This is a genomic window from Dyadobacter sp. NIV53 (genome assembly GCF_019711195.1).
Lineage (GTDB): Bacteria > Bacteroidota > Bacteroidia > Cytophagales > Spirosomataceae > Dyadobacter.
Window position 1 is genome coordinate 3,402,618 of the sequence record NZ_CP081299.1, and the last position, 115,343, is coordinate 3,517,960.

The window sequence follows — 115,343 nt, forward strand, 5'->3', positions numbered from 1 at the left end:
AAATAGAAAATCTTCAAAAACGGCAACAGCAAAACAACTATTACCTATATACGTAAAATCAATCGTATTACTACATTTTTTGAACTTTGGCTTCGAAGTTTATTACTGCCAATTTGTTTATAAAACTAACAGCTTTAAAGCCATCGGCTCCTTATGAGATTTCAAAATAAGCTAGCAGTGAATATTAGAATTAATACGAACAGTAAATAATTGACAAAATAACTACCGCCGGCACTATCAAATTAATGCGATTGCTTAATGTCCCTACTTTTGTTCTGAGCTTGTTGTAAATGGCAAATGTACAATTTCAAAAAAAAACTATTGTTAGTAAACTTTTTTACTAATCTAAACCGAAAATTCTCACGGGTTACGTGCGGTAACAAGTTCAAATCCTGTCACTCCCATATTGATCATCATAAGGCTGCTTCAAAATAATTGAGGCAGCCCGCTTGCTTACTGGACTTCGGATAATTAATACTCTTCCATATACTAAACCCTATTTTTCAACTGGATTTACATAAATGCTCGTTTAAAACTCATAAACCTCCCTTTTTCACACGACTTCGCAAAAGACAAACTCTTACACTAAGTTATTCTACAAAAAAGCTCATTTTTTCAACTGCCAGAATCTCTAATTACCAGATTGAAGACTTTTTACAAGTCAACTTAACCTTCATGTTTTCAAAATCTAAACCAAAACATGCCAAAATCCATATTACAAGCGTCCATTTGTGTTCTTTCAGTACAATTATGGCAATAAACCGGACATAACCTGCATACGTAAACAATCAAAAATTGTATTTTTCTGCGTTTATGCTTAGGATTACTTCTTCATTCCGGTAGTAGATATACGCAGCAATATAGTTGACTATTTCTTTATTTATTTCTCGAAATTTCGAAGCATCTTATTCTGTGATCAATTCGTACTCGTTGTTGTCAAGCACTAAAACATAGTCTTTGAAGTAGCCAAACCGGCTTACATTAGTTCCTGTTATGCTAATGATATTACCTGTTCTTTTGAATGCACACGATACAATTGGGCCATTATAATTCTTTTTGGCATCTGCTCTTACAAGATAAACCTCTGTCTCAGAGGAGAAAACAAAAATTTCATAATAACCCTTTCCAGTTTTCGTGTCGTAGCCTAAAAGCTTTGCCCAACTTGTACCAATGAGTTGATTACTATATGGTTTTAAAGTTATCTTTTCTTCAATCTGGCAGGAAGATATGAGAAGGATGAGTATTACCAGATATTTTTTCACTCGTTAATTAATTTCAACTTACACATTATTTCCTTTGTTATTTACATTGTTAACCAAATGTAAAATGAGGATTAAAACAAGTTGATATTAATGTGGTAACGCGTCATAACTTCGGGGTAGAATTGCCAGAAAAGGGGTTTGGAAAACTTAAAAATCAGGATAAGTACAATTTCTTAAATCAGATTTGATCTTTTCCCGCAGGTAATTAAGGTATGAAATAATCAGTTCCTGGTCGATTAGTTTCTTAGCTGTGTATCAACCAATTGAAAAAATATTATTGAGAATTCTACAAGCGATATTTTTTATTAAAACTATTTACACTAAAATGTAGTATTTGTTTACATTTATTATATATTTGACCCTGGTAATAAAATTTACCTTTATAAAAATAATTTGACAGTTTAAAGTAATTTAGTTATCAGTTACTCAACAGCACATCATGAAAAACGTCAATGCCGGACTTCTTCCAAAAATCCACTTGTGGGCAGATATCACTCTTCTGAATATCTCTGTTTTAATTGCTTTTCATTTCCAGCCAGACAACTGGTCCGGTATTTTTACTGATCAGTTTATCAATCTGCTGCTGGTTGCTAATTTAGCATGGGTGCTGACCATTTATTATTTTAAACCTTACAGCTTTACGCGCCTGTCCTATACTTTCGGCAACCAGTTAGTTTCACTGCTAAAATCTGTGGGAATTCATGGAGGCATTATTTTAACATATCTTTATCTCACTCAGCAGGAGGAAACTTATTCACGCTACCAGTTTGCGGCAACGTATAGCTTATTTTTAATTATGCCTGCTGTTTTCCGCATAACAACGGTCCTTTTCCTGCAATTTTATCGACAGGCTGGTCATGATTCCTATCGTTATGCCATTATAGGAAAAGGCAAACTGGCTGGCCTTATACATGATTTTTATAACGACCGGAAAGAGCTGGGTTACCGCTTCCATGGCAGTTTTGAAATAAATAACCTGGAAAACAGAATAGATTCTCTGGAAGAGATCGTGGAGGAAAACAAACTTGATTGTATCTATTGCTGCCTGTCCGAAATGAGCAATGAGCAGATCAGGAATGTGATCGAAATGGGTGAACGTCAAAAAACGCAGGTAAGACTGGTACCGGATTTTAAAGGTTTCATGAATAATAAAGCAACCATTGAGTACCACGGTATTTTTCCTATCATACAAGTTAATACCAAACCATTTTCCAGTGTTAAAGAACAGAATACTAGGCGTGTTGCCGACCTGGCACTTGCATCCGCCGCTATGCTTCTGGGATTGCCTTTATTTGGACTGATATGGGCTTTAATAAAACTGACCGCATCGGGCCCGGCATTATTTACACAAACACGCTGCGGGCGCTGGGGCGAAACTTTTGAAATCTACAAATTCCAAAGTATGCGTGTTGGTGCAGATACAACAGCTATTCAAAATAGTAATGGAATGAGTAATTCCAGAATGACAGTGGTTGGCATGTTTTTGAAAAAATCAGGACTTGACCGGCTGCCACAATTTATTAATGTACTGAAAGGTGAAATGTCTGTTTTTGGGCCGCAGGCTTTGTATGAACATGACGTATATATGTTAACGAAAACCACCCCAAACGACTTCCCGCGTCTTTGGTCAGTAAAACCAGGTGTTTTCTCAACCGGGAAAGTTAAAGAAGAATATGCCAATGCAGAGGCAAAAAGCACAGCCCGCTTGAATTATGACCTCCAGTATTCAGGAACATAAGACTCCCGGAGATGAATTTTGTTTACTCACGTTCACATACACTGCTTAAAAATAATACCCAATTTTATCAGAGTTAGTTAGTTTAGTAAAACAAAAAGCCGCTGTTATAGCGGCTTTTTGCATGTAACTCAATATCACCCTTTAAAAAATATTTTACGTTAGGAACTGTAAACTTTATTCTTATTTCTGCCCGTTCAAATACTGCGTATGATATTGCCGGAGCTTCTGGTCCAGCTGATAACCAGTCCGGTAGCGCTCGCCAATTTTGAAACCACGTGTATAAAAATATTCCCAGCGAAACTCATCCGTAGTCCTGAAACGTGCTTTCTTTCCCTGAAATATTTTTCCAGGAGGAATAGGAATAGCAAAGTTAAAGCCGGCAGTTGCACCATTAATTGTTTTCATCGCATAAACCCCTACTTCAACATTGGTAAATTGCCTGACCAGATCAAGCCTGACACCGCGGTCCTTGTGCAAATACTGTCCTCCCGAAAGCTTTATGGTGATATCGGGACGTGAAAGGCGGTAAGCCGCATCAGCAAGAAGCAATAGCTGGTCCAGCGGTGATGCATATATACCACCATCAGTATAATAGTAAATTCCGGTTAAACCAGCTTCCAACCCAACCGACCATGGACTTTTAAGATCGTCGTGCCTGTACTGCATATTTACCCCATACTGATCCTGATAAAAATAACCGGCAGAAGCACTGAAAAAATGATTATTGACTGCCAGAAACTGGTTCAGGAAAACAGGTGCCGGCCGTATTACTTTTGCCCTTCCATCCAGGTCGTTGGTAATTGGAAAAAGAACCCCGGCATTTAAAACCAGTCCCTGCCGTATATAAAACTGGGATTGCAGTAAGATGCTCGCATTGCTTTGTACCGGTTTCAGACGGTAACCGAAATTGGCAGCAAATACAGGCTGGAAGCCAGAAATCTGCCAGATACCGTTTTTTATGCAATGGGAACTTTTGTTCCTGAACTTTCCTTTCAGCGGCATTCAGTGATTTTACAGAAATTTTCGGGTCCAATGAGTAAGAACCCATTATAATTCCCTGAAACATCGGCAAATATTCCTTGATACTGCTATCCGAAAGTGCCTGTTTCATTTCCAACAATCCATACATCGGATTCCGGTTCAGGCGCTGCTCGTAATAAACCTTATTCTGCAGTGTATCAACCGTTACATTCTCGAAGTTTTTCAGGACATTTTTTTGTTCCGGCTCCGCCAATGGAGTTGAAACCGGATCTGTTTCCGCATTTTTTAACCGCCGGGGTAATGTTTTCAGGTTTAATGCATAGGAAGTCCCAAAGCTGATCCGGTCAAAATTCAGTAAAGCCGCCTGTACCGTCCACTTTTTAAACAGCACAGCATAAGCGCCCATATTAATCTGCTGGGAATCCCATTCAAGTAGTAACCCTCCGTTATTTCTATAATGAAGGTTTACACCGCCAAACATTCCGGAAAGGTAAGCGTAAGACAAATCCTTTTTCATCTTCCACTTCATATCATTGAAGATGTTATAATTACTCTTTTCAGAATCATTTCTCAGCAGGTAGTAAGGACTTCCATAACCTGCCGAAAAATCGGCATAAAGATCCGCGGATAATGGTACCGATTTACTTGCTACAACTGCATTTGTAGTAAATGAATTATTGATACTGAACGGAGCTGAAACAATGATTGCAACGGCCGGCATAACTTTCCCCTCCTTTACAAGCAGATATTTCACATCCAGCTGGCGGTCGCCGATACCGCTGATTTTTCCAACCCCGTTTGATCTGGTCAGGTTCAACCCTATTTCAAGACGTTTCAACAAGGTCAGATTTAAGAAATAAGTATTTTCTGAGTAGCTGTTATTTCTGCGGAAACTATATTTTTTAGGCTTGTAGTTCCCGCCAAATAAAAAAGCACCCTCTTCATTGAAGCTGGCGCCTGGCGTATATATCAATCCCGGCTTGCCCGTTATATTCAACTGGGCAATGGCAGGCATTGTCGTTAAAATCAAAATCAGAAAAGGCAGCAAAAAACTGCCCTTTCTGATAAGTGAAAATTGATTCATTCGTATATTAGTTACCGCCACCCTGATTGTGGCAGCTTTCGATTGCTTCCAGTTTCAGTGCATTCGCCTCGGCCAGTGCAGCTTTGTAGTTCACATCTACCTTTGCAAGATTAGCCGTCTGAGCTGTATTGGCTGCTGTAGTGAGTGCTGTTGCATAAACAGTACATTTTTGACTGTCTGCTGCTTCCAGTTCTGTAACAGAACTCAGGTAATCAAGAAGGCTGAGGTAAACCAATCCTTTTATTGTTGGATATAAAGCGCCCAATGTTGTTTGAGCAGCATCCAGACTGGCCAGAAATGCAATAGCCTGATTTTGCGCTCCGGTTCTATATGCAGCATATGTAGGCGCTACTGATGTTGTACAGGTTGCTGTTGATGTAGTAATTCCAGCTATCCAACCATTATATGCAGTAGTCACTTTTGCTGTTTCAGTGATTTTAGAAGCATCCAATTTTACTTTGACTGCCTGGAATGCCGCTTCTGAAGCAACGATACAAGCATCGGATACATTTATCTTTGCCGCTTTATCAATATCACCAGTTCCACCCACACGCAATCCCTTTACTTCAACCCCGCTGACAGTCGGAAATACAAATTTAGTCAGATAAGCAGCAAGTGCCGGATTAGCTTTCGCCTTTGCTATTATTGCTTTTATATCTGCAGATACAACGCCGGTCTGAAAAGCCGCTTGAATAGTTTCAGCCGATACCGAGCTTAGAGCGCTGATCTCAGTAGAAGAAAGTGCTGAAGTAACAGCTGTATTAGCGGCCGTAACACTCGCAGGTATTGCACCCGAAGAAAGTGCCGCCAGGTCAGCTTGCAACCCAGTAAGTTCTGCTGATGATTCAACCGAGGCATTCGTGGAAGCAACAGCTACAGGAGCATCAACAGTAATAGGTGCTACCGCAACAGCCTCCAGCTTATCCGTAATCTCGGTGCTTGGCTTTTCAGGGAACGCCTCATCCTTGTCTTTACAGTTATACATAAAGAACACAAGCAGGAGCGCAAGTAATTTCGTTTTTTGATTTTTCATAGTTACTAGGGAAAATTGTTGAATTTTAATCAATTTTTGGTGGATAATGTGAACTCTTTGTTTTGGTGATAATGATGTTTAATTTGGAAACTGCGTATTTATGGTAAGAAAATTAATTGGTTTAAATTGACTGACTTATCTGTCAAAAAGCATTCTGATGTGTTTTTTTGGAAAAGACAGTCATAAAAATAATTTTTATGTCCAATGTAAAAGTCCAGTTATCCAGGTACCATAAATCGTGAGACGTCCGTTGCATTTTTTGCTCCTGGGTATCAGTCGGGCCTCTCCATCCATTTACCTGTGCCCACCCTGTTATACCAGGTTTTAAGTAATGTCTCAACATGTAATTATTTACTTCTTTCTGCATCTGCTGGTTCAGGAATATCCGGTGCGGACGCGGCCCTACCACACTCATATCACCTTTTAAAACATTAAAAAACTGCGGCAGCTCATCCAGGCTGTATTTTCTGATAAATGCGCCAACTTTTGTAATACGGGCATCACCGGCGGAAGTGGATAAATTGCTGGTGGAACCTTCATACATGCTGCGGAATTTATATACTTCGAAGCTGTGGCCTCCCCTGCCCATACGAACCGGGCAATAAAGGATTTTTCCTTTTGACTCCATCCTGATAGCCAAAGCGATCAGCGCAAATACCGGGGAAAGACACAGAAGTGCGATGGAAGAGAATAATACATCAAAAAATCTCTTCTGAGCGGCCCAGTAAAGGTTGTCCAGGGAACTTTCGCGTACATTAACAATTGGAATCGAACCAAGCTGTGATATTGAAAAGTTTTTACCGATCAGTGATGAAAAATTAGGCACGATCCGCGTCCTGATCCCATGATAATCAGAAATGGTTAGCACTTCCCTGATTACTTCATCATTGTAGTTGGCAATAATAATTTCGTCTACCCGGTGTTTGGCCACCATCGCTTCCAAAGCCGCAATACGTTTGATCTTTGACGCGGCACCAGTAAAGTAGGTATCCAGAGTCCCAACCACGTTGTAACCCAGGTCCAGGTTTTGACTGAAATAAGAATTGATATTATCACCAATGCTTTTATCTCCTACCACCAGAGCTTGTCGGATGTTTTTACCTTTCAATCGCAAACGGCCGATAAACTGCACAATAATGTAGTGGGAGATTAACTCAAATACCATAAAACTCAACGCAAAACCAATCAGCTGAAACCTGGTAAGAGGGATAAGGCTTTCGTTGAGCAGGAATAAAAAGGAAAGAATACCTATAAATACTAAGTGTGCACGCAGGTACATCATCAGGCGATGCTGATAGCTGTTATGCAAATGAATGTAGTATATGCGTGTAAAATATCCGACAACAATCCACAAGATACAATAGCTAAAAAGGAACAAGAGGTGGCGCTCCTTAAAATCTGCCCTGCCTATAAAAAATATTAAGTAACTACCTAACAATAGAACGATGTCAGTTAACATGTAGTTAAACGCGAGCTTTTGATCTGACCTTATCATAGGGTTATATATTTTATTAACGTTGATAGAATTCCAGGGTGGTCATAACAGCAAAATTTCCGTAGCAATCAGTTTTTCAGGAGCTTAAAGTGGATTTACACGGAAAAGGTAAATCTTCATCATTCACTTCAATAGTGACTATATCTGATTATAAGCTTAAAGTAACTTCTGGTTTAAGTCAAAATAGGAATACAGGCAAATTCCAGGTATAAGTAGATTCAGCTCGAACTATTTTCATAGTCATTAAATTACTACTGTTTATCTTATACATATATTTTATTATTAAACATACTAGTACTTCGATAAATCAAACTTAGAAATAGAATTAATACTAAGCAAATGTAATACAAAAATTAGCTTATAAATTATACACAAACATAATATTCTACAATTACATAGAATTTTTGGTGGTAAATAGCTATATGTTTCTATTTAAAGATTTACATTTTTTATTATTTTATAGAGATTTAATTGTACAGACTAGAATAATTGCTACGTGTACTATTTTAACTTATCATAAGGATCTGAATTTTATAAATGCACGTATAGAGCAATACTGACCCGTAGAATATCAATTTTACGCACACTTAAAGCAAGAAGCATCAATGCGCCAAAAATTAGATTTGTCCTAGTTTTTACCATTTATGTTTTACGCTACAAGCACCTGAATCTTTTTAACCACGGCCAACTTAACACGACTTATGCATTTGATTATCAATTACATTAAATCAAAAAGCACATCTGGAAGGCAATATTTACTTAAAATAACTATGGAATGACCCACAACGCTTCAACCTGGGATATGCACTCTGGCAATGGACCACATTCCGAAATAGATCTACTTTGAAATAATGGGAAAGTACAATATTCGAAGAAAAAAATAGGAATATTGGTATTTGTTAGAATGTATTCTATATTTGTATTACAAGTTATTAAGAACTTATTCTTACTTATTATTATATATTAATTTTATATAATTAAAATAATACCTATACACTCATAGAAATTTTTTGCTTTAATTCAATCTTATAATTGATTCATGCAAATTTTTACTGTACCCGGTTTAGCGTTACTAATTTCCGATTCCAAGTGAGTATTCTTTGTTCCTTTTATACATATTAACACGTACAAACATGTTCAATTATGAGTAAAACCTCTCTGAATCAAAGCTCTGAAGGCATTTCCCTAACAGTATATTTCAAACTTTTTCCATCTATATGAACAAAGCTAATCAGTCCCGAGATCAGCAGTCAAATGCCGAAGATGAAGATTTCGACCTCACCGAATACATCAGGAAATACTTCCGTTACTGGTACTTATTCCCATTATTTGTAATCATATCACTGACAGCAGCTTATTTCTATCTTCAGATAACACAGCCTGTTTACCTCAGCAGAACCACCATCCTGATCAAGGACGAAAAAAAGGGAATCGGGCAAAACCAAAGTGATATACTTCAGGAAATGGCCATGTTCGGTGGCAACAAGTTGGTTGAGAATGAAACTGAGATCCTGAAATCCCAGCCTTTGATGGAGCAGGTGATCAAAAACCTTAAACTGGATGTATCTTATTCTACAATAGACGGAATAAAAACGGTTGATCTCTACAAAAAAAGCCCTGTAATTGTAAAGCCAGCCATTATTACGGAAGAGGGAATTGCGGAGCCAATGACAATTCATGTCACGGATGCCAACCATTTTACAATTAACAGTGAAGGAAAGCCATTTGCTTTTAATCAGCGTTTTCAGAATAAATGGGGTGAGTTTACTGTGCTTAAAGGTGAGAAATCTGATTACAAGGATATTATTATACATTTCTCAAACCCAGCAAGCCTGGTAGAAGGTATGATTGATGGTTTGGCTGTATTACAGCCGAACGTGAAAAGTACCGTTTTGCAGCTGACATACGCGGATGTATCCAAGCAGCGTGGAATGGACATCCTTAATACACTTCTGGATGCATACATTCAGGCGTCCCTTACCGACAAGAACACTGAGGCCAGCAATACACTCAAATTTATTGAAACCCGGTTAGGACTGATTACGGGTGAACTTGGCGATGTGGAAAAGGATGTAGAAACGTACAAAACGTCGAAAGGATTAACTGATATCAGTGCTGAATCACAGATCTTCCTTGAAAACATACAGGAGAATGACGCCAGGCTTAATGAGATCAATACGAAGATCAAAGTACTGGAAAGTGTATATAATTTTATTGAAAATGCCGGCGAAGGCGCTCCTGCACCAGCTACTTACATGATCGATGATCCTGTATTGGTATCACTGCTGACCAAGTTCAATGAACTTGATCTGCAAAGGGAGCGGTATGCACGCACTACACAAGCAGGCAACCCGTTACTGGAAACCATCACTACCCAGCTTGCGCAAACACGCCAGGCAATTAAGGATAATGTTCAGAATTTACGGCGCGGAATGGATGTTACCAAGCAAAACCTGGAAGGCATTAATACCCGTTTTTCAGCCGGACTGCGTACTATTCCGCAAAAGGAAAGAGAATATGTTGGTATCAAAAGACAACAGACTATCAAAGAAAACCTGTATCTGTACTTACTTCAGAAAAGAGAAGAAACTGCATTGGGTTACGCATCTACGGTAACTGACAGCCGCCTGATCAATCCTCCGGTATCGTCCTTTGCTCCTATTGCTCCAAAACGTTCTGTTGTATGGGGAGGGGCAGGCGCGGCAGGTATCATCATTCCGATATTGCTCATTAACCTGATTTTCCTGCTTAACAATACTGTTCAGAGCCGTGAAGAAATAGAGAAACAATCCGGCCTGCCTGTAATTGGCGAAATTGGTCTGATGAAATACAAGGATGGTATCGAAACAGAATCTATTATTACAATGACCAGCCGTAGTGCAGTCGCCGAACAGTTCAGGGCGATGCGTACCAACCTGATGTATCTAGGAAATGGGAGCTGCCGCACGCTGATGTTTACCTCATCCGTAGGTGGAGAAGGTAAAAGTTTTGTTAGTATTAACCTTGCTGCAAGTTTGGCTTACTACGGTAAAAAAGTAATCCTGGTAGGCCTCGACCTTCGTAAACCTACGTTACACGACCGTCTGCAGGTTTCAAACAGAATGGGTGTATCTAATTACATGGTTGGACAAACGGATCTGCATGAACTGATCCAACCAACCGGAATTCATCCGCAGTTTGACGTTATTACTGCTGGCCCGCTGCCTCCCAACCCATCCGAGCTCATCGGTAATGGCCGTCTTCCGGAGCTTCTGGCAGAATTACGCCTGCAATATGATTACATCCTGATAGATTCTCCGCCATACGGCTTGGTTACAGATTCGTCCCTTATTGCAGAATGCGTAGATGCTACATTGTATGTTGTTCGCTACAATTACACATTGCTGGGGCACCTGAAAAAGATAGCTGACCTTCGCAAGTCCAAGCGCTTTAACAATCTGACAGTCATTTACAATGGTGTGAATTATGGGGCGGGTTATGGATATGGGTATGGATATGGTGGTTATGGCTACGGATATTATACTGAGGATGACAAAAGCAAACCAAAGGACATAGGTTCTAAAATTAAAAAGCTAGTTGGTAAGAGCTAAGTATGATGGTTTTAGGCTGATAAATAACAGCTAAACTTCTGTAACTGTCCATATATTTTTCGATATAACTAACTACATACAGAAATAAACAGGCGAGATTAAATCTTGCCTGATTACGATAGCATTCATATGCATTGATTGGCGCTTTTAATTACATTTAATTTACCGATATAAATATGAAAATATTAGTAACAGGTAGTGCGGGATTTATTGGTTTCCATACCGTTAAAAAGCTTCTTGAAATGGGTTTTGAAGTGGTAGGTTTAGACAATATCAATGACTACTATTCACCTTCGTTAAAATATGCCCGTTTAAACGAAGCCGGAATTATCCAGGAAAATATTAAATGGTATTATCCGACACAAAGCGTAAAAAATCCTAAATATAGATTTGTCAGGATGAACTTGGAGGACAAGCAGCAGCTCTTCAGCCTTTTTCAAAGTGAAAGGTTTGACTACGTTATAAATCTTGCTGCTCAGGCCGGGGTTCGATACTCAATTGAGAATCCAGACGTCTATACGCAATCGAATGTCATTGGTTTTCATTACATTCTCGAAGCTTGCAGAAATTTCCCTCCGAAACATCTGGTTCATGCCTCCTCCTCATCTGTATACGGAACTAACGCAAAAATTCCGTTTTCAGAAGATGATAAAGTCGATACCCCAGTAAGCTTATATGCTGCTACAAAAAAGAGCAATGAGTTGATGGCTCATACTTACAGCCATTTGTATAATATACCTATTACCTGCTTACGGTTCTTTACTGTTTATGGTCCTTGGGGACGGCCTGACATGGCACCGATGCTATTTGCAAAAGCAATAACACAAGGAAAGCCTATCAAAGTGTTTAATAATGGTGAAATGGAGCGTGACTTTACTTTTGTCGAAGACATTGCAAATGGAGTAATAAAAACCATGCTTACCAAGTTCTCTGACGATCAGCTTTACCGGGTGCTAAATATTGGTAATGGTTCTCCTGTCAATCTTCTGGACTTTATCAAATCCATGGAGAAATATTTGAAACAGGATGCGATGCGTGAATATTTACCTATGCAAGCAGGAGATGTAAAACGCACATGGGCCGATCAAACATTATTCCATAGTACTGTTGGATATAAACCTGCTGTAAGTATTGATGAAGGGGTAAAAGTTTTTGTGGATTGGTATCAAAAGTTTTATAAAAAGAAAAAAGTATTGCATCATTATTAAACTATTACACCATTGACTACAATACCCTATAAAGGCTTATTAAGAAAACTGGATACTTATAAGCAAATGGTAGCAAACTTTGGGTATCTATCCATTTTGCAGATATTTAACATGGCATTTCCATTGCTTACGTATCCTTATCTTCTCAGAGTACTCGGAGCAGAAACGTACGGAATGGTTGTATATGCACAAGCTTTGGTTGGTTATTTAGTCGTAATGGTAAATTTTGGTTTCAATATTACCGCCACAAAGGAGATAAGTATAAACAGGGACAATAGCGAGAAAATAAATGAAATTGTAAGCAGTGTTTTTATAGTTAAAGGAATTCTCTTTTTACTGTCTTTTCTTTTACTGTCTGCTGCATTATTTTATATAAAGGAAATTCAGCCGTATTCTATCTTATTCTATTTGACATTATGGATGTGTCTTTATGAATTCCTATTTCCTGTCTGGTATTTTCATGGCACGGAGAGAATGAAATATATAACCTTCCTCACATTAGCAAGCCGATTAACATTTATATCGTTAATATTCTTGTTTGTTCATACAAAACAAGACTATACGCTTGTGCCTGTTATAAATGGTGTTGGGGCAATTTCTTCATGTATAATAGCCTGGATAATACTTAAAAGGAACAACGTACAAATCAGACTGCAGCCAGTTTCTACATTGTTTTATTATGTCAGAAAAGCCTATATAATGGCCCTGGCGAATATATCCAATATCTTTAAGACGAACTTTAATCTTGTTGTTGTTAAATACTTCTTTTCTTTCAAAGAAGTTGCTTATTTCGACTTGGCAATTAAAATTTCAAATTTAGGAATCACATTTCTGGATCTTATCAGTCAGACAATATTCCCAAAAATGAGCAGGGTAAAGGACAGCAAATTCTTAATTAAAATGTTGAAACTATCATTTATAGCAGCTCTATTTATGGTAATTTCTATCCATTTATTTGGTGATATTATTATTTCCATAATTGGTGGGGCTAATATGGAGAGTGCAACAAACATATTAAAAATTTTATCTCTCAATTTGCCTATTTATATTATTGGAGCTTTACTTGGAAGAAATTGTCTGCTTATTAATGGTTATGACAATCACATATTATACAGCATGGCATTATCAAGTATATTGTATCTCGTTATGGTTCTAGCGACTTATTATCTGTTTCCAACTAATATGGTGAATAATATTGCAGTGGTGTATGTTCTGTCATTCCTTTTTGAAACAATATATAGATACAAAGTTTGCAGTTTAAAAAAGCTAATTTAACACTCGGTATTTATGAAGATTACTTATAAGTTCGTTCGAGAAATATTCTTTGCAATGGTGTCAGGTGTTTATAATATATTGCTTAGCGTTATTTTCTATAAAACAGTAAAATTATACTTATGTAATCACCTTACAATTGGCATTGCAAAACTGAACAGAAACAGAATTATTTTCCCTCATCCTGTTGGCATAGTTATCGGGCAAAAAGTTGAAATCGGACACGATTGTATTATCTATCAAAATGTTACAATTGGTACTAAAGATACACTAAACTATAAAACAGCCAAGTACCCACGTATAGGAAATAACGTAACTATTTATGCCAATGCGATAATCTTTGGTGATATTACAATTGGCAATAATGCCGTAATTGGAGCAGGTGCTGTGGTTTTCAAAAATGTACCTGAAAACTACATGGCAGTTGGTAATCCGGCGGAAATAATGCCTCTCAATAAACGTCCAATAACAAGGGAACCTAGTCTTATTCACAATACTCATTAATTCAATTATTCACGCTGGTAAAAGGATTTATACTTGATGCGGCAAATTAATTCTCAATACAATGCAAAACTCAGACATTAAAAGTAATCCTCCCAAAATAACGGTATTAATGGGAGTATATAATGAGCCTACTGAGTGGATCAAGCAGTCCATAAATTCTATTTTGACACAAACATTTAGAGATTTTGAGTTTATTATTATTAATGACAATCCAGAATCTGGTGAGCATTTGGAGTTTTTAAATATGATGAAAGCTCAGGATTCAAGAATTGAATTAGTCAATAATGAGAAAAATATAGGCTTAACAAAATCTTTGAATAAAGGTATTTCTATTGCAATGGGAGAATTTATTGCCAGAATGGACGCGGATGATATTGCTGACCCGGCTCGTTTTGAACTTCAGTTGAATTACATGATGAATAATCCATCGTGCGTCGTATGTGGCAGTTGGATGACATCTCTTTCAGACAAAAAAACGTTCCTGATGAAGTATCCAACAACAGATCCTCAGATAAAAAATGTATTGTTACTTAAGAACTGCATTCCTCATCCTACTGCATTTATCAGGACTGCCGTTCTTAAATCAAATTCTATATTCTATAACGAATCCATAAGGTATTCCCAAGATTATGAACTCTGGTGCAACTTGTCGAGCCATGGCACTTTGGGAAATCTGGAACAGCCACTTTTGCAATATAGAATTTCTGATCAGCAAATATCAACCAAGAGATTCAAGGAGCAATCCAAATTTGCACGTACAATCAGAACAACATATCTAAGGCAGACGTTAAATCGCCTGAACCTGAATAGCAACAACGAGTCTGTTCCTGCCAAAATAAAAAAGGCGAAACTTGATAATAAATTTAAACAATACCTATTATCATCTTATTACAGTGACCTTAGTGTGAAAGAATGCATACTTTCTCCCTTAATTAACGGTGACATTTTAAGAATGAAACAATTATATTTTTCTTCAATTAAAATATCAAGAAGTAGGTAAGATTGTTTTAATGTTTGATATCAGTCTGTTCATAGTATAAAATAATACAGATATGATAACAGTAACTTACGTACATGGTACATAAAGGATTCAACAATGAAGCTTATAGACCTTATTAAATCGGATTTACGCGCCAATAAAGGAAACCGAAAGGGACAGCTGGTAGCTTTGTCATACAGATTATCTAATCACATCTATAGAAGTAATAATATACTTGTAAAGTTGTTAGGTTTTCCTATTGTAAAATTTCACCATTGGTTCGTAATCTGGATCATGGGCGTTGAAATTCCTGCAAAAACCAGAATTGGAGAAGGCCTTCAGGTATGGCACGGCACGGCACTGGTAATTAATCAGGATACAGTAATTGGAGATAATGTTTTGTTAAGGCACAGCACAACAATTGGAAACAAATATCTTGGTTCGGGCTGTCCTGTAATTGGAAACAATGTTGAAATTGGGGCACATAGCATATTAATTGGAGACATCAAAATTGGTGATAATGTGACTATAGGCGCAGCAAGTTTAGTAACAAAGTCCATTCCATCGAACAGTGTTGCATATGGAAACCCAATCAAAATAGTATCTAAGTTTAAAGAGACAGCATAATACACTTTTACGTATATTCTAATATTAAGCTATGACCAACCAATTACCATTAGTTAGTATTATTTTGCCAGTCTATAATGCAGAAACCTATTTGAAAGATTGTATTGATAGTATTGTTGGCCAAACCTACAAAAACTGGGAACTGCTTCTTATCAATGATGGATCAACAGACAACTCGGAACAGGTAATTCTTCCGTTTTTGAAAAGTGGATTGGCAATTAAATATATAAAGCAAAAAACCAACTCTGGAATTGCATGTTGTCTGAATCTAGCTATTTCTCAGTCAGAAGGAAAGTATATAGCAAGAATGGATGCTGATGATTTAATGGTTCCTGTTAGATTGGAGCACCAGGTAACATATATGGAAGAGCATCCTGATGTGGGTGTTCTTGGTAGTGCCGTTGAATTTATCGATGAAAAAGGCAATACTATTGCTAATTACTTTTATCCAGAAAATGATGTGCAAATAAAAAAAGTTTTGCCTGCTAGAAATCCGTTTGTTCATCCATCAGTAATGATGAGATCAAATATGCTGAAATCCGTAAAACACTTATATAGAAGCGATTACCCAAGGGCAGAAGACTACGACCTATGGATTAGGTTATCGGCAGAAACCAAGATGGCAAACTTATCGGCAATATTACTAAGATATCGTTTCCACTCCGGGCAAACATCACAGAAAAGCTTAAAGAAAATGTCTTTTGATTTAATCAGATTAAGACTAGATGCCATCCGCCAGCATCTTTTCTCTCCAAGTCATTCCATCTATTTAATAAAACCGTTTTTATACTGGTTGAGTCCCCCTGGCTTTTATCTCAATGGTTACTTCAAAGAGAAATAAGAGACAGAAGAAAAGGTGTTTATACTGTAAAGTAATTCTATCCATGACAAAAAATAAACAGCTGATTCTAACAGTAATTTACGTTGCTATAATTGCATCCATATCTGCGAGATTTGCAGATCTATTTAGCTTGGGCGGAATTAAGAACATTCGTTTTATAGCACCTTTAATTCTTTTACCGCTTCTGTTTTCTAAACCTGTTGATGGATACAACGAATCTGTAAAACCTTTTTTCGGTTCATTATATCGAACATTTATTTTTGTAATTGTCTACACGCTGTTTGTATCATTTATAATATTCGACCTTGGATTTACTTACAGGAATTTTGTAAACCTGATTTTGCTGTTAACACCATTAATAATTTCAGATGCTATCAGTAAAAAAACAAGTTTATTACAGCATCGAAAAGTGATTTATTTTTTATTTTGGTCATATGTCTTTGTATTTTTTGTACAATTGGCAAAAGATGGAATTTCATTAGTAAGTATTCTTACAATATTTCAATCTAATATCATTGTTGATTCTGAGTTTGAAACTGAAAGTGATGTATCGCTTGTACTAGGCCCATATGCTTTATTCTTTCTTCATTATAAAAGGTGGAAATATGCAGCATTTTCTATTTTTCTGGTCATATTAGGTGCCAAGCGGGTTGCAATCCTTGGTTTAGCAATTAGTATTCTTTTTTATTATGTCATTTGCCCTGTTATTTTCAGAAAACAAACTGAGGAAAGACCATCTAAAAAGTTTGCTATAATCTTTTCCGTTTGTGGCATACTTGTAGCAAGCATTTGGGCTATGATTATTGAGGGAACTTTCAGCGATTACATTCAGGAGGTTACTGGTTTGAGTATTAACCGTTTCCTTATGGGTCGTATGGGTAGATTTCAACTTGTATTTAGTAATATCCACGAACATCCTTTTCCGGGATTCGGATATGGATTGGGTTACATTGAAAATATTTTGTACTACGTGGCTAACTTCCCCTCTTCATTTCATAACGATTTTTACAGACTCTATTTAGAATTCGGGGTTATTGTATTCGGTATTTGGCTTTATATTCAAGGTTATTTTTGTACAAGCAATAAATTACTATTTAGCCTTATTATTCTGATTTTTTTACTAATGCAGACGGACAATGTCTTCATGTATGACAGGGTGATGTATGCATTCTATCTGATTTATGCTTTTAATAGAAAGGAATATCTGGCTAATCAGATGGAGGAAACAGAAAATATGGAAGAAGAATATATGGAAGGAGTATCTCAGATTTAATTTTCGTGTATTAATGAGGTTTTTCCCTTTACTTTAACTGAGATTTACAATGGCTTCGATTTTATTCTTTCTCAAGCTTCCTCCACCGGTACATGGTTCAACAATGATGAATAAAATTGTTCAGAATTCTGAGCTTTTAAAAAAATCATTTGAAACTTCTATATTGGAATCCAGTATTTCATCTGATACAAAGGACATTGGAAAGTGGAGTTTGAGAAAGGTCATGTTGATTTTTAAAATTTATTTTGACCTTTATCAATCACTTCGCAAGGATAAACCGGAACTGGTATATTTTGCTTTATCACCTATTTCATTTGCATTTATAAAAGACTTTGTTTCAATAACGATTATAAAGTTTTTTGATATTCCAATTGTATATCATTTACATGGTAAAGGAATAAGCACTTACAGTAAAAAATGGCTTTTCGATATTTTATATAGCCGTGCATTTACAAACCAATTTGCAATAGTTCTGGCCGATGAACTACGATCTGATATTGAAATGTATCGTTTTAAAAGTATTTATACAATTCCAAATGGTATAAAAGCCGATGTTGACCGCAATACATTTGAAAATACGAACTTAAAGAGTCAAACCTTTACATTATTATATCTATCAAACTTCGTCAGATCCAAGGGACTGCTTGAGTTTTTGGAAGCATGTACTTTTTTAAAGAAAAAGTCCTTGGATTTTAATATCAACATCATTGGCAAACCCATTGACATAAAGAAAGAAGAAGTGGAAGATTATATCATTCAGAATAATCTCAAACCTAATTTAAATTTTTTGGGCCCTGCTTACGATAAAAAAAAACAGACCTTATGTTAAGTTCAGACATTCTGGTTTTTCCTACTTTCTATGCCAACGAGTGCCTTCCACTGGTTCTCATTGAAGCAATGCAATGCGGACTTCCTATTATTACGTCCCGTGAAGGTGGCATACCAAGTATTATAATAGACAAGAGGAATGGATTATTAATAAACCCCAAGTCACCACAGGAAATTGCAAATAGCATTGAACAACTTTATTTCCTCCCGGAAGCCAGGTTAAAAATGAGGTTACAGGCAAGATCGGATTATGAAAATTTTTATACTGTTGAAGCCTTTGAGAAAAATCTGGCTAATGTCTTAACCCAAGTTATAAGAAAAATACATGAAAATAATCCGCAACATTCTTTATCGAATTTATTATCTGATCAATTTTATGATCTTAAAGATTAATAAGGTCACAGTTGGTTCACATATTCAGATCGACGGTATTCTGTTAGCAATGAATAAAGGTAGTTTTCGTATAGGAAATAATGTCAGGATCAACTCTGATAAATACAAAAATGTAATTGGGGGTGATACCCGTACCTCTTTCGTAATTGGCAAATTGGCGTCACTCAATATCGGAAATCATGTATCTATATCAAATTCGGCTTTCTATTGTGCCAATAATATTACAATTGATGATTTCGTAATGATTGGAGGAAACTGTAAAATTTGGGATTCCGACTTTCACCCTATTGATCCTGTGATGCGAAAAACAGCTCCAAACGAAAATTTTAAAACTCGCCCGATACATATAAAAGAATCGGCTTTCATCGGAGGATCAACTATCATCCTGAAAGGCGTTACAATTGGTAAAAATTCGGTTATTGGAGCCGGGAGTGTAGTAAGTAGAGATATTCCGGATAACCAGATATGGGCAGGAAACCCTGCTCAGTTTATAAAAAACATTGACTTATGAAGCCATCACGTTTCAATTTTCTGAACGTACAGATATCAGCAGAAAGCCTAAGTACTGCTACATCAAAAGTATTAGGTTATTCATTTCAAAAGCCCGATTACATTTGCTTTCCAGATGCATCGGTGGTAAAAGCTGCGAATGATGATCCCTTATTGCTCAACATACTGAATCACTCCTTCCTGACACTTCCTGATGGAAAACCTTCACAGCTTGCTGCGAAACTATAGGGTTTCAAAAATGTCTCGACTGTTTCAGGATTTTATCTGATGAAAAATCTTTTAAATTCAGGACTGACCCATTACTTCTATGGTGGAGATGAGCAGGTATTGAAAAAAATGGATATTTATCTGAAAAATGATTTTCCGGATGCCAAAGTACTTGGTTATAGATCACCACCTTTTGTACCTGCAGAAGAAATAAAATCCAATCTGCAAATAGCTGATGACATTGAGGAGATTAAGAAACTTAAGCCGGATATTGTCTGGATTGGAATCAGCAGCCCTAAGCAGGATTATTTAATGCACCATCATTATACAAACTTCGATCATTCCCTAATGATTGGTGTTGGCGGCGTTTTTTTATACATTTCCGACGAATCGCTGAAAAGTCCGGAATGGGTTAAGAAAATAGGAATGCGGTGGGCTTATCGCCTTTCAAAAGAACCCAAAAGGCTTTGGCCCAAGTACTATGAAACTATCTTGTTTTTAGTGAAGAATTCTGGTTTTTTTATTAAATCTGCTTTAAACCGCGCTTAAATTTTATCTTATCTCCATTATTCAGATGAAGTAAAATGATACGAGATTGTGTCTGTTAGCTTAGTATTTTTAACACTAAGCAGAATTCTCGTCACCTTTTTTCCCCAGTACGCCTGCATTCTTTTGTCCGTTAAAACCTTTTCTTCCAAAGTAACTTCCAATTGACCCGGATTGTAATTTAAAATGATGCCTGTTTTTGCAGCGCTGTCTTTTGTCGTCAGTTTGATTATACCTCCTTTTTCAATATCAACATTGCAAGGCGTTAGAAAAGATAAGTATGTTTTGCCTTTTACTATTTCCAGTTCATATACTTCTTCTACATCTATCCCTTTATCTCTTTCCAGCACAACGGTGCGGTTCCATTTTTTTACTTTGGCTTCCAGGGGATAAGCTTTACTTATATCCAGATTGAACATTGTTTTTGAACCGTCATCGGTAAACTTCGCATTAGTTGATTTGTATTTCTGTCCTGCTTCCTTGCGGTGTATCGTTAATCGTAGGCAGTGTATGGTACCCGGACTGCATTGTCCAGATCGTGTATCTGCTTTGTTTCTGAAAAGTAGCTTTTGTGTAAGTCTCTACTCCGGCATCAATGATAAACGGCATTCCGTTGTAGAAGACAATATAATTACCCACATCATTGTGGTTGTGATTTTCGCCGTTATTTCCGCCTTTACCCGCCAGGTAAAATCCTTTGTTACTACCCGGGGACGATCTTGCTGAAAATATCTCAATATCGGGAAGCCAGAACGAAGCCTGGTATGGAGCTTTCCCTTTAATCTTTAATGCTTCGTCATAAGAAAATATACCGTTAATACCGCCTCCGTATCCTCTGTAATGCCGGTTTTTAGCGAGATAAGCGCCAAAATTCACCATCGTCGAGTCCATTATACTTTTCCCGAATCTGTAAATGATGTCAACATTTGGATTTGGTTTCGGATGTGCATCTCCAAAATTCATAAAATAACTGCCTGAGATATAGGCTTTATATATGTAAGCCCCTATTCCTTTGATCAGCAGATTATCGTATACGCTGATTTTCCCTCCACTTGCTTTATACAGCAGATCCAGTGAGGTAAATAAAGACCCCCCATTTCTAAACCAGTAATCCGGACCCTCGTCACATCCCCCATCGGGTGGATACCTGTTAAGAAAATTATCAAGATAACCCATTGCCTTGTAAATAGAATTTACCTGGACAAGTTCATTATTCTCCACAAGCAACGCAGAGGAAATCCAGTTTGAAATAATCCACGGTGTCCAGTTGTTTAGCTTTTGATTTGGCTGCTTACCCATCCACGAAAAATCTTTATTCATTACTGGAATAAGAAATCTCTGCTGAATCGCGCTTCGGATTTTAACTTTGATACCCTTGCTCTTTTTTTCAAGATTGTTACCAAGCAAATAATAAACCTCTGCAAGTAAATTAGATGTTTCACCTACAAATAAATCGACCTCTATTTTTTCATGAGCAGGAATATTCCAACCCTTTTCATTCAAAATTGTTTCTACCCCCAGGATAATACTATTGAAATATTTCCCATTACCTGTAATCAACTCGGCTTGTAACAATTGATTCAGTGTTGTTCGTCTTTTGAAATATAAGGTTTCAAAATCCACTCTGTTGCCGGATAATTTATACCCACGTTGTAGAGAATCAGCTATTTCTATCCATGAATAATTTAGCGCTGAATCACCCTGTGTTACATTGGTTTTAATTACCTCGGCCGACAACGATTCCCATGTTTTGCGATCGTCATAAGCAGGATAAAGATTAAATTGTTTGAGGGTGGCCAGATATCTACTTAAATCTTCCTGGCTGCACGTGCCGGTTAGCAAATTCCGGCGATAGTCCTTTACCTGTGCGAACACGGATATATATGTGAATTGAATAAGAAACAGAACAGTCCAAAATCTGAGTAAATGCATGGTAATTATTCTTAACCGGAGTAATTATTTTAATTCAAATAAATTATAGGGACAAAACATAATGCAACAGTATGTCAATTCAGGTTATTTTCAACATAGCACAATCTGGTTACGTATATAGAAATAAGTTATGTGTTAACGAACACGCTTTTTAGTACGAATTAACTGTCCTGCATTTTTCAACAACAAATACTACAAAAATATTTCTACAAATATGATTTTTTTCTAGTACATACTTAATAAATCTACTTTTTACTAAAAATAATTGCTCTTAAAAAAATCAAATGCTGGTAGATTTCTACAATTTAATAGAACATTAGTAAAAGAATTACCTAAGATCATATACAAAATTTACCCCAAATTTTAAATGATTTACCACGAGAATGCAGGCTTTTGCCCCAAATAATGGAGCCGTTGTATTACCAAAGGTTCCAAGTCGGGTCAAAATATCACAAAAGCTTCTGATTGAAACCCTAAGCTGTACATATTGAAACTATACACACACAATCTCAGTCAGGCAGTAGCTATACTATAAAAGCAAGGAAAATTAACAGCACAAATGGCTTATTTAAATTGTAGCGGATAAATAAGCGGAAGCGATCAATAAATGCGTCTTATAACGGTAAAATCCAACATTTTCCAACTAACAATTTTTCAAATAAATAAAAGATAGCCTCTATATACAATTTTTTTGTAATTCTATTCCCTAGCTTTGCTCTCAGAAATTCAATACGATAATATTAAAGAAAACAACACGGAATCAGACTTCCAGTGTTGTAAAGAATATTAGAATTTGTTTGACACTTATTTACTTTAAATCCAGTTATTGAACATTTTTTATATAAATTCCTTAACTGGCAATATCCTGCTTTCATATTATACACACTTTTATTATTAATCAGAGAATAAACTAACCGCAGAAATACTGTCTTTCATGTAACCATATAAAGATCGCAGTTAGGTTAGTTACAATGTGACGGTACATTATGGCAATATGGTTTACAGGATTACCATCCGACTTAATTTGAAGATTCAGATCACATAACTTATTGATTGTTAAATAATTTTTCAGTCATGAAACTTTATAACGTTGAGTAAAACATTCATCCTCCCGGCGGCCAATGGTCATGCTGGGAGGTTTGATTCTTTAGAGCATTTTTAATAAGCAGTACCACCTGAACATCAGCTGGTTTGAAAGGTGGAATGGAAGCAACCAGATAGTATTTATGCCAGAACCCGACCTGGCAACGCTGCGGTTTCATTATTATAGTTCACACAAAAACTTTCTCTATCAGGAAAAACTTTACAATGGAAAATACCAATCTCCCCTCAACAAAAAATGAATTGATCATATTCATTTTAGCACTTGCACTGTTCGCACTCGCTTATCTTGAAATGAAAGCGTGTTACGGAGGATGAAGGAAAGGGTTAAAAAGGATGAAGGGTTAAAAGGAGGAAAGGTTAAAAGGTTAAAAGCGGCACACGCCCGATAAAGGTTCGGCGCCCCTTCACCTTTTAACCATTAACCATTAACCTTTTCCTACTTTCCTTCTCCCTTTTTAACCCTTTCCTCTTTTTTCCCTTTCTACAATAACACACGGTGATTACGAATCATATTCCGTGGTGTAAGCCCGAAAATCCGTTTGAAAGTATGGTTAAAATGGGATTGGTCTGTAAAGCCAAAACGAAGACAAACATCTGTAAGCTTGCTCTCCTCCGCAATGGCTACTGCTATGGTTTTTTGAATCCTCTTCCAAAGCACATATTGTGAAAAAGGCATGCCTAATTCCTGTGCAAAAAGGTGCCTCGTACGCCCAGCAGATAAGTTGATACAAACGGCAACCGCTTTCAGTACCAGTGTATCGTGCAGGTTACCATCTATAAACCATAGTGCCAGACGTATGCGTTCATCAGCTGCACGTGTGTTTAATTGTTCCTGAACATAAAAAATAGAATCTAAAAACACCTGCACGTGAGGTAACAATACTTCATTGGGTAATTCTGCATAATTAAATGGTAATACCTGGGTCAATTGTCCCGGATCAAGTATTGAACCAATGTTCAGGTACGCTTTGTCAGCCAGTAACATTCGCAACTGGCACCCGTACAGGCTGTCTGTCTTTATAAAATTTACAAGCACATTGGAGTCAGGTGCAAAGAAAGTATGCGGAATTGTTTCATTAACGATCAGTCCACGGAGGCCGTATAATATTTGCCCGTCGATCAAACAATCAAAATTCTGGTCCAGGCTCACAACAACCTTGTAGCAATTATGATAATGTTCGGTCACGCGGACCATGCTTCCAATGTAAGAAATACTGAAGTCGCCCAAGCTCCCAAATTTGCCTAACTTTACCATACCCGAATGATTTTGTAACATAAATAAAAAACTTATTGATAATTTTTAAATCCTATCCCAGGACAGGATATACTGATAGAAGACAACATGATTATGAATACTATGAGGGTAAGTTCAATATTTTAAATGTATCAGAGTGTTCCTAACCGTTTGAATCATTGGACCAGTTTGTAGCCTCAAACGAGAAACAGAAATGGTATCAGAGATGATTAAGAATGCACGCCTAAGTTCATCAGGAAGAAAATTGCTTACCTCGCAACAAAAGGCTTACTTAGTGGAAGAATGGGATTTATCTGGCTTGTCTTGTCCCGAGTTTTGTCGTCGACACGGTCTAATATCAAGCCAGCTATATAAATGGCGTAAGGATGCAAAATCAGGAGCAGTTATGAGTATAAAAAATGATGGCCAGCTACACTCTAAAACGGAGTTAGAGGTCTTGCGAAGAGAAAATGATGAACTTAAGAGGGCTCTGGGAGAGGCCACACTTGATATTAAGGTTCTAAAAAAAGCTGGAGATGGATCAACTACGAAACCGGCAGTTGAATCGCTATCCAGGGAATTCGGATTAAGTATCAACCGAATCATCAAAATATTGGGAGTTGCCAAATCTAGCATCTATTACCAAGCCAGGCCTTATCCCAAGAGAAAGAAAATTGTAAAAAAATACCTGTCAGATGCGGCTAAGGCTAATATTCGATCAATATCAAGCATGAAGTCAACCTATGGAACACCTCGTGTGCGAGCTATTTTACAAAGGGATTATGGTGTTACATTATCCAAATATATGGTTCACCGCTTTATGAAAGAGGAAGGTTTACTATTAAAACGATTTCGAACCAGAGGAAATAGTAGGATTCATACTGGAAAAATAGCCGTTGTTAAATCCAATACAAGATGGGCTAGCGACATAACGTCTATTAAGTGTTGGAATGGTCAAAAACTTCGACTGGCCTTTGTGATCGACTGTTGTGACAGATCAATTATTAGCTGGAAAGCAGGCACGCATATTCAAGGATGTGATATCGAATTATTAGTACAGAATGCCCTATTTGAAAGATTCGGTGAAAGTTTACCGCCAAAAGGGCAGCTTCAACTACTACATGATAACGGACCTGAATACATAGAGAAAAATCTAAGAAAAAGTCTTAAACAATGGAATATTGAAGATTGTAATACACCGACATATTCACCACAATCAAATGGCATGTGTGAGGCACTGAATGGCACTTTTAAAAGAGATTACGTCTTTGAAAATTGTCTCGATAATCCAACAGTTGTGATGTCACAAATACAAAAATGGGTAGATGAATATAATAATTTTGCTCCTCATTCAGCTTTAAAAATGAAAACACCAAAAGAATATTTTAACTTTCAAATCGCTGCGTAACTAGTCCAGTTTTTAAGCGGAAAGAGCAAGAGGTACCGATATTAGATCAATAAAACAAAATCCTATGCTTACAAGAATTAGTTTACCGTTTATTGATAAAGCAAGATAATTAATTAAATTAATTCTATCTCAATTAATTACGTATAATGGTAAATAAATATTTACAACTTCATTATTAATAGACAAATACTTTGTTTGAAACCCTTAAATAGCTATTTTACCCTGTTCACTGGAAGCCTGACCAAGAAAAAAGCTACCACATCTAACAGAATTTTTTCTAAAATTCTCCTTCACATTATCTCTTATTTATAATCATCCTGCCAGATAAATTTCCAGATTGAGCAACAAAAAACTAGCACTCAGGACTATATTATAATATCGAATTCAATCATGGGTTGATATGGCTCAAATCCCTGGTAAAATTCATTTTACTTCTATGCATATACGTTATCAGTAAAATTCGTGGATTATTATAAAGATGCATGTAGTTGTTTGTAAACTTATTTTCAATATAATTACAGTTTAATAGATATTATTTTTTCAATTTATTTAATAGACAAACAAAATAATATGTTTAATTCTCGAAATTATTTATTACTCATATCAAATAATATTCTATGAAGTTCAATTTACATCTTACTTTTCTTCTGCTGTTATCTGCCGCTTCCTGCTTAGCGCAAAGTGCAATAAAGAGTGAAATTGATGCATTTGCAGCAAAAACAGGTGCGATTCCTACTATTGATAAGGCAACCGGCTCACTTAGTTTTCTAAGATTCCCGAAAGGAAAAGCATTAAGTATTACGGGCTCAAAACCTCAGGACAAAGCCCTTTCTTTTGTCAGAGTAAATGCAGGCCTTTTTTCTATTCAGGCTGACAAGGATTCTTACCTGGTAAAAGAAAACAAAAAAGACAATTACGGGCTGGATCATGTGGTTCTTCAGCAATACTATCAGGGAGTTCCTATTTACGACGGGCTTCTGAAGTTCCATTTTAATAAAAGTATTGATCTGGCTGCTATGAACGGTAATTTCATCAAAGTCAGCAAACTGAATACGGTACCCTCCGTTTCAAAAGAAATGGCTGCTGATGCTGCTATCAAACTTGTTACCGGGCAAAAACTGGGAAGTTTCAAGGCTCCCCTGAAAGCTTTTAAAACAACCTTATACGTATTTCAGAAAGGCCTAGCGCAAGGATATACAGGAGCAAAATATCTGGTTTATGAAGTAGAGGTACGCAATGATGCAAACATACGGGAATTTTTGTACATCGACGCACATACGAAAGCGCTTGTAGAACAGTTTACGGGGATGCACAACATTGACCGAAAATTATACGAAACTTCTGCTGCACCAGCTAACCTGAAATGGGAGGAAGCAAATGGCAATGCCGGAGCGGAATATACTGCTCTGGATGTATGGCAGAAATCCGAAGTCGAAACTTCGGGGCATATTTATAATTTCATGAAAAATGCATTTGGTTTTGTTTCTTATGATGGTGCCGATGCTACGATGATCACCATTAATAACAACCCGGAAATAGATTGCCCCAATGCAAACTGGAACGGAGTAACGGCAAACTATTGCACGGGTACTGCTGCTGACGACGTAGTTGCACACGAATGGGGGCATGCCTATACAGAGTATACAAGCGGACTTATCTATGCCTGGCAGTCAGGTGCTATTAATGAAGGCTATTCGGATATATGGGGTGAAACCGTGGATCAGCTGAATAATTACATGGATGCCGAGGAAAGCAATGCATTAAGGACTGCTTGTGGAAGTTCGGCACGCTGGATGGTGGGAGAAGAAACAACGGCTTTTAACGGTGCGCTGCGCGATATGTGGAACCCGAATTGTAAAGGCGATCCTGCAAAAGTGACTGACGCTTATTATCATTGTGCTACTACTGATTATGGTGGTGTTCATACCAATTCCAGCGTCCTGAATCATGCATATGCATTACTGGTAGATGGTGGCACTTACAATGGACAAACCATCACAGGTATTGGACTAACAAAAGCGGCACATATTTTCTGGCATGCACAGTCTACTTATATGACGAGTACAACAGATTTTTCTTCACTGGCCGATATGCTCGAAACTTCATTGGATGATCTGAAGGGGCTTGATCTTGAAGGACTTTCTACTACAACCGCAGCCGGCCCTTCAGGACAGATCCTTACAACAGATGACGCTGCCCAACTGAAAAAAGTATTACTTGCAGTAGAACTGAGAAGTGAAACGAATTGCAACTTCCAGCCGATTCTTCAGCCGCTTGCAGCTATTTGTTCCGGTGGTGAAGCTGCAAATGCTATTTTTTATGAAGATTTTGAAAACGGATTAGGCGCCTGGACAGTTTCCAATACAGGAAGTACCGGCACCTGGACACCCAGGAACTGGGCACTGAAGACATCTGCTCCTGCCGGAAGAGCGGGCAAAGTGGTTTACGGTGTGGATTATACCGGCGGAGATTGCGGTGCTGATCTTCAAAACGGTGTTATTAGCTTTACCAGCCCTGTTATTACCATACCAGCCGGATCTGACGGCCCGTTCAACATGGCTTTTGATCATTACATTGCAACAGAAGCAGGATATGACGGTGGTAATATCAGATACAGGATCAATGGCGGTACCTGGGTACTTGTTCCGGTTTCCGCGTTTATAGCAAACGGATATAACGTTACCCTGCAAACAACCGCTAATGGAAATAATAACCCATTACAAGGCCAGGCGGCTTATTCAGGTTCTGATCCGGGATCTAATATAAGCACCTGGGGACAAAGCAGGATAAACCTTTCAGCTCTGGGGCTTACCGTCGGACAAACTATCCAGTTTCGCTTCGATATGGGAACAGATGGGTGTGGTGGCTCAGATGGCTGGTATATTGACGACGTCAGGGTTTATACTTGCGCAGAAACCTCTGTTCAGTTTACGGCAGCAACTACTATGGTGAACGAAGGTGAGGCAACGATCACGAGCCCTGCACCCAACGAATGCCTAACGTACGTTGAAAAAATCATTACGGTTAAAATCAACAAAACGCCTTCTGCACCGGTAACTGTTACCCTGAACACACCAACAGGAACTGCCACACAAGGCGCCACAGCGGATTATTCGATTACACCGGCTTCCTTTACATTACAGGCAGGTACTTTATCCAGGGATGTAACAGTAAGAATATACAACGATGCTTATGTAGAAGGAAATGAGACCATTGTCCTGACTTATTCTTTGAATGCAGGGGCAGGTAATGCTTTTGCAGCGGACGCCAACCAGGAACATATAATTACCATAGCCGACGATGATATTATTCCGGGTGTGACAACTTTGGATGTACTTTCGGCAAATTTCAATACTGGACTGCCAGCCGGATGGAATATTGTAGGCGGAGGATCATACCCTGCAACATGGGGAGTAGTATCGTTTTCAAATGTGGCACTGGATCCTGCAGGAACTCCGCTCCTGTTCATCAGTAGTGACGCCGCAGGTGAGGTACCGCTGGATAAAATAGTGGAATCTGCTCCTTTTAATTCAGTCGGAATGTCTGCTATTAATTTATCTTTCATTGAGTATTTCAGGATATATAACGGAGGTTTCGCCGAAAAAGGGCTTGTGGATGTATGGGATGGCAGCGCGTGGCAAAATGTATTTACACAAACCCAGGCAACCGGTACATCCGGAACGTGGACCGCTCCGGCAACACGAAATATTTCGATTCCTGCGGAGTATGCCAATGCAGCTATGAAAATCCGTTTCCGGTATATTGCTAACTATGATTATTGGTGGGCAATCGACAATGTGAAAATAACAGGCAACATTCCTAAGGAAATCCAGAGTTCGGTATCTTCCACTGCGGATGCACAATATCTGGGGCCCGATGCTACTGCTTATTTCTATGATCCGGCTACCGGGAGCCTGATGGTAAAAATCGAAAACCTGACTGCGTTTGATTATGGCTGTACATCAGTCGAAATTGACAGAGCCGGAACGGATGGAACAACTTGGTTTGGGCCTTACCATATAACCAATAAAACTTTCAAAGTAACGCCGGCCAATACCAATGCGGCTGGTAGTTATAAGATCACTCTGTATTATAAAGCTTCAGAATTGTCTGCCTTTAAATCCAACGTTACTTCAATGGGTAAAAGCGAAGGTGGTATAGGAGCAGGAAATGTAGGATCTACGTCGTTTGCAGAAGTTCAGATAAGTGCTGCATTCAATACTGATTATGCTTATACAGCCACTTTCGATTCAGGCTTTTCAGGTTTTGGATTGTCAGATGCACCGCCTGTAGGTTCACTTCCGGTAACGCTTGTAAAATTTGAAGGAAAACATACTGCTGAGGGAAACCTGTTAAACTGGACAACGACCGCTGAAGTGAATAACGACTATTTCACAATTGAGAAAACACTGAACGGCAGAAACTTTACAGAGATTGGAAGGCTTGCAGGAAATGGAAATTCATCGGTAACAAATAATTATAAATTCACTGATACCGATTATCTGAAAGGTGTAAGTTATTATCGCCTCAAACAGGTAGACAAAGACGGAACGCATGCTTATAGCCGCATTATTTCTATAGATGCACTGAACACCCGGGATTTGAAATTTTTCCCTAATCCGGTTCAGTCACTGCTGACTGTGGAATTGCCCGATCCGGCAATGAAATCCGTACATGTACGGGTAATTAATGCAGCAGGACAGGAAATTATTGTCAGAAAAAACATGACAATTAAGAATGGCAGTATTAATCTGGATATGGATAAATTACCAACAGGTATTTACCAGGTTGTGCTTTCCGGAGAAAAGAAAACTTACAATATGTCTGTACTGAAACTCTAAATAGCGTTCAGTGTAGTGAAACAAAAAAGGCTGTCCTTAACCAGGGACAGCCTTTTTTTATAACTCATTACAAGTAGCTATTCAAAAAGTAAAGAATGGTAAGCTAACATAATTATTTATGCATTACGGATTACTGCGGTTTTAGATTTATTGTGAATTACAAATTGTTAAAAATGTGGTAACTTCATGATGCATAACAGAAAACGACAATAAAATGTCATGATGCAATACCTAAAATTCACATCTTACCCCTCATATCTTAAATAAATGTAACATGGCAACCATTGCTATTATAGACAGTGACTTCACTGGAAGTACTGATTTAACTGGTATAATTAAAATCCACATTAAAGACGCTAAAATTTTTAATTATAACAATATTGCTGCATTTCACACGTCATTTCTTGTACAAACTGCTGATGTGGTCATTCTTGGTCCGAAAGCGTCCTCAAACAATCCGGAATACATAGACCTAAGCTTTATCACATTACTGCAAAATGGTTACCCGCAGGTTCCTGTCATCATTTACGACGAAAAAACGAAAGGTATCAAAAAACACACCATTGACCAGCGTGTTATTTTATATCTGAAAGCAGGTGTGTATGGCTATTTATTTAAACAGAATAGTACGCCGGAGCTTATCGAATGTATTGAAACGGTATTGAAGAAAAAGCGTTATGTATGCAAGGAAGTTATGGAAATGATCTTAGACGACTATGTAAATGTCAATGAGATATTAAGATCAAATTAGTAATTAATATAATTTTTTTTATATTTTTCAAATGACAAAAGCCGGGTATAATAACCCGGCTTTGTTGCCTTTTACCATAGCTAATTGAAAATTTCGTATCAGAAATAGAATGATTTTGTTTCTATATATACCAGTGTGAACAATACAAAAGCCAGGATCAATATAACCAGTTCTCTCAATGAAAAAGATTTTTTAGTAGCTTCCACTTTTTATAAGGTGTTAATTGTTAGTTCTAAATTATACCTGTTACCCTATCTTCAATATCTACGTTCCGACGGAGTAAAAAACGGAAGTCACAAATTAGCTTCCGAAATTATTCAGATTCCTTCAAAAATTATGCCAGGAGAAAAACAGATGAGACAGACAAGGACAAGAGCTTGTTAGCAGGTAAGCACAAAAGTAGTACTAATTTGTGACACTGCCTTTTATATGATCGTTTGTACATTTCCGTTATTTATTTACAAAACTATATTGTGTTCTATATTACAGAAGTACACGGCAGTTTCGGATAACGACCAATGGTGTTAAACCAAAAATACGTTTAAAGGATCTGTTAAAATGAGGCTGATCAGTAAAACCAAATCGATGGCACGCTTCATTTATGGTGCTTTCTTCCCTGATCACAAGCTGTATTGTTTTCCTTATGCGTTTCCAAAGTACATACTGCGTGAACGGAATGTGCATTTGCTCCACAAAAAGATGACGGATACGCTCAGGCGACAAATTGATATAATTGCTCAGATCTTCCAGTTCCAATGGACTATGCAGGTTTCTTTCAATGTAATACAAAGCCTTTTGAATACGTTCATCAGCAGAGATCGTATGAGCCGGCGGCATCTTAGAAAAAAAGAATCAAGGAATTTGTTTACATAAGGGATCAATAACGCATTGGAGAGCTCCTTATAATCAACAGGAAATACCTGCCGGCATTCTTTGGCTGATAGCAATTTACGAATGTTCAGCCAGCTTTCATTACCCAGTAAATTACGAAGCTTCCAGCCCCATAAACTATTTGCCTCAACAAAATTAACCAGGACGTTCAAACCCGGTGCAGAATAAGAATGCGGGATATCCAGATTAACAATAAATCCCGTCACGCCTGAAACAGTTTGGCCGTCAATGGTTAGCTCGAAACTCTTATCCAGGCTGACAACAATTTTATAACAATGGTGGTAATATTCGAGTATTCCGGGTTTGTCAGAAATAAATGATATACTATAATCCCACAGAAAAGATGAGATTTTGGAGTCAAAAATAATATTATGCATCAACTTTATTGAGTAAAGGGTCTACGAATAAAAGACTGAAGAAGGGCAAAAAAGAATTGCCGCACCTTATCAGTCTCTTTGTATTTACTAATAAGACTTCGAACATTTGAAAAGTAACAGTAGAAATCGTTAACAGTAAAAATTAATTTTAAACCGAAAGGGAGATGTTGGGGAAAGAGATAGAAAAAATTAAGCTTGTCAAAAGCGTAATACATTGACATTCTTTGTAGATACAAAAAGTGTCAATCTGATAATTATTCAGTTTTCAGGAGTAAACAGATAGTATTTTATTATGTTTTGTATCTGTAAATCAGTAGCTTTAAAGTTAGTTCAGAAGCAAATACATCTTTATACAAAGTAGAACTGTCTTTAAATGAAGTTATACATTAAGAATATGGTAAGCTTGCAAAGCATACTAATGGTAGAAGAAGAGCTTAACAGACTTGAATTAGATCATTTGCAGGTAATGTCGGGTGAAGTAGAACTGACAGGAGATATTTCAAAACCGGCGATTGATCTGTTTAAAGATTTTTTGAATAAAAATGAGCTTGAACTAATAGAAGACAAAAAAAATCAGCTCATAGAAAAAATTAAGAACAGTATTATAGAAATGGTTCGAGATACAGACAAGCCGTTAAAAATTAATTTCTCGAATTATCTTAGCGGCCGGCTTATGTATGACTATACCTACATGGCCAATCTGTTCTCCAGAATTCAGGGAATAACCATTGAACATTATATTATTCAGCATAAGATTGAACGTGTTAAAGAATTACTGGCCAACAGTCAGCTCACGGTCAAAGAAATTTCTTCCAAACTGCATTACAGCAGTGTTGCCCATTTGTCCAATCAATTTAAGAAGGTAACTGGTTTTACACTAAAACATTTTAAACAGTTGGGAAACAAGCAATTGCTTTTGCTTTAAAATGTGTGAATCATGTAACAATTAGCTGTGGTTCTGTCCATAAACAGCCAATCAAAATGGCTATCTTTGAACCGTAGTTATTTCGATTACACATCTAAATACCATAAAACATGTCAATGATATCCGGCCTTGTTAAAAACCTGAAAGATTTGATAGGGCAATCAATTGGTCAGGGAGCTTCTGAAAATCATCCTGATCAGCATCTAAAGGAAAACCGTACTTATAAAATGTACACTCCTGTACGATATACCCCATCTAATGATAGTGAACTAAAATTGCAGCCTATAGTTAGAAACCGCTAATAGTAATTTTGGTAAAAAAGCACAATCCGTTTGTAACGGGTTGTGCTTTTTAATTTAAAATCAATACTTTTTGTTGTTTTACTTTTTCATTGCTGATCAGCCTGACAAGATAGATACCCAGAAGGTGCAGCATTTACAGGAATATTAAGAGAACCACTCTTCCCTGAAATATCTTGCTTGCTAAGCAAAATACCGTTTGTACCGATCACTTCAAGAGATTGATAATTACCTTCGATAATCAAATTTATTGATCCTGAATTAACGAGAGAAGGTTTTACGAAAATTCCTGAAACAGCTTCTTCATTATTTACAACTATAATTCTGGAATAATCAAAACTTCCGTCAGCATCAGTCATTTTTAAACGGTAATAAACATTATCTAAAAAACTGCCTGTGTGTGTAAACTGGTATTTGGAACCGTTTGTAAAATTGTGAGCAGGCACAATTCCTGCACTGATAAAATTATTCATAGTTGTACTGTATTCCACTTCAAACTCCCTGAAATTTTCTTCGGAAGACGTTTCCCAGAAAAGTTTGGTGCCTTCAGTTGTTTTTATGCCATCAAAACTCACCAGTTTTACAGGCAACGGCCCGCTTGACTGTATGTGATAAACTGAATTGGCTGTAAGCGAAACGGCATACAATTCTCCATCTTCATTCTCACCAATGTCCGAAATATTAGCAACAGAGCCCGGAAGCGTTCCTGACTGGACAGTTGTAATCCATTCTGTGTTTGTATTATTCCGTTTGATCAGATGCATGTTGCCGGTATAAAAATCAGCTCCGACGTAATAACCCATCATATCAATATATCTTGAACCCCGGTATACTACGCCTCCAATTACAGACTGTCCATCATAATAATAAGCAGGACTGTAATTTGTTACCGTACCACAGCCAGCATTACCGGAATAAGTGGCAGGACCTTCAAAACAATTCCAGCCATAATTTACACCGCCACTTGCACTTGCTGCCCTGAAATCTATTTCTTCCCAGTTATTTTGCCCTACGTCCCCTATCCACATGTCACCCGTTTGCTTATCAAAACTCCAACGGAATGGATTACGCAGGCCGTAGTCAAATATCTCATTGGCAAAAGGGTTTTGTGCAGGAATAGAATAATTACGCCCGGATGATGGATTGTTTACATCAAGGCGCAGCATTTTACCCAATAAATAGGTCAGGTCTCCTGTGGTTGCCGGACCCGTTTTTTGTGCATTCCTGTTGGGGTCTCCCGCACCGCCGCCATCCCCAACTGATAAATATAAAAGCCCGTCATTACCAAAATGCATTTCTCCTCCATTATGGTTTCCCTGGGATGAATGCGGTATTGTAAGAATTACTTGTGTACCCGAAACCGTTGCAACGTTACCTGAGGGATTAGCGACGGTGTATTTTTCCAAAACAAGGTTGCCAAAAGGGGTTGCCAGGTTTGTGTAATAAACAAACAGAACACCTGCGTTTGGGTCACCCGCTTTTCCATAATCAGGATGAAAAGCTACACTTAATAATCCGCCTTCACTTAACGTCCCGACCTTTGTGTGTAAATCCAGAAATGTTCCGAGAAGATTATAGCTGGCTCCACCAAAAACTTTTATGGTTCCCGCTCTTTCTACTACAAAAATCCGCTTAGAACCATCACCGGCATGCAATACCTGCATAGGAGATGTCAGGTTTTGCGTGATAACGGGTTGTAATGTGAGTGTCGGCTGAGAATAAACCGGATTAACGAATATTACATAACTTATGAACACCACCAACCACCGGAAGATGTGAGCATTATTTTGGATAATATTTCCCATAATTTCAAGTATTGAAGTTTTCCTAAGAATAAAGTAATACTACAATAGGCTTGCCAAACATTACGGGATTTAGATATCCTTAGAAAAAATACCGGTTTTTTCTAAACACGATAAAAAATGATAACCCCGATCACTTCTTCAAAATGCTTTAAAACAAAAAAAGCCTTTAAACCGGTTGATTTAAAGGCCTTTATAACAAGAAAATTTTTATGAGTATAAAAACTCACCAAACTCCGATTTGATGGTCAGCTTTTTTCATCTGATGCTTCTACCCTGCCAATGATTTGTGCTTCTATTCCAAATGATTTCGATATTTCTATCACACGTTCAGCATGTGTTTCCGAAAGGTAAATTTCCAGCCGGTGCCCCATATTGAAAACTTTATACATTTCCTGCCAGCTCGTTCCACTTTCGTTCTGGATCAGCGTAAACAAGGGTGGTACCGGAAGCAGATTGTCTTTAATTATGTGGAGATTATCTACAAAATGTAAAATTTTGGTTTGCGCACCACCGCTGCAATGTACCATTCCATGTATGTCCTCACGAAGTTCGTCCAGTAAAGCCTTTGCAACGGGCGCATATGTGCGTGTTGGTGAAAGAATAAGCTGTCCGACATTCAGAGGCGTACCTTCTACCAGGTCAGTCAGTTTTTTTGTGCCGCAGTAAATCAAATCTTCATTGATTTCCGGATCAAAACTTTCAGCATATTTGGCTGCCAGATATTTCCCCAATACATCATGACGTGCGGAAGTCAGTCCGTTGCTGCCCATTCCGCCGTTATAGGAAGTTTCATAAGTAGCTTGTCCGGAAGAAGCCAGGCCTACAATTACATCCCCGGCTTTAATATTGGCATTGTCCACAACCTGCGCTCTCTTCATACGTGCCACGACAGTACTGTTCACTGTTACTGTCCTGACCAGGTCACCCACGTCGGCAGTTTCGCCACCTGTACTGTAAATTTCCACACCATAACTGCGCAGCATTTCCAGGACTTCCTCAGCACCATTGATAATTTCAGCGATCACTTCACCGGGGATCCTGTTTTTATTCCTGTCAATTGTAGACGAATACAACATAGGACCCGTTGCCCCAACGCAAAGCAGATCGTCCGTATTCATAACAATGGCGTCCTGGGCTATTCCTTTCCAAACTGAAATATCGCCCGTTTCCTTCCAGTATAAATAAGCCAGCGAGGTTTTGGTTCCGGCACCATCGGCATGCATAATCGTGCAGTAATCGGGATCTCCCGCCAGTGTATCCGGAACAATTTTGCAGAAAGCTTTTGGAAATAATCCTTTGTCAATATTTTCAATTGCCTTGTGCACATCTTCCTTCGATGCAGATACGCCGCGCTGCAGATAACGGTCGGTGGTGTTCATTCGGGAGTATTATTAAAATTCAGTAATCCATTTTGAAGGCACAAAAGTAAGGAAAAAGTAGGGCGTAAGGAAGCTAATATAAACTACGTACACCTTATTAAAGAATAAGTTTCATGTAAAGCAGTTTACGTACTAAATATCAGCGCCTTGACAAAAAGCATGAAAAATGAATTAAAAGTAAAATAAAATTAATCAAAAATGCTTCTTAGCTTTACAAATAACAGGCGATTTAAACAATTGCAAAACAATCTCCTGTCAGCAGTTTTTATATTCCGGACCAACCCGATTACTTATGCATTTATTGACCAGACGTTCTATTCTGTTTATCACATTTGTATTAACAATTTCAGTTATAAACCCTACGAACGCCCAGTCTAAAAATGCTACAAAATCATCTGCTGATACACTCAATCACATAGAATCACTGGTTTCATTCGCTACCAAACATTTACACATTCCATACCGCTCCGGCGGAACTTCAAAAAGGGGGTTTGATTGCTCCGGTTTTGTAAGATATTGTTTTGATAAATGGAATGTTACTTTACCTCATTCGAGTGCTGCACAGGCTGAAAAGGGAACCACAGTTTCGCTGGACAAAGCAAAACCCGGTGACCTGATTTTCTTCAAAGGAAATAGTGTAAAAACCGCAACCGTTGGCCATGTCGGGATTATTACGGAAGTAACACCATCTTACGTCCGGTTTATACATTCGGCCTGGAAAGGCGGGATCCGGTATGATATGCTCAATGCGGATTATTACAAAAAACGCTTTGTTGCGGTTAAGAGGTTAATTGACTAATAATGTATAAACGCAGAAGAGGGGCCGCTCTCTGAACTCTGCGTTTAAATATTCCACTGATAATTCCGAAATCCTGATTAGTTTTGCTCATCAAAAATAATTAGCTTGTTAGAGCAATCTATTTTGCAGATTGAGTGAAAAAATTTCAATACAAATCTCTCCCTGATGCAAAATTCTCTACGATTTCTACTACTATCAAGCTCCTTGTTACTGATTACAGTTTGCCATTGTACTTATGCGCAAAAACAAACTGACCAAAATAATCCGGTTAAATCATCCCCAAATTCTCCAAAAATTTTGAAACTCTGGCAAAAAGAAAATACGGTTACTTCCGAAAAAATTGAACGCTTTACAGTAGGAAGAGACCGGGAAATGGACCTGCATCTGGCAGAATATGATGTATTGGGAAACCTGGCACATGCTACGATGCTGGAAACCATTGGATTACTCACCAAAGACGAACTGGTTGCATTACGTGCTGAATTAAAAGTTATTTACGCCCAGGTTGAAAAAAATGAATTTGTTATAGAGGATGGTGTGGAAGATGTCCATTCCCAGGTTGAACTTATGCTGACACGCAAGCTGGGCGATACCGGCAAAAAAATCCATAGCGGCCGTTCCCGTAATGACCAGGTGCTTGTCGACATGAAGTTGTATACCCGTGCACGTTTGTTCCAGGTGGTGCAGGCAACAGAAAAACTTTTTGATGTACTGATCAAACAGTCGGAAGCACATAAAAATGACCTGCTGCCAGGTTATACCCATTTGCAAATCGCCATGCCATCTTCATTCGGATTGTGGTTTGGGGCTTATGCAGAAGGTCTGATTGATGATATTATCCAGCTAAATGCTGCTTACAGGCTTGCCAACCATAATCCGCTGGGTTCCGGTGCAGGATATGGTTCATCTTTCCCTTTAAACAGAAAAATGACCACTGACCTGCTGGGTTTTGAAGGCATGCATTACAATGTAGTATATGCCCAGATGAGCAGGGGACGCACAGAACAGGCAGCTCTGACAGCCATTTCTTCACTGGCAGCGACGGTTTCACGTATGGCAATGGATGTTTGTTTATACAACAGCCAGAATTTCAGCTTTATCGTTTTACCGGACGATCTGACGACGGGAAGCAGCATTATGCCGCATAAGAAAAACCCGGATGTTGCTGAATTGCTTCGCGCCAAAACCAACCGGATGAAAGCTTTACCGATGGAAGTAACAATGGTGCTGAGCAATCTTCCGTCGGGTTATCACCGTGATATGCAGCTTTTGAAAGAAATATTGATGCCTGCATTTGATGAAATACTGGATTGCCTGGATATTGCAACATTCATGCTTGAAAATATCAAGGTAAAACAAAATTTACTGGCTGATCCGAAATATGACCTCCTTTTCAGCGTAGAACGTGTCAACGAGCTTGTGATCAATGGAGTGCCTTTCCGCGATGCATACCGGCAGGTAGGGGCCGAAATTGGTGACGGAACTTACAAGGCACCGCGTGAACTGAAACATACGCATGAAGGAAGCATCGGAAATCTGCAAAATAAAGAAATACAGGACCGGATGAAAAAGGAATTGAGCGCTTTTGAGTATGAGAAAGTGGAGAAAGCTTTGGAAAGTTTACTAAAAAAGTAAATCAGGTTAAATGAAATAATTGTTAGAAGATATTAAAATCACACTCGCGTTAATCCCTTTGTTCTTCCTGCTATTATCTCATTGCACATTTATCCGCCTGTTTCTGCCAAACAATGGCGGATAAATGTATTCTTTATTTAAATTAAAAGACCTTCTTTGTTCTTAGTAAATCAATCAGAATAATTGCTGATAATGTCACACCAATACCCAGCATCAACTTTCCGCCCTCCCAATTTTGCATAATGAAAAGTCCCCCAATAACAAGCAGAGTAAGCGTGACACAGAAAAGAACAACTCTTATTAAAGCCAGGTAAATTTTCATAAGTAAAAAGTTATATTTCAAGAACTTAAAGGAAAATTACCGCTTAATTTACTTCTATTAATAATATCTTTATCAACTTCCCATTACGGCTTATAAATTAATAAAAGCGTTATCATTTCATTTTGGAATTCATGCTCCTAACCGAAATATTTGTATTGCATCGTACTTTACAGTAATATCCTTTATTTAGATTTGCTTAAAGAATATAATTAGCCTGTACTGACGACTGTTTCTAAAAGGTTGTCCTATTTAAAATCATTTATGAAAGCACAATGTAACCAGGTATTCACATTACTGTATCTGATATTTTTCCTGAATCTTTTGTCTATAAAAGTAACAGGGCAGACCGCAAAACCACAGCAAAAAACTTTAAAAGTAATCCTGTTTATTGACACCGAATGCCCGATATCACAGTCGTATATGCCGGAACTCAAAAAACTGGCTGAACAATATCAATCCAGAAATGTTCAGTTTGAGTCCGTTTTTCCTGTTTATACCGCAACTGACAAGGAGATAAAAAGCTTCCTTAAAAAATATGGCGTTTTATTTCCTGGTTCGCCTGATAAAGATCATAAGACAGCAAGCCGGTACCATGCCAAGGTAATGCCGGAAGTAGTGCTGCTTGATGGAAACGGAATGATTGTATACCAGGGAGCAATTGATAACTGGTACACAGGTTTAGGCAAGAACCGTCCAAAACCTACGGAGTTCTATCTCCATGATGCCATTGAAGCAACATTGAACGGAAACCCGGTAATGACCAGACGGACAGAGGCTGTGGGATGTTTGATTAATCTGGATTGAGAATAAAATTATTGGGAATATAAAGAAGCAAAAAAGAGGCAAGCCAACCGGGAGGGCACTGAAAAAGCTTCTCAATTATAGGACTACCCAGAGCGGTCAGGTAAATTTTATTTACTTGACCGCTTTTGTTGTTTAAATGTGATCTGCAAATGGACTACCGTCCCAAAATGTTCGAATTTAGGTTTATCAGTGTTTGTCTTTAGTTTTGCGAGCCTAGTTGGTAAGTTTGATAATTCTTTTCAGATTTACTGCGAAGATGGCTAATGCTCCCTGCATCTGCATATTTTCAATTCCATAAGATGTTGCGCGGCCATAGCCATGGACATTCTTTAATTCACTGTTTTTTGCTTCGATCTTATACCGATGTTTTATTTTCTGCTTGTAATAGTCAGTTTCCTGAAAGGCTGTCTGTTGGAGGTGCGAGTCCGATTTTATGCTCACTGAATAGGATTTCGTTTTGGCCCCCCGCTTATAACAGTTCTCACTTAAGGGACAGATTTTACACTTCTCGACATCGAAATAGTAGGTATAGGTCTGATTTGTCCCCACATTCTTCCTTCCCTGACGTGCCTTTCGAATGGCCAGATGCCCGGCCGGGCATACGAACATGTCCGCATCTTTGTTGTAATCGAAGCGGTCTTCATTCTTTCTGGATCCTTGGGTAATAGAAGGGTTCAGCTTGGCAACCACCTTGATATCCTGCTCACTGGTTAGTTGAAGATTATCCTTTCCCGAATAGGCTGAATCGCCGATGATCGTGTCTACTTCAATGCCGTTGTCCTGGCTGATCTGCAAAAGTTCAGGAAGTTGTGGACCATCTCCCTTTTCTCCCGAGGTGACCACTGCGGCGGTAATAATACGTTCTTCTGTCATGGCAATATGGGTCTTGTAGCCAAAGAACTTGCTGTCAGACGATTTATGGCCCGTCCTGGCATCGCTGTCTTTGGAGAGCGTATAGTTCTCCAAAGTATCCTCCATTGTTTCCTTTAACAGGTTTAGTTTTTCCTTGATCGCAGGGATATAGATCAACGTCTGATCCGATTCTATACACTTCGCAAGCTCATTACAATAGGCAAGCTCCTTTTCGAGCTCGCCCGAATCATTCTTTTTAGGCATACGCTCTTTAATGTCAGCATCCACAGCATAAACGGCTTTGCGTAAAAGCTTTGAATGCTCCCTAAGCACCTTAAGGGCTGAATGTGGATTAGATCTGGAAAGCGAATGGGTAGCATCTACGATAATGGATCGAGAGCAAACAATACCCTTTTCAATCGCTATGGAGACTGTTTTGCCTATCAACAGCTTCAATAAGTCGGCATCTTTCAAACGCAATTTTCTAAACTTTGTCAAAGAGCTCGGATTGATGACTTCATCCTCGGGGGCCATGCCAAGGAAATACTTGAAGGACATATCGTAGCGGGAACGTTCGACTACATCTACGTCTGAAATGGTGTAGATTGTCTTCAGCAACAGGAATTTGAACATCCGTACGGGGCTCTGTGCTGCACGTCCGTTATCAGAACAATATTTACCTGCAAGCTCATCATAAATGAAGCTAAAGTCGATCAATTCATTAATCCTGCGAAGAAGATTGTCCTTGGGAATGATCAGGTCATACAATCCGGCGAACGCAGTAAATTGAATTTTTTGTTGGTGAATTAACATCTGAATCCCTTTCTAAATCCACCTTAAGATACCAAAAAAGGAGCAGAAAAACTTAATTTCCTACTCCTTTCTCTGACTCAGATACAAGAGGACTTTTTCAGTACCCTCCCAACCGGCCTGCCTCTTTTAATATTAACCAAATCAAGTATCAATTAAATTAAGGTTTGTCCCACCATACACGACCGGTTGCGTCACCAGGATTAGTACCAAATCCAGGTATGGTTGCCATAGCTGAGTATGCATCCTTTTTGTTGGCTACATTAGGATCTGTGTCACTAATTAATCCAAGCGGAGCACGTCTTGGTATTGTTAATACCACACCCAGGTTTTTCACCGGTGGCAAAGGTACAACAGACGTCGGATTTGGATATCCGGTACGTTTCCACAATGCCCAGCCTTCAGGAGCCTGCTTCATGAAATTCAAATAACTTTGGCTGGTTATCTGGTCTAACCCTTTTGCTGCATCATAAGCAACACCCGGCTGAGTAAGATAGGCAGTAATTTCAGCGGCTGTTACTGCTGTGTAGTTTAGCAACTGAGATCCCGTCCCTACTTCATCATACCAAGCAATAGAGCTTTTTACACCTGCTTCATACCAGTCTTTTGCCGTTCCGGTTCCCATCCCTTTCAATGCCAGCTCAGCACGCATAAAACAAAATTCAGCATAAGTAATTACAGGAAGATAAGATAACCCAGTACCATCTTTACCGCTTGGATCACTGTAACCCGCACTAAACAGCCTTGGCTGAAGAAATGAAAGTGTATCAACCTGTACTTCGGTGGTTCCAATAGTTACCCTCTTTACTGTATAATAATGGCTAATAATCGATGTAAGTTTTGCATCTTCGGGATTAGTAAAACTACCAATATACCTTCTTTCCGGTTGCTTAGTACCGGCCGGCAACAATTTGGCAGCAATGAGAAGATCAATATTAGCTTGTGAATATCCATTAGGTGTAAAGAAAGCATCTATGCGAGGATCCTTGGTTGTCCACATAAAATCAACCATAGGCTTCGCTGCACGTAACGTACTAGGATTACGGTTACCACCGTCACCTGTACCTGTAAATGATGCTTTAGCCTTAAAAACCCATCCATCTGCATTAGAGCTCATAAAATCTGTTGCAGGAGAAGCAAGAACTTCTGTAATAATTGCATTTCCGGCAGCAGCATCTGCTTTTGCTACACGCATAGCCATTCTTAGTCTCAGTGCATTTGCAGCTTTAACCCACTGCTGAGCAGCACCATTATAATATTGATCATAGTTTCCTAATTCAACCTGCGTAATTGATGGCGCAGTTTTAAGGGTAGCTATTGCCGTTTTAAGTTCACTGTCAAGCTGTGCGAATAACGCCTGTTGGGTATCATATTTAGGCTGCAAGGTTCCGCCGTAGCGCCCCTGAAATGCATCGGAATATGCAATACTACCATAAATATCAGATACATAAAATGCATAGTAGGCCTTTAAAATATGTGAAATCTGAACCATATTCACATATTTTGGCTGTTCTGCCTCATCCAGTTTGTTAACCAGTTGTTCCACATCATAAAGCGTATTACCAACACCGTCATACAGGCGGCCATATCTCTGAGTGAAATTGTCCCAGTTCTGAGTGAACGGGCCCTGATTTCCATTCAGACCTGTCGTGTACTGCATCCACGGCATAGTCTTCTGATAATATTCGTAGAATGCGTCAAAATCAGTACTGTTCATGGATATTGTTGCATTTAAAAACTGATTTTGAGGCGGAACCTTATCCAAGGCATCAGGATTTTTGTTAATATCTACAAAATCCTGTTTGTCACAAGCTTGCAACAGCCCTAGCAGTACCAGTAAAATTATATTGTTTTTTATCAATTTCATGATTTCTTATATTTTCAATTTATCGAAATAAAATTTCTGATTTGTTATAGTCCGATATTTACAGATACACCCAGGTTACGTGAGAAAGGCAATCCTCCGTACTCCATAAATTCACCTGCCTTGTTACTGTAAAGTCCTTCCGGATTCACACCACCTTTTGCAGTAGTATACAAATAACCCAGATTACGGCCAATCAGACTAACGCGAAGTGATTGAATTTTGGCCTTGTTCAGCAATGAAGCTGGTACATTGTATCCAATTGAAACTTCACGAAGGGAAACCCATGAGTTCTCAAAAGTTGAGTACTCACGAATACCTGAACTCCACTGTGTAAGGTTGTAATAATATGCATAGGCAGGAATTGGTTTAACATAACCCGCTGTAACAGCATCTGCGTATGTCATACCACCCAGATCCTTAGGCGCGCCATCAACTTGTGCCATAAAACCATTGGCAAGAACTCCTTGCGGAATAATTCCATCTGTGCGTACCACTCCCTGATCATCGGTAAATGTTACTCCTCCAAGTTCCGTATTACGTCCTGGTAATGTAAAAGCAAATGCACCAGTCGACGATCCGTACTGATGCGTAGCGGAAGACATCAAACCACCAATTTTAGCATCAGCCTGAACAGTCGCTGTAAAATTTCCATAACGGAATGAGTTGATATTACTCGTTAAGAATTTCTCCATTACTGTCCCAAGTTCCTTTGAACCCTGATTATAAGCACCGCTTCTCAAATAGGCAATTCCACCTTCTGCTGAACTGTTAGCACCAATTACTTTTTGTCCGTTCAGTTTTGGGTCACTTGATTCGTAAGTTGCGAAAGCGTAAGAAGTTACAATTGTTCCATAATCTTTACCTACACGTGCAACAGAAGATACATCTGCCCCAAATCCAAGTCCCAGCGTATAAGTATCAGTTCCTTCAACCAGTTCCAAAACTTTGTTACGGTTGCGTGAAAAGTTGATACTGGTATTCCATTCAAATTTACCTCTTTTGATTGGCGTAGCAGTAATCAAAAATTCAACTCCTTTATTTTGAATTCTTCCTGCGTTTACCAGTTTGCTACTTACACCTGATTCTGCTGCAAGTACCAAGACTCAATATTTCATTTTTTGTAATTTTATTATAAACAGCAACATCAATACCTAAGCGATTGTTGAAAAAGCGTACATCCGCACCAAATTCAACCTCACGCGCCAGCCTGTTTTTCAAACCATAGTTTGGTAAAGTATTTCCGTTAAAACCAGATCTATTAATAATCTGATTATTATAATCTACATAAGTTCCCTGAGGAAGGTAATTACCTGTCGAGTTAGTAGACCATGCATCAGTATCACCACCAGTATAACCTAAGCTACCGCGTAACTTACCAAATGACAACCATGTAGGTAACGTTTTAAACGTTTCAGTTGCTATCCATGATAAACCTACTGATGGGTAAGAATAAGTATAATCTCCGCTTCCGTCAGCATAGGTGAGTGTTGAAGACCAGTCATTACGAATACTTGCACTTAATGTTAATGCATCTTTATAAGTAACATCACCATAAGCATAAACCGCATCAATACGTTTTGAAGGAGTTAATCTATTTTCGTAGACGAGCGGGTTAACTGTATTGGCAACAGTAAATACGTCAGGAACGCGTAACCCTCCATCTGTTCTTGCACGGAAATAACGTCCTCCAATCAATCTGTTGGTTTCACCACCTACGTTAAAAGTAAGATTGAAATCTTTATTCAACTGACGGTTAAGCATTAAAAGTGCCTGGAAACGGGACTGGCTTTTGTTTTCTGTATATTCTCCATACTCACCCCCAGCAAATCCTACACCTGATCCACGATCCTGATTATTACCTGTATACAATTCAGTCTGAACATTACCACGAACCAGGAATGACAGCCAGTCTGTGATTTTACCGTTCAAGTCAATATTTCCACGGAAAATCTTTTCGTTACGCTGTTGTTTGAATTGAAATGTCTGGAACATAAAGTCTGTAACATTGTACGGATCATTTGTACCCTGACGACGGCCGCCAACAACAGGATCAAGATAATTTTTTGACCAGTAATCAATATCCATAGAACGTGGACGGTTGTATACAAAACGGAATACCGGATTGTAATTACCTCCCTGACGAATCGGATTTACCATATCATTGTCGGTATAATCCGCACTAACATCAAGGCTAAGGATTTTACCGATTTTTTGTGTTCCTCTGATGTTGAAGTTGTTTCTCTTCAATTCAGTACCAGCCGGCATGATGGAAGTATTTTTCAAAGTAGAGAAAGACGCACGGAAAGAACTGCGGTCATTTCCACCTTCAATAGCTACACTATGATTGATATACTTTCCTGTCTGGAAAAATTTCAAAGGATCATTTGCCTTGTAAGCTACCATTCTGCCATCAAGGTCACGTACCTGCTGACCCTGCATTTCAGGACCATAAGACCATGGGAAGTTGGCACGGTCTATTTCATTTACACCGTCAGCTCCTGTAACAAATTTACCATCCATTCCGGCACCATACCGGTTTTGCAGATCTAAAAATTTGTATGCTGATTCAAAGCTGGAAGTATGATTATAAGTAACACCAAGGCCTTTGTCTGAACGTCCTTTTTTAGTCTGAACCACGACAACACCATTCAATGCTTCCGATCCATAAAGTGAACTCGCAGCAGAACCTTTTAATACAGTCATAGACTCGATATTATCAGGATTAATGTTTTTCATGATATTACCAAAATCCTGGCCTGCACCCCATGAATCTGCTCCGGAAGTTCCCGGGCGGATTAAAACACCATCAACAACAAAAAGAGGCTGTGTATTAGGGCTCAATGAAGCATTACCACGAATACGGATACGAGATGAAGACATTGGTCCGCCAGTTCCCTGGTTGATCATTACCCCGGCAACTTTACCCTGAAGTGCATTGACGAAGTTAGCATTGTTTGTTCTTGTCAGATCCTGTCCCTGAATTGTTTGCGCAGAATAAGCAAGTTTTCTTGTCTCCGTAGGAACACCAAAACCTGTAATCACTACTTCGTTCAGATTTTTGTTATCCTCATCAAGAATAATCGATAACTGGCTTGCAGTACCAATTTCAACTTCTCTAACCAAAAAGCCGATTGATGAAACCACAAGAATAGAAGTATTGGATGAAACGTTAACAGTAAATTTACCATTAGCGTCAGTAGCACCCCCATTATTTGTTCCCTTTACCAGATAAGATGCACCAGGTATAGGATTCTGGTCTTTGTCTGTTACAACACCTGTAACAGCTTTCCTGTCCTGGGCTATACTCCATGTACTTCCTGTCAGAAGCAAAAGTAAAATGACCAGACGTTTTAAACTAGTAGACTTTTGTCTCATAAAGAAATAGGTTAATTAATAAATGATGTAAAAAACAAGTTTTTAATGAAAGGGTCTCCAACAAATTCTGCTTATCTATTAAAGTGCAGACTTTCCTGAACATTCCAGTTCCAGTATCAAAAATATAAACAATTATTAACAATCAAGTAATATTTATTAAAAAAATTAATAAATGTTTCATTCAAATTTAATACATAAGTAATGGAGGCTGTTCAGTACTATCTAAGTATAATTGTTTTTATTACCTGATTGCCAATATTTTCACCCTGCAATTTTCCATTCATTATGGCTGAGCGATAGTGTATGCCTCCGTAAAGCCTGCTAATTGCAGCTTCCTGAGCCGCATCGCTGAAAGATTTAAAATGCCTGACGGGCAAACCGTAGTCTACTTCTGTATTGTCAATATATGGAAATTCATTCCCGAAAATATTTGAGAGTACCTGAGCGGCGGCTGTGGAAATTACACTATGCCCGCTCGTATATTCAGGAAAAGGCGGAGTCTGTAACAATGGTCTCCACTTCTCACTTACATAAGCATTAATTACCGTTTCGGGCCTGATAAGCTGGCTGCGGTATTTTTCATCCCAGCAACTTATAAAACCATCAAACAAAGCAACAGAGGTCAGCAGATAAGCTGAGGTAGTTTTTGGCCAGTCGGCTTTGGCAATTTCAGCTGCCTGTCCGGCGATAGAGATCCAGTGTCCGCCAGGAGATAATTTTTTTGTGGCAAAGTTCAGATGTCCCTGTGTATTAAGATAAAATGGATTACAATCCCAAAAACTGGCAATCAGGATTTCTTCTTTATTCATATTTTGAGTAACCCGATATACCTCTTTTACATCCTTCATGAAAGCACTGGCAGTGTCTGTACTAAACACAGGCGGTGGAACCGGCTTAAACTGACCAGCTGAATCAAGGCTTACCGGACGTATCTGACTCCAGTATGGCTCTACGGCATCAATATACCCGGGTGGAGTAGGCGTCCATTTCCCCGGTTGCTTACTGTATGAATATCTCCTCTTTTTCCGCGTCAGCAAATAATTATCGTCGGCCGCCCATTTCAGGATACTGTCACTCACTGCCTGTCCGTATTGAATTGAATTGCTATAGACTTTCATATCCGTTTCGTGAAAATCTTTTAAAATTACCTTTATACTGTCTTCCAGAAGATGTTCAGAAAAGACGAGTTTTCCTCCGGTTTTAAAAATGCATAAACCGCAGCCAGCGGGTGATTTATTTTCCCCTCTAAACGGATTTTTTTAACATCAGGAAAATTTTTAATCTGCCCATGAAGACTTTTATATTTTGTGTCACCAGCTACAAGCGCTTCATACGCAGCAGCGTTGGCATATAAATAAATTCTGCTCGCAACAGGAGGAGAAAAAATATCATGTACAATTGTGCGGGTAAGGTTTTTTCTGCGCGGTGTAATAATTTGGGAGACGGCTGAGCAAAACAATCTTTACCAGACAGGAAGATTAATAAGAATAAGAAATAACGGTTTTTATACATTTTAGGAATGATATTGATAGACTTATTTCTTGCTGCTATAATTAAAAATCAAGGGTTTTTGGTCGTTAACTGACAAGACTATACGCTTGCCATTAACAAGTACCATATTGCGTACATCGCCTGTCGCCCAAAATCCTGTTTCGGAAGGCTGCATGCTTTCAAATTGAAATGGAGCCGATTGCCGCAATACTGCTCCCGGTGAAGCATCGCAAGGCCCGAGCTGTACACGATAGGGAGAAAAATTACCCGCCAGTATTAAATCCTTTTTACCATCCAGATCAATATCAGTTACTATAGTACCGCTTACTCTGGAAAATTGGGCGTCGTTGGGTAATGCATGTATTTCAAAATGAAAATCCCCTTTGTTTTCTAATACAACACTTGCAAGTTGCCTGCAATACAAGACAGGACTCTGATTAATAGCTTCTTTACCAAAAATATCTTCAGCAGTTGCATCAGCATAGGAAATATAACTGGTATATTTTCTTTTCAGGGATACCATCTGATCCAGCATTTCATCCCTTGAAAACATAGGAAAGCTTTTATCGCCAATATAATATGTCAATACAGGATCTATGATCCCATTTTTATCAAAGTCATTGTAATATAGTGCCAGAGGTTTTTCCGGACTTGCTTTAAACTGATTGTTAAGCCCGCAATTACCCATTACAAAATCCATATCACCATCATTATCCAGATCAGCCGGAATGACTGATGCCCACATTCCCTCAGTATTTGCAAGTTCCGGAATCATTACTTCTTCCATTCCTGTACCTGTATTTTTAAAAGCCCTGATCTTCATCCAGTCACCAGCTAATAATAAATCCGGCTTTCCATCTTTATCCAGATCTTCAAAAGATACTGCGGTGATCATACCCGGATTGAGAAGATTTTTATCCCATTTTTCGGTCACATCTGTAAATTTCAAATTCTTTCCCTGAGATTCATTCAATAGTATGTAACTTCTTGCAGCCACTGGAAAAGAACCTGGAACCGCCCTCCCACCAACAAAAAGATCCAGATCACCATCTCCGTCAATGTCTGCGCTTTGTACACATTGTTTGGGATTTTTCATGGATGGCAAAGCCAGAATCGATTCCTCAAAATTTCCTCCTCCTGTATTTATATAAATGTGATCACGGTATTCAGCTGCCTGTTCTTCAAATTCATTTCCCCCGCTCACTACATAAAGATCAAGATCCCCGTCGTGGTCAGCATCAAAAAAATGTGCAGAAACTTCTTCACAGAAAACGTTCCCACGCCAGGGTTGTGTTGCAGCTCCCTGAAAAGAACCGTCGGCCTTCTGTATATACAACACACCAAACTGGCCCGAAGCACCACCAAAAAAAAGATCATCCAGCCCATCACCATTTACATCACCCTTGGCTAATGCCGGCCCCATCTTAGAAAGCTGGTATGGCAATAAAACTTCAACTTTGAAATCTACAAATTCATTTTCATGGTGTATAAAGTCTATACCGATCTGTTCGGATGGCACTTTTTCAAACATTGGTTTTAATGCAGATACAGGATTTAATATTTGCTGCATTTTAGCATCAGTTTCTTTTAAGACCAATATATTTTCAACCGGATTAATTATCCTGGAAACGGCACCAGACGGCCATATTACTTTAACTGAATCTATTTTCCCCGAATTACCGAGCCCAAAATGGAGATTTGTGCTTACCGAAGACTGGTAACCTCTTACCGGATACAATTCTGAATATTGCATTTTGCCATCCGCATAAATCCAGGCTTTGCTGCCCAACGCAACTGTATTCAATCCGGCTCCGGTCAGTTTTAAAGTAAGACTTTTTCCCTTTGAATTATTCTGATAAATAGTAACCGGCTCATTGACATTTGAAATGATAATATCCAGATCACCATCACCGTCAAAATCAGCATAAGCAGCCGCATTCGAAACATTCTCTTCCGTTAATCCCCAATCTTTTGATACATCCTCAAAAGCATATAACCCTTTTTCCTGCGCATTCCGGTATATATATTTTCGGAGTTTATTGGAAGGCATTTTTTGCACCAGGCCGTAAGTTTTAAAATCAAGATTGCCTTTTGCAACTTCTTTCATCTGTTCGTCGGATACAGTATATTTCAAAAAATCCATATCAGTAAAATCCCTCAGATAACCGTTGGTGATCAGCAGATCTTTCCATCCGTCATTATCAAGGTCTGCCATAAGTCCGGACCAGCTCCAATCTGTATTGGATATGCCCGACAACTGCCCTATTTCACTAAACCTGATATTTCCATCCTGATCCTTCCCTCTGTTCAATTGAAGCATATTACGCATATTCTGATGGTAATAGCCGCTATCCAGTAAGAGATGATACTGATCATACAAGTCGGGGCCTTTCAGAAGTTTTTGCCGGTGATTGTCTTCCGGTAACATATCCAAAGTCAGAACATCCGGCCTGCCATCATTGTTAAAATCTGCAACATCCGCTCCCATTGAGAACTTGGAAACGTGCGAAAAGGACTTTTTCAATGACTCTGTAAATGTTCCGTTCCTGTTATTGACATAGTAGCAGTCAACTTCTGTATAATCACTCGTGGTGTAAATATCCGGCCATCCGTCCTGATTGATATCAGCAACAATTACACTCAAACCGAAGTTTAAAGCATTGTTAATAATGCCCGCTTTTCGGGTAACATCCTGAAATTTAAGTTTCCCGTTTTCACTGATATTTTCAAACAGACGGTTTCCAAAATATGGATTATATATGGACCGCATTTCTTTAGTATTCAAAAAGGGATTAACGCTGTGATTTGAATGATTCAATAAAAACATATCCAGATCGCCATCCTTATCATAATCAAAAAATGCCGCCTGCGTAGATTGTGAACCAATGGCATTCAGGCCCGATTCAACGGCCATTTCCTTGAAAACCGGTACGCCGTTTTTTATTCCCTGATTGATAAAAAGCTCGTTGTTCTTGTCAGAAATTTTTCTAAAAAACCCCGAATGACAAACATAAATATCAAGTAATCCATCGCCGTTCACGTCCGCCACGCTTACTCCGGTAGACCAGGTTCCATTTCCTTCAACTTTTGTCTTACGCGTTATATCTTCAAACAGGATTTTGCCATTGTCTGACTTATTCAGGTATAATTTATTGACAACGGTATTTCCCGAAATAAAAAGATCTGGTGAACCATCATTATTAAAGTCGCCAATCCCGATCCCGTTTCCATTATACAGATATTCGTATCTGAAAATGTGCAAGGAATCATTTTCCTCAATTTTATTTATAAAAGTTACTTTCGTATCCTTAGGAGATAACTTCGTGAACCGGGTTTGTGAGAAAACCGGGAAGGATAGAAAGCATGCAAAAAAAATGTAAAGTTTAGCCATTCAGCAAGAGATAATTACACGCCTCAAATCTTAATTCCACTTAAAAACAATCGAATCGTCCCCTACTTCGCGCTCTACATACATCAGCAGCAAAGTCAGCATTTCCTGATCACTCCGCATATTACCAGTCGACATAACCAGTTCAGGCGGATTGTGCGGATTCATGGCATTGGCAGTTGTATTGTCGTAGGTACCTTCTATGTGCACAACTGCTCCCTTGGGCAATAACAAAGGTTTTTTGTATTTGTAAATTTCCTGCCAGCGAAAATCCCATGACGGAATGTGTACAAGCTGGATAGTATCTCCGGCAGCAGTAGTGGCATAGGCCTTAAATTCTTTACCCAGCTGGTGCATGTGTGGCCAGGCATATAACAGCGACACATCCGGTTGATTATTGGCAACTCTTAACCGGAAAGATTTAACCTCATCGGCAAAGAGCATAAAAGGCGGCGAAATGTCTTTTTCTCCAATCCCGCCAGATCCCAGGCTTATCACTTTTACCTTCCTTTTTATAGGGGTTTGTTTGAAAAAAATATTCAGCCCATCCAGGCTTTCTGCGTCCAGAGAAGCCGGAGCAAAATGTACAGTCAGAAGTATAACTCCTCTTTTTGGCATCACCCATCCCATGTCGGCAGGATAGGTTTCCACTGTTGTTCCCGGAATCCAGCCTCCATAATAGGTCATTGATTTTTTATATTTTACCCACTCGTAATATTTGTCAGCGGACGGCCCGTTCAGATCAACAAAATCAATGGTGTTGTTCAGATCTATGGACATATCTTCTACCGGATGAATGGCGAAGTTGGCATGATGGATCAGCTTTTTATTATTGGAAGTAAATTCTATCGCTTCCACATTGGCTTCCTGACCAAGCTCAAATGGTATTTTAAACATCACAAACCGCTCCTCCCGGTCACCTTTTAATTGAAATCCGTCTTTCATTCGCAGCGACAGATCCGGCTTACGTTTATAAGCGGTCCCGGCATCTACCCGTTCCTGAATATCTTTTTCAAGTTTAAGATTTGGCTTGTTTTTCGGAGCTCCCGCGTCGATCCAGCTTGTAATTGTTTTAATGTCTTTTTCGCTGAGTGAACGGTCATTAGCAAAAGAATTGTAATGATTATCCGCTTTCCAGGGCGGCATATAACGACTCGTAATTACTTGTTTTATAAATTTCGAACGCTTATTAACATCATCAAAAGTGATGAGCGGAAATGGGGCTGCTTCGCCGGTTCTGTGGCAAGGAACGCAATTGGCATGAATTATCGGTTGTACATCTTTATAAAATTCGGGGGTTTGGGCCAGACAGACTTTGCCAAACATCATTAAAATTAAAGATATATATAATCGAAACAGCATTATATCAGTAGGTTACAGGCTAGCAATATAGCAAGTAAAATTAAATTTTAAAAAAATTTAAAAAGTACAGGAAGAGATTTGTCGTTTTAACCAAAAAACAGAATTTCTTAATATAAATATTTCTGATAATAATTCTAAGAAAGAGAAATGGAGGTTCCTGCCAAACTTTCTACTGCCTTAATTAATTCATCCGCATGGCAGATCGTAACTCTGCCTACGCCATCGTTTAAAGCAGCAAATGCATTGTCCAGTTTTGGGATCATACCTTTATAAATTACGCCGGAAGCTTTATATTCTGCATAATTTTCCGGAGTCAGGGAAGTAATTACTGCATCTTCGTCGTCAGGATCCGATAAAACCCCTTTCTTTTCAAAACAATAAATCAGGTTTACTTCATAATGCCTGGCCATAGCCACAGCAGTTGCAGAAGCCATTGTATCCGCATTGGTATTTAATAATAACCCGTCGGAGCTGTATGTAAGCGGTGCGATAACCGGAACAAGCTCGCTATTCAATAAAGCCTTGACCTGATTATCATTCACTTCTTCAATATCGCCAACAAAGCCGTAGTCAATTGTTTTTACAGGACGTTTTATTGAACGGATAATGCCGCCATCTGCACCGGTAAGGCCAATAGCGTTACAATCGTAAGATTGTAACTGAGCCACCAGATTTTTATTGACCAATCCGCCATACACCATCGTAACTACATCCAGCATCGGTTTATCCGTAATTCTTCGCCCTTCTACCATTTGTGTTTCTATCTGAAGTTTTGCTGCGATCTGGGTTGCTACCTTTCCTCCGCCATGCACCAGGATTTTAGGAAATGGTATTTTTGCAAAATCACTCAGAAATCTGGAACAGGCATCCGGATTGTCAATTACATTTCCTCCAATTTTTACTACATAAAGCGATTGAGACATGGTATGCGGGATTTTTGATTCAGTTTAAACTTTTCAAAGTTACAGATGTAGATTTGTCCCATGAATTTTTTTAAGAAAATTACGTTGAATTAAATAAGTCGGGCGAAAGCCCTATAAGTTTACTAGATAAAATAAATTTACAAACTGAATCGTAGTTTATTCAGCTCTTACCATCGATATATCAGATGAACCGTATTATTTTTCTTTCTTTTCTTTTTTGCACATTTCTGGTAAAAGCCAGCTCATTTGCGCAAATTCAAAAAGCCAAAGCACACTGGACTTACACATTTTCAAAAAATGAGGTAAAAAAAGGTGAAACCATAGATCTGATCTACACCGCAGTTATTGACAACGAATGGTACATGTATTCGTCCGATTTTGATCCGGATCTGGGGCCCATGCTTACCACTTTTACTTATGAAAAAAACAATTCATTTGAATTGGTCGGTAAATTAAAACCTCAGAATCCAAAGGAAAAGTTTGAAGAAGTCTGGGGTGGAAAGGTTCGTTATTTTGATAAAAAGGCAGTTTTTAAACAAACTATCAAAGTACTGGCCGACAATCCGGCCATTAAAGGAAGTTCAGAATACCAGACTTGCAGCCATACGAACGGGCTTTGTATTCCGGGTAATGAAGATTTTGAATTTAAAGGACTTAAAGTAATAGCTGGTGTAACTTCGGAACCTAATGTCGGAGCTGCAAAACCAACAGATTCTACGGTCACAGAAACATCAGCTTCTTCAAATACAGCTTCCACTGATTCTATTAAAACTGCCGATGTTACGTCCACTGATTCTATTTCCAATTCGCCGACCAACACTGCTGAAATTAAAACAGCAACGGCCAACGCTCCTGTAACTGATAAATCTTTATGGGCATTTGCCCTTGCCGCATTTGCAGCCGGACTGGTTGCATTGCTCACACCGTGCGTTTTCCCGATCATCCCGATGACAGTCAGTTATTTTACCAATCAGGAAAACGGAAAGGTAAAAGCACTTTTGTACGGCTTTTCAATTGTATTTATTTATACTTTGATAGGAACAGTCGTTTCCCGTATCAACGGGCCTGCTTTTGCTAACTTCCTCAGTACACACTGGTTTCCGAATCTGCTGTTTTTCGCTATCTTTTTTGTTTTTGGTTTATCCTTTCTTGGCCTTTTTGAAATTGTTTTGCCAAGTGGATTTGTAAATAAAATGGATGCAAAAGCCGATAAGGGAGGTTACGCAGGAATTTTCTTTATGGCATTTACGCTGGTTCTGGTTTCCTTTTCGTGTACCGGCCCCATTGTTGGCAGTTTGCTTGTAGCTTCTGCTGGCGGTGAAGTTGTGAAACCTATTATTGGTATGGCAGCTTTTTCATCCGCATTTGCTATCCCGTTTACGCTATTTGCATTATTCCCGCAATGGTTGAAATCTCTGCCGAAATCCGGCGGCTGGCTGAATACGGTAAAAGTGGTTCTGGGATTTCTGGAACTGGCTTTGGCACTCAAATTTTTCAGTATCGCCGATCAGGTTTATCACTGGCGATTGCTTGACAGAGAAGTTTATCTGGCATTCTGGATTGTGATTTTTGCTATGCTGGGTTTTTATTTTTTAGGAAAAATCCGCACACCACACGATTCTGCCGTTGAAAGTGTAAGTGTTCCAAAGCTTTTAATGGCCATTCTGACTTTCACTTTTGTGATCTATATGGTTCCCGGGATGTGGGGTGCACCGTTAAAAGCATTGGCTGGCTACCTTCCTCCGCAATCCACCCTGGATTTTGACCTGAGCAAAAGAAGTACAGGCGTTTCCCCATCGGCTTCGTCCGGAGAAGTGAAAAAATATGCAGACCTGTTTCACTTACCGCATGAACTCGATGGTTTCTTTGATTACAAAGAAGCTTTGGCTTATGCTAAAAAAGTAAACAAACCTGTTTTTATTGACTTTACAGGCCACGGCTGCGTGAATTGCCGTGAAATGGAAGCTCGTGTATGGTCAGATCCGGCCGTGTTGAAACGCCTGGAAAGTGATTATGTAATCGTTGCACTTTATATTGACGATAAAACGGAATTACCGGAATCGGAATGGTATACTTCCAAATATGACAATAAGATCAAAAAAACCATTGGAGCTCAAAACGGTGATTTGCAGATCGTGAAATACAATAACAACGCACAGCCTCATTACTGTCTTGTAGACCATGAAGGAAATCTGCTGGTACCGCCCAAAAACTACGATTTGAACCCTGCCAATTTTGCTGCATTTCTGGATAGTGGAAAAGGAATTTTTGCTAAGAAGTAACATAGCACCATCCTTGTAAATTTAACGGTGAGCATTAAATTTACAAGGATGATAAAACGAGGAGCACAATCTTACATAGCAAACTTACTCCGGACATTTCCGGCAGTAGCAATTCTTGGACCACGGCAGGTTGGCAAAACTACATTAGCACATTTACTTGCTGCAAAAATATCTCCTGAGCCAATTTATCTGGATCTTGAAATTGCATCTGATCTTGCCAAACTTAAAGAACCTGAGCTTTATTTTGAGAATCATGACGACAGAACTATCATTCTGGATGAGATACAACGTGTTCCTGAAATATCATTGAGATCAATCATAAAAAAATTGTAGCAATTGAAATAAAAAGATCGCTTTCTCCTTCCTTAACAAAAGGATTTATTCTTGGTTGTGAAGATATAAAAGCAACACACAAATATTTTGTATATCCCGGAAAAGAGAAATTCCGTTTATCAAAAGACGTTTCGGCAATTTCATTAACAGGGATGAGGAAGGAATTAGATGCGCTTATCAATGAATAAAATCAATTGCCGGAAATTTACAGGATGCCATTTTATTCTAAATATTTGGTTCGGTAAAAAATAAATTTGTTAATACTTTCCACAGGCGGCATTTTCAGATATAAACATAAAAAACCTGCAAAACTTTCGTTTTGCAGGCAGATGAACCTCAAATCATTTTCTTTATAACTTCTTAATTCCCAAGTGTTTTGATCAGCATTCCCTTTTCAACTTTTGCCGTCAGCTCCATTCCATTCAGGATTGACAAATCATCAAGTTTATTGTCTGGCATATTGTTGGCTTTTAATGCTTCACGTAATGTTCCGGCATTTTGTACCGTTTTGATGTGAATCCGTTCAGGTTGACGGTTTAATTTAGAAGGATCCGTCAATGCTTTAAATCCCTGTGCAACTGATTTGAACTGATTAAAATTTGCTCCGAAATCTGCACTTGCTGCAACTCCGTGAATAGCATAAATAGAACCGTTATATTGGATCAGCCAGCTTGCAACCTGTGCTGCATTGGCTGCGGCAGCCGTTTGTCCCTGTGCTACCTGCGTTGCAACCATAGCAATTGCAGGATTTCCATTAATGGTCACTTTATTATTTTCTGATACCTGCAGGCTATAATTTTTGATCACGGCCTGTGCTGCTTCATCCAGTGATTTTCCTTCAGCCAATGTAAACAGCATCATGGCTTTTCCATCCTTAGAAGCCATCTGGAATTGTGCGGGTGTATTTTCAGACTGCCAGTCAGCAGGGACAGGAAACTGAAATTTCAGCTCCGGATGATAAAATTGTCCGCCTTCAACAAATCCCTGTTTTGGATCAATACCATAAATAAGTCCTTCAATTTTGCGTAAATAACTATCACGGTTCACATTGTATTTTGCCTGATGTGCACTCTGATAGCCGGTTGCAAGTTTTTCTACCGTTACCTGGCGATTGCCTGGATCAGGGTGTGTCGACTGGAAAGTTGGAATATTTGCTCCGCTCTTAGCACTGATTTTCTTCAATGTTCCAAAAAAATCAGCCATTTGATGTGCATCATATCCAATCTTGCTTGAATATTCCACGCCCAGTTCATCCGATTGGCTTTCATGATCACGGCTGTATTTCAGCAATAATAAACCCAAACCTTGTGAAGCCTGGTCAGCCATGCTCCTAAAAGTTGGAGACAGAACAGAGCCTGCCAATAAAACACCTTGGGTAAAAACCTGCTTAGTCTGCTGACTGGCAGAATGACGTGCAGCAATATGACCGATTTCGTGGCCTAAAACGCCTGCAAATTCTGCTTCATTATTGAAGTGCGCCATAATTCCTCTGGTGAAATAAACGTAACCGCCAGGGACGGCAAAGGCATTTACAACCGGGGAATCAACAATAAAAAACTGATAAGTTACTTCCGGCCGGTGCGAAATTTTGCCCATAGCCTTACCTTTTTCATTTATAAATGCAGTCAGGTTTTTATCGTCATACAACCCCATAGATGCTACAACAGAAGGATGAGATTCGGCGCCTAATGCTTTCTCTTTGTCCTCGGACATGAAGATAATCTCCTTTTTTCCTGTCACCGGATTTTTTGAGCATCCTGATAAGATCCCGGTTGCCAAAAGACAACCAAGAATTTGTAACTGAACTTTCATTTTCATAAAATTAACGAATGATTTTTGTTAGCGAGTTGTCAAAAATTAAACAAATCCTTCCCCCATTAGGAAAGAATCATGCCAAAGATAATATTCCTTATACGTTGAATTGATGAAGTTGTAACGATTATCGCTATAACTTCCTATTTGACGGTTATATTTTAAAAATATCTGAATCCTAATATTATATTATCTTCGCCCAATCCAACAGACAATACGCCGGCCCTGTCATCACATCAGTAAACTTATTTGTGAGCATGCTTTTTGTATATTATTTAAAATATGATTTCTAAAAAGAGCACTTTCAGCTTATTACCTTCCTGGCTAATACGATTCGATTTCCTCGGAATATTTGAAAAAGATCCTTTTGGTAATTATCTGACGATCAAACGGTTTTTTATTTTTGTAATAGGCTGGTTTACTTATTACAGATATACCGCTGTTAATAAAATAAGGATAGAAGGAAGCGACCAGCTCATTAATCTTCCCGACCATGGCGTTCTTTTTTTATCCAATCACCAGACGTATTTTGCCGACGTTATCGCATTTTATCACATTTTCTGTGCAACCAAATGGGGCTATAAAGATACGATTTCGCCTCCTTTTTACTTGTTTTCCCCCGCGCGCGCTGCTATTATGTTGCTGCGGCCGAAACGATGAAAGAAGGCGGAATATTACCAAAACTTTTCAGCATGGGCGGAGCGATTACCATAGACCGTTCCTGGCGTGCAAATGGTGAAAATGTAAAACGACAACTGGATAACTCTGCTCAGGATAAAATCGGAATGGGGCTGAACCATGGCTGGGTTGTAAGTTTTCCGCAAGGCACCACCAAACCATATGCACCTGTCCGAAAAGGCACTGCTTATTTGATCAAAGAGCATCAGCCAATCGTTATTCCTGTGGTTATAAATGGTTTCAGGAGGGCTTTCGATAAAAAAGGATTGCGGTTCAAAAAGCGTAATACCAAACTGACCGTTCATTTTAAAGCTCCTATGCATTTCCTGCCCGACGAATCTCTGGAAAGCATCATTGAACGTGTAACAAAAGCGATTGAACAGGAAGCTCCCGAAAACAGCTCCCTTGCGGCTTCTTAGTTTCAAGTCTGGCAGATTCAGAGCCGAATCAAAGAAAAATAACTTTGGTATGCTTTTTATCCATTTCTATGTGGTTCTTTGAAAAACACGGAATCAATTAATGTATTTCAAAATCCCTTAGAATGAGCCAGAAAATATTGATTACCGGCGGAACCGGCTTAATAGGAAAACGATTAACAGAAATGTTACTGCTAAAAGGATATGAAGTAGCTTATCTGAGCAGAAAAAAGAAAGATATTCCGTCGGTAAAAGTGTTTGAATGGAATGTTGAAAAAGGATATATAGAAGAAGGAGCACTTGAAAATCTGGACTATCTCATACATTTGGCGGGAGAAGGTGTAGCAGATGGCCGCTGGACGGAAGAACGTAAAAAAGTAATTATTTCGAGCCGTACTGAAACAATCGGATTGATTGGAAAAAAGTTAAAAGAAAAGAATATTTTACCAAAAGCACTTATTTCAGCATCCGGAAGCAATTATTATCCCGAAGGCGACCAACATCATACAGAAGGATCACCAGCTGGTAATGGCTTTTTGTCACATGTTACAATTGAATGGGAAAAGGCAGCAAATTCAATCAAAGAGCTTGGTGTAAGAACTGTAATTCTGCGTACCGGGGTCGTATTGAGTAATAAAGGCGGTGCTATTCCTCAAATGGCTTTGCCGGCAAAATTCGGATTCGGCGCTCCGCTGGGTACCGGTAAGCAATATATTTCATGGATTCACATTGATGATATTTGCTCCATGTATCTGGCTGCAATTGAAAATGAAACATGGAACGGAGTTTATAACGCTATTGCCGCTCCACCAGTTACAAATGAAGAATTAACAAAACAGATATGCATCGCGCTTGACAAACCGCAATGGTTTCCAAATGTTCCTGCTTTTGCACTCAAACTGGCTTTTGGGGAAATGGCTCATGTCGTCCTCGGCAGTAATTATGTAGTCAACAAGCGTATTAAAGAAGAAACGGATTTCAAGTATAAATTCGCTGACTTGGATGTGGCGTTGAAAGAAGTTCTTTCTAAATGACTTCAGCCGTTGGCAACCAGCTTTCGGCTTTACTAGAATGAGATTATACTGAGTTTTCCAGATAAATGGCAAGTACCAGCGGACGCAGTGCCAATGCTCAAAAATTTTATTAATTCTATAAACTTAACATACTTCAGGACTGAAAGCTGATTGCCGAAAGCTGACTGCAGTTATTGTACACTTGCCAGCCACTTTTCTCTTTCTGGATTTGTTCCGAAATTATCCAGTACATTCAGCTGAATAGTACCGTTGTTTAATATTTCCATTTGTAATCCTACAAAAGTTAGTGCTTCATTTAGATGTATTTCTAAGGGATCGTTGGTAAAAATACAGTTGTTCCAATACCATTCCAGCGATTCGCCTGCTACTTCTTCAGCAATATTAATGTAATCTTCCAGCGTATAGCCGATAAATGGTTTGCCAAAACGAAGCCATAACAAACGCATAATATCGTCTAATGACTGCTTATGGTCTGTTTTTTTCTAATATATAGATCCAGGATGAGTGATACCAAAGCACCTTTTTGATAAACTGAGACTTTGCGGTTTGGAATTCCTTTTTCATAACCATCCAACCACAGATCAAAAGATGAATCGGTCAGCGATTGCGTAGAAGCCGCACTGCTTTCAAAATGCCGCTTCATATAAACCTGCAATTCTTTAATGTAAGCTTCTTCATCAAAAATGCCGGCTCGTTTCAGAAATAGGTCTCCATAATAAGTGGTGCAACCCTCGGCAACAAAACAGGTCCGGAAATAATTTTCTTTAGTAAAATCATAAGGTAAAAGTTCTTTGGGACGAATCCTGATAATATTCCAGGCATGAAATAATTCATGGGAACTAACACCCAACAGATCCGTATATAACCCTTCTCCTTCATCATCCGGCCCAAGTACGATCATAGTCGAATTGCGATGCTCTACACCGTGATAGTAAGCAGTTGGCAGGATCAGGTTCAGAAAGTGGTAATTGCTTTCGGGAAATTCCCGCATCGTGGCAATTTGTTCTTCGGAAAATCTTTGAAAATCATTTTCTATACGTTTCCAGTCAGGAAGTAAATTTCCCTGTATCCACACGGTAAAAGAAATTCTGCCCGCTTTGTATTCACATTTCTGCAAATTTGCTGATGCAAGTAACGGACTATCTACGAGTTCATAGAAATTCCCGGCAGCCAAAATACCGCCGTATACAGTAGGAATATTGTTAACGATTTCCCAAAACGGAGAAAGACCACAAGCAATATCAAACCCTTCCGGTAAATCTAATTTAACTATGCATGGATCATTGATCCGCCCTTCTGTATACATACAGAAATTGATAAAATTAAGATACCACAACTCGTTATCGACATAACTGGTACCTGCATTTTGAACAGCAGAATAATATGAATACCGAATCTGAACTTCACTTTCCCCTTCGGTTTCAACACGCCAGCGATCTTTGGTTAGTTTGGTAAGCAATAGTTTCTGACCGGATCGTGAAATGGCTTCAATAAATTGAATATTTTTGGCAAAATTCTGAATTTCGTAACGTCCTGGCCTCCATGCCGGAAGCTGTACTTCAATGTAATTACTAACAATGTCAGGGATTGTGTAAATAATAGATAGAAGATGTGAATCAGGATCGGTTACAGAAATTTGATAGTGCATAAAAAATAAGAGTGATAAAAGCGGCCCGCAAATGGTTTTATTGATAAACCAAAAAGCAGGTTTATTACGTTAGTGGTAACAATAATATAAATAAACGAATTTCAAATGAAAAGTAAAATCCTCTTCACATGCTTTTTTGTAGTTGTCCTCTTGTCCGGCTATAAGGTGTCAGCACAAAATGACGAATATTACCGTCCGGATTCTCTAAAAAACAAAAATGAGGAAAGAAGAGAAATTCCTCCTGTTGAAAAACGGGAAACAACAGAAAAGAAAAAAGATGTCGAATTCGGGCAACAGCCGTTTATTGACAGAGTAAGATTGGGAGGCAGCTTTGGATTGAGCCTTGGAACTTTCACCAACATAAACTTGTCACCAATGGCAGGTTATCAGATAACCGAAAAACTGGTTGGCGGAGTTGGCGTAACAGGGATGTATTTTCGTTCAAAGTATTACGGTGTCAATTCGATCTATTATGGCGGACGCGCATTTCTGATGTATGCAGTAGTGCCCATGGTCAATATCATTGCCGAATACGAAACAATGAATGTAGAGGCTGATACATTTATAAAATATGATGCCCGTAAATGGATTTCATCACCGATGCTGGGAGCTTCTTATTCACAGCCAATTAATGCCCGTTTTACTAAATCGGTACATTTTACTGCCCTTTTTAATTTTAATTATAACAATCAGATAGACGATTACGGAAACAATATTTCTCCATACGGGAGCCCTTTTGTATTTCGTATAACGTTTCTTTAAAATAATACAACTTGTTACAAATCAGTTTCTCATTGTTTCTGATCCGATAACATCAATATAAATAATATGGAAAACCCGGTTTTAATTTTTGGCGCAGGCGATCTTGGAGTACAGGCATTGGATATTTTTAAACGTAATCATGTACTGGTATATGGCCTGCTGGACGACAATAAGGAATTGCATGGAAAAGAGTTTGTCGATGTAAGTGTTTTGGGAGATACCGAGGATAGTGGATTTCTTAATATTATAGGCCCGAAATGTGAAGCATTCATTGCCATTGGCGAACGTTCTGTGCGTGAACGACTGGTAGAAACGCTGAACGACGAGCGGAAAATGATGCCTGTCAATGCAATTCATGACACTTCTGTTATTTCTGAAATGGCAGAAATCGGACATGGAAACCTGATTGCAGCCAGGGTAACCATTGGACCGAAAACGAAAATTGGCAGTCATTGTCTTGTTCAGACATCATCTGTACTTGACACCTGGGTAAAAGTCGGTGATTTTGTAACTATAGGGGCAGGAGCTGTAATTAATGACAGGGTAATAATTGGAGACGGCGCATTTATCGGATCAGGTGCGATAATCATTTCCGGGATTGAAATTGGCAAAAATGCCCGTATTGGAGCCGGATCAGTGGTAATAGAAAATGTACCGGCCAAAGCCACTTACTTTGGTAATCCGGCTAAGAAGGTCTGAGTTTTATTGAGTTTTTCTCAGATCCATCAGGAAACTTATAACACTTCATCAAAAATAAATAATCAAATTGAAAAGGAATGACACACTATGGAAAGGTATACTTGAAAATGTCTTCGAAGAATTCTTAATCTTCTTTTTTAAGGACGCAAGCACATTATTCTCAATGGAAAAAGGATTCCAATTCTTAGACAAGGAACTGGAACAGTTGTTTCCCGATCAGGATATTGAGGCACCCAAATTTGTAGACAAATTAGTAAAAGTATTTACCAAATCAGGGCAGGAAGAATGGATTTTGGTACACATTGAAGTACAAGGCTACGACGATAAGGACTTTGCCAGTCGTATGTTTACCTATTTTTACCGCATTCTTGATAAATATGGCAAACCGGTAACTGCCATCGCAATTTTTACGGATGATAATAAAAACTTTCATCCTACTTTATTTGAATATGAATATCTTGGTACTAAAACTACTTTTCAATTCAATACGTATAAAATTATAGAACAGGATGAAACGGTTTTGTTACATCACGAAAATCCGTTTTCTATTGTAGTTTTAACTGTACTGCTTGCATTGAAGAAGAAGAAATTAGACGATGAAAAATTGTATAATTTAAAATATTCATTAGCTAAAAATCTCCTCAGGAAAAACATCCCGAAAAGGAAGGTAGATGACCTGCTCATTTTTTTACAACGTTATGTTACATTTGCAGACCCAAAATATAATGTTAAATTTGAGAAAGAAATTGAGGAACTAACTGAAAATCAAAAATCTATGGGCATAAGGGAACAAGTGCTTGATATAGCAAAAAAAGAAGGCATTGAAAAGGGAATTGAAAAAGGCAAAATGGAAGTGGTAAAAAATCTTCTGACAATAGGCAGATTTAATACTGAAGAGATTGCCAGCTTTGCCGGAGTTACCCAGGCTTTTGTTCTGGAAGTAAAGAAAACCTTATAATCCTCTTTCATCACATTGAATACAAAAAGGCTTCTTATCGGAGCCTTTTAATGTATATTAGAAGTTGCAAACCTGTTTATACTCGCTCAGTAGTGGCAGTATTCAGGTACGTAATACAATTAAATACCTACATAGTTTTTTTATTAATACAAAGACACTACCTTTGCAGTCCTTTTGGCAGAAAAAGTGAAAGAGCTAACTAAATACAACATAGACATTTACGGCTTGGAAGACAAGCGGTATGATTATGATTTGGAGTCGGGAGACACGTTTTTTGAAGAATTAGACCAGGATCTTATTGAGAAAGGGCATTTCAAAACGCATGTTGAGCTGAATAAATCAGCTACAATGATCCAGCTTCATTTTCATACGGAAGGAAGTGTCGAACTGATTTGTGACCGCAGTCTTGAACCATTTGAAGAGCCGGTAATTTCTGATGAACGACTCATTTTGAAATTTGGCGATCATAATGAAGAACTGACTGATGAGATTGAAATTATAAACCGAAATACACCGCGCATTAATATTGCCAGATACATTTTCGAATTTATAGTGCTTTCTCTACCAGTAAAAAAGATTCATCCCGATCTGCGTACCGAAGATGAAACTGACCTGTCTGATGAAGACGAAGTGATACTCGTTTATTCTTCTGAAATTGCAGATGACAGTGACGATGAAGAAAATCAGGAGAAAACAGACCCACGTTGGGAAGCATTAAAAAAGTTGAAAGGAGAGTAATTGAAATACAACCCGGCCGGCTATTATATAAAGAATTTCAAAAACGAATATTAACATACAGAACATAAAGCATCATGGCACATCCTAAACGGAAAATTTCCAAAACCCGTCGCGATACACGCAGAGCTCATGACTTCCTAACTGGCAAGCAATTAGGAGTTGACGCTTCAACAGGTGAAATACACCAGTTCCACCGTGCACACGTACACGAAGGAAACTTGGTTTACAGGGGTAAAGTAGTAGTTGAGAATTATGCCAAAACGGTTTAATTTTTACAGTGAGAATATCTATTTCGCAGCAACCCTATAAAAGTTGTTGCGAAATTCTTTTTTACTTTGGCACAACTGCTAAATTTACACCTTCGATTTCTAACTTTTAGTATAAAATAACAGCGTGTAAATGAAAATTGCGGTAGATGCTATGGGGGGAGATTTAGCTCCACAAGCTATTGTTGAAGGGGTTATACAAGCCGCTTCGGAACTACCATCGGAGGCAAGGATTGTGTTAATCGGCAGGCAAAACGTCATTTTGGATATATTTAGCCAAAATAACTATATCCCGACGAATATTGATATTATTCATGCGGAAGATGTCATTGAGATGGGTGAACACCCTACCAAAGCACTTTCACAAAAACCTAATTCCAGTATAGGAACAGGTTTCAAGCTTCTTAAAGAGAAAGAAGTGGACATTTTCTGCAGCGCTGGTAACACCGGGGCCATGCATGTAGGTGCACTTTTTAGTATTAAAGCTATTGAAGGAGTTATACGGCCTGCTATTGCGGGATTTGTCCCTCAGATTGGCGGAGGCCACGCTATCATGCTTGATATCGGTGCCAATGCGGATTGTAAACCGGAAGTATTAGCTCAGTTCGGAGAAATCGGATCGCTTTTTGCCCAATATACCTTTCAAATCGACCGTCCCCGCGTAGCACTCATGAATATTGGTGAGGAAGAACAAAAAGGTTCTTTAACTTCTCAGGCTACCTACCCACTGCTTAAACAAAATAAAAAAATTAATTTTATTGGAAATATTGAAGGAAAAGACCTCTTCAAAAACAAAGCAGATGTAATTGTTACAGATGGCTTCACCGGTAATATTTTGTTTAAAATGGGAGAGTCATTATATGAAATAGCGCGCGAAAGAGGTATACAGGACGATTTTATTGATCAGACTAATTACGAGTCCATTGGCGGAAGTTCAATTATTGGAGTTAATGGAAATGTCATGATCGCACATGGGATTTCTTCACCGCTGGCTATTAAAAATATGATCGGATGGGCATACAAGCAAGTGAAGTCCAAGGCTTATCTGCACATTGCCCAGGCTTTAAATTAGAATATCAGATGCCGACAACCACATCGCATATGAATAAAAACGAATTTGTCTTTTACCACAATCCAGCCGGATTTTGATTGTAATAATTGAACCATGACCCAAATAAGAGCCTCTATTACAGGAATACAAGGGTATGTGCCTGACTATATTCTGACAAATGCTGAATTGGAAACAATGGTGGCTACCAATGATGAATGGATCGTTAGCCGTACCGGTATCAAAGAAAGGCATATTTTAAAAGGAGAAGGTTTGGGAAGTTCACACATGGGTGCTGAAGCTGTAAAAGGATTGTTAGCCAAAACCAATACCTCTCCGGAAGAAATAGATTTATTGATCTGCGCCACGACAACACCTGATTTTATTTTCCCGTGTACCGCCAATCTGATCTGCGATATGACAGGTATCCGTAACATCGGGAGCTTTGATATTCAGGCTGCTTGTTCAGGATTCGTGTACGCACTTACGATTGGGTCCCAATTTATTGAGACTGGAAAATATAAAAAAATCATCGTAGTCGGTGCAGATAAGATGTCTGCAATCGTAGATTATACAGATCGTAAAACGTGTATTCTTTTCGGTGATGGCGCGGGAGCTGTTCTTTTGGAACCTGACACAGACGGTTATGGTATTCAGGATTCTATCATTAGGTCAAATGGTATTGGCTATCCGTACCTGAATCAGAAAGCAGGAGGAAGCAGGTATCCGCCCACGCATGAGACGATCGACAATGGCTGGCATTATGTGTATCAGGACGGAGCTCAGGTTTTTAAATTTGCGGTGACAAACATGGCGGATATTTCAGCTGAAATCATGGAAAAGAACAGCCTCGCCAGTAATGACGTAGCATGGCTTGTTCCACATCAGGCCAACCGACGTATCATAGAGGCTACTGCTAACAGAATGGGCGTGGGAATGGATAAAGTAATGATGAATATCCAGAATTACGGAAATACTACTTCTGCTACTATTCCACTCTGCCTGTGGGATTACGAATCAAAATTAAAAAAAGGGGATAATCTTATACTAGCTGCCTTTGGTGGCGGCTTTACCTGGGGTGCACTTTATTTAAAATGGGCTTACGGGGAATAAATCAAATAGTGTAAAATGCAAAATGAACAGTAAAAGCAGATTACATAATTGGTTTTACATTTTACATTAAAAATTATTTTGCATTATTTATTGAATTAAAATGGCAACTACAGCAGATTTGCGCAACGGATTGGTAATTCACTATAACCACGATCTGTTTCAGGTTACAGAATTTCAGCATGTGAAGCCCGGTAAGGGAAATGCTTTTGTTCGTACGAAATTAAAAAGTCTTACTTCAGGTAAAGTTTTAGACAATACTTTCACTTCAGGAGCTACAATTATACCGGTTCGCGTTGAACGTCATAAATTTCAATTTTTATATAAAGATGAAATTGGATATAATTTCATGAACTCTGAGACTTTCGATCAGGTATTGATTGACGAAAAACTTGTAACCAATGCCGATCTTATGAAAGACGGACAGGAAGTTGAGATCCTGATCAATACAGAAACTGACGCAGCATTACTTTGCGAACTTCCTCCTTTTGTTGAATTGACTGTTACTTATTCGGAGCCGGGTTTAAAAGGAGATACTGCCAACTCACCTAAAAAGGCGATTGAAGTTGAGACTGGTGCAAGGATTATGGTTCCGTTGTTTATTGAAGAAGGGCAAAAGATTAAAGTTGACACACGTACCTACGATTACGTAGAAAGAGTAAAATCATAATTTATTTCCCGCGCAAGGTAAATGAAACGAGTTATTTGCTTATTAGCTAAGCCTTAATGGTTTCAATCCTTCAACGCTTAAAACTGTCTAAATGGAAACCAAAGAAATTCAAAAATTAATTGACTTCATTGCCCAGTCGGGTCTGGATGAAGTGAATATTGAAACAACTGATTTGAAGATTAAGGTAAAGAGATATGGTTCTGCTCCGGCAGTTTCCTATGCTATAGCCCAGACCGTATCGCCAGCACCGGCATTTGCTCCTGCTGTACCAACGACTCCGGTTACACTCTCAGCATCTTCTGAAGTAACACCACCTTCTGAGCCAGCAACAGCAAATCTTATCACGATTAAATCACCAATGATTGGTACATTTTATCGTGCTTCCAATCCTGAAACTCCTTCATTTGTAAGTATTGGTGATGAAATTAAGCCCGGTTCAGTAGTATGCGTGATAGAAGCAATGAAGCTTTTCAACGAAATTGAATCTGAAATTTCAGGGAAAATTGTAAAAATACTGGTTGAAAACGCAACTCCGGTTGAATTTGACCAACCTTTATTTCTTGTTGAGCCTGCATAAGGGCAATGGATCTCTCAAACTTATTTGATTTGCATGTTTAAAAAGATACTCATTGCCAACAGAGGCGAAATCGCCTTACGTGTTATCAGGACTTGCCGCGAAATGGGAATTAAAACGGTTGCAGTTTATTCTACTGCCGACCGCGACAGCCTTCACGTCCGCTTTGCCGATGAGGCAGTTTGCATCGGGCCTCCTCCAAGCCGTCAATCCTACCTGAGTATTCAGAATATTATTTCAGCAGCCGAAGTTACAGGTGCTGACGCTATACATCCGGGTTACGGTTTCTTATCTGAAAATGCTGAATTTTCACAGATATGCGCTGATTACGGAATTAAATTCATTGGTGCTACTGCTGCGCAGATCAATGGAATGGGCGACAAGGCTACAGCCAAAGCTACCATGATTGCGGCTGGCGTTCCGGTTGTACCCGGTTCCGAAGGTTTACTGGAATCTTTTGAACAAGGGAAAAAGCTGGCTGAAGGAATTGGTTATCCTGTGATTGTGAAAGCAACAGCGGGTGGCGGCGGACGCGGAATGCGTGTGATCAACAAACCTGACGAATTTGAAAAAGCATGGAATGATGCCCGTACAGAGTCGGCGGCGGCATTTGGAAATGATGGTTTATATCTCGAAAAATTTGTAGTAGAGCCACGCCATATTGAAATTCAGATCATTGGAGATCAGTACGGTAAAGTTTGTCATTTGTCAGAACGTGATTGCTCTATCCAACGCCGTCATCAGAAGTTGGTTGAAGAAACTCCTTCACCCATTATAACACCTGAATTACGCGAGAAAATGGGTGCCGCTGCTATCAAAGGTGCTCAGGCAATCGGTTACGAAGGTGCAGGAACAGTTGAGTTTCTGGTTGATAAGTACGGCGACTTTTTCTTTATGGAAATGAATACGCGTATTCAGGTAGAACACCCTATCACAGAAGAAGTTACAGATTTTGACCTGATAAAGGAGCAAATCAAAGTAGCAGCTGGTGAACCAATTCTGGGAATTAATTATACGCCAAAACTTTTTGCTATGGAATGCCGGATCAATGCAGAAGATCCTGCAAATAACTTCCGTCCTTCACCAGGTAAAATTACAAATTTACATTTTCCGGGAGGTCATGGCATCAGGATCGACAGCCATGTTTACAGTGGATATACTATTCCGCCTAATTACGATTCTATGATTGCGAAGCTTATCGTAAGCGGACAGTCACGTGAAGAAGTACTGACCCGTATGAAACGTGCTTTACAGGAATTTGTGATTGAAGGAATTAAAACGACAATTCCGTTCCATATTAAACTGATGGATGATCCTGGTTTTAAATCCGGAAACTTCACAACCAAATATCTGGAAACTTTCGATTTTTCTTCACTTTGAGGCTTAAACGCGGAGTTGAAAAGAGTTAGCGCTATTGTTCGCTGAGTTATTTTGAGATAAGAATATATTTGAAAAGGTGTTTGATGTATATAATCAAATGCCTTTTTCCATTTGAGGCCGTTTAAAATACGAAATCAATAGATCTTATTCTATTGGTTTACCAAAGTTTTTTCACAAAACTGTTTATACCCAGTCTAAATACGAACTATCTTTGCCTAAAGGTATTTTTTGAATACTAAAAAAAATACCATATCAGGGACCAAAAAGTATGGAAGTGATTTTTATAAATGGAAAAAATCCGGAATCGTGGCATTATCCCGATTTCACTAAGATTAAAAAAGAGCAAATAACAGAAAACAGTATTGAGTACAACGACGAATTCAGAATCGGCTTTGGCAAGGAACTGATACTCAAAGATGTGTATATATGGTATGGGAAATTTTGTGCACGTTCAAAAAAGCGGATGCTGGTTTTGAGTTCAGGCCCTCACATCCAGATGAATTTTAGTTTACAAAATGCAACAACATACTTTACGGAAATCCTGCCAAGACCATTTGTCCGCTTCAAACCACATCAGCATAATCTGTTATTACTTCCTAAAAAAATATGCTGGTGCAATGGCATCCAGGTGAAGAAACAGAGGGATTTGCTATTAATATAACACCTGATTTCTTCTTTAATAATCTACCTGAGACACATCCGCTTTATTCTCATTTTCAAAGCGGTATAGACGAAGTACTGCCTGCTTTTATGAGCCAGCGTAATTTGCCGGTGACTCCACGTATGATCTCGACCCTGTTCGAAATCCTGAATTGCACATACAGCGGCTACCATAAAAGTTTGTTTGTAAAAGCAAAAGTGATAGAATTGCTGGCTTTACAGTTTGAACAGTACGAACAATTACCTGTTCCTGATATTGCATCGGCACCAAAACAGGAAGATATCGAAAAAATGCACCTGGCCCGACAAATCCTGATTGACAATATTGAAACACCATTATCTCTGAAAGACCTTGCACATCAGATCGGCACCAATGAGTTTAACCTCAAAAAGTATTTTAAAGAAGTGTTTGGCACCACCGTTTTTGGTTATTTACATGAAACCAGAATGGAGAAATCCCGCGAACAGCTATGCCAGGATGGAAACAAAATTGCTGAAATAGCACAGCGAATGGGCTACAAACACGCAACTCATTTCACGGCCGCATTTAAAAAATATTATGGCTACCTTCCCAACAAAATACGGATTGTTTTAATCAATCTTTTTCAAATTACTGAATATCTGATCGAACTGGGAACTGAGCTGATTGAAAGTGGCGGTGTTGTCGAGATGATTTGACGTATTATTGATAGTTACTTTGTAACAATAAAAGATTCCTCAGTTTTATATCAAACAAATTTTAAGACTTCTAATGACATGTTCATTTTTTATAAAAAACTGGACACGTTGCCATTATATGTCCAGAAAATGAGCATATATTTACAATATGTTCAAAAAAATCAAAAAACTGAACATATGCCCTATGCCAATTTTCGATAGAACAAAACCATTTAATGATCTTCCTCTATTACCCTTAACAGAAGATATTACAAACGATATTGATGTTCTAAAAAAACTCGTGCTTGCTTCCAGGGCATTAGCAACGGTTAATAGCAATGTATTAAGACTTCCTAATCCCCTTATGCTGGTGAATACAATTGCGTTACAAGAAGCCAGAACTTCAACAGAGATTGAAAACATATTTACAACAGAAGACGAATTGTACAAAGCAATTACGGATACTTTAAAAGAGGAACAAAATAATACGGCTATCAAAGAAGTAATCAGATACAGAGAAGCAATGTGGGCCGGCTATCAAAATTTGGATACAAATCGAGGAATTGATCTCGAAACTATAACCCGGGTATTTCAACAAATCAAAAATACAACGTCTAAATTACGGTCTCCTCAGGCACAAGTTGTAATTAAAAGAGGACAAAGCGAGTTCCGGGCAGGCGAAATAATTTATACTCCACCCAGAGGCGGGGCAATTATAGAATCGCTAATGAAAAACCTAATTGATTTTTTAAATGATGATCAAAAATATGTAGATGATCCTTTACTAAAAATGTGCATCGCCCACTATCAATTTGAGGCTATTCATCCATTCTACGACGGTAATGGCAGAACTGGCAGAATTCTCAATTTACTATACCTGGTACAAAAACAGCTGCTGATTCAGCCAGTTCTTTATTTATCCAAATATATCATTATCAATAAAGAAGATTACTATTATCATTTAGGGGCAGTTAACCAACATAGAGCATGGAAAAACTGGATTTTATTTATGCTCAACGCGGTAGAAAACACTTCACTTTTAACAAGTTCATTAATTGATGAAATTATAAAGCAAATGGCCGAAACACTTGCTTATGGAAAGGCGAACATAAAATGGTATAACAAAGAAATTAATGAAACTCTTTTTAGTCAGCCATACTGCAAACCTGCAAACCTTGCCAAGGTGCTAAAAAGATCGTCCCGAACTACTCTAACAAAATATATGGATGAACTTGTCACAGCAAAAATACTGACCCCTCGAAGAGAAGGGAAAGAAATTTATTATCTGAATGAAGATTTGATAAGAATTTTACAGTCATAGACAGTAGTAATTGTTATACCACCAACAAAAAAATTTAGCCCGAAAAAACTTCCGGGCTAAATCCTAAACAAAACACATCAAATATAACTTAAACAGTTTCGGGTAACGGGAATGCTACGTAGTAATTAGGGGTCAGATATTTATTCGTATCATCATTATTTATGAATTTTTCCGTTATTGAGCCAAAGTTCGGGAACGGCCAAATAAAGATTTTTTTATAAATAAAAGCAGCGTTCTCATCAATATTACTATCTATTTAAAACAAATTATCCTTAATTTTCTCTGAAAAAGCATATTTAACTTTGTAAGTCAGGATTATATCCTACTTTTGATCAATCTCAACAATTGAATAAATACCGGAAAGAATTGAAATCAATTACTATTTTTTTCTTCTCGTTTTTTCGCTACTGGCTTGTTCCAAAAGTGAGCCAAAACAATTTACCATAGGTTTTTCGCAATGTACCGGCGCCGACAACTGGCGAAAAACCATGCAGGAAAGCATGTACAGGGAATTGTCTTTCAATCCGGAGATCAATTTTGTCATGAAAGATGCCGGCAGCCAGAGTGAAAAGCAAATCCGGCAGATAAGCGAATTGATCGACGCAAATATTGATCTGCTGATCGTATCTCCCAACGAAGCAAAGCCCATCACGCCTATTGTTGAAAAAGCTTACCAGAATGGTATTCCGGTTATTATTCTGGACCGTCGTACCAATTCCGACCAGTATACGGCTTATGTGGGAGCAGATAATGTGGAGGTAGGCCAAGTAGCCGGAACGTATGCCAATACGCTTTTAAAAGGAAAAGGTAAAGTAATTGAAATCAGTGAATTGCCGGGTTCCTCTGCTGATATTGACCGCCACAAAGGTTTTATAGAAATTCTTAAGCGCTTTCCGGAGATCAAACTTATTGCAAAACTGGATGGTGACTGGGACAAATATTCTTTTGAAAAACCACTAACGGCATTACTGAAAGCCAACGCTGATATTGACGTTATTTTTTGTCAGAATGATCGCAGGGTTTTACAGGCTTTTAAAGTATTAAAAAATCTGGGTCTTGAAAAAAAGATCAAATTGATAGGTGTGGATGGCCTTCCGGGCCCAAATGGAGGAATTGACATGGTGGATCGGGATGTACTAAACGCTACGGTTTTATATCCGACAGGTGGTGAAGAAGCGATCCGTACTGCCATCGCGATTTTACAAAAACAGCCGTTTAAAAGAGAAAACCGTTTGCAAATCACCATGATCGACTCGACGAATGTCAGGATTATGAAACTGCAAAGCGAAAAATTGATTGCCCAGCAAAATGACATAGAACGGCGGCAGGAAAAAATTGAAGAGCAGCGTGCCATTTCTGAAAACCAGGCCATTATTATTTATGCCATTTCGATTACACTGGCACTGGCGTTGCTTTTTGGTGCATTGTCCTTTTATTCATTGAACGAAAACCGGAAAATCAATAAAAGGCTTGAAGTCCAAAATCATGAAATATCTGATCAGAAAAACCAGATTGAGCATTTAGCCCAAAGTGCTGAAATTGAAAACGAAGCAAAACTCAACTTTTTCACCAACATTTCACACGAATTCCGCACACCACTTACATTAATCCTTGCGCCCGTTGAAGATATTTTATCCAATGAAAAAATACGGGATCCGCTGGTTAAACAAGAGCTTTCTTTAATTCGTAAAAACACACTGCGGCTGCTGCGGCTGGTAAACCAGCTCATGGATTTCCGGAAAATAGGAAGTCATAAAATGCAGGTCCGGGCAGGAGAACATAATCTGGTTGCTTTTATCAGGGATATCATGATTGCATTTGAGCGTATAGCTGCAAAGCGCAAAATTGATTTCCAGCTTGTTGCTTCCGAACCCGAAATTATGGTCTGGTTTGATGCTACGATGCTGGATAAAGTGATTTTCAATTTACTTTCCAATGCGTTTAAGTTTACTCCGGATAAAGGGCGGGTCTATTTATACATCAAAACATTTTCTCCAGGCCCGGTTCAGATACGTGTGGAAGATAACGGGATTGGTATGACAGCCTCCGAAGTTGCGCATGCTTTTGAAGTATTTTATCAGGGAGAAAGTGGTTATAAAACCCTAGGTACCGGTCTTGGGCTGGCTCTTTCCAAAGAATTGATCACACTTCATAAAGGAACAATTACAGTGAAAAGCGATCCCAACAAGGAAACCTGCTTTACGATTGAATTGCCGCTGGGCCACACACATTTTCAGGAAGAGGAACGCAGAAATGAGCCTGTTGAAGATTTTTCAATGACTCAAAACTTTGAAATTTCAGATGAAAACAATGCTTTAACAATTCCGGAAACTGCTGTCGGCACTCATCATGAACAATCGATCCTGATTATCGAAGACAATACTGACCTCAGCACTTTGCTCGAACAGAAATTACTAAAAAGTTACCACATTTATAAAGCAGCAGATGGAGAAGATGGCCTCAGATCAGCATTTGAGCATATTCCGGACCTGATTATCTGTGACGTCATGCTGCCAAAAAAAGACGGTCTCAGTCTGGCGTCTATCCTGAAAACCGATTTCAGGACTTCACACATTCCGGTCATTCTGCTTACTGCCAAAGCCAGTCCCGAACAACAGATTGAAGGAATCCGGACTGGCGTGGATGCATACATTACCAAACCTTTTAACCTGGAATATGTCGGGGAAATGATTAAAACATTGTTGAAAAACCGTGCCCTGCTGCGGGAACATTTTACCAGTGAACTACCCGTTGAAACATCGGTAGGTACAAATCCGAATAAGATTGATAAAAAATTCCTGACCAGTTTTACGGCTTATATTGAAGAACATTACAGCAATTCGGAATTGAACGTAGAAGATATCGGCAAAGATCTTGGAATGTCCAGGGTTCAGTTATACCGGAAAGTGAAAGCACTTCTGGGATTGAGTGTTAATGAATATATTCAGCAAATTCGCTTAAACAAGGCCAAGTTTTTATTGAGACGCGATGATCTGACTGTTTCAGACATTGCTTACAAAGTCGGCTTTTCTTCTCCTACTTATTTCTCTACTGCCTTTAAAGGGAAATATAACCAGACGCCGCTGGAATATAAAAAATCATGATTTTTAAGATTTAAGAAAAATGGATAATAAATCCGTGGCACGGCTGAACTATAAAGCTTAGTGAAAAGCCTGATAGATCAGCCGTGCCACGGATGCGCACTCCAACTTTCCAGAGACAATTCATACAACAAACTTTCAATAGCAAATCCTCATATTATTTAATATTTTAAAAACATTATACAATTCATAAATTGTTAATTTAAATAATGTTACATTTTTTAAAGGTAATGTATCAAAATTGAAAATATCCCATCTCCTGTAATGAATCAACTTACAGCTAATCATTTGATAATCAACAGTTTGATTAAAAATTAGATAATCGTATCAAACTTTAACTTTTTTGAGATATTATTTAGTTATTCAAAGTAATCAACAGCGGTAGTTTTGATTAAAAATCAGAGCTACTTATGAAAAACAGCAAAGTATTAGTTTGGTCGGTCGTTGTAGCGCTGGGAGGATTTCTATTTGGATTCGACACAGCGGTTATCTCCGGCGCAGAAAAGTCTATTCAGCATTTATGGGAATTATCGCCTGTTGAACATGGCTTCACAGTTTCCATAGCACTCATCGGAACTGTACTTGGGGCCATGCTTGGCGGAATTCCAGCCGATCGTTTGGGCCGTAAATCAACTTTATTCTGGATAGCCGTTTTATATCTGGTTTCCTCTCTCGGCTCGGCTCTTGCTACCAATTGGTATGCCTTCATCTTCTTTCGTTTTATGGGTGGACTTGGTGTAGGTGCTTCCTCCGTGGCCGCTCCAATGTACATTTCTGAAATTTCTCCGGCAAAAAACAGGGGCAAAATGGTAGGCCTCTTCCAGTTCAATGTAGTTTTCGGAATCCTGATCGCCTATTTCTCTAATTATTTTATGCAGGACATGGGAGAAAACGCCTGGCGCTGGATGCTGGGCGTACAGGCGGTGCCTTCCCTGGTATTCTTACTTGCGATTTTGTATGTACCAGAAAGTCCTCGCTGGCTAATCATGAAAAAAGGCAAAGCGCAGGAAGCTAAAACAGTTCTTGACATTATAGACCCTGAAACCAGTGAGGAAACCCTACAGGCAATATTAAAAGCCAGTAAGGAAACCAACGAGCAGCCAAAAGCAAAATTATTTTCAGCGAAATATAAGACACCGGTAACTCTGGCTATCCTCTTTGCTGTTTTCAACCAGGTTTCGGGTATCAATGCCATTATCTATTACAGTCCGCGCATTTTTGAAATGACCGGATTAGGTGCAAAAGCAGCCTTTTTATCTTCTGCCGGCATTGGTTTTGTCAATTTCGCTTTTACGCTTTTGGCCATCAATTTTATTGACCGTTTTGGTCGCAGAACACTGATGGCCATTGGTTCAGTGGGCGTTATCATTACATTAGGACTTGTTGCCAGAGCCTTCTTTATACAGGATTTTTCGGGTGTACCCATCTTCCTGTTCGTCTATATCGCCTTTTTTGCTTTTTCGCAGGGAGCGGTGATATGGGTTTTTATATCCGAAATTTTCCCCAATGAAGTACGTGCTCACGGACAGGCCTTAGGCAGTTTCACACACTGGTTTATGGCTGCTATAATCGCATTTTCCTTTCCGATCATTGCAGAATATCTGGGCGGGGGCATCACCTTTTCCTTCTTTGCACTGATGATGGTTTTACAGCTCATTTTCGTGTGGCGGCTCATGCCCGAAACCAAAGGAACTTCTCTCGAACGTATTGAAAAGACTATGATTTTACATTAATCTCCCGTTTATGAAAACTCAATTAACAATTTTTGGCGAAATGCTCTGGGACATGCTGCCTACCGGAAAGCAGCCCGGCGGTGCACCTATGAATGTTGCTATCCATCTCAAAAACTTTGGGCTTGACCCCGCTTTTATCAGCCGGGTGGGTGACGACGATCTGGGCAGCGAACTGATGGAATATCTCGGCAGGCAAGGATTACAAACCGATTATATCCAAACCGGAATTACACATTTGACCGGTATTGTAAAAGTTAACCTGACAAACAAAACAGAGGTCACTTACAAGATCGTCCAGCCAGTTGCATGGGATTATATTCAGGTTACTCCGGAGAATAAAAAACTGGTTTCTGAGTCCGATGTTTTTGTTTATGGAAGTTTGTCGGCAAGAAGTCCGCAATCCAGGGAAACACTTTATGAGCTTTTAGAAGTTGCAAAACTAAAAGTATTTGACGTAAATATCCGTCCGCCTCATTTCGACCGTCCGACTGCCGAGTATTTGCTTCAAAAAGCAGATATCGTTAAAATGAATGAACAGGAACTGGACACAGTAGCAGGCTGGTACGGCATATTACCTGACCTGGAAACCCAGATGAAATTCCTCTTTGAGCGCTTTAACCTGCAAATGATATGTATTACTCTCGGAGCTGACGGTGCCAAAGTATTAAACCACGATGGCTTTTTTAATCAGTCGGGCTATCCCGTTCAGGTTCAGGATACTATTGGCAGCGGTGACTCCTTTCTTGCTATGTTTCTTAAAGAATATATCTCAGGTTCATCCATTTCCATTGCGCTTAGAAAGGCCTGTGCAGTAGGTGCACTGGTGGCAACGCATAAGGGCGCTACGCCTTCGGTTTCTGAATCTGAGCTTAGTCATTTTCTTAACGTTAACCAATAATTTCAATGGACAAACGATTACTAATGATGGTGTTTGCCATCCTGTGCAGTATGCAACTGGCATTTGCACAAAATTCGATTACTGTATCGGGAACTGTCAAATCTGCTGACGGAGAGGTGCTTCCGGGTGTGAGTGTACTTGAAAAAGGGAAAACCAACGGAGCTGTAAGTGATGTGGACGGGAAATATAGCATCGCGGTAGCTTCCAATGCAACGCTGGTATTTTCGTACGTAGGGATGCTTGCCAAAGAAGTGGCAGTGGAGAATAAATCAATTGTAGATGTAACCCTCAATGCCGATGCTAAAAGCCTGAACGAAGTGGTAGTGGTTGGTTATACAAGTTCACGAAAAGAAGACCTCACCGGTGCCGTTGTTGTAGTTGACCTGGAACCTATTAAAAATACCAGTTCAGGGAATCCGATGCAGGCTTTGCAAGGACGTGTGCCGGGATTATATGTAGAAAAAACGGGCACGCCTTCCGGAGATAACAGCCGGATTTTGATACGTGGAGTTAATACATTGGGAAATACTGATCCGCTTTATGTAATTGACGGGGTTCCAACCAAACGTTCTCAGGTATTTCAAAGCCTCAATTCAAGTGCGATCAAATCTGTTCAGGTATTGAAAGATGCTTCGGCTTCATCTATCTATGGGTCAAGGGCTTCCAATGGTGTCATTATTGTTACAACCAATAACGGCGGAAATACAGATGGCAAGATCAATGTCCAGTTCAATTCCAGTATTTCTTCCCAATCTGAAAAACCGCAGCGTTTTAAAATGCTGAATGCCGTTGACCGTGGCCGTGCACTTTGGCAGGCTTCTGTAAATGACGGTGTTGATCCGGCATCAGGTTATGGCGAAATTTATTCATTTGACTGGAATAAAAATTTCCAGAATCCTGTCCTCAATAGTGTGAGTGTAAAACCACTGGTTGGCGGTGACCCGAATACGCCGGCAGGTGATACGGACTGGCAGAAAGAAATGTACAAAAAGGGTTATGTTACCAATAACGACCTGACACTTTCTACCGGAACAAAAAATTCATCACTGCTGATCAATCTGGGATATATCCACAATTCCGGAATGCTGAAATACACGAAGTATAAAAGGATTTCGGGAAGGATCAATGCAGCAACGAGCCTGATTAATGACAGAGTAAAATTCGGGATCAATACGCAGGTGGTAACTTCCGATGAAACACTGGTGGCTACCGATCTTGGTAATGCACCAACACCCGGCCTTGCCATCACTCTGGCACCTACAATTCCGGTTTACACACTCGACGGGCAGTTTGCAGGACCAGTCGGTTCGGGTTACTCAGACAGAAATAATCCGCTGCACATGCAGTATATCAATCGCTGGGATAATACAAACCGGACTTTTCTTTTCGGGAATGTATTTACAGAAATTGAACCCGTGAAAAATCTTTTTATCAGGTCTTCCCTCGGAATGGACAATGCAGCATATTCACTCAAAAATATTGAACAATCTTATAAAGAAGGATTTATAGCCCGTTCCCTGAACAGTCTTACGCTTAACAATAATAAATTTTTGAGCCTGACCTGGTCCAATACAGCACGTTTTAATTTCTCATTGGGCGAGCATCAGTTCAAACTTCTGGCGGGTATTGAATCAATTAAAGACAATCTGAATGATGTTACTTCCTACAAGGAGAACTTTGCCGTACAAACGGAGGACTATTTCGTATTAAGTGCAGGATCGGGTAATGCCAATAGTTTTGGTACAGCAACGGGAAGCAGGCTTTTATCTCAGTTTGCGCGTGTTGATTATGCATTTTCGGACCGGTATCTGGCTGCCCTGACCGTTCGCCGGGATGGTTCCTCCCGTTTTGGGCCGGATAATCGTTATGGAATTTTTCCAGCCGTTTCTGTTGGCTGGAGAATTGATAAAGAAGCATTCATGAAAAATGTGTCGGCTATATCCAATCTGAAATTAAGGGCCGGAGCCGGCCGTGTCGGTAATCAGGATATTGGTGACCTGGCAAGATTCGGGCTCTTTGAACCACGTTATGGAACATTGGCCTCGCAAGCTCCAAATGGGCACAATTCCTTTTTTGATCAATACTGGAACATTGGTACAGCTTATGATTTGAACGGCACCAACACAGGAAATTTACCATCCGGCTTTGTTTCCACACAAGCACCTAATGCAGCTTTGAAATGGGAGACAACGGATGAACTGAACGTAGGCCTCGATTTTGGATTTCTTGAAGGAAGCATCGTTGGCTCGCTGGATTATTTTACAAGAAAAACCAGTGATATCCTGATCAAACCTCCCGTTGCGGCGGCTGTTGGCGAAGGACAATTGAAATTTGTAAACGGAGCTACGAAAACGAACAAAGGTTTTGAACTTTCATTGGGTTATCTGGGCAAACCGGCAGGAGATTTCACATACAGCATTTTTACCAATTTTGGGCGTTTCAGGGATAAAATAACGGTTTTACCCGAAGAAGTGCGCTCTGCATTTGCAGGAAATGCGGTTACTACCATTATCGGCCATTCCCAACTGGATCTTTTCGGATACAGAACTGACGGGCTTTTCCAGAATCAGGCAGAAGTGGATGGGCACGCTACACAGGTTGGAGCCGCTCCCGGCCGTATCCGCTACGTCGATCTGAATAATGATGGGGTGATCAATACACTTGACCAGGAATTTTTCGGCACCACTTTACCCGGACTGGAATACAGCGCCAGAGTCGATATTGGATACAAAAACTTTGACTTTTCATTTTTTGGTTCAGGTATTGCCGGAAGAACAGGATTTGACCCATACACTTTTTACAATGATTTTATTCGTGGACGTGACAATGTCGGCCCCGGTGTTTTTGACGCCTGGTCGCCTCAGAACACAGGTTCTAAGACTCCCGCCCTTACTTTATCTGATGGCAACGGCGAAACCCGTACTTCCGATTATTTCAATGTAAATACTTCCTATTTCAAATTACGGAACGTACAGCTGGGATATACTTTAAAAGATCTTCCGGTTGGTAAAATAGGATTGGAACAGCTGAGATTGTATGTCATGGCGGAAAATTTATTCTGGATCAAAAGTAAGAGCTTCAAAGGGCCTGATCCTGAAAGAATTAATGTAAATGACATTCCTGTACCACGCGTTTTCACATTTGGTGTCAATCTTAATTTCTAGGATTTCCTGACCATTTTCTAAAAAATCTCAATTTTAAATAAAATGAAAAAGAACATATTAGTAATCAATCTGCTGTTGACAGCTTTGCTGACATTTGCCTCATGCAGCGATTTTCTTGACTACGAACCGCAGGGCACTTTGTCCACCGAAAGCGTTTCTACTCCTGCAAATGCGGAAGCACTGGTAACTGCTGCCTACGCCGGAATCGGCAACGATGAAATGATCGGGCCGATGACGAGTATGTGGGTATATGGGAGTGTACGTTCGGATGATGCATATAAAGGAGGCGGCGGTGTGGCGGATGTGGCAGATATTAATTTTTATGAACAGTACAACCTCACACAGGCACAGCAAGGCGACGGATTCATGCATCCTTATACGTGGGAAAATTTTTACAAAGCTATTTCCAGGACGAACTTTGCCATTAAAACGATCAATACTTTTTCGGAAACAGATTTCCCGTTAAAAAATACACGTTTGGGCGAACTGCGCTTTTTGAGGGCTCATTCTCATTTTATGCTCAAAATGCTTTTTAACCGCATTCCTTATATTACCGAAATTCTGTCGAGTGAAGACATACTCAAAACTTCCAATCAGGAATTTACGAGTGATCAGCTTTGGGATAAAATTGCAGAAGATTTTCAGTTTGCGATAGACAATCTGCCCGAAACACAAACACAGATTGGCAGGGCAAGCAAACTTTCCGCTTCGGCTTATCTGGCAAAGTTAAGGCTGTATCAGGCTTACGAACAGGATGATAGCCATAAAGTAACAAATATCAATAAAACCAGGTTACAGGAAGTAGTGACGCTTACGCAAACCGTGATCAGTTCAGGTAAATACAATTTGCAGCCCGATTTTGCAGAAAATTTTCTGGATGGCTATGATAATGGCCCTGAGTCAATTTTTGCCATACAGTATTCTATCAACGACGGAACAGCTTTGGGAAGAATAAGTACCGTAACAGGTTTGAATTATCCTCATGGCGCACCTCAGTACGGATGTTGCGGATTCCATCAGCCCAGCCAGAACCTTGCCAATGCTTTTGGTACCGGTGCCGACGGTCTGCCGAAATTTGATAATTTTAACGAAACCAGCATTGATTTTAACACTGCAACTGTTGATCCGCGTGTAGATCATACGATCGGGATTGACGGCCATCCGTATAAATACAATGCAGCACTTCCATTCAGCAATGCATGGATACGCGATGCGGGTGTTTACGGTAATTTTCAAAGCATGAAAGAGCAGCAACTGGCAACGTGCAGCTGTTACAAAAAACAAGGCCCTTTTATCGGAACATCCAAAAACATTGATATTATCCGGTACGCCGATGTACTTTTATTCCAGGCAGAGGCCTATATTGAACTGGGACAACAGGCATTGGCGTTGCCTCTGATCAATAAAGTAAGGGAAAGAGCCGCCGCCAGTACAGCCCGTACCAAAAAAGCAGATGGTACTGATCCTTCAAAATACCTGATCAAACCATATACTGCTGCTAACTGGACGCAGGCTTATGCAAGAAAAGCGCTGCAATGGGAAAGAAGGCTGGAATTTGCGATGGAAAGCCCACGTTTTTTTGACCTGGTTCGATGGGGAATCGCTGAGCCGACTTTAAATGCTTATCTGGCCAAAGAAAAAACCAGGAGATCGTATCTGAATGGTGCCCGGTTTACAGCAGGCCGGGATGAATATTTACCTATTCCCCAGAAAGAAATCAATTTTACAAAAGGGTTATATAAACAGAATCCGGGCTTTTAAGGGTAAGGCTATCAGCTATCGGCAGTCGGCTTTTGACTTAGCCGTCCCACCGATAGCCAACAGCTGACTGCTGATAGCCGACCGCCGACTGCTCTATAAAAGAAATCGTTTAAACCAAACCATTTATGTTGAAAAACTTAGTTATTGCCGTGTTCTTGGGAATTGCCATATTATCATGCCAGAATAAAGATAAAAAGGAAGAGGAAGAATCGACTAAAAGAGAACTTTACCGGCCGGTTTACCACTTTACTCCAATACAAAACTGGATCAATGATCCGAACGGTATGGTATATCTGGATGGTGAATATCATTTGTTTTACCAGTATAATCCGTTCGGCAACGAATGGGGACACATGAGCTGGGGACATGCTGTTAGTAAAGATCTGCTGACGTGGGAGCATCTGCCAGTTGCATTGAAGGAATTCAGAAATAAGGATGACACGACACAAACCATGATCTTTTCGGGAAGTGCAGTAATTGATAGTGCCAATACTTCCGGCTTTTTTGAAAAAGGCAAAAAAAATGGAATGGTCGCGATTTACACTTCCAATGTGCACGCCAGCGGAAAGGGAGTAGCCCAGCATCAGAGCATTGCCTATAGTGCCGACAAAGGCCGGACATGGAAACAATATGATAAAAATCCGGTGCTGAATATTGGGTTAAAAGATTTTCGTGACCCGAATGTTTTCTGGTATGCACCCGATAAAAAATGGATTATGAGCGTGGTGAAACCGCTGGATTATACGGTTCAGTTTTATCAGTCACAGAACCTGAAAGAATGGAAACTGATGAGCGAGTTTGGGAAAAAAGGTGATATGACTAAAATTTGGGAATGCCCGGCATTGTTTCCCATTCCTGTGGAAGGAAGCGATCAGAAGAAATGGATCCTCACAGTTTCCAGCGGGCACCGGCAAAAAAATTATCTGGCGATGCAATACTTTGTGGGAGATTTTGACGGAAAAACTTTTACTCCGCAAAAGCAGGACGAAATTCTGTATGTAGATGAAGGAAAGGATTTTTATGCAGGAATTCCATTCAACAGTCTTCCCGCAAGTCATACAAAACCGGTGATGATTGGCTGGATCAATGACTGGGAATATGCCAATAAATTGCCTTCTGCCAAATTTAAAGGTTCTATGTCTGTACCTCGGGAACTGAGCTTGCAGTCTACGCCGGCAGGTTACAGGCTGATTCAAACTCCGGTTTCTCTCAAATCAAAACAGGAAGCTGGGCTGGATGAAAAAGACCTCAAAGTATCCGGTAACCATTCGCTTGATTTCAGTGGAGAATCTTATGAAGTGGAAGCTGAGATCAGTCTGGGCTCTGCCAAAAAAATAGGGATTAATTTGTTAAAAAGCGGAAGTGAGGAAAGCAGCCTGACGTACGATGTTTCAAGCAGCACCTTATCTTTTGACCGGAAGAAATCAGGAAACGTGGATTTCCACGAACGTTTCCCAAGTATTGAGTCCGTAACAGTGAAACCACAAAATGGTGTATTAAAACTCCATCTATTGGTAGATCAGTCGGTGGTGGAGATTTTTGCGAACGATGGTGAAAAAGTAATGACCGATATGGTTTTCCCAACCAAACACGAAGGTAAAATAGAATTGGTTTCTGACGGTGAAGTTATCTTTAAATCACTGGCGATCCACGGAATTAAATGATGTTTGTTTGAAATGGCCAAAATGCTGTCAGATTTCGACTCCGCTCAATCTGACAGCATTTTGGCAACTCGGGACAATAACATTATTTCTAACAAGCTTGTGTACGCAAAATAGTTATTAAGCACAATAACATAAGGCCTCAAAAAATTATCAAAGATTCCCGACAGCCTGGTGGATTTGTTTTACGGTATCCACATAATTGTCTTCATTAGGCAGGCCGAAAAGCGACTTTTCTTTAATGATCTGTGCCACGTTTTCCGGTACAAGTTTTTCCCAGCCAGGTTCGCCTCTCTTGATTTTTTCCAAAACGCTATCCGTGGTCATACTCATATTTTCCTTGTTATAATTATGGATATCTTCAATTTTATTGTTGATAACCAGATATTGAAACAATGGACGGAGATGATCAGGAATAATAAAATTTTCGCAGCTGTAAACAGAGCCATCCGGTTGTAAAGTCGGATAAATGAAGAGCTTTACTTTACGGCTGAACAATGTTGCAAATGATTCCAGAATTCCTCCGGGAAGGAATTCGTAATGTTTTTCTTCAAAAATATCCTGCAAACTCGGGCTACCCAAGAGTAAGCCCACTTTCAGTTTTGTAAGCCTCGACAGATATGCCATCAAACGGAAATATTCGTGGTGATTCGAGATCATTACCATGTGCCCCAGTGAACACAGAATATCGACACGATCCAGAAAATCCTTTTCGTCAATATCGCGGTCACCGCTTTTCAGGTTGTGTAAAGTCAGCTCCGAAACCAGTACGACCTTCTGATTCATCCACATCCGGTTCGGCCAGAAACTGCCTTTGCCCGTTGCTGATCAGGTCAATATGTACATTGGTGATCGGGCGCAAACGGCCACGCATCATCAGGATATGTTTTTTGTATAATGCTTCGGAAGGTTGCAGAACCCCGCCGTCACTTCCAAATAATGCTGCATCGGTAAACCCGTTTTTAACAAGACGAAGGCTCATCAGACGGTTATCCACTTTCGCAAAATCAGGGCCGCTAAACCGCACCATATCAATCTCAATACGATCAGAAGTCAGATCGTCCATGAGCGACAGCAACAATATCTCGGGAGATTTATAGTAGAAAAAACAGCCGTACATCAGATTTACACCAATAATTCCCAGTGCCTGCTGCTGTAAAAGGTTTTCATCATCGCGCATCCGGACATGGATCACGACATAATTAGTCGGCCCGCATGGGGTAAGCTGAAATTGAAGTCCGATCCAGCCGTGCGATTCATTTGTTTTCTGGAAATTAAGCGCAACCACTGTATTGGCAAAAGCAAAAAACTGGCTGTCGACTCCGCGTTTTTCAGAAAGGCGTTTCTCAACCAGGTTATATTCCCTGTTCAGCATTTTCATCAGCCTCGATTCCACTACATACCGCCCGCCTTCTTCTGTTCCGTAAATAGCATCACTGAATGTCATGTCATAAGCCGACATGGTTTTGGCAACCGTACCGGAAGCGCCGCCGGCTTTAAAGAAAAATGCAGCCGTTTCCTGTCCGGCCCCGATCTCAGCAAATGAACCGTAAATCCGGCGATCCAGATTGATCTTTAATGCTTTTTGCTTTGTTCCCAGATTCTTTTCGTACATGATGTATTATTGTAAGATGAAGAGCTATATCTGTAAATATAAGAAAAATACCACTTTTAATAATATCAGAAGTTAACAGATTGTATATTGGAATAGAAAAATTCTATAAATTATAACTATTCACAGATAAAATTAAATCTGTTCATTTTCATGGCAGCAGGCCCGGAATATTTATTCGTTTATGGCACCCTCATGCAGGGATTCAGTAATCCTTTTGCCCAAAAACTGCATGCTTCTTCTGTTTTTAAAGGTAACGGATCATTCCCTGGTTTGTTATACAAAATAGACTGGTATCCGGGTGCTGTTTATGAAAAAGACAGTGAATCAACAGTTTATGGTGAAGTGTACGAACTACAAAATGTACCAGATCTGATCAGGGAACTGGATGAGTACGAGGAAGTTTTTGAAGACGAAAATGTAAGTTTATACGTCAGGCGGATTGTTCCTGTAAAAATGGAAGATGAGTCTGTTTTGGATTGCTGGATATATTTGTACAATCAGCCGGTGGTGGATTTGGTAAAGATTGAAAGCGGAATCTTCCGTGGATAGGGAGGTTACACAGAGGTACACAGAGTACGGTGGAGAACCACAGAGAATAATTAAAAAACGCTGTGGCTTCGTGCAGCGTCAGCTCTTTTTACTCCGTGGTTCTCTGTGTAACCTTAAAAACTTTTCACTCTTTCTCCTATGATTCTCAGACCGTCCAGTGTTAGTTTTCTGTCGATTTCTACAAATTCGTCTTTGAGTGTTTCAATTATAGATGATAACCCACCCGTGGCAACTGCAATGCAATCTCCACCCAGTTCGGTCCTGATCCTGAGAATAAGTGATTTTACCAAACCTTCGTAACCCAGTAAAATTCCTGCCTGGATTGCTTCTGTCGTATTTTTTCCAATAGCAGAAGCAGGCAATTTTAATGGAACTTCGGGAAGCTGGGCCGTATTGGCAAAGAGTGCTTTAACAGCCGTTACCAAACCCGGCAAAATCGCAACACCTAATATTTTCCCATCTTTGGAAACAGTCGTAAATGTAAGTGCCGTACCAAAATCGACAACTACACAATTTTGTTTATAGCGTGACATCACCGCTACTGCATTGGCAATCAGGTCGGCCCCGATTTCGTGGGGATGATCAATGGCAATATCCAGTTCGGGATAAATATCCGGCCCGACCATAATAATTTCATCTCCAAATAGTGAACGCAGCATTTTTTGAATGATCGGTGTCATATCCGGTACAACACTGCATAACACAACCGTTTTTACATCGCCAAATGATAAACCTGCTTCTAAAAAATGCAGCCTTAATTTTGATTCATAATGTGATACATTTTCATGGACCAATGAACGCATGCGCCATATATGGTTCCAGGTGCCTGTCTGATAAAGTCCAAAAACGGTGTCGGTATTACCAACGTCGACTGCTAATAGCATAGAAAAGTTTTAATTCAATGCGACAAATTAATAGCATTATGGAAATAAAACTTCATTTATGGTTTTATTTCACTCCTGTTTCTTTTGTTTATGTCTAATTTTGAAAAAAATACAACCTTCCCTGTTCTTAAATAAATATCATTAAAAGATCAATTTGTTTCGCCCAAGTGTTAAATATGCCACGATTACACACCTTTCGCTCTCCTGCTATTATTTGTTTTTTGCTATTGATTTTTAGTGATTACGGGCTAGCCCAAAATATTCCTGAATGGCAGGACCCAAAGGCCTTCAGCATTAATACAGAACCTAAACGTGCAGATTTCATTCCGTACCCGGATGAAAAAAGTGCGTTACAGGCGGATAAAAAATCACCGTTTGTAATGTCTCTGAACGGAACCTGGAAATTCAAATGGGCTTCGCATCCGTCCAAAGCATTACCTAATTTTTTTGACCCAAAACTTTCTGCCGTTAGCTGGGACGACATTCCTGTTCCTTCCAACTGGCAGGTAGTTGCTGCAAAAGAAGGCCGCGCCTACGACCGCCCCATATTTACGAATATTAAACATCCGTTTAAGGCAAATCCGCCGCGTATTGTTGCCGATACAAATTCGGTCGGGATGTACCGCAAAGCATTTGGAGCACCTGAATATATTAAAGATAAAACTGTTTTTCTGCGTTTCGAAGGTGTTCAGTCGGCTTGTTATGTCTGGCTGAACGGCGTGGCAATCGGATATCACGAAGATGGGATGACTCCCTTTGAATTTGATGTAACCGAAGATATAAAGCCAGGAGTTAATCAGCTGGCAGTGCAGGTGATCAACTGGTCCGACGGAAGCTATCTGGAAGATCAGGATTTTTGGCGTTTGTCAGGTATTTTCCGGGATGTTAATCTGCTTATTCTTCCAAAAACCGCAATTACCGACTACTCCGTACAAACCGATCTCAGTGCTGATTATAAAGACGCTACACTTAAAATAAATGCATTTGTAAAAAACTTTGGCACCCCGGCAATTCATGCACATCAGTTGGTTTTCACTTTGTATGATGAAAAAAAATCCCTGGTTACTGAACCCGTAAGCCGCATGATCGGTGATCTGGAACCGGCGAAGGAAGCAGCGGTAAGATTAAGCATACCTGTACCTAATCCTGCTAAATGGAGCGCAGAAACGCCCTATTTATATACCCTGACTATCCAACTGATGAATTCGGATGGAAAAATACTCGAAGCGGTCAGCCAGAAAGTAGGGTTTCGTGAAGTCCGGATAAGAAACGGGCAGCTACTTGTTAATGGCAAGGCGATCTTGATTAAAGGTGTAAACCGTCACGAGTTCGATCCTGAAACGGGACGGGTTATCAGCCGGGAATCCATGATCCGGGACATCACGCTGATGAAACAAAACAACATCAATGCCGTACGTACATCGCATTATCCCAATGTTTCGGAATGGTATAACCTCTGCGACCAGATTGGCCTGTATGTAATGGATGAAGCCAATATTGAAAGCCATGAATTATGGAGTAAAAATATTATCCTGGCCGACAAACCTGAATGGAAGGCAGCGTTTCTGGAACGCGGAACTGCGATGGTGGAACGGGATAAAAACCATCCTTCGGTAATTATCTGGTCACTGGGCAATGAATCGGGAATGGGTGATAATTTTACGGCGATGGCTGACTTTATCCGTCTGGCTGATTCTTCCCGGCCCATTCATTACGAAGGAAGGAAAGATTACAAACCTGCTACGCTAAGCAATTTCGATATTATTTCAGTCATGTATCCATCCACGGAAGATATGCTTGAACTCGTAAAACAGGACAAAACCCGTCCTTTGATTATTTGTGAATATGCACACGGGATGGGAAACAGCATTGGAAATCTGAAAGAATACTGGGACGTAATTGAAAAAAATCACACCATGCAGGGCGGTTTCATCTGGGATTGGGCTGATCAGGGTTTGAAACTTAAAAATCCGGACGGTTCTGCATATTGGGATTATTTCAATGAGATCGACGGAGCCAATGCCGGTGACGGGTTGGTAAATCCTGACCGTGTTCCTCAGCCTGAGATCAATGAAGTTAAAAAGGTCTACCAGTACGTCAAATTTGAAATGCCGGATACGCTCCTGCAAGGACAGAAAGTAATAACAATCCGTAATAACTACGATTTTATCCCACTGAACGGTTTTGAACTTTCGTGGTCTTTACAGGAAAATGGTAAAATTATCGGAAAAGGAATTATCGCGGATCTGGACGTTCCTGCTCATCAGGCACAGCAGCTGACCATTCCGTATGAAATACCTGCAAATGCCAGATCAGCTAAAAGTGAGTACTTTTTAAATTTGAGTTTAACATTAAAAACCGCAACATCATGGGCTCCAAAAGGGCATGAAATTGCCTGGCAGCAAGTTCCGGTTTTTGCAGTATTACCAGAAATCAGGAGTATCAGCCTGACTGATCATACAGCACTAAAAACAACTCAGATCAATAGTAACAGATTAGTCATTAACGGCCAGAATTTTTCTGTAACTTTTGATAAAAAAGCAGGCGGGATCATTTCTTTTAAAAACAAAAAAGAAGAAATGCTGAAATCAGGCCCGGATGCTAATTTTTGGCGGGTTCCAACTGATAATGATCTGGGTGGTAAAAATAACAGCTTTGCATCAGATTGGTATAAAGCGGGGTTGGATTCGCTGAAACAGGTTTCTACCAGTATGCGTACTGAACAGATCAATACTCATGCATACAGGGTGATTCTTGGTAAAAGGCTGAAAGGCAAAAATGGAGAAGTTCAGGTTAATTCTGTTTACACCATATATGCCACCGGCGATGTTCATGTCAGTAATACTTTCATTCCTTCGGGCAACTGGCCGCCTCTGGCTAAAATAGGTATGCAATTTTCCATGCCTGCCGCATTCAGTAAAATGCAGTGGTATGGCAATGGGCCGCACGAAACGTATTCTGACAGAAAAACAAGTGGCCGTATCGGGCTGTATGCAGGAACAGTTGCTTCGCAGCATTTTCCCTATATTTCTCCGCAGGAAAACGGAAATAAAACAGACGTTCGCTGGGCGGCTGTTACCAATCAGGAAGGTACCGGATTACTGGCCATCAGCGATTCGCTTTTCAATATAAATGTGCACGATTATTCGGATACTCAGCTCAATGAGGCAAAGGAAAAAGGGGCAGTTCTGGCAAGAGGCAATAACACGACCGTAAATATTGACCTGGCCCAAATGGGACTGGGAGGTGATGACAGCTGGTCGCAGCGAGTACACGAAAAATACCTTCTTCCTGCCAAAATTTATAATTATTCGTTCAGGCTTAAAGCGATTGACGCTTCTACAAATATGGAAGATGCACTGAATTTATCACTTCCTTATTATCCTGAAAACACGGATTTTGCATTATCCAAAAATGAAACAAACGCTTCTCCGGAACCGGAGGAAGAATTGGCAGAAGAAGAGGAAATTGCTGAACCTGTTGTACGTAAAACTGCTGTTAAGAAAAAGGTGCCGGTAAAGAAAAAGCCGGTTGCTAAAAAGAAGAAAGCGGTTTCCAAAAAGAAAACCTCAGGTAAGAAAAGGAGAAGATAATATCAGGATTATAAACGAACCTTAGTGTTATACGTTTCTGTGTTTTTTCCATTAAAGCTGTTAAAAATCAAAAACGTATAACAAATGATCCGTCTGTTATTTTTTCAGTGGAGCAAGTACATACTGAGCTTTCACCTGAATGACCTGTGCTATTTTTACAAATACAATCTCAGGAACGTCAATTTTATGATCGGTCAGTGCTACCTGAAAGTCAGAAAGCATGGATATTTTTCCTCCGTCAATTTTCATTTTGCCTTTAATTGATTTGGTTTGTGTTACGCCGTGAACCGTGAATTTGCCGGTTGCTGAGGCGTCATATTCTCCGTCCTTAGTATAGTCGATAGCTTTATCAATTTTTCCGCTGAAAGTAGCCGTTGGATATTTCGCCGATTCCATATAGTTTTCATTGAAGTGCTCCTGCATCAGTTTATTGGGAAAAACAAAATCAGCCATGTTCATCCTGATAGCAACCTCACCGGTGGATGTATTTAAAATAGCCTGTGTTTTTTTGTTTTCAGCATTGATATTTTCCAGCGGAGTTTCGGATGAAAAACGGGTGTTGCCGCCACTGGTAGAGTACAGTGTGTTTTGAGCTTTTGCATTGTCAGGACGTACTGATCCTAGTACCGCTAAAATAACGGCAGACAAAAAGTATCGTTTCATAAAAGATTGGTTTAATTGGGTACTCTCTTACTTTTCTTGTCAAAACTAAATGTTCGGGAAAGATTGAATCCGTAATGAATATCCCCTTTTCCCCAGGTTCCGGTGGTTTCTCCTATAAACTGCTTTTCGATCATACCCAGCGAATTGGTAAAGTGCAGCTGAAAAACGTGGCCTCCGGTTTCAATATCAACTCCGAATGACATAGAGTCATGGTAGGGAGCTGTAACTGTATTTTTTTCACGTGCAGTATAAAAATATTCTCCATTCAGGGAAACACGTTTCGACAGCTTATATCTTCCGCCGATACCCACGGCCAGCAACAATTTTTCATCTCCTGTAACTTCTGGATGATTGCGAAACAGCCAGGTCGGGGAAAGCTGCAGGGAAAATTTTTCTCCGAATTTCCGGGCCAAAAGAACCTGCGCGGTGTAATAGACTTTATCCTGAAATTCCAGTTCCTTGTTTAACGTAGCAACACCGGTCCCACCGAAAAGTGTAACGGATACAGGTATATTGCGTGCACCGGTTGACTGTTGGATCAGTTTGTATTTACCAAAAAAGTCATACACTTTTTGAGATGTGCTCCTTCCGACACCTATCATGAATTTGTCGGTAATACCATACTCAAACCCCATTCTCATGGTCGCCTGATCGAGGCCAAAAAATTGATATGCTCCCGAATTAAGCCTTCCGAAGCGGTGGGAAATCCGGAAGTCCATATGATTTTTCTTCATCGTTTCCACCGACTGCCCATTTACCACCCTTGTGGATTTGAAAGTGGCAGTAACCGGAAAAGTCCGGGTGCTATCCTGCTTTTGTAGTTGGTTCAATAAGTCGTCCTGTGCAAAAGCAAGTGTTGGCAAAAGAACGAAAAGAAGTATGCGGGCGGAGTTCATAGTTCTGTTCATTAAGCGGTTACTGTTAATTTATTTCCATCTGCTGAAAGTGTTGCGGTATAGGCTTTCAAGTCAGTCGTTGCCGGCCCTTGTACCACTTCTCCCGTAATAGTGAATTCAGAAAGGTGGCTTGGACAATAAACATCATTCAGGCCACTGCGGTATTGTACCGGATTTCCTTCATGCGTACAGATTTTGGATAAAGCGATGTAGGCACTTGCTGTTGTAAAAGCAACGAGTACATCCCCTATTATTTTGTATTGTCCGGATGTTTTAAGCGATGAGTAGGAAGTATGCGTAAGATCAACTGTAAAATTAATATTGCTTCCTGTGGTAGTACCGGTAAGGCCCGACCCTGTTCCCGGATCGACCGGATCAGGGTCAGAATCTGTGCCGCATGCCGTCATGGTAGTTCCCAAACAATAGAATGCCATTAAGGTTGAAGTGCTCAGGCCAAGGCTTCTCAGGAATTCCCCACGTTTCATTTTGTCTTCTTTCGTCGTTTCCATAAGTGAGTAATTGATTAACAGATATGAGTGAATAATTGTAAATGTGTATTACTTAAAAACGGGCGTATATCTGATTGACAACCACATACCAGCAGTAAAGAGGTCAACTTTGCCATAACCCACTTTTTTGATAGGGATTTTTACATATGGCTCAGCCAGCAGAGAGAGTTTTTTTGAAATTCTGTATTCATACCCAATCGATGCATTTGCATGACTTAGCAAATACCACCCTGTCTTGGTTTCATAATCACGCCAAACGTCACCATAAGTATGTTCAGGATAATTATAAATATATTTTTCATTCCCCATATAATAAGACGAGACTCCAGCTCCGGCAAACCATCTTGAACGGTCACTCTGACTGATATCATATCTCAGATTCAATGGAATTTCGAAAATTTTACATGTTCCGTCTACACTGGTTGGATACACCTTTTGAGGTTTCCAGTCAGAAGGCCATTCATATTCGCCTGCTTTAGCGTTGTACACTTTTACACTCCTTACTACACCTACCTGAAGATATAATTTCCGTATTAACGCGTATTCAATCATCAGTGAAACGGCCGAACCAGGTTTTGAGAAATTCTTTAAACCTACTGTGCTCAGATCAGGAGAATAACCAAAACGAAAAGCCATTTTCGGATATGGTTCGTTTTGTTTTTCCTGTTGAGGCGGTTCAGGTGTTTCAATCGTTTTGCTTAATTCAATAGCAGGAAATTGCAAAGGTTTTACCTGGCTGAACGGCAAATGAGGTAATGTACCGGCTGATAATAACAATCTGCTCTCCTCTGCCGAAGAATCTGGTTTGGTAATCGTCAGACTATTATTTTGCGCTGCTGACACATTCACTTCACCAGCTTTTTTACCTGAAACACTCTTGTTTAAAGCAAAACCGGAATTCCTGGCTTCTGCAATTTCCTCTTCATCTGAATTCCTGGTAAGACTCTTTTCAATTCCAATTTTATTTCTATTCCTGCTTTTATTTTTATAAGAATAAAATGCCCCTTCGCCTACCTTCCTTCTCGAGCGGTTAGGCTCTAAGTACACTCCGCCTGTCTTAGACTGGCTCCGGGGCAATATTTTTGCATTTTCTGGTTTTTCTGCGTCAACTGTTTTTGAAACTACTTTATCAGACTCCGGCGTTTCCAAACTGCTGCTTTCAACTGCTTTTTCATTTTCCGCGGTGGTTTTCCCAGCCCCTGTCCCGCCAGATTCTACCGGGTTATTTTTTACTTCTTCCAAAGATTTTGCTTCCTTAGATCCGGACGGTATCACAGATTTAGATTCTGTAATTTTTGAGTTTGTCCTGTATTCAGCATTTTCTTTATCTGAATTGGAATCGCTTAATAAATAATAAACGCCCAAACCTACCGGTACTAATAGTGCCAACAATCCCGCTACCCACCATTTACGGAACCATGCGGCCGGAGTTTTCCCATCCTCCCGATCCAGGCGCTTACTTAAAGCATTCCAGTCTTTGGGTTCATAATCAGGATCAAGCTCTTCTGATGACTTTCTGAAGAGCTTATCCAGTTCGTCATCTGGTAACTCTATCATAATTGTCAATGTTTATTTTGGATAACATCTCTCTTAATTTTTCTCTTGCCCGTGACAAGTTTGATTTTGAAGCACCAAGTGAAATTTTCAATTGGTCCGCAATTTCTTCGTGTGTATAGCCGTCAATAACATATAAACTAAAAACCAGTCTGTAAGAAGGCGTCAGTTTTTGGATCAGGGCAACCAGTTCCTCGTGGGCAAGCTTACTGATAATCGTTTCATCAACAGACACTTGTTCTCCCGCTTCGACATTTTCATAAATGTCGCGCCGTACTTCCTGCCTGTAATGATCGAGGGCTGTGTTAATCATAATCCTACCCAACCATGTTTTAAATGAACGGTCTGTATCAAAACTTTCGAGCTTTGTAAAGACCTTAAAAAAACCATCGTTGAGTATTTCCTTTGCTTCTTCCTTACTTTTCGAATACCGTAAACAAACACTCATAGCATATCCGTAGAACTGCTTATAGAGCAATTCCTGACTGCGGCGGTTTTTCTTCAAACAGCCGTCGAGTAGTTCTTGAAGAACGGCGGAGTTATACTCGGGCATGCTATTTTGTTTTTCTTACTGATACGTTGAATAAAATGTTACGGTTGCGTGAAGGATATTTTTATTTGAAAAAATAATTAAAGTCTCATCTTGTGCGAATCTTTTGAGTTTTTAGTAGCTGGTTAATCACAATTTTTCTTACTTACATTTGTATAAACTGACACTTCTCAGCAAAAATCTTTAATAAGTTAGTGTATTTATATGGAAAAAGACACAAGATGGATTCAACGCTTTTCCAATTTCAGAAAAGCATTTGGGAAATTAAATGCAGTCGCGGAAGTAGTAGCAATACATGATCTCTCAGATCTTGAAAAAGAGGGACTGATTCAAAGATTCGAATACACGCACGAGCTTGCCTGGAATGTTATGAAAGATTTCTTTGAATTTGAAGGAAACACCGCAATAATGGGCTCGCGAAGCGCCACTCGCCTGGCTTTTGAAAATGGCGTTATAACCGATGGAGAAGGGTGGATGGATATGATTCGAAGCAGAAACCTGACTTCGCATACGTACAATGAAGCTACTGCTGATGAAATAGTTTTTAAGATCATTAATATTTACAACGGCTTATTTAGAGATTTTGAAGCTAAAATGACCGGATTTGTCGACATGAAATAAAATTTAATTCTAAAAATGAAATTTGGTTTAAGTCAAATAACGATACAAAACATCACCAGCGTGTTACAACAGTTTCCCGACGTTGAACAGGTTGTGATATATGGATCGAGAGCAAAAGGCAATTTTAAACCCGGCTCTGATATTGATTTTGTATTTAAAGGAACAAACTTAACCTCTTTGTTAATGACAAGAATTGATCACCAACTCGATGATTTGCTCTTGCCTTACAATTTTGATCTTTCGATTTATAATCAGATTGATAATGCGGAACTTACCAACCACATTGAACGAATAGGAAAGATATTTTATGAAAAAGAAGACATTAAGGATAGCCAGAATATTTGAATCTTAGCCATCCTTAAATTCTTTTATTTCCAAACCAAAGTAACCACCGTATTCGGCTCAATCGTATAGCTGAACTGATTTTCGCCGACTCCAACCGTAAATTTTTTATTATCCGCTCCCTGGTTCAGAACAACCAATGTTTTTGATCCGTCTGGATTTACAAACGCCACGCTTTCCAGCTGAGTAGCAGAAGCAAACTTATCCGATTGTACCCGAAATGCGCCCGGACGTATGAATTTGGACATATGTGCGATTGTGTAATATTCTACATTTTTTGTAATGGTGCCATTTGAAGAAAGCGTTACAACGCCGCGGCAGTTATCACATCCTTTATTCTTAGGACCATCATTTTCATCCAGAGCAATATTCCACAACAATGCGTTTTTCGACCAGTTATTTACCGTTCCGATAAAAATATTGGACATGTTCCATTTCAGATTATCAGAAAAATTCGTCGCCCATTTTCCACCGGAGATTTCCGTAAAATAAAGTCCTTTGTCAGGAAACTTGTCATGAACCGTACTCATCGCAGAAACATTTCCTCCATAAGCATGAAAAGCGGAACCTGCTACAAACTGACTCGCTTTTGGGTCGCTCAGAATTGACATCGGATAACCCGGCCTGTCCCAATTGTGATCGTAAAGCAGGATTTTTGTCTTAATACCGTTATCCTTGAAAAGTGGGCCCAGATGATTTTTAATAAATTCCCCCTGTGCGGAGGAATCCATTCCCATCGACGGATAGGCCGCTTCGTGCAACGGTTCGTTCTGTACAGAAAGGGCATCGATGGTAATTCCCTCTTTTTTGTATGCGTCAAGATACTTGACAAAATAATTGGCATAGGCTGCATACCATTCTGGTTTAAGGCTTCCTCCTCCCAGTTTTCCGCTGGTTTTCATCCAAGCCGGCGCTGACCAGGGTGTTGCCATGATTTTAATGGACGGCTGCAAACCTACCACTGACTTCAAAACAGGCAATAAATCATCCTGATCTTTTGCAATGGAAAACTTGCTTAACGTCGCATCCGTTTGTCCGGCAGGCAAATCATCATAAGTGAAATCTTCCAGAGAAAAGTCTGAAGCACCCATTGTAATACGCAAATAACTTACGCCGATACCAGTTTGCGGATCAAACAAATCTTTCAGAAATGTTTCCCGCTGCGTGGCATTCAGTTTTTTATTGATCAAATAAGCCGACGAACCTGTTAGCGCCGCTCCAAAACCTTCAATTTCCTGCAATTTGGACCCAAAATCAATATTGATCAGATTTGCAGATGGGGGCACCGTGCCTGATTTCACAATGGAAAGCGCATTTTCACTTTTCAGTAATTTACTCTGTGTTCCATTCGTAACCCAAACCGCAACTTTGTTTGCCGTCGTTGTATCTGTTGGCTGAGGCGTTTCTGTTGCGGGAGATTTTCCTGAGCAGCTCCCAAATGCTCCGCTCAAACCAATAAAAACAGCTATTAGTAACTTTCTCATGTATGTAATTTAAATGAAAAATCATGTTGAAAACAGGTAATTCAACCAAATTAACCCGCTTTCAACATGACCGAAATCTGTTTCTTAATAACCTTTATTCTGGGTCAAACTCGCATTTTTATCAATTTCCCCTTGTGGAATCGGCCATAGTAACCTGGTTTGGGTAACATTATATTTCAAACTGTTTCCTGAACCATCCTTAACCGCGTCCATCACTGCAATTGCCCTGTCCGTACGAGCCAGGTCATACCAGCGCTGGCCTTCAAATGCCAATTCCAGACGACGCTCTTTTTCTATTGCCAGTCGCATTGCAGTTTGGTCAGCAGCAGTTGCTGCCGGAAGTTTTACACGAGTTCTGACCTGGTTTACCAAAGTGCGGGCACCAGCCAAATCGCCGGTTTCATTGAGTGCTTCCGCTTTTAAAAGTAATACATCCGCCAAACGATACATGACTATATTTTGGGAAGCATCCGTATTACGCATTTTGTAGGCAAAAGGAAACTTCGTCAAAGGCCAGTATTTGTCCGACCATTTGCCAGTTACATCAGCCGTGAAAACTGTCGAAGCCTTGCGAACAACGTCTTTTTCGTCGTCATAAGCTTTTAACAAATCGTTGGAAGGTGTGTTGAATTTCTTCCAATCCGTACCGTAAAACATCGAAGAACCCCAGTTTCCACCGGTTGACCAATCTTCAAAATTTAGTTCAAAAATAGCCTCCGCACTGTTTTCATGCTTTCCATCCCAAAGATCTTCGAAATTTGGCATTAAGGAATAACCCAGTCCGATTACTTTATCTGCATTGGTTTTTACCTTTTCCCAATCCTTCTTTGTCGCATAAACCTTTGCCAGCAATGTGTAAACGGCTCCCGGCGTTACAGTCATTTTATCCGGACCGGACTTTGGAACAACCGTAGCCGCTTCGTCAAGATCCTTGATAATTTGTGTATAAACATCCTCCGCAGAACTTCTGGCAGGATACAATTTCCCGTAAACTTCTTCCACATTAGAAGAGGTAATGGTCGGCAGTTCATCTACTACCAAAGGAATATCACCAAAAATCCGAACGAGATCGAAATACGCACGTGCCCGCATAAATTTCGCTTCACCCACGATCTGCGCTTTCCGGTCAGCCGATAAACCCGCATCCGTCACTTTCGGAACATTGGCAATAATGGAATTCGCACTTGCAACATGGCCGTACAAATATTGCCAGTCTCTGGCTGCAACCGCATTTGTTGACAGGATACGGAATTCATCTACTTCAAACCAGGCCGCGTTATCCGCACCAGCATAAGCATTGTCGGATTCGCCGTCACCCAATATAAAATAATCCATCACATAATATTCCGATGAACTGCTTTTGAAAATAGAATAACAACCCGCCAAAGCCGCTTCAGCACTTGCCGCATCTTTGATAGAAGAACCGGCCGTTCCTGTTCCGTCACCACCAACTACTGTTTGGGAAATTGGCTTTAAATCCAGCTGATCCTGACAAGAGGGCAGCAGCATGGATGATCCCAGTAAAAAAGCTATATAACTTATCTTTTTCATAAAATTCTTTGATTAAAACTGAACATTAATACCTGCTACGAATGCACGTGAAACCGGGTAAGTCCCATAGTCGATACCCAAAGTTGCACCGCTCGAAGTAAACGCATTTACCTCAGGATCAAACCCTTTGTATTTCGTAAAAGTCAGCAGGTTTTGCGCTGTAACGTAAATAGAAGCTCTGCTCAACTTAATTTTATTGGCAAATTCTTTCTTTAAAGCATAGGAAATTGTTGTGCTTTTAAGACGTAAGAAAGATGCATTTTCAACAAAACGAGAAGAAATCAGCGAGTTGTTCACATTACCATCTGTCGCTCTTGGAATATCGGTGATATCACCCGCTTTTTGCCAACGCCTCAACACTTCCGTAGACTGGTTTTTACTGTCATACATTCCTTCTGTTTCCAAACGGGATGCATTAAATGCCTTGTTGCCCTGCGATCCCTGGAACAGGAACGATAAGCTGAAACTTTTGTAAGTCAGGTTATTATTCATTCCGTAGGTGAATTTCGGCTGTGCAGATCCAAGTATGGTCCGGTCAGACGGAGAAAAAGCACCATCGCCATTTACATCTTTGTAGATCATATCACCCGTTTCAGGATTTACACCCTCAGCAATATATCCGTAAAACGTGCCCAATGAAGCACCTTCCTGCAAAATGATGATCTGGTCGCTACGTCCTTCCACATCCGCATAACGGTAAATTTTGCTCAGCTGTAAGTCGGTAATTTTATTCTTGTTGAAAGCAATGTTGAAATCCGTTGTCCATTGAAATGCAGATTTGTCAAAATTCACAGTCGACAGTACAAATTCAAGACCTTTATTTTCAAGTTTCCCTGAGTTTCTTGGCATGTAAGTATACCCGCTTGTATTTGGCAAAGGCACATTCAACAGCAGATCATTCGTCTTTTTCAGGTAGGCGTCCGCGGTAACCGTCACGCGTCCCTGCAGCATACTCAGGTCAATACCAATATTACTTTGAGTCGTTGTTTCCCATCTCAAATCAGGATTCGGAGCGTATGAAGGATTCGTAACGGCAGGCCCGGAAGGCGGAACGGTAGGCGTGCGACGGGTGTAAGTGTTCAAACCATACGACGCATAATTGGCCAATCCTTCCTGATTACCATTCTGTCCCCAGCCTCCTCGTAGTTTCAGGTCATTGATAAACTTGACATCCTGCATAAACGGCTCAGCAGAAATACGCCATCCGGCAGAAACCGATGGAAAGAAGCCCCATTGATTTCCCTTTGCCAGTTTAGATGATCCGTCCGCCCTGAAATTCGCTGTGATCAAATATCTACTGTCAAAATTATACATCAACCGACCCAGGTATGAGTTTAAAAACCATTCGGATTGTTCGGTATAGGCGTCTGTAATTTCATTGGCGGCATTCATCGTTTTCACAATTCCGTCAGAAGGAAAATCGCGGCCGGCGATGTACGAATTATTCCAGGTATTTTTCTGAACCGTAGTTCCGGCAAGTGCTGAGAAATTATGTTTGTTCCAGTTCTTTTCATAATTCAGCGTATTTTCCCACAGATAAGTAAACGAGTTGCTTCTCGTAGCATTTCCAAGTCCGTGCGTACTTCCACTGCTTCCCCAGCCTTCGGTAGTCCGGTACGGATCGAGGTAATAGTCGTTGGAATGATTCATGTAATCGATCCCGAAATTGGAACGTACAAACAGCCCTTTTGCCAAAGTAATGTCTCCAACCACGTTACCAAAAATTCTGTTATCCTTTGCCGCCTGGGTAGGTCCGTACATCGCAGCGAGTGGATTGTCCCATCCTGCTTTTAGCGGATTTGTAGAAAAAATAGTACCTCTTATGCTATCCTGAGTGTAAATCCCCATCGTTGGCGGAGCACCCAAAGCACCCAAAACCACTGCATTACGACCGGCGTTATTATTGTCTTTTACATCTCTGATCTTCGCGTTGGCATAACTGAAATTGGTTGTCAGCTTAAACCAGCTTTTGATCTGATTGTCAAGATTTGCACGGAATGAATACCTGTTGTAGCTGGCCGGTTTAATAATACCGTTATCTCTCGTCATCGCACCCGACACAAAGTATTTACTCTTGTCGGTACCGCCGGAAAAAGAAAGCTGGTAATTCTGGTTATGGCCTTTTTTGAAAACCTCTTTATTCCAATCCGTAGTCTGGCTTCCAACGGTTACATTATTGCCCATTTCATTCATCAGATCAGCATATTGCTGCGGATTGAGGACGTTGATCTTTTTGGCAATATTTGAAAAGCCATAATATGCGCCAAAACTAACCTGAGACTGATTGGCTTTACCTCTTTTCGTTGTTACGATAACGACGCCGTTAGAAGCTCTCGCACCATAAATCGCAGCCGACGAAGCATCTTTCAAAACCTGAATGCTTTCAATATCATTCACATTCAAATCCCTCGTATCCATGGTTGGAACTCCGTCGATTACATACAAAGGCTCGTTTCCTGCCTGTACCGAAGTCGCACCACGCACACGAATCGACAAAGCACTTCCCGGCTTACCAGAAGGCTGCGTCACCTGAACACCCGCTGCTTTTCCCTGCAATGCCTGAGCTGCCTGAATGATCGGCCTTTCTTCGATATCTTTTGTACTTACCGAAGCAATGGCCGTTGTCACATCACCACGTTTCTGTGTTCCATAACCTATTACAATAACCTCATCCAGACTTTTAAGATCGGCTGAAAGTGTCACATTAATCTGGGTTTGGTTTCCCACGGTAATTTCCTGAGACCCGTAACCTATAAAAGAAATAACCAGAACTGATTGCGCGTTTGGCACTCCAATTGAATATTTCCCATCCACATCTGTAACTGTACCAGATTGCGTCCCCTTTACCAAAACACTCGCGCCCGGCAGTGTCTGGTTTTGCTGATCTTTAATTACTCCTTTCACAGTAATATCCTGCCCGTTTGCAAGGCCGACCACTGCAAAAATCATGGCAATGAACATCGTAACTCGCTTTCCCATAAATTGTTAATGAATTGTTAGTAATTTATTTGATAATTTTTAGGACAATTCCATGCAGCAAATTTATGTATACTTACAGACATTTAGAAAATAAATTTTATCATAAATATCTGTATAATAGACAGTTATATAAATATTGATACGGTTCAGCCCCGCTGGGAAATGATTGTGATCAGCCTGATTTACAAGGGATGTGAAGATTTTGATGCAGGGTCGTGCTCAACGAATTGATACGCCTGCAAGCCGCTCGTTTTTTGCAAAAAAATATTTTGGAGGTGTGAAAAGCAGAATTATGCCGGCTCCAAAGAATGGTCAAGCACCAACAAACTCCACCCCTCGCCGGACTTAGAAGCGGCAATTTCTTTCCTCCGGTCGTGCATTGCCTTTTTGATTCTGCTACCGTAAGCCCAACAAGTGCTCTGCCGTATCGAAAGGATTTCGGACAGTTTATGAGAAGAAATTTTTCCCTTTGTAGTGTAAATCAAAAAGACCATATAGAATGCCTTGTTGATAGGAATGCGGGTATTTTGAAAGATTGTATGAGAAATTACTGATTCGTCGTAATCACATTTTGCACACCGCCGACTGTAAGGAGTATGGCCATGGAAATAATGATCGTGCCCGCATTTCCGGCATTCATAGTGATCATTCGCAGTACCATTTTTCCATTTCATACCAGCCAGAAACCGGAAACAGCTTTCATTATCAGGATATATTTTCGAGAATTCTTCAAAGTTAACTTCAGTAGACATCACGCGTGCCTGCGTCACTTTCACCACGTTAGTTTGCAGGACTTCATTATCTTTTTCCAGAAGAAGGTTCATTTGCAAAATTTCTTCCTTTTGTTTTTGCAGAAGCTCATTCACTTGCGTCAATTCCTCGTTCTGCGCTTCAATAATCGCCGATTTTTCCAAAACTTCTTTGGTTCTTTCCACTACCTGAGATTCAAGTTTAACATTCTGAGAATCTTTCAGTTTTTCATTCAGCGTCATCTGATGAATGATCTGCCGTTGCGCTCTGTCTTTCTTTTTTTCAAGATCCGTACTTTGTCTCCGATCGCGAAGGAGAGAAAGATCATTTCAATCACAAAGCAGATACTTAAACTATAATAAGTTACTACCCCAAAATTGAGGCCTTCAACATGGAGCATCAATAACAGCTTGTGTATGAACCCAATAGAAAGAAATGTGTATCCCAAAACAAAAAAACGAGCCGGGCGATAGCCTTGCCGGTAAATATAAATGCCCGTGTAAAATGCAACGGCAAGCGGCACCAGTTCAATGAATTTGTAGCTGAACCAGTTGGTATTGAAAGCGAAACATATTCCGAAAAACAATGTCCTCAATATCATGACCAAAATGATAAAACGATCCAGTTTCGGCGCTTTTCTGTGGGTGTAGAGAAGTGTTCGTGTAAATTGCAGCGCAAAAATACTGATACCGAATAGTGCAATTCCATACGCATATTGATTCCATTCCGGAGCATGCGGCCAAAGATATTGATACGCAACGCCATCAATACACATTTCAAAAAGGCCAACACAAAGATTGTAAAGTACATAATAAAGATATTGTACCTGCCTGACTGCCAGATACATCATCAGATTATAAAAACTAAAAACCAGCACCATTCCATAAAATATCCCGAAAATGAAGTACTCATCCAGTGCATACTGAATAAAACGGTTTACGGATCGCAGGACTATAATAGCATCCGCCGTTTGGTGAGATTTCACCCTGAAATAGTACGTTCCGTCATAAGCCTTGTCATTGGGAATATTAATCTCAAAGTTCTTGTGAGAATATTCCCTGTTTCGGAATGGCAGCTGGTCGCCCATTTGCCTGGATTGATAGCCCCCATTTCCATCTGGCAAAAAGGCTGTGATATCGTCAATGGTCTGATCAAAAAATTCAAGGATCCAGTTCTTCCCGCTGTCCGGTTTATGCCGGATTTTAATCCTGAACCAATATGTTGATTTCAGATTGTAATTCTGTGGTGTATTTGTTTTACCAGTGACAAATCTTCTGCCCAGGTCGGTTGACAGAATTTGCTCTAAGGTATATTTTCCATCCTTATCTTCCAGATACTGAATTTCCGGCCCGGTAAACATGTGCTGATCTACCGAATCCTTAATCTCCACGGCAGGTTGTGATTTCGCACAAGGCGAAGTACATATAAAGAGAAACATACATAAAGCGAGCACTTTATGGCTTTTTCCAAATATGCTTATGTAGAATTTGCTATTCATTTATTCCCGGCTTTGCCTTATTTCAAGTTGATGAACCATTACTAAATTTTCTTTTCCTAAAAGACAGTTTACTATATAACGAAGTGCCGGTTACCGTACATCCATTTATAAACTTTACCTGAAAATTATTACGTATTTTTGAGCCCCAATTGTAATATTATTAAAATCAGGAATTTGTTGTACAATTTATATGTATTAATCTCCTGAATATAAATTTCGAATAACTGTATCCAATGGCTACAAATGATAATGACAATGAGCAGATTCCGCTGGAACAATCCGCATTCAAAGTAAAAAAATAAGCTGGCATGGACTTAAAATAACAATCAAGCTTTTCAGATACATACTTCCTTACAAGAATATTTTCATAGTCGGAATGATATTTCTTGTACTTTCAACAGGAACCTCTCTGGCTTTTCCCAAACTGATCGGAAGTATCATTGAAGTCATTGAGGGCAAATCCAAATACACGATTAATCAGGTTACGCTTTTCCTTTTTGTCATTCTGATATTGCAGTCAGTCTTTTCTTTCTTCCGCATTTATTTATTCACTATTGTGAGTGAAAAATCGATGCTGCAAATCCGTTCCGATGTTTTTAGTAAAATTATTACACTACCGGTTCCTTATCTGGAACAAAAACGGGTTGGTGAGCTGACAAGCAGGATTACTTCTGATGTATCTCAGTTACAAGGCCTTCTTTCATTTACCATTGCAGAACTTTTCCGCCAGGTCGCCACCTTAATTGTCGGTATTGGAATTTTGTTTTATACTTCGTGGAAGCTGACTTTGTTTATGCTGGCTACATTTCCGTTACTGGTAATAGCTTCCGTTTTCTTTGGCCGCCATATGAGGCGTCTTTCCAAAAAAGCACAGGATGAACTGGCAGCGGCCAATGTAGTTGCGGAGGAAACCTTACAATCTGTAAATGTAGTAAAGGCATTTACCAATGAATATCTGGAAATGAACCGTTACACGACCATCCTGAAACGGGTTGTGGATCTGTCACTATATGCTGCCAGATTCCGTGGTGGTTTTGTTTCATTTATCATACTGGCTTTATTTGGCGGGATAGTAGGTGTGGTCTGGTATGGAGCCGGCCTTGTACAATCCGGTGAAATGAACCTGGCAGACCTTTTCACATTTATTCTCTACACGACTTTCATTGGTGCATCCATAAGCGGAATGGGAGAATTATATGCCCAGATCAACAAAACCGTTGGTGCATCGGAACGCCTGTTTGAAATACTGGAAGAGGATGCAGAAATTCCAGCCGAGGAAGCGAGCGGTATTTCAGTACAAATGGTAAAAGGAGATATTTCATATCAGGACGTTCATTTTTCCTATCCTTCCCGTAAAGATCTTCCGGTGTTGAAAGGTATTTCGTTTGATATCAAGGCTGGTGAAAAAATTGCATTGGTAGGTTATAGCGGTGCCGGAAAGTCTACGATCATTCAGCTGTTATTACGCTTTTATGAGTATCAGTCAGGGCAAATTCTTGTAGATGGCAAGCCGCTGACTCAGTTTGGTATTTCAGAAATTCGTAAAAATATTGCCATTGTTCCTCAGGAAGTTATTCTTTTTGGTGGTACGATTAAGGAAAACATATTGTACGGAAAGCCATCAGCAACGGATGAAGAAGTCTATGATGCTGCCAAACGTGCCCATGCACTTGAATTTATCAATACTTTTCCCGAAAAACTTGAAACCATTGTTGGTGAGCGTGGAATCAAATTATCAGGAGGACAACGTCAGCGCATTGCGATTGCAAGAGCGATTTTGAAAGATCCAAAAATCCTGATATTGGATGAAGCGACCAGTTCGCTGGATGCAGAATCGGAAAAACTGGTACAAATAGCACTGGATGACCTGATGAAAAACCGTACGACGATCGTTATTGCGCACCGGTTGGCAACGATAAGAAAAGTGGACCAGATTTATGTGATCAAGGAAGGTCAAATTTACGAATCTGGTACGCATCAGGAATTGACATTGATGGATAAGGGCTTGTATGCCAGTTTAATTAAGTTACAATTCGAAAACGCCGAGAGCCTTTAATGGAAAACAATCAGGAAATTAATAAAAAGGCATCTGCTGTTTTTTTTGAAACGGAACTACAAAAAGCAAGTCAGTCAGAAGCAAAAGCACAAAAAAAGTTTAACACATTTGCCATTGCGAGGCTCTTCGTATTTGTTGGGATTGTTGCCAATATATGGGCATGGAATAAAATGGGTGGCGTGATATGGAGTAGTGCTGCAACGGCTCTTATTATTCTTTTTTTCGTGTTAATGAAAAAACAACAGGCTGCCAGAAGAGAACGGGATTTTCAACGAAACCTACAGACTGTCAATGAAGATGAACTGGAAAGATTGTCATTCCGGTTTAAAAGGACAGATACAGGAATAAGTTTCCAGGAAAAAAATCACTCTTACGCTACCGATCTTGATATATTCGGGGAGTATTCGCTCTATCGGCTTCTTAACCGTACCCGAACTGCGGAAGGAAGTAAACGACTTGCCAGCTGGCTGAAAAACCATGCATCACTGGAAGATATTTTGATGCGCCAGGAAGCTTCGGAAGAATTCAAAATACAACCGGAATTCCGTCAGAACTGGGAAGCAACGGCTTTACTTCATGAGCACGCCGCGCAGCAGATCGGTTCTTTCCGTCATTGGTCTTCTGAAACCTTGCCTGATGATTTATCCAAATCATTGAAATGGCGATTTTGGCCATTTGTAACACTTATTATTGCCGGGTTGTTTTTTGCAAAATTAATTCCCGTTTGGGTTTTGGTTCTCAGCATAGGATGGCATGTAGTGATTATGAAGCGTTTTCAAACCACGGTGCAGTCTATCACGAATCGTACAACCGCATTGGGATTTACGCTGATTGCTTACGCAGAGCTTCTAGAAAACGCCGAATCGGCACCTTACCAATCGCGCTGGTGGAAAGAAAGATCAGCTTTGATCAAAGGTTCTGCTTCTGCATTGAAACAGGCAGGCGGGTTATTTGAAAGACTTGATTACCGTAATAATATATTTTTCTCACTCTTTATCGGAATTCCTACTTTATGGGATCTTCATTGTCTGGCAGGTTTGGAAAAGTGGAAATCAAAGCATGAGTCACATTTGAACAACTGGCTTAATGTATTGGCAGATATCGAAGCAATGAACAGCCTGGCCGGGCACGCTTTTGCTTACCCGGATTATACAACTCCTCAGGTAACATGGGAAAACGGTGTATATATTGAAACCCAGAACATGGGGCATCCGCTTATACCAGCAGATAAACGCGTTAGTAACGATTTCAGGATGAACGGAATGGGCCAGACTATACTGGTGACCGGTTCGAATATGTCAGGAAAAAGTACTTTTCTGCGGACTATCGGGTTAAATATTGTTCTGGCACAAGTAGGTGCAGTGGTATCGGCAACGAAATTCTCTTGCTCACCTTTGCGCGTGTTCAGCAGCATGCGTACTCAGGATTCACTGGAAGAAAATACTTCTTCATTTTATGCAGAACTGAAACGCCTCCGCCAGTTACTGGAAATGGCCGACGAAAGCGATAAGTCCCCGGTATTTTATTTATTGGATGAAATCCTGAAAGGAACAAATTCCGCAGACCGCCATCGTGGTGCAGAGGCTTTGATCCGTCAGCTTCATACCAAAAAATCAGCCGGGTTGGTTTCAACGCATGACCTGGAACTGGGAGAATGGGGTGCAACGAGAGATTTTGTTGAAAACTTCCATTTCCGTTCTGATGTAGAAGATGGCAAATTACATTTCGACCACAAATTATACAATGGAATATGCAGGAGTTTCAACGCTTCCGAATTAATGAGGATGATGGGAATCGACATAGATATGACAAATCAAAATGCCGTTTCTTAGCTAAATAAAGCCATTTCAAATGATATCAACGGTTTTGCGTAACTTTACACTTTATATTTACGTTTACACCATTGTAAAACATCCGCAAGGATGAACATTGCTTTTAATTGTCTTTAACAAATAACGCTTTACAAAGACCTGAATGGAAGTATTAATTATGGCAGGACAGCTCATTTTGGGTTTGTCCATTTTGGTAGGATTGCATGAGTGGGGGCACATGGCCGCTGCTAAAATGTTTGGAATGAGAGTTGAGAAGTATTTTATAGGCTTTCCTCCAAAAATATTCAGTATACAAAGAGGAGAAACAGAGTACGGCATAGGCGCTATACCATTGGGTGGCTTTGTGAAAATATCAGGTATGATAGATGAATCTATGGATACTGATGCCATGAGCAAGGAACCTCAGCCGTGGGAATTTCGCTCTAAGCCAGCCTGGCAGCGGCTGATTGTGATGCTTGGCGGGATTGCCGTCAATGTGGTGGTAGGTGTATTTATATTTATCGTAATTGCTTATAACGAAGGAGAAAAAATTCTTCCTGCTTCTGAGGTCAATAAAAACGGTATTGTCGCAAGCAGCCTCGCACAGGAAATAGGCCTAAAAACGGGTGACAAAATTGTAAAGGTCAATGGAAAGTCTTACTCGGAATTCAATGAAATCGTTGGTTCTGATGTATTTCTTGGCTCGAACAGCTCTTACACCGTCAACCGTAACGGACAGGAACTGGACATTGATATTCCTAATAACCTTATCGAGAAACTGTCAGAACTGGATGAAAAAGGAAGCTTTATTCTTCCCCGGATGCCTTTTAAAATCGGTGAAGTGATCGTAAAATCGAATGCTGAAAAAGCAGGTTTGAAAACTGACGACAGGATTGTTTCAATCAATGGAACCAATGTTCAGTTTTTTGACGAAATACAAAACGAATTACAAAAACAAAAAGGTAAGCAAATTAATATGGTTGTGCAGAGAGGTACCCAACAAATACCACTGACAGCCCAGGTAGAACCGGAAGGAACGATTGGATTTTATCCTGTAAGTTTATTAAAATTTACTACTGAAAGTTACACGTTATCCAAAGCCATTTCAGTTGGTACAAAAGATGCTTTTGGAGTTGTATATAACAACATTAAAGGTTTTGGTAAAATATTCCGAAGAGAAGTTTCGGCTTCAAAAGCACTTAGCGGGCCGATTGGAATTGCCCGTATGTTTGGCGGTGTTTGGGACTGGCAGAATTTCTGGAGGCTTACCGGCCTTTTATCAATGGTGCTTGCATTTATGAATGCGCTCCCTATTCCGGCTTTGGATGGTGGGCATGCAGTAATTCTTTCGTACGAAATTATTTCCGGGCGCAAGCCATCAGATACATTCCTTGAAAATGCTCAAAAAGTAGGCATGGTATTGCTTCTTGGCTTGATGGCATTTGCTATTTTCAATGATGTCTGGAAAGTTATATTTTAATAAAGGGGGAATGAAAGAAAGTGAAAAAGGGAGAAAAGACGAGGCAGGAAAGTATAAAGGATTACCGGATAATCGTTTCCTGCTTTCCCGCCCGGCCGCCCGGCTCATTCTTCTTTCCTCCTTTCTCCTGTTTTCTTTAAGCCCTAAACATGATTACCACGTCAGTGTCACGCAGATGCAGTACAATCCTGCATTAAAAGCTTTTGAAGTTAGCATCCGGATATTTACTGACGATTTTGAAAAAGGGTTATCAGAAGAGAATAGTAATCGTCGTTTTTCTATAAAAAATAATGATCAGAATGATCCGTTTGTGGAACGATATATCCGGAAAAACTTTTTGCTTGCTGATAATCAAAAAAAGGAACTTACAATTCGTTATGTCGGTAAGGAAGAGGAAGAAGATGCCACATGGATTTATCTTGAAATTCCTTTTCAGGGGAAATTAGAAGGCTACAAATTACACAATAGTATTTTGATGGAAACGTTTGAAGATCAGGTGAATATGACTAATTTTAAATTTACTTCAGATAAGAAAACCTTCCTCTTCAAAAAAGGACAACTTGTGCATTCCCTTTAAATGTTTACCTTGGAAAGCCTGACATCATAACCATGGCACGGCTATTTTGATTGCATATTTCCTTTCTGTTGAAAGCCATTATTTATATATTGAAGAAAAGATTTTCTGTCATTTTGACAGACCGCCTATGAAATTTGAACCTTCTGACTTATATAGTCGGCTACTTATGTCCGATTCGGATATGGATAGCCTTGAAATTGTCCCTCTCGGTGGCCCTGATGGCTCCGATGAACCTTTTGAATTACCTAATGAACTTGCCATATTACCAATAAGGCAAACCGTTCTTTTTCCAGGAATGGTAATACCGGTTACAGTTGTTCGTCAGAAAGCTATTCGTCTTGTAAAAAAAATATACCGTAATTCTGATATCAATCTGAGGATTTTGGGCGCTGTAACTCAAGCTAAACCAAATAAGGAAGATCCTACCGCAGAAGATTTATATAATGTAGGCACCGTAGCCCAGATCCTTAAAATGATCACTTTGCCGGACGGTAATGTAACTATCATTGTACAGGGAAGGCAACGTTTTGAAATTAAGGCTATTATCAGTGAAGACCCTTATCTGACTGCATCCGTACAGGCCATTGATGACAGCTTTATAGCGCCAACTAAAAAAGAATCAAAAGCATTACTTCAATCACTTCGGGATGGTGCGCATAAGATCATGCGCCTGAATCCGGAAATTCCCCAGGAAGCACGTATAGCTCTGGATAACATTGAAAGCCCTGTTTTTCTGATCCATTTCCTTTCTTCTAATATCAATGTAGAAGTTGCTGATAAACAGAAGCTGCTTGAAGAAAAAAATGGCCATAAACAGGCTACGCTTCTGTTACAATACATGATGCGTGAGATTGAAATGCTGGAATTGAAAAGAGAAATTCAATCCAAAGCCAGTTCGGATATAGACCAGCAGCAAAGGGATTATTTCCTTCGCCAGCAGATTAAAGTTTTGCACGATGAACTTGGAATGGACAGCCCGGAACGCGATCTGGACGAAATCCGGCTTAAAGCAAGTCAGAAAAAATGGTCGGATACAGTTAAAAACCATTTTGATAAAGAACTGAATAAATTACAGCGTATCAATCCAATGGCTCCCGAATACCCGGTGACCATGAATTACCTGGAAACGCTGGTTGATTTGCCTTGGGGACAATATACCAAAGACAATTTTGATCTTGTAAGAGCGCAAAAAGTACTGGATTCTGACCATTTCGGCCTTGAAAAAGTAAAGGAACGTATTATAGAATATCTGGCGGTTCTGAAGCTGAAAGGTAATCTGAAAGCTCCGATCCTTTGTTTGTATGGCCCTCCCGGAGTCGGTAAAACTTCTTTGGGTAAATCAATTGCCAAAGCATTGAACCGGGAATATATCCGTATGGCCTTGGGTGGTGTACATGATGAAGCTGAAATTCGCGGCCATCGCAAAACGTATATTGGCGCAATGCCGGGAAAAATCATTCAGAATATTAAAAAAGCTGGTTCCGCCAATCCTGTATTCATTCTGGATGAAATTGATAAAGTGAGTTCTGATTATCGTGGCGACCCTTCTTCTGCTTTACTGGAAGTGCTTGATCCCGAACAGAATTCATCATTTACAGATAATTACCTGGAAGTGGAATATGATCTTTCACGCGTATTGTTTGTAGCCACTGCCAATTCACTTGATACGATTCATCCTGCTCTGCGTGACCGCATGGAGATCATCGAAATGACGGGTTACACTATTGAAGAAAAATTACAGATTGCCAAAAGATACCTGGTTCCAAAACAACGGAAAGACCACGGATTAAAATCAACTGATATTAAATTCGATGATACTGCTCTTGTCAAAATTATAGAAGGATATACAAGAGAATCGGGTGTAAGAAATCTGGAACAAAAAGTAGGTGCTGTTGTCAGGAAAATTGCAAAGTCGGTAGCAATGGACCAGGAATATCCTAAAACGATCAAAGGAGAACAGGTAGAAAAATATCTGGGTGCTGAAATTTTTGACAAAGATCTTTACCAGGATAATGATTTTGCTGGTGTTGTTACCGGTCTTGCCTGGACTTCTGTTGGTGGAGAAATCTTATTTATTGAAACCAGCCTGAGCCGTGGAAAAGGCGGTTTAACATTGTCTGGTCAATTGGGTGATGTAATGAAGGAATCAGCAGTGGCTGCTCTTTCTTATCTGAAAGCCAATGCAGACCGCTTAGGAATTGATTACCGGATTTTCAATCATTATGACCTGCATGTACACGTTCCGGCAGGTGCAGTTCCGAAAGACGGGCCTTCTGCCGGTGTAACGATGGTTACGTCCATGGCGTCTATATTTACCCAGCGCCGCGTAAAACCTTTTATTGCGATGACGGGTGAAATAACATTAAGAGGAAAAGTACTTCCTGTTGGTGGTGTAAAAGAAAAAATACTGGCTGCACGCCGCGCAGGTGTAAAGGAAATTATTCTTTGTGTTAAAAATCGTAAGGATATTGAAGAAGTAGCTGCGAATTATATCAAAGACCTGACATTCCATTATGTTGATCAGATCGATGAAGTGCTGGCAATAGCACTTCTGCCTGAAAAAGTTAAAAATCCAATCAATTTTATTTTCCCTGAAGAGAAAAAGGAAAAAGAGGAAAGCGGGTTTGTTACGGTGGAAGTTTAATATGATTTAAGCATAATTTATGTTAAAATTTAACCCCGGTATTTTGTAAAAAATATTGGGGTTAAATTTTATAAGATAAAATTTGAAGTTTTTTGGAACAAATTAATGCCTTATAAAGGCAACCTATTTGTAGTTAAGACGAATAAAAGAAAGTAAATGCGTGCCTTAGGTATGCAACCATTGAACAAACAGGGTAGCCACTACACGGCAAACACTGGTATAATAAATTATGCTGGCTACAAACAGGTAGTGTCTACGACACATTCCTAAGGGTTATCAAACAAAATTGGCGTCTTTATTCTGAACAAGAAAAATTTACCCATGTCCTTACCACAACTTTCCCCACTGCTTCTGGATCAGCATCCCGACTTATTGCCTGACTTTGCTAAACTGCTTGCACTGCCTGAAAAAATGATCCAGTTTGGTAC

General features: G+C 39.7%; 91 protein-coding genes and 3 pseudogenes (1 of these 94 only partly in view). 56 read left to right on the top strand and 38 right to left on the bottom strand.

What is annotated here, in order from left to right:
- Positions 1-905 precede the first annotated feature (905 nt).
- Positions 906-1,262 (bottom strand): hypothetical protein, encoded by a 357-nt coding sequence (locus KZC02_RS13755; protein ID WP_221394614.1) that lies wholly within the window; start codon positions 1,260-1,262, stop codon positions 906-908.
- 439 nt (positions 1,263-1,701) lie between these two features.
- On the opposite strand from KZC02_RS13755, the gene KZC02_RS13760 reads away from it, so the two are divergent.
- Positions 1,702-3,000 (top strand): sugar transferase, encoded by a 1,299-nt coding sequence (locus KZC02_RS13760; protein WP_221394615.1) that lies wholly within the window; start codon positions 1,702-1,704, stop codon positions 2,998-3,000.
- Positions 3,001-3,180: 180 nt separating this feature from the next.
- Here KZC02_RS13760 and KZC02_RS31790 read toward each other — a convergent pair whose 3' ends face one another.
- The 4 genes from KZC02_RS31790 to KZC02_RS13775 form a co-directional block, all read right to left on the bottom strand.
- Entirely contained in the window at positions 3,181-3,666 is a 486-nt protein-coding gene (locus tag KZC02_RS31790) for a YjbH domain-containing protein (RefSeq protein WP_229254299.1), read from the bottom strand.
- A gap of 55 nt (positions 3,667-3,721) precedes the next feature.
- Positions 3,722-5,065: a YjbH domain-containing protein gene (locus KZC02_RS13765; protein ID WP_229254301.1), complete on the bottom strand. Its 1,344-nt coding sequence runs from the start codon at positions 5,063-5,065 to the stop codon at positions 3,722-3,724.
- 7 nt (positions 5,066-5,072) lie between these two features.
- Positions 5,073-6,098 (bottom strand): hypothetical protein, encoded by a 1,026-nt coding sequence (locus tag KZC02_RS13770; protein ID WP_221394616.1) that lies wholly within the window; start codon positions 6,096-6,098, stop codon positions 5,073-5,075.
- A gap of 142 nt (positions 6,099-6,240) precedes the next feature.
- The gene (locus KZC02_RS13775) at positions 6,241-7,593 is read right to left on the bottom strand and encodes an exopolysaccharide biosynthesis polyprenyl glycosylphosphotransferase (RefSeq protein ID WP_221394617.1); all 1,353 of its coding nucleotides are present in this window, start codon (positions 7,591-7,593) and stop codon (positions 6,241-6,243) included.
- A gap of 1,217 nt (positions 7,594-8,810) precedes the next feature.
- Here KZC02_RS13775 and KZC02_RS13780 point away from each other — a divergent pair.
- The 13 genes and pseudogenes from KZC02_RS13780 to KZC02_RS13840 all read left to right on the top strand — a co-directional run.
- Positions 8,811-11,183 (top strand): tyrosine-protein kinase, encoded by a 2,373-nt coding sequence (locus KZC02_RS13780; RefSeq protein WP_221394618.1) that lies wholly within the window; start codon positions 8,811-8,813, stop codon positions 11,181-11,183.
- Between the two features lie 176 nt (positions 11,184-11,359).
- Entirely contained in the window at positions 11,360-12,391 is a 1,032-nt protein-coding gene (locus KZC02_RS13785; RefSeq protein ID WP_221394619.1) for an NAD-dependent epimerase/dehydratase family protein, read from the top strand.
- A 12-nt stretch (positions 12,392-12,403) separates the two neighbouring features.
- On the top strand, positions 12,404-13,666 hold the full coding sequence (locus tag KZC02_RS13790; protein WP_221394620.1) for an oligosaccharide flippase family protein: 1,263 nt from the start codon (positions 12,404-12,406) through the stop codon (positions 13,664-13,666).
- 12 nt (positions 13,667-13,678) lie between these two features.
- Positions 13,679-14,167 (top strand): serine O-acetyltransferase, encoded by a 489-nt coding sequence (locus tag KZC02_RS13795; RefSeq protein WP_221394621.1) that lies wholly within the window; start codon positions 13,679-13,681, stop codon positions 14,165-14,167.
- 61 nt (positions 14,168-14,228) lie between these two features.
- Positions 14,229-15,167 (top strand): glycosyltransferase, encoded by a 939-nt coding sequence (locus KZC02_RS13800; RefSeq protein WP_221394622.1) that lies wholly within the window; start codon positions 14,229-14,231, stop codon positions 15,165-15,167.
- Positions 15,168-15,263: 96 nt separating this feature from the next.
- Entirely contained in the window at positions 15,264-15,773 is a 510-nt protein-coding gene (locus KZC02_RS13805; RefSeq protein WP_221394623.1) for a serine acetyltransferase, read from the top strand.
- Positions 15,774-15,804: 31 nt separating this feature from the next.
- Positions 15,805-16,614: a glycosyltransferase gene (locus KZC02_RS13810; RefSeq protein ID WP_221394624.1), complete on the top strand. Its 810-nt coding sequence runs from the start codon at positions 15,805-15,807 to the stop codon at positions 16,612-16,614.
- Between the two features lie 43 nt (positions 16,615-16,657).
- Positions 16,658-17,887 (top strand): O-antigen ligase family protein, encoded by a 1,230-nt coding sequence (locus KZC02_RS13815; protein WP_221394625.1) that lies wholly within the window; start codon positions 16,658-16,660, stop codon positions 17,885-17,887.
- 49 nt (positions 17,888-17,936) lie between these two features.
- The gene (locus KZC02_RS13820) at positions 17,937-18,716 is read left to right on the top strand and encodes a hypothetical protein (protein ID WP_221394626.1); all 780 of its coding nucleotides are present in this window, start codon (positions 17,937-17,939) and stop codon (positions 18,714-18,716) included.
- Positions 18,710-19,108 (top strand): glycosyltransferase, encoded by a 399-nt coding sequence (locus KZC02_RS13825; RefSeq protein WP_221394627.1) that lies wholly within the window; start codon positions 18,710-18,712, stop codon positions 19,106-19,108. The genes KZC02_RS13820 and KZC02_RS13825 overlap by 7 nt, the downstream gene beginning before the upstream one ends.
- Positions 19,092-19,619, top strand: coding sequence for a DapH/DapD/GlmU-related protein (locus KZC02_RS13830; protein ID WP_221394628.1), 528 nt, complete (start codon positions 19,092-19,094; stop codon positions 19,617-19,619). Before KZC02_RS13825 ends, KZC02_RS13830 begins: the two co-directional genes overlap by 17 nt.
- A complete protein-coding gene (locus KZC02_RS13835; protein WP_221394629.1) occupies positions 19,616-19,846 on the top strand; it encodes a hypothetical protein in 231 nt (76 codons plus the stop codon). The genes KZC02_RS13830 and KZC02_RS13835 overlap by 4 nt, the downstream gene beginning before the upstream one ends.
- A gap of 21 nt (positions 19,847-19,867) precedes the next feature.
- Positions 19,868-20,374: pseudogene (locus tag KZC02_RS13840) on the top strand (WecB/TagA/CpsF family glycosyltransferase); the annotation flags it as partial.
- Positions 20,375-20,391: 17 nt separating this feature from the next.
- Here KZC02_RS13840 and KZC02_RS13845 read toward each other — a convergent pair.
- The 4 genes from KZC02_RS13845 to KZC02_RS13860 form a co-directional block, all read right to left on the bottom strand.
- On the bottom strand, positions 20,392-20,790 hold the full coding sequence (locus KZC02_RS13845) for a hypothetical protein (RefSeq protein WP_221394631.1): 399 nt from the start codon (positions 20,788-20,790) through the stop codon (positions 20,392-20,394).
- A gap of 31 nt (positions 20,791-20,821) precedes the next feature.
- Positions 20,822-22,246, bottom strand: coding sequence for a heparinase II/III family protein (locus KZC02_RS13850; RefSeq protein WP_221394632.1), 1,425 nt, complete (start codon positions 22,244-22,246; stop codon positions 20,822-20,824).
- A gap of 1,160 nt (positions 22,247-23,406) precedes the next feature.
- Positions 23,407-23,565, bottom strand: a complete 159-nt coding sequence (locus tag KZC02_RS13855) for a hypothetical protein (protein ID WP_221394633.1) — start codon at positions 23,563-23,565, stop codon at positions 23,407-23,409.
- Positions 23,566-23,888: 323 nt separating this feature from the next.
- Positions 23,889-24,683: an AraC family transcriptional regulator gene (locus KZC02_RS13860; protein ID WP_221394634.1), complete on the bottom strand. Its 795-nt coding sequence runs from the start codon at positions 24,681-24,683 to the stop codon at positions 23,889-23,891.
- A gap of 172 nt (positions 24,684-24,855) precedes the next feature.
- On the opposite strand from KZC02_RS13860, the gene KZC02_RS13865 reads away from it, so the two are divergent.
- The 3 genes from KZC02_RS13865 (at position 24,856) to KZC02_RS13875 (ending at position 31,641) form a co-directional block, all read left to right on the top strand.
- Complete coding sequence (locus tag KZC02_RS13865) at positions 24,856-26,049, top strand: IS3 family transposase (RefSeq protein WP_221394591.1); 1,194 nt, start codon at positions 24,856-24,858, stop codon at positions 26,047-26,049.
- Between the two features lie 617 nt (positions 26,050-26,666).
- On the top strand, positions 26,667-30,890 hold the full coding sequence (locus tag KZC02_RS13870; protein WP_221394635.1) for a M4 family metallopeptidase: 4,224 nt from the start codon (positions 26,667-26,669) through the stop codon (positions 30,888-30,890).
- Positions 30,891-31,164: 274 nt separating this feature from the next.
- On the top strand, positions 31,165-31,641 hold the full coding sequence (locus tag KZC02_RS13875) for a hypothetical protein (protein ID WP_221394636.1): 477 nt from the start codon (positions 31,165-31,167) through the stop codon (positions 31,639-31,641).
- 483 nt (positions 31,642-32,124) lie between these two features.
- On the opposite strand, the gene KZC02_RS13880 is transcribed toward KZC02_RS13875, so the two are convergent.
- Together KZC02_RS13880 and KZC02_RS13885 are read right to left on the bottom strand one after the other, a co-directional pair.
- The gene (locus tag KZC02_RS13880) at positions 32,125-32,397 is read right to left on the bottom strand and encodes a helix-turn-helix transcriptional regulator (protein ID WP_221394637.1); all 273 of its coding nucleotides are present in this window, start codon (positions 32,395-32,397) and stop codon (positions 32,125-32,127) included.
- Entirely contained in the window at positions 32,379-32,909 is a 531-nt protein-coding gene (locus tag KZC02_RS13885; protein ID WP_221394638.1) for a hypothetical protein, read from the bottom strand. The genes KZC02_RS13880 and KZC02_RS13885 overlap by 19 nt, the downstream gene beginning before the upstream one ends.
- A 373-nt stretch (positions 32,910-33,282) precedes the next feature.
- Here KZC02_RS13885 and KZC02_RS13890 point away from each other — a divergent pair, with 373 nt between their 5' ends.
- Both KZC02_RS13890 and KZC02_RS13895 read left to right on the top strand, forming a co-directional pair.
- Positions 33,283-33,834: an AraC family transcriptional regulator gene (locus KZC02_RS13890; protein WP_221394639.1), complete on the top strand. Its 552-nt coding sequence runs from the start codon at positions 33,283-33,285 to the stop codon at positions 33,832-33,834.
- A gap of 110 nt (positions 33,835-33,944) precedes the next feature.
- A complete protein-coding gene (locus KZC02_RS13895; RefSeq protein WP_221394640.1) occupies positions 33,945-34,136 on the top strand; it encodes a hypothetical protein in 192 nt (63 codons plus the stop codon).
- Between the two features lie 86 nt (positions 34,137-34,222).
- Here KZC02_RS13895 and KZC02_RS13900 read toward each other — a convergent pair whose 3' ends face one another.
- Both KZC02_RS13900 and KZC02_RS13905 read right to left on the bottom strand, forming a co-directional pair.
- Positions 34,223-35,938, bottom strand: coding sequence for a sorbosone dehydrogenase family protein (locus tag KZC02_RS13900; RefSeq protein WP_221394641.1), 1,716 nt, complete (start codon positions 35,936-35,938; stop codon positions 34,223-34,225).
- 207 nt (positions 35,939-36,145) lie between these two features.
- Positions 36,146-37,317: pseudogene (locus KZC02_RS13905) on the bottom strand (AIR synthase related protein).
- Between the two features lie 292 nt (positions 37,318-37,609).
- On the opposite strand from KZC02_RS13905, the gene KZC02_RS13910 reads away from it, so the two are divergent.
- Both KZC02_RS13910 and argH read left to right on the top strand, forming a co-directional pair.
- A complete protein-coding gene (locus KZC02_RS13910; RefSeq protein WP_221394643.1) occupies positions 37,610-38,116 on the top strand; it encodes a C40 family peptidase in 507 nt (168 codons plus the stop codon).
- 297 nt (positions 38,117-38,413) lie between these two features.
- Positions 38,414-39,751, top strand: coding sequence for an argininosuccinate lyase (gene argH, locus KZC02_RS13915; RefSeq protein WP_221395052.1), 1,338 nt, complete (start codon positions 38,414-38,416; stop codon positions 39,749-39,751).
- Between the two features lie 142 nt (positions 39,752-39,893).
- Here the strand turns inward: argH and KZC02_RS13920 are convergent, their stop codons facing one another.
- A complete protein-coding gene (locus KZC02_RS13920; RefSeq protein ID WP_221394644.1) occupies positions 39,894-40,073 on the bottom strand; it encodes a hypothetical protein in 180 nt (59 codons plus the stop codon).
- Between the two features lie 261 nt (positions 40,074-40,334).
- Here KZC02_RS13920 and KZC02_RS13925 point away from each other — a divergent pair, with 261 nt between their 5' ends.
- On the top strand, positions 40,335-40,877 hold the full coding sequence (locus KZC02_RS13925) for a redoxin domain-containing protein (RefSeq protein ID WP_221394645.1): 543 nt from the start codon (positions 40,335-40,337) through the stop codon (positions 40,875-40,877).
- Positions 40,878-41,090: 213 nt separating this feature from the next.
- Here the strand turns inward: KZC02_RS13925 and KZC02_RS13930 are convergent, their stop codons facing one another.
- From KZC02_RS13930 to argB, 9 genes are all read right to left on the bottom strand, one after another.
- Entirely contained in the window at positions 41,091-42,542 is a 1,452-nt protein-coding gene (locus KZC02_RS13930) for an IS1182 family transposase (protein WP_221390362.1), read from the bottom strand.
- Positions 42,543-42,699: 157 nt separating this feature from the next.
- Positions 42,700-44,406: a SusD/RagB family nutrient-binding outer membrane lipoprotein gene (locus KZC02_RS13935; RefSeq protein WP_221394646.1), complete on the bottom strand. Its 1,707-nt coding sequence runs from the start codon at positions 44,404-44,406 to the stop codon at positions 42,700-42,702.
- A 44-nt stretch (positions 44,407-44,450) separates the two neighbouring features.
- Complete coding sequence (locus KZC02_RS31795; RefSeq protein WP_229254303.1) at positions 44,451-45,506, bottom strand: hypothetical protein; 1,056 nt, start codon at positions 45,504-45,506, stop codon at positions 44,451-44,453.
- Complete coding sequence (locus tag KZC02_RS13940) at positions 45,475-47,781, bottom strand: SusC/RagA family TonB-linked outer membrane protein (RefSeq protein WP_229254310.1); 2,307 nt, start codon at positions 47,779-47,781, stop codon at positions 45,475-45,477. Before KZC02_RS13940 ends, KZC02_RS31795 begins: the two co-directional genes overlap by 32 nt.
- 218 nt (positions 47,782-47,999) lie before the next feature.
- The gene (locus KZC02_RS13945; protein ID WP_221394647.1) at positions 48,000-48,899 is read right to left on the bottom strand and encodes a vanadium-dependent haloperoxidase; all 900 of its coding nucleotides are present in this window, start codon (positions 48,897-48,899) and stop codon (positions 48,000-48,002) included.
- A gap of 32 nt (positions 48,900-48,931) precedes the next feature.
- On the bottom strand, positions 48,932-49,240 hold the full coding sequence (locus KZC02_RS13950; RefSeq protein WP_221394648.1) for a hypothetical protein: 309 nt from the start codon (positions 49,238-49,240) through the stop codon (positions 48,932-48,934).
- A gap of 75 nt (positions 49,241-49,315) precedes the next feature.
- A complete protein-coding gene (locus tag KZC02_RS13955; protein WP_221394649.1) occupies positions 49,316-52,663 on the bottom strand; it encodes a VCBS repeat-containing protein in 3,348 nt (1,115 codons plus the stop codon).
- 30 nt (positions 52,664-52,693) lie between these two features.
- Positions 52,694-54,022, bottom strand: coding sequence for a cytochrome c (locus tag KZC02_RS13960; protein WP_221394650.1), 1,329 nt, complete (start codon positions 54,020-54,022; stop codon positions 52,694-52,696).
- A gap of 134 nt (positions 54,023-54,156) precedes the next feature.
- Positions 54,157-54,945 (bottom strand): acetylglutamate kinase, encoded by a 789-nt coding sequence (argB, locus tag KZC02_RS13965; protein ID WP_221394651.1) that lies wholly within the window; start codon positions 54,943-54,945, stop codon positions 54,157-54,159.
- Between the two features lie 185 nt (positions 54,946-55,130).
- On the opposite strand from argB, the gene KZC02_RS13970 reads away from it, so the two are divergent.
- Both KZC02_RS13970 and KZC02_RS13975 read left to right on the top strand, forming a co-directional pair.
- Entirely contained in the window at positions 55,131-57,227 is a 2,097-nt protein-coding gene (locus KZC02_RS13970) for a cytochrome c biogenesis protein CcdA (RefSeq protein WP_221394652.1), read from the top strand.
- 48 nt (positions 57,228-57,275) lie between these two features.
- Positions 57,276-57,560, top strand: coding sequence for an AAA family ATPase (locus tag KZC02_RS13975; RefSeq protein ID WP_221394653.1), 285 nt, complete (start codon positions 57,276-57,278; stop codon positions 57,558-57,560).
- A 360-nt stretch (positions 57,561-57,920) separates the two neighbouring features.
- Here KZC02_RS13975 and KZC02_RS13980 read toward each other — a convergent pair whose 3' ends face one another.
- Positions 57,921-59,378, bottom strand: coding sequence for a M48 family metalloprotease (locus KZC02_RS13980; protein ID WP_221394654.1), 1,458 nt, complete (start codon positions 59,376-59,378; stop codon positions 57,921-57,923).
- A 276-nt stretch (positions 59,379-59,654) separates the two neighbouring features.
- Between KZC02_RS13980 and KZC02_RS32925 the strand changes: the two genes are divergently transcribed.
- The 3 genes from KZC02_RS32925 (at position 59,655) to KZC02_RS13990 (ending at position 61,500) form a co-directional block, all read left to right on the top strand.
- Positions 59,655-60,032 carry a hypothetical protein gene (locus KZC02_RS32925; RefSeq protein ID WP_310590442.1) on the top strand — a complete coding sequence of 126 codons (378 nt, stop codon included), beginning with the start codon at positions 59,655-59,657 and terminating at the stop codon, positions 60,030-60,032.
- Positions 60,029-60,469, top strand: a complete 441-nt coding sequence (locus KZC02_RS32930; RefSeq protein ID WP_310590443.1) for a hypothetical protein — start codon at positions 60,029-60,031, stop codon at positions 60,467-60,469. Before KZC02_RS32925 ends, KZC02_RS32930 begins: the two co-directional genes overlap by 4 nt.
- A 122-nt stretch (positions 60,470-60,591) precedes the next feature.
- A complete protein-coding gene (locus KZC02_RS13990) occupies positions 60,592-61,500 on the top strand; it encodes a TIGR01777 family oxidoreductase (protein ID WP_221394655.1) in 909 nt (302 codons plus the stop codon).
- A gap of 170 nt (positions 61,501-61,670) precedes the next feature.
- On the opposite strand, the gene KZC02_RS32935 is transcribed toward KZC02_RS13990, so the two are convergent.
- Entirely contained in the window at positions 61,671-61,946 is a 276-nt protein-coding gene (locus KZC02_RS32935) for a hypothetical protein (protein ID WP_310590444.1), read from the bottom strand.
- Between the two features lie 8 nt (positions 61,947-61,954).
- Complete coding sequence (locus KZC02_RS13995; RefSeq protein ID WP_310590445.1) at positions 61,955-63,148, bottom strand: M61 family peptidase; 1,194 nt, start codon at positions 63,146-63,148, stop codon at positions 61,955-61,957.
- A gap of 105 nt (positions 63,149-63,253) precedes the next feature.
- Here KZC02_RS13995 and KZC02_RS14000 point away from each other — a divergent pair, with 105 nt between their 5' ends.
- The 19 genes from KZC02_RS14000 (at position 63,254) to KZC02_RS14090 (ending at position 86,312) form a co-directional block, all read left to right on the top strand.
- Entirely contained in the window at positions 63,254-63,910 is a 657-nt protein-coding gene (locus KZC02_RS14000; protein WP_221394656.1) for a hypothetical protein, read from the top strand.
- 66 nt (positions 63,911-63,976) lie between these two features.
- Positions 63,977-64,609, top strand: coding sequence for an acetyltransferase (locus tag KZC02_RS14005; RefSeq protein WP_221394657.1), 633 nt, complete (start codon positions 63,977-63,979; stop codon positions 64,607-64,609).
- Positions 64,610-64,676: 67 nt separating this feature from the next.
- Positions 64,677-65,567 (top strand): hypothetical protein, encoded by an 891-nt coding sequence (locus tag KZC02_RS14010; protein WP_221394658.1) that lies wholly within the window; start codon positions 64,677-64,679, stop codon positions 65,565-65,567.
- A 186-nt stretch (positions 65,568-65,753) separates the two neighbouring features.
- The gene (locus KZC02_RS14015; RefSeq protein WP_229254312.1) at positions 65,754-66,305 is read left to right on the top strand and encodes a DUF177 domain-containing protein; all 552 of its coding nucleotides are present in this window, start codon (positions 65,754-65,756) and stop codon (positions 66,303-66,305) included.
- A 74-nt stretch (positions 66,306-66,379) separates the two neighbouring features.
- Complete coding sequence (gene rpmF, locus KZC02_RS14020) at positions 66,380-66,574, top strand: 50S ribosomal protein L32 (RefSeq protein WP_221394659.1); 195 nt, start codon at positions 66,380-66,382, stop codon at positions 66,572-66,574.
- 130 nt (positions 66,575-66,704) lie between these two features.
- Positions 66,705-67,643, top strand: a complete 939-nt coding sequence (plsX, locus tag KZC02_RS14025; protein WP_221394660.1) for a phosphate acyltransferase PlsX — start codon at positions 66,705-66,707, stop codon at positions 67,641-67,643.
- Positions 67,644-67,736: 93 nt separating this feature from the next.
- The gene (locus KZC02_RS14030) at positions 67,737-68,732 is read left to right on the top strand and encodes a beta-ketoacyl-ACP synthase III (RefSeq protein ID WP_221394661.1); all 996 of its coding nucleotides are present in this window, start codon (positions 67,737-67,739) and stop codon (positions 68,730-68,732) included.
- A 100-nt stretch (positions 68,733-68,832) separates the two neighbouring features.
- On the top strand, positions 68,833-69,399 hold the full coding sequence (efp, locus tag KZC02_RS14035; RefSeq protein ID WP_221394662.1) for an elongation factor P: 567 nt from the start codon (positions 68,833-68,835) through the stop codon (positions 69,397-69,399).
- A gap of 91 nt (positions 69,400-69,490) precedes the next feature.
- Positions 69,491-69,976, top strand: a complete 486-nt coding sequence (gene accB, locus KZC02_RS14040) for an acetyl-CoA carboxylase biotin carboxyl carrier protein (protein ID WP_221394663.1) — start codon at positions 69,491-69,493, stop codon at positions 69,974-69,976.
- A 33-nt stretch (positions 69,977-70,009) separates the two neighbouring features.
- Entirely contained in the window at positions 70,010-71,353 is a 1,344-nt protein-coding gene (gene accC / locus KZC02_RS14045) for an acetyl-CoA carboxylase biotin carboxylase subunit (RefSeq protein WP_221394664.1), read from the top strand.
- Positions 71,354-71,621: 268 nt separating this feature from the next.
- Positions 71,622-72,014: a hypothetical protein gene (locus KZC02_RS14050; protein WP_221394665.1), complete on the top strand. Its 393-nt coding sequence runs from the start codon at positions 71,622-71,624 to the stop codon at positions 72,012-72,014.
- Positions 71,960-72,691, top strand: coding sequence for an AraC family transcriptional regulator (locus tag KZC02_RS14055; RefSeq protein ID WP_221394666.1), 732 nt, complete (start codon positions 71,960-71,962; stop codon positions 72,689-72,691). The genes KZC02_RS14050 and KZC02_RS14055 overlap by 55 nt, the downstream gene beginning before the upstream one ends.
- 184 nt (positions 72,692-72,875) lie before the next feature.
- Positions 72,876-73,991 carry a Fic family protein gene (locus KZC02_RS14060; protein WP_221394667.1) on the top strand — a complete coding sequence of 372 codons (1,116 nt, stop codon included), beginning with the start codon at positions 72,876-72,878 and terminating at the stop codon, positions 73,989-73,991.
- Positions 73,992-74,434: 443 nt separating this feature from the next.
- Complete coding sequence (locus KZC02_RS14065; RefSeq protein ID WP_409014264.1) at positions 74,435-77,095, top strand: substrate-binding domain-containing protein; 2,661 nt, start codon at positions 74,435-74,437, stop codon at positions 77,093-77,095.
- A 407-nt stretch (positions 77,096-77,502) separates the two neighbouring features.
- Entirely contained in the window at positions 77,503-78,825 is a 1,323-nt protein-coding gene (locus tag KZC02_RS14070; protein WP_221394668.1) for a sugar porter family MFS transporter, read from the top strand.
- Between the two features lie 10 nt (positions 78,826-78,835).
- Positions 78,836-79,723: a carbohydrate kinase gene (locus KZC02_RS14075; RefSeq protein ID WP_221394669.1), complete on the top strand. Its 888-nt coding sequence runs from the start codon at positions 78,836-78,838 to the stop codon at positions 79,721-79,723.
- A 5-nt stretch (positions 79,724-79,728) separates the two neighbouring features.
- Complete coding sequence (locus KZC02_RS14080) at positions 79,729-82,887, top strand: TonB-dependent receptor (protein WP_221394670.1); 3,159 nt, start codon at positions 79,729-79,731, stop codon at positions 82,885-82,887.
- Between the two features lie 42 nt (positions 82,888-82,929).
- The gene (locus KZC02_RS14085; RefSeq protein WP_221394671.1) at positions 82,930-84,648 is read left to right on the top strand and encodes a RagB/SusD family nutrient uptake outer membrane protein; all 1,719 of its coding nucleotides are present in this window, start codon (positions 82,930-82,932) and stop codon (positions 84,646-84,648) included.
- 125 nt (positions 84,649-84,773) lie between these two features.
- A complete protein-coding gene (locus tag KZC02_RS14090; protein WP_221394672.1) occupies positions 84,774-86,312 on the top strand; it encodes a glycoside hydrolase family 32 protein in 1,539 nt (512 codons plus the stop codon).
- Between the two features lie 150 nt (positions 86,313-86,462).
- Here KZC02_RS14090 and KZC02_RS14095 read toward each other — a convergent pair.
- Positions 86,463-87,924: pseudogene (locus KZC02_RS14095) on the bottom strand (TonB-dependent receptor).
- Positions 87,925-88,074: 150 nt separating this feature from the next.
- Between KZC02_RS14095 and KZC02_RS14100 the strand changes: the two are divergent.
- Positions 88,075-88,473, top strand: coding sequence for a gamma-glutamylcyclotransferase (locus KZC02_RS14100; RefSeq protein WP_221394673.1), 399 nt, complete (start codon positions 88,075-88,077; stop codon positions 88,471-88,473).
- Between the two features lie 113 nt (positions 88,474-88,586).
- On the opposite strand, the gene KZC02_RS14105 is transcribed toward KZC02_RS14100, so the two are convergent.
- On the bottom strand, positions 88,587-89,357 hold the full coding sequence (locus KZC02_RS14105; protein ID WP_221394674.1) for a type III pantothenate kinase: 771 nt from the start codon (positions 89,355-89,357) through the stop codon (positions 88,587-88,589).
- Between the two features lie 176 nt (positions 89,358-89,533).
- On the opposite strand from KZC02_RS14105, the gene KZC02_RS14110 reads away from it, so the two are divergent.
- Complete coding sequence (locus KZC02_RS14110; protein ID WP_221394675.1) at positions 89,534-92,950, top strand: glycoside hydrolase family 2 TIM barrel-domain containing protein; 3,417 nt, start codon at positions 89,534-89,536, stop codon at positions 92,948-92,950.
- Between the two features lie 96 nt (positions 92,951-93,046).
- On the opposite strand, the gene KZC02_RS14115 is transcribed toward KZC02_RS14110, so the two are convergent.
- From KZC02_RS14115 to KZC02_RS14135, 5 genes are read right to left on the bottom strand one after another with little or no spacing between them, the layout of a single operon-like run.
- A complete protein-coding gene (locus tag KZC02_RS14115) occupies positions 93,047-93,613 on the bottom strand; it encodes a YceI family protein (RefSeq protein WP_221394676.1) in 567 nt (188 codons plus the stop codon).
- 11 nt (positions 93,614-93,624) lie between these two features.
- A complete protein-coding gene (locus KZC02_RS14120; protein WP_221394677.1) occupies positions 93,625-94,509 on the bottom strand; it encodes a DUF5777 family beta-barrel protein in 885 nt (294 codons plus the stop codon).
- An 11-nt stretch (positions 94,510-94,520) separates the two neighbouring features.
- Positions 94,521-95,018, bottom strand: a complete 498-nt coding sequence (locus tag KZC02_RS14125; protein WP_221394678.1) for a ubiquinol-cytochrome c reductase iron-sulfur subunit — start codon at positions 95,016-95,018, stop codon at positions 94,521-94,523.
- Positions 95,019-95,066: 48 nt separating this feature from the next.
- Entirely contained in the window at positions 95,067-96,575 is a 1,509-nt protein-coding gene (locus KZC02_RS14130) for a hypothetical protein (RefSeq protein ID WP_221394679.1), read from the bottom strand.
- Positions 96,556-97,125 (bottom strand): RNA polymerase sigma factor, encoded by a 570-nt coding sequence (locus tag KZC02_RS14135; RefSeq protein WP_221394680.1) that lies wholly within the window; start codon positions 97,123-97,125, stop codon positions 96,556-96,558. The genes KZC02_RS14130 and KZC02_RS14135 overlap by 20 nt, the downstream gene beginning before the upstream one ends.
- A gap of 201 nt (positions 97,126-97,326) precedes the next feature.
- Between KZC02_RS14135 and KZC02_RS14140 the strand changes: the two genes are divergently transcribed.
- Both KZC02_RS14140 and KZC02_RS14145 read left to right on the top strand, forming a co-directional pair.
- Positions 97,327-97,743, top strand: coding sequence for a nucleotidyltransferase substrate binding protein (locus tag KZC02_RS14140; protein WP_221394681.1), 417 nt, complete (start codon positions 97,327-97,329; stop codon positions 97,741-97,743).
- 15 nt (positions 97,744-97,758) lie between these two features.
- Positions 97,759-98,088, top strand: coding sequence for a nucleotidyltransferase domain-containing protein (locus tag KZC02_RS14145; protein WP_221394682.1), 330 nt, complete (start codon positions 97,759-97,761; stop codon positions 98,086-98,088).
- A gap of 23 nt (positions 98,089-98,111) precedes the next feature.
- Here KZC02_RS14145 and KZC02_RS14150 read toward each other — a convergent pair whose 3' ends face one another.
- The 5 genes from KZC02_RS14150 to KZC02_RS31805 form a co-directional block, all read right to left on the bottom strand.
- The gene (locus KZC02_RS14150; protein ID WP_221394683.1) at positions 98,112-99,569 is read right to left on the bottom strand and encodes a glycoside hydrolase family 30 beta sandwich domain-containing protein; all 1,458 of its coding nucleotides are present in this window, start codon (positions 99,567-99,569) and stop codon (positions 98,112-98,114) included.
- Between the two features lie 84 nt (positions 99,570-99,653).
- The gene (locus tag KZC02_RS14155; protein ID WP_221394684.1) at positions 99,654-101,120 is read right to left on the bottom strand and encodes a RagB/SusD family nutrient uptake outer membrane protein; all 1,467 of its coding nucleotides are present in this window, start codon (positions 101,118-101,120) and stop codon (positions 99,654-99,656) included.
- A gap of 12 nt (positions 101,121-101,132) precedes the next feature.
- Entirely contained in the window at positions 101,133-104,099 is a 2,967-nt protein-coding gene (locus tag KZC02_RS14160) for a TonB-dependent receptor (protein WP_229254316.1), read from the bottom strand.
- A gap of 290 nt (positions 104,100-104,389) precedes the next feature.
- Positions 104,390-105,091 carry a transposase gene (locus KZC02_RS31800; RefSeq protein WP_229254318.1) on the bottom strand — a complete coding sequence of 234 codons (702 nt, stop codon included), beginning with the start codon at positions 105,089-105,091 and terminating at the stop codon, positions 104,390-104,392.
- Positions 105,088-106,239: a 7TM diverse intracellular signaling domain-containing protein gene (locus KZC02_RS31805; protein ID WP_229254320.1), complete on the bottom strand. Its 1,152-nt coding sequence runs from the start codon at positions 106,237-106,239 to the stop codon at positions 105,088-105,090. The genes KZC02_RS31800 and KZC02_RS31805 overlap by 4 nt, the downstream gene beginning before the upstream one ends.
- 484 nt (positions 106,240-106,723) lie before the next feature.
- On the opposite strand from KZC02_RS31805, the gene KZC02_RS14170 reads away from it, so the two are divergent.
- From KZC02_RS14170 to KZC02_RS14195, 6 genes are all read left to right on the top strand, one after another.
- On the top strand, positions 106,724-108,403 hold the full coding sequence (locus KZC02_RS14170; RefSeq protein ID WP_221394685.1) for an ABC transporter ATP-binding protein: 1,680 nt from the start codon (positions 106,724-106,726) through the stop codon (positions 108,401-108,403).
- On the top strand, positions 108,403-110,235 hold the full coding sequence (locus KZC02_RS14175) for a MutS family DNA mismatch repair protein (protein ID WP_221394686.1): 1,833 nt from the start codon (positions 108,403-108,405) through the stop codon (positions 110,233-110,235). Before KZC02_RS14170 ends, KZC02_RS14175 begins: the two co-directional genes overlap by 1 nt.
- A 142-nt stretch (positions 110,236-110,377) precedes the next feature.
- Positions 110,378-111,694, top strand: a complete 1,317-nt coding sequence (gene rseP, locus KZC02_RS14180; RefSeq protein WP_221394687.1) for an RIP metalloprotease RseP — start codon at positions 110,378-110,380, stop codon at positions 111,692-111,694.
- 10 nt (positions 111,695-111,704) lie between these two features.
- Positions 111,705-112,271, top strand: a complete 567-nt coding sequence (locus KZC02_RS14185; protein WP_229254322.1) for a DUF6702 family protein — start codon at positions 111,705-111,707, stop codon at positions 112,269-112,271.
- A 166-nt stretch (positions 112,272-112,437) separates the two neighbouring features.
- Positions 112,438-114,915: an endopeptidase La gene (gene lon, locus KZC02_RS14190; RefSeq protein WP_221394689.1), complete on the top strand. Its 2,478-nt coding sequence runs from the start codon at positions 112,438-112,440 to the stop codon at positions 114,913-114,915.
- Between the two features lie 321 nt (positions 114,916-115,236).
- On the top strand, positions 115,237-115,343 hold the 5' end (the start) of the coding sequence (locus KZC02_RS14195) for a tagaturonate reductase (protein ID WP_221394690.1). The gene runs 1,372 nt beyond the window's last position; the window shows 107 of its 1,479 coding nt (coding positions 1-107); the start codon lies at positions 115,237-115,239; its stop codon lies off the right edge, out of view.

Excerpts from the sequence above, each read along its gene's own strand:
- KZC02_RS13760 (WP_221394615.1), top strand. The coding sequence starts at position 1,702 with ATGAAAAACGTCAATGCCGGACTTCTTCCAAAAATCCACTTGTGGGCA.
- KZC02_RS31790 (WP_229254299.1), bottom strand. The coding sequence starts at position 3,666 with ATGCAGTACAGGCACGACGATCTTAAAAGTCCATGGTCGGTTGGGTTG.
- KZC02_RS13765 (WP_229254301.1), bottom strand. The coding sequence starts at position 5,065 with ATGAATCAATTTTCACTTATCAGAAAGGGCAGTTTTTTGCTGCCTTTT.
- KZC02_RS13770 (WP_221394616.1), bottom strand. The coding sequence starts at position 6,098 with ATGAAAAATCAAAAAACGAAATTACTTGCGCTCCTGCTTGTGTTCTTT.
- KZC02_RS13775 (WP_221394617.1), bottom strand. The coding sequence starts at position 7,593 with ATGATAAGGTCAGATCAAAAGCTCGCGTTTAACTACATGTTAACTGAC.
- KZC02_RS13780 (WP_221394618.1), top strand. The coding sequence starts at position 8,811 with ATGAACAAAGCTAATCAGTCCCGAGATCAGCAGTCAAATGCCGAAGAT.
- KZC02_RS13785 (WP_221394619.1), top strand. The coding sequence starts at position 11,360 with ATGAAAATATTAGTAACAGGTAGTGCGGGATTTATTGGTTTCCATACC.
- KZC02_RS13795 (WP_221394621.1), top strand. The coding sequence starts at position 13,679 with ATGAAGATTACTTATAAGTTCGTTCGAGAAATATTCTTTGCAATGGTG.
- KZC02_RS13800 (WP_221394622.1), top strand. The coding sequence starts at position 14,229 with ATGCAAAACTCAGACATTAAAAGTAATCCTCCCAAAATAACGGTATTA.
- KZC02_RS13805 (WP_221394623.1), top strand. The coding sequence starts at position 15,264 with ATGAAGCTTATAGACCTTATTAAATCGGATTTACGCGCCAATAAAGGA.
- KZC02_RS13810 (WP_221394624.1), top strand. The coding sequence starts at position 15,805 with ATGACCAACCAATTACCATTAGTTAGTATTATTTTGCCAGTCTATAAT.
- KZC02_RS13815 (WP_221394625.1), top strand. The coding sequence starts at position 16,658 with ATGACAAAAAATAAACAGCTGATTCTAACAGTAATTTACGTTGCTATA.
- KZC02_RS13820 (WP_221394626.1), top strand. The coding sequence starts at position 17,937 with ATGGCTTCGATTTTATTCTTTCTCAAGCTTCCTCCACCGGTACATGGT.
- KZC02_RS13825 (WP_221394627.1), top strand. The coding sequence starts at position 18,710 with ATGTTAAGTTCAGACATTCTGGTTTTTCCTACTTTCTATGCCAACGAG.
- KZC02_RS13830 (WP_221394628.1), top strand. The coding sequence starts at position 19,092 with ATGATCTTAAAGATTAATAAGGTCACAGTTGGTTCACATATTCAGATC.
- KZC02_RS13835 (WP_221394629.1), top strand. The coding sequence starts at position 19,616 with ATGAAGCCATCACGTTTCAATTTTCTGAACGTACAGATATCAGCAGAA.
- KZC02_RS13845 (WP_221394631.1), bottom strand. The coding sequence starts at position 20,790 with ATGTTCAATCTGGATATAAGTAAAGCTTATCCCCTGGAAGCCAAAGTA.
- KZC02_RS13855 (WP_221394633.1), bottom strand. The coding sequence starts at position 23,565 with ATGAAACCGCAGCGTTGCCAGGTCGGGTTCTGGCATAAATACTATCTG.
- KZC02_RS13860 (WP_221394634.1), bottom strand. The coding sequence starts at position 24,683 with ATGTTACAAAATCATTCGGGTATGGTAAAGTTAGGCAAATTTGGGAGC.
- KZC02_RS13865 (WP_221394591.1), top strand. The coding sequence starts at position 24,856 with ATGGTATCAGAGATGATTAAGAATGCACGCCTAAGTTCATCAGGAAGA.
- KZC02_RS13870 (WP_221394635.1), top strand. The coding sequence starts at position 26,667 with ATGAAGTTCAATTTACATCTTACTTTTCTTCTGCTGTTATCTGCCGCT.
- KZC02_RS13875 (WP_221394636.1), top strand. The coding sequence starts at position 31,165 with ATGGCAACCATTGCTATTATAGACAGTGACTTCACTGGAAGTACTGAT.
- KZC02_RS13885 (WP_221394638.1), bottom strand. The coding sequence starts at position 32,909 with ATGCATAATATTATTTTTGACTCCAAAATCTCATCTTTTCTGTGGGAT.
- KZC02_RS13890 (WP_221394639.1), top strand. The coding sequence starts at position 33,283 with ATGAAGTTATACATTAAGAATATGGTAAGCTTGCAAAGCATACTAATG.
- KZC02_RS13895 (WP_221394640.1), top strand. The coding sequence starts at position 33,945 with ATGTCAATGATATCCGGCCTTGTTAAAAACCTGAAAGATTTGATAGGG.
- KZC02_RS13900 (WP_221394641.1), bottom strand. The coding sequence starts at position 35,938 with ATGGGAAATATTATCCAAAATAATGCTCACATCTTCCGGTGGTTGGTG.
- KZC02_RS13910 (WP_221394643.1), top strand. The coding sequence starts at position 37,610 with ATGCATTTATTGACCAGACGTTCTATTCTGTTTATCACATTTGTATTA.
- KZC02_RS13920 (WP_221394644.1), bottom strand. The coding sequence starts at position 40,073 with ATGAAAATTTACCTGGCTTTAATAAGAGTTGTTCTTTTCTGTGTCACG.
- KZC02_RS13925 (WP_221394645.1), top strand. The coding sequence starts at position 40,335 with ATGAAAGCACAATGTAACCAGGTATTCACATTACTGTATCTGATATTT.
- KZC02_RS13930 (WP_221390362.1), bottom strand. The coding sequence starts at position 42,542 with ATGTTAATTCACCAACAAAAAATTCAATTTACTGCGTTCGCCGGATTG.
- KZC02_RS13935 (WP_221394646.1), bottom strand. The coding sequence starts at position 44,406 with ATGAAATTGATAAAAAACAATATAATTTTACTGGTACTGCTAGGGCTG.
- KZC02_RS13940 (WP_229254310.1), bottom strand. The coding sequence starts at position 47,781 with ATGAGACAAAAGTCTACTAGTTTAAAACGTCTGGTCATTTTACTTTTG.
- KZC02_RS13945 (WP_221394647.1), bottom strand. The coding sequence starts at position 48,899 with ATGAAAGTCTATAGCAATTCAATTCAATACGGACAGGCAGTGAGTGAC.
- KZC02_RS13955 (WP_221394649.1), bottom strand. The coding sequence starts at position 52,663 with ATGGCTAAACTTTACATTTTTTTTGCATGCTTTCTATCCTTCCCGGTT.
- KZC02_RS13960 (WP_221394650.1), bottom strand. The coding sequence starts at position 54,022 with ATGCTGTTTCGATTATATATATCTTTAATTTTAATGATGTTTGGCAAA.
- argB (WP_221394651.1), bottom strand. The coding sequence starts at position 54,945 with ATGTCTCAATCGCTTTATGTAGTAAAAATTGGAGGAAATGTAATTGAC.
- KZC02_RS13970 (WP_221394652.1), top strand. The coding sequence starts at position 55,131 with ATGAACCGTATTATTTTTCTTTCTTTTCTTTTTTGCACATTTCTGGTA.
- KZC02_RS13975 (WP_221394653.1), top strand. The coding sequence starts at position 57,276 with ATGATAAAACGAGGAGCACAATCTTACATAGCAAACTTACTCCGGACA.
- KZC02_RS13980 (WP_221394654.1), bottom strand. The coding sequence starts at position 59,378 with ATGAAAATGAAAGTTCAGTTACAAATTCTTGGTTGTCTTTTGGCAACC.
- KZC02_RS32925 (WP_310590442.1), top strand. The coding sequence starts at position 59,655 with ATGATTTCTAAAAAGAGCACTTTCAGCTTATTACCTTCCTGGCTAATA.
- KZC02_RS32930 (WP_310590443.1), top strand. The coding sequence starts at position 60,029 with ATGAAAGAAGGCGGAATATTACCAAAACTTTTCAGCATGGGCGGAGCG.
- KZC02_RS13990 (WP_221394655.1), top strand. The coding sequence starts at position 60,592 with ATGAGCCAGAAAATATTGATTACCGGCGGAACCGGCTTAATAGGAAAA.
- KZC02_RS32935 (WP_310590444.1), bottom strand. The coding sequence starts at position 61,946 with ATGCGTTTGTTATGGCTTCGTTTTGGCAAACCATTTATCGGCTATACG.
- KZC02_RS13995 (WP_310590445.1), bottom strand. The coding sequence starts at position 63,148 with ATGCACTATCAAATTTCTGTAACCGATCCTGATTCACATCTTCTATCT.
- KZC02_RS14000 (WP_221394656.1), top strand. The coding sequence starts at position 63,254 with ATGAAAAGTAAAATCCTCTTCACATGCTTTTTTGTAGTTGTCCTCTTG.
- KZC02_RS14005 (WP_221394657.1), top strand. The coding sequence starts at position 63,977 with ATGGAAAACCCGGTTTTAATTTTTGGCGCAGGCGATCTTGGAGTACAG.
- rpmF (WP_221394659.1), top strand. The coding sequence starts at position 66,380 with ATGGCACATCCTAAACGGAAAATTTCCAAAACCCGTCGCGATACACGC.
- plsX (WP_221394660.1), top strand. The coding sequence starts at position 66,705 with ATGAAAATTGCGGTAGATGCTATGGGGGGAGATTTAGCTCCACAAGCT.
- KZC02_RS14030 (WP_221394661.1), top strand. The coding sequence starts at position 67,737 with ATGACCCAAATAAGAGCCTCTATTACAGGAATACAAGGGTATGTGCCT.
- efp (WP_221394662.1), top strand. The coding sequence starts at position 68,833 with ATGGCAACTACAGCAGATTTGCGCAACGGATTGGTAATTCACTATAAC.
- accB (WP_221394663.1), top strand. The coding sequence starts at position 69,491 with ATGGAAACCAAAGAAATTCAAAAATTAATTGACTTCATTGCCCAGTCG.
- accC (WP_221394664.1), top strand. The coding sequence starts at position 70,010 with ATGTTTAAAAAGATACTCATTGCCAACAGAGGCGAAATCGCCTTACGT.
- KZC02_RS14050 (WP_221394665.1), top strand. The coding sequence starts at position 71,622 with ATGGAAGTGATTTTTATAAATGGAAAAAATCCGGAATCGTGGCATTAT.
- KZC02_RS14055 (WP_221394666.1), top strand. The coding sequence starts at position 71,960 with ATGCTGGTGCAATGGCATCCAGGTGAAGAAACAGAGGGATTTGCTATT.
- KZC02_RS14060 (WP_221394667.1), top strand. The coding sequence starts at position 72,876 with ATGCCAATTTTCGATAGAACAAAACCATTTAATGATCTTCCTCTATTA.
- KZC02_RS14070 (WP_221394668.1), top strand. The coding sequence starts at position 77,503 with ATGAAAAACAGCAAAGTATTAGTTTGGTCGGTCGTTGTAGCGCTGGGA.
- KZC02_RS14075 (WP_221394669.1), top strand. The coding sequence starts at position 78,836 with ATGAAAACTCAATTAACAATTTTTGGCGAAATGCTCTGGGACATGCTG.
- KZC02_RS14080 (WP_221394670.1), top strand. The coding sequence starts at position 79,729 with ATGGACAAACGATTACTAATGATGGTGTTTGCCATCCTGTGCAGTATG.
- KZC02_RS14085 (WP_221394671.1), top strand. The coding sequence starts at position 82,930 with ATGAAAAAGAACATATTAGTAATCAATCTGCTGTTGACAGCTTTGCTG.
- KZC02_RS14090 (WP_221394672.1), top strand. The coding sequence starts at position 84,774 with ATGTTGAAAAACTTAGTTATTGCCGTGTTCTTGGGAATTGCCATATTA.
- KZC02_RS14100 (WP_221394673.1), top strand. The coding sequence starts at position 88,075 with ATGGCAGCAGGCCCGGAATATTTATTCGTTTATGGCACCCTCATGCAG.
- KZC02_RS14105 (WP_221394674.1), bottom strand. The coding sequence starts at position 89,357 with ATGCTATTAGCAGTCGACGTTGGTAATACCGACACCGTTTTTGGACTT.
- KZC02_RS14110 (WP_221394675.1), top strand. The coding sequence starts at position 89,534 with ATGCCACGATTACACACCTTTCGCTCTCCTGCTATTATTTGTTTTTTG.
- KZC02_RS14115 (WP_221394676.1), bottom strand. The coding sequence starts at position 93,613 with ATGAAACGATACTTTTTGTCTGCCGTTATTTTAGCGGTACTAGGATCA.
- KZC02_RS14120 (WP_221394677.1), bottom strand. The coding sequence starts at position 94,509 with ATGAACTCCGCCCGCATACTTCTTTTCGTTCTTTTGCCAACACTTGCT.
- KZC02_RS14125 (WP_221394678.1), bottom strand. The coding sequence starts at position 95,018 with ATGGAAACGACGAAAGAAGACAAAATGAAACGTGGGGAATTCCTGAGA.
- KZC02_RS14130 (WP_221394679.1), bottom strand. The coding sequence starts at position 96,575 with ATGATAGAGTTACCAGATGACGAACTGGATAAGCTCTTCAGAAAGTCA.
- KZC02_RS14135 (WP_221394680.1), bottom strand. The coding sequence starts at position 97,125 with ATGCCCGAGTATAACTCCGCCGTTCTTCAAGAACTACTCGACGGCTGT.
- KZC02_RS14140 (WP_221394681.1), top strand. The coding sequence starts at position 97,327 with ATGGAAAAAGACACAAGATGGATTCAACGCTTTTCCAATTTCAGAAAA.
- KZC02_RS14145 (WP_221394682.1), top strand. The coding sequence starts at position 97,759 with ATGAAATTTGGTTTAAGTCAAATAACGATACAAAACATCACCAGCGTG.
- KZC02_RS14150 (WP_221394683.1), bottom strand. The coding sequence starts at position 99,569 with ATGAGAAAGTTACTAATAGCTGTTTTTATTGGTTTGAGCGGAGCATTT.
- KZC02_RS14155 (WP_221394684.1), bottom strand. The coding sequence starts at position 101,120 with ATGAAAAAGATAAGTTATATAGCTTTTTTACTGGGATCATCCATGCTG.
- KZC02_RS14160 (WP_229254316.1), bottom strand. The coding sequence starts at position 104,099 with ATGGGAAAGCGAGTTACGATGTTCATTGCCATGATTTTTGCAGTGGTC.
- KZC02_RS31800 (WP_229254318.1), bottom strand. The coding sequence starts at position 105,091 with ATGACGCTGAATGAAAAACTGAAAGATTCTCAGAATGTTAAACTTGAA.
- KZC02_RS14170 (WP_221394685.1), top strand. The coding sequence starts at position 106,724 with ATGATATTTCTTGTACTTTCAACAGGAACCTCTCTGGCTTTTCCCAAA.
- KZC02_RS14175 (WP_221394686.1), top strand. The coding sequence starts at position 108,403 with ATGGAAAACAATCAGGAAATTAATAAAAAGGCATCTGCTGTTTTTTTT.
- rseP (WP_221394687.1), top strand. The coding sequence starts at position 110,378 with ATGGAAGTATTAATTATGGCAGGACAGCTCATTTTGGGTTTGTCCATT.
- KZC02_RS14185 (WP_229254322.1), top strand. The coding sequence starts at position 111,705 with ATGAAAGAAAGTGAAAAAGGGAGAAAAGACGAGGCAGGAAAGTATAAA.
- lon (WP_221394689.1), top strand. The coding sequence starts at position 112,438 with ATGTCCGATTCGGATATGGATAGCCTTGAAATTGTCCCTCTCGGTGGC.